Annotated in this window: 79 protein-coding genes, 1 tRNA gene and 3 pseudogenes; 28 read left to right on the top strand and 55 right to left on the bottom strand. The window is 62.0% G+C overall.

What is annotated here, in order from left to right; all coding sequences use genetic code 11:
* Positions 1-290: 290 nt before the first annotated feature.
* From NKI59_RS25360 to leuD, 6 genes are all read right to left on the bottom strand, one after another.
* Positions 291-734, bottom strand: coding sequence for a GNAT family N-acetyltransferase (locus NKI59_RS25360; RefSeq protein WP_352707638.1), 444 nt, complete (start codon positions 732-734; stop codon positions 291-293).
* Between the two features lie 69 nt (positions 735-803).
* A complete protein-coding gene (gene leuB / locus NKI59_RS25355) occupies positions 804-1907 on the bottom strand; it encodes a 3-isopropylmalate dehydrogenase (protein WP_352707636.1) in 1104 nt (367 codons plus the stop codon).
* A gap of 91 nt (positions 1908-1998) precedes the next feature.
* Positions 1999-2349 (bottom strand): VOC family protein, encoded by a 351-nt coding sequence (locus NKI59_RS25350; RefSeq protein ID WP_352458340.1) that lies wholly within the window; start codon positions 2347-2349, stop codon positions 1999-2001.
* Between the two features lie 51 nt (positions 2350-2400).
* Positions 2401-2784, bottom strand: coding sequence for a RidA family protein (locus NKI59_RS25345; protein WP_352458324.1), 384 nt, complete (start codon positions 2782-2784; stop codon positions 2401-2403).
* A gap of 110 nt (positions 2785-2894) precedes the next feature.
* Complete coding sequence (locus tag NKI59_RS25340; protein WP_352707634.1) at positions 2895-3824, bottom strand: Ivy family c-type lysozyme inhibitor; 930 nt, start codon at positions 3822-3824, stop codon at positions 2895-2897.
* A 61-nt stretch (positions 3825-3885) separates the two neighbouring features.
* The gene (gene leuD, locus NKI59_RS25335) at positions 3886-4491 is read right to left on the bottom strand and encodes a 3-isopropylmalate dehydratase small subunit (protein WP_352450224.1); all 606 of its coding nucleotides are present in this window, start codon (positions 4489-4491) and stop codon (positions 3886-3888) included.
* Between the two features lie 167 nt (positions 4492-4658).
* Here leuD and NKI59_RS25330 point away from each other — a divergent pair, with 167 nt between their 5' ends.
* From NKI59_RS25330 to NKI59_RS25315, 4 genes are all read left to right on the top strand, one after another.
* Positions 4659-5084 carry a GNAT family N-acetyltransferase gene (locus NKI59_RS25330; RefSeq protein ID WP_352450225.1) on the top strand — a complete coding sequence of 142 codons (426 nt, stop codon included), beginning with the start codon at positions 4659-4661 and terminating at the stop codon, positions 5082-5084.
* Positions 5085-5163: 79 nt separating this feature from the next.
* Positions 5164-5475, top strand: coding sequence for an ArsR/SmtB family transcription factor (locus NKI59_RS25325; RefSeq protein ID WP_352450226.1), 312 nt, complete (start codon positions 5164-5166; stop codon positions 5473-5475).
* Entirely contained in the window at positions 5475-5921 is a 447-nt protein-coding gene (locus tag NKI59_RS25320; RefSeq protein ID WP_352450227.1) for an SRPBCC domain-containing protein, read from the top strand. Before NKI59_RS25325 ends, NKI59_RS25320 begins: the two co-directional genes overlap by 1 nt.
* A gap of 38 nt (positions 5922-5959) precedes the next feature.
* Complete coding sequence (locus NKI59_RS25315) at positions 5960-6466, top strand: SRPBCC family protein (RefSeq protein WP_352707631.1); 507 nt, start codon at positions 5960-5962, stop codon at positions 6464-6466.
* An 18-nt stretch (positions 6467-6484) separates the two neighbouring features.
* Here NKI59_RS25315 and NKI59_RS25310 read toward each other — a convergent pair whose 3' ends face one another.
* Genes NKI59_RS25310 through NKI59_RS25295 form a run of 4 tightly spaced genes read right to left on the bottom strand, consistent with a single transcriptional unit; the run spans position 6485 to position 11497 of the window.
* Positions 6485-7651, bottom strand: a complete 1167-nt coding sequence (locus NKI59_RS25310; protein WP_352450228.1) for an NAD(P)/FAD-dependent oxidoreductase — start codon at positions 7649-7651, stop codon at positions 6485-6487.
* A gap of 30 nt (positions 7652-7681) precedes the next feature.
* A complete protein-coding gene (locus NKI59_RS25305; protein WP_352707629.1) occupies positions 7682-9268 on the bottom strand; it encodes an ATP-binding protein in 1587 nt (528 codons plus the stop codon).
* Entirely contained in the window at positions 9256-9948 is a 693-nt protein-coding gene (locus tag NKI59_RS25300) for a response regulator transcription factor (RefSeq protein WP_352594351.1), read from the bottom strand. Before NKI59_RS25300 ends, NKI59_RS25305 begins: the two co-directional genes overlap by 13 nt.
* Before the next feature lie 4 nt (positions 9949-9952).
* A complete protein-coding gene (locus NKI59_RS25295; RefSeq protein WP_352594350.1) occupies positions 9953-11497 on the bottom strand; it encodes a DUF4153 domain-containing protein in 1545 nt (514 codons plus the stop codon).
* A gap of 278 nt (positions 11498-11775) precedes the next feature.
* Here NKI59_RS25295 and NKI59_RS25290 point away from each other — a divergent pair, with 278 nt between their 5' ends.
* Both NKI59_RS25290 and NKI59_RS25285 read left to right on the top strand, forming a co-directional pair.
* Complete coding sequence (locus NKI59_RS25290) at positions 11776-12657, top strand: HpcH/HpaI aldolase/citrate lyase family protein (RefSeq protein WP_352707627.1); 882 nt, start codon at positions 11776-11778, stop codon at positions 12655-12657.
* 28 nt (positions 12658-12685) lie between these two features.
* Entirely contained in the window at positions 12686-12892 is a 207-nt protein-coding gene (locus NKI59_RS25285; RefSeq protein WP_023680516.1) for a DUF1737 domain-containing protein, read from the top strand.
* Positions 12893-13079: 187 nt separating this feature from the next.
* Here NKI59_RS25285 and NKI59_RS25280 read toward each other — a convergent pair whose 3' ends face one another.
* Positions 13080-13502: a metallopeptidase family protein gene (locus tag NKI59_RS25280; protein WP_023680515.1), complete on the bottom strand. Its 423-nt coding sequence runs from the start codon at positions 13500-13502 to the stop codon at positions 13080-13082.
* A 187-nt stretch (positions 13503-13689) separates the two neighbouring features.
* On the opposite strand from NKI59_RS25280, the gene NKI59_RS25275 reads away from it, so the two are divergent.
* Positions 13690-14523, top strand: a complete 834-nt coding sequence (locus NKI59_RS25275) for a hypothetical protein (RefSeq protein WP_352707625.1) — start codon at positions 13690-13692, stop codon at positions 14521-14523.
* A gap of 46 nt (positions 14524-14569) precedes the next feature.
* Here the strand turns inward: NKI59_RS25275 and NKI59_RS25270 are convergent, their stop codons facing one another.
* Positions 14570-15082, bottom strand: a complete 513-nt coding sequence (locus tag NKI59_RS25270; protein WP_156937495.1) for a hypothetical protein — start codon at positions 15080-15082, stop codon at positions 14570-14572.
* Between the two features lie 257 nt (positions 15083-15339).
* On the opposite strand from NKI59_RS25270, the gene NKI59_RS25265 reads away from it, so the two are divergent.
* The 3 genes from NKI59_RS25265 to NKI59_RS25255 are packed head-to-tail and all read left to right on the top strand — an operon-like array spanning position 15340 to position 21138.
* Positions 15340-16413 carry an ImuA family protein gene (locus NKI59_RS25265; protein ID WP_352644947.1) on the top strand — a complete coding sequence of 358 codons (1074 nt, stop codon included), beginning with the start codon at positions 15340-15342 and terminating at the stop codon, positions 16411-16413.
* On the top strand, positions 16355-17833 hold the full coding sequence (locus tag NKI59_RS25260) for a DUF6504 family protein (RefSeq protein ID WP_352707623.1): 1479 nt from the start codon (positions 16355-16357) through the stop codon (positions 17831-17833). The genes NKI59_RS25265 and NKI59_RS25260 overlap by 59 nt, the downstream gene beginning before the upstream one ends.
* The gene (locus NKI59_RS25255) at positions 17830-21138 is read left to right on the top strand and encodes an error-prone DNA polymerase (protein ID WP_352707621.1); all 3309 of its coding nucleotides are present in this window, start codon (positions 17830-17832) and stop codon (positions 21136-21138) included. The genes NKI59_RS25260 and NKI59_RS25255 overlap by 4 nt, the downstream gene beginning before the upstream one ends.
* 42 nt (positions 21139-21180) lie before the next feature.
* Here the strand turns inward: NKI59_RS25255 and NKI59_RS25250 are convergent, their stop codons facing one another.
* The 4 genes from NKI59_RS25250 to NKI59_RS25235 form a co-directional block, all read right to left on the bottom strand.
* Positions 21181-21420: a Trm112 family protein gene (locus tag NKI59_RS25250; protein WP_023675986.1), complete on the bottom strand. Its 240-nt coding sequence runs from the start codon at positions 21418-21420 to the stop codon at positions 21181-21183.
* A 204-nt stretch (positions 21421-21624) separates the two neighbouring features.
* Complete coding sequence (locus tag NKI59_RS25245) at positions 21625-22296, bottom strand: LON peptidase substrate-binding domain-containing protein (protein ID WP_023675985.1); 672 nt, start codon at positions 22294-22296, stop codon at positions 21625-21627.
* Between the two features lie 163 nt (positions 22297-22459).
* Positions 22460-23452 carry a thioredoxin gene (trxA, locus tag NKI59_RS25240; protein WP_023675984.1) on the bottom strand — a complete coding sequence of 331 codons (993 nt, stop codon included), beginning with the start codon at positions 23450-23452 and terminating at the stop codon, positions 22460-22462.
* An 85-nt stretch (positions 23453-23537) separates the two neighbouring features.
* On the bottom strand, positions 23538-24035 hold the full coding sequence (locus tag NKI59_RS25235) for a prolyl-tRNA synthetase associated domain-containing protein (RefSeq protein ID WP_023675983.1): 498 nt from the start codon (positions 24033-24035) through the stop codon (positions 23538-23540).
* A gap of 230 nt (positions 24036-24265) precedes the next feature.
* Between NKI59_RS25235 and NKI59_RS25230 the strand changes: the two genes are divergently transcribed.
* Positions 24266-24340, top strand: a tRNA-Gly gene (locus NKI59_RS25230).
* Between the two features lie 132 nt (positions 24341-24472).
* On the opposite strand, the gene NKI59_RS25225 is transcribed toward NKI59_RS25230, so the two are convergent.
* The 6 genes and pseudogenes from NKI59_RS25225 to NKI59_RS25200 all read right to left on the bottom strand — a co-directional run.
* Entirely contained in the window at positions 24473-26698 is a 2226-nt protein-coding gene (locus NKI59_RS25225) for a mechanosensitive ion channel family protein (protein ID WP_023675982.1), read from the bottom strand.
* 440 nt (positions 26699-27138) lie between these two features.
* Positions 27139-28209 (bottom strand): adenylate/guanylate cyclase domain-containing protein, encoded by a 1071-nt coding sequence (locus tag NKI59_RS25220; RefSeq protein WP_023675981.1) that lies wholly within the window; start codon positions 28207-28209, stop codon positions 27139-27141.
* 3 nt (positions 28210-28212) lie between these two features.
* Entirely contained in the window at positions 28213-28704 is a 492-nt protein-coding gene (locus tag NKI59_RS25215) for a Rab family GTPase (RefSeq protein WP_254818889.1), read from the bottom strand.
* 15 nt (positions 28705-28719) lie between these two features.
* A complete protein-coding gene (locus tag NKI59_RS25210; protein ID WP_352707619.1) occupies positions 28720-31290 on the bottom strand; it encodes an OmpA family protein in 2571 nt (856 codons plus the stop codon).
* 94 nt (positions 31291-31384) lie between these two features.
* Positions 31385-32050 carry a DUF3450 domain-containing protein gene (locus NKI59_RS25205; protein ID WP_352457157.1) on the bottom strand — a complete coding sequence of 222 codons (666 nt, stop codon included), beginning with the start codon at positions 32048-32050 and terminating at the stop codon, positions 31385-31387.
* Positions 32051-32662: 612 nt separating this feature from the next.
* Positions 32663-32808 (bottom strand): annotated as a pseudogene (locus NKI59_RS25200) (IS110 family transposase); the annotation flags it as partial.
* A gap of 160 nt (positions 32809-32968) precedes the next feature.
* Between NKI59_RS25200 and NKI59_RS25195 the strand changes: the two are divergent.
* Entirely contained in the window at positions 32969-35941 is a 2973-nt protein-coding gene (locus NKI59_RS25195; RefSeq protein WP_352620947.1) for a trifunctional glycosyltransferase/class I SAM-dependent methyltransferase/polysaccharide deacetylase, read from the top strand.
* Positions 35942-36026: 85 nt separating this feature from the next.
* Here NKI59_RS25195 and NKI59_RS25190 read toward each other — a convergent pair whose 3' ends face one another.
* Both NKI59_RS25190 and NKI59_RS25185 read right to left on the bottom strand, forming a co-directional pair.
* Entirely contained in the window at positions 36027-36707 is a 681-nt protein-coding gene (locus NKI59_RS25190) for a redoxin domain-containing protein (RefSeq protein WP_352570074.1), read from the bottom strand.
* Positions 36708-36726: 19 nt separating this feature from the next.
* Positions 36727-40026, bottom strand: a complete 3300-nt coding sequence (locus tag NKI59_RS25185) for an adenylate/guanylate cyclase domain-containing protein (protein WP_352707616.1) — start codon at positions 40024-40026, stop codon at positions 36727-36729.
* Positions 40027-40240: 214 nt separating this feature from the next.
* Here NKI59_RS25185 and NKI59_RS25180 point away from each other — a divergent pair.
* Positions 40241-40469 (top strand): annotated as a pseudogene (locus NKI59_RS25180) (adenylate/guanylate cyclase domain-containing protein); the annotation flags it as partial.
* A 97-nt stretch (positions 40470-40566) separates the two neighbouring features.
* Here NKI59_RS25180 and NKI59_RS25175 read toward each other — a convergent pair.
* The 3 genes from NKI59_RS25175 to NKI59_RS25165 form a co-directional block, all read right to left on the bottom strand.
* A complete protein-coding gene (locus NKI59_RS25175) occupies positions 40567-41964 on the bottom strand; it encodes a hypothetical protein (protein WP_352707614.1) in 1398 nt (465 codons plus the stop codon).
* A gap of 203 nt (positions 41965-42167) precedes the next feature.
* Positions 42168-42692 (bottom strand): GNAT family N-acetyltransferase, encoded by a 525-nt coding sequence (locus NKI59_RS25170; protein WP_352450247.1) that lies wholly within the window; start codon positions 42690-42692, stop codon positions 42168-42170.
* Positions 42693-42783: 91 nt separating this feature from the next.
* Positions 42784-43590: a hypothetical protein gene (locus NKI59_RS25165; RefSeq protein WP_352450248.1), complete on the bottom strand. Its 807-nt coding sequence runs from the start codon at positions 43588-43590 to the stop codon at positions 42784-42786.
* Between the two features lie 204 nt (positions 43591-43794).
* Here NKI59_RS25165 and NKI59_RS25160 point away from each other — a divergent pair, with 204 nt between their 5' ends.
* The gene (locus NKI59_RS25160) at positions 43795-45210 is read left to right on the top strand and encodes an adenylate/guanylate cyclase domain-containing protein (protein WP_352707612.1); all 1416 of its coding nucleotides are present in this window, start codon (positions 43795-43797) and stop codon (positions 45208-45210) included.
* A 37-nt stretch (positions 45211-45247) separates the two neighbouring features.
* Here NKI59_RS25160 and NKI59_RS25155 read toward each other — a convergent pair whose 3' ends face one another.
* From NKI59_RS25155 to NKI59_RS25120, 8 genes are all read right to left on the bottom strand, one after another.
* Entirely contained in the window at positions 45248-45727 is a 480-nt protein-coding gene (locus tag NKI59_RS25155; RefSeq protein ID WP_352707610.1) for a class I SAM-dependent methyltransferase, read from the bottom strand.
* A gap of 208 nt (positions 45728-45935) precedes the next feature.
* Positions 45936-47117, bottom strand: coding sequence for an ABC transporter permease (locus NKI59_RS25150; protein WP_352707607.1), 1182 nt, complete (start codon positions 47115-47117; stop codon positions 45936-45938).
* Positions 47114-48112: an ABC transporter permease gene (locus tag NKI59_RS25145; protein WP_352457164.1), complete on the bottom strand. Its 999-nt coding sequence runs from the start codon at positions 48110-48112 to the stop codon at positions 47114-47116. The genes NKI59_RS25150 and NKI59_RS25145 overlap by 4 nt, the downstream gene beginning before the upstream one ends.
* A gap of 2 nt (positions 48113-48114) precedes the next feature.
* Positions 48115-50013: an ABC transporter substrate-binding protein gene (locus NKI59_RS25140; RefSeq protein ID WP_352707604.1), complete on the bottom strand. Its 1899-nt coding sequence runs from the start codon at positions 50011-50013 to the stop codon at positions 48115-48117.
* Positions 50010-51905, bottom strand: a complete 1896-nt coding sequence (locus tag NKI59_RS25135) for an ABC transporter ATP-binding protein (RefSeq protein WP_352707602.1) — start codon at positions 51903-51905, stop codon at positions 50010-50012. The genes NKI59_RS25140 and NKI59_RS25135 overlap by 4 nt, the downstream gene beginning before the upstream one ends.
* Positions 51906-52054: 149 nt before the next feature.
* Positions 52055-53395 (bottom strand): adenylate/guanylate cyclase domain-containing protein, encoded by a 1341-nt coding sequence (locus NKI59_RS25130; RefSeq protein ID WP_352450254.1) that lies wholly within the window; start codon positions 53393-53395, stop codon positions 52055-52057.
* A gap of 45 nt (positions 53396-53440) precedes the next feature.
* On the bottom strand, positions 53441-54784 hold the full coding sequence (locus tag NKI59_RS25125) for a nucleotide sugar dehydrogenase (RefSeq protein ID WP_352450255.1): 1344 nt from the start codon (positions 54782-54784) through the stop codon (positions 53441-53443).
* Between the two features lie 105 nt (positions 54785-54889).
* Complete coding sequence (locus NKI59_RS25120; RefSeq protein ID WP_352707640.1) at positions 54890-56050, bottom strand: DUF3095 domain-containing protein; 1161 nt, start codon at positions 56048-56050, stop codon at positions 54890-54892.
* A 92-nt stretch (positions 56051-56142) separates the two neighbouring features.
* On the opposite strand from NKI59_RS25120, the gene NKI59_RS25115 reads away from it, so the two are divergent.
* Together NKI59_RS25115 and NKI59_RS25110 are read left to right on the top strand one after the other, a co-directional pair.
* Positions 56143-57231: a glycosyltransferase family 4 protein gene (locus NKI59_RS25115; RefSeq protein ID WP_352577341.1), complete on the top strand. Its 1089-nt coding sequence runs from the start codon at positions 56143-56145 to the stop codon at positions 57229-57231.
* The gene (locus NKI59_RS25110; RefSeq protein WP_352707598.1) at positions 57228-58052 is read left to right on the top strand and encodes a polysaccharide deacetylase family protein; all 825 of its coding nucleotides are present in this window, start codon (positions 57228-57230) and stop codon (positions 58050-58052) included. The genes NKI59_RS25115 and NKI59_RS25110 overlap by 4 nt, the downstream gene beginning before the upstream one ends.
* 1 nt (position 58053) lies before the next feature.
* On the opposite strand, the gene NKI59_RS25105 is transcribed toward NKI59_RS25110, so the two are convergent.
* The 4 genes from NKI59_RS25105 to NKI59_RS25090 all read right to left on the bottom strand — a co-directional run bounded on the left by NKI59_RS25105 (position 58054) and on the right by NKI59_RS25090 (position 62690).
* On the bottom strand, positions 58054-58908 hold the full coding sequence (locus tag NKI59_RS25105; RefSeq protein ID WP_352577345.1) for an MBL fold metallo-hydrolase: 855 nt from the start codon (positions 58906-58908) through the stop codon (positions 58054-58056).
* 122 nt (positions 58909-59030) lie between these two features.
* Complete coding sequence (locus NKI59_RS25100; protein WP_023675957.1) at positions 59031-59480, bottom strand: cyclic nucleotide-binding domain-containing protein; 450 nt, start codon at positions 59478-59480, stop codon at positions 59031-59033.
* Between the two features lie 157 nt (positions 59481-59637).
* Complete coding sequence (locus NKI59_RS25095; RefSeq protein ID WP_352577347.1) at positions 59638-62352, bottom strand: ABC transporter transmembrane domain-containing protein; 2715 nt, start codon at positions 62350-62352, stop codon at positions 59638-59640.
* A gap of 17 nt (positions 62353-62369) precedes the next feature.
* The gene (locus NKI59_RS25090; RefSeq protein ID WP_352529896.1) at positions 62370-62690 is read right to left on the bottom strand and encodes a hypothetical protein; all 321 of its coding nucleotides are present in this window, start codon (positions 62688-62690) and stop codon (positions 62370-62372) included.
* Positions 62691-62820: 130 nt separating this feature from the next.
* Between NKI59_RS25090 and NKI59_RS25085 the strand changes: the two genes are divergently transcribed.
* Complete coding sequence (locus tag NKI59_RS25085; RefSeq protein WP_156937317.1) at positions 62821-63489, top strand: class I SAM-dependent methyltransferase; 669 nt, start codon at positions 62821-62823, stop codon at positions 63487-63489.
* 194 nt (positions 63490-63683) lie between these two features.
* On the opposite strand, the gene NKI59_RS25080 is transcribed toward NKI59_RS25085, so the two are convergent.
* From NKI59_RS25080 to NKI59_RS25065, 4 genes and pseudogenes are all read right to left on the bottom strand, one after another.
* Positions 63684-64868 (bottom strand): glycosyltransferase family protein, encoded by a 1185-nt coding sequence (locus tag NKI59_RS25080; protein WP_352707595.1) that lies wholly within the window; start codon positions 64866-64868, stop codon positions 63684-63686.
* Positions 64865-66109, bottom strand: a complete 1245-nt coding sequence (locus tag NKI59_RS25075) for a glycosyltransferase (RefSeq protein WP_352577349.1) — start codon at positions 66107-66109, stop codon at positions 64865-64867. Before NKI59_RS25075 ends, NKI59_RS25080 begins: the two co-directional genes overlap by 4 nt.
* A gap of 1 nt (position 66110) precedes the next feature.
* Positions 66111-67325 (bottom strand): glycosyltransferase family protein, encoded by a 1215-nt coding sequence (locus NKI59_RS25070; RefSeq protein WP_352457171.1) that lies wholly within the window; start codon positions 67323-67325, stop codon positions 66111-66113.
* A 489-nt stretch (positions 67326-67814) separates the two neighbouring features.
* Positions 67815-68151: pseudogene (locus NKI59_RS25065) on the bottom strand (ferritin-like domain-containing protein); the annotation flags it as partial.
* A gap of 367 nt (positions 68152-68518) precedes the next feature.
* On the opposite strand from NKI59_RS25065, the gene NKI59_RS25060 reads away from it, so the two are divergent.
* Together NKI59_RS25060 and NKI59_RS25055 are read left to right on the top strand one after the other, a co-directional pair.
* Positions 68519-68857 carry a hypothetical protein gene (locus NKI59_RS25060; RefSeq protein ID WP_352707592.1) on the top strand — a complete coding sequence of 113 codons (339 nt, stop codon included), beginning with the start codon at positions 68519-68521 and terminating at the stop codon, positions 68855-68857.
* A 187-nt stretch (positions 68858-69044) separates the two neighbouring features.
* A complete protein-coding gene (locus tag NKI59_RS25055; protein ID WP_352707590.1) occupies positions 69045-70283 on the top strand; it encodes a M24 family metallopeptidase in 1239 nt (412 codons plus the stop codon).
* Between the two features lie 9 nt (positions 70284-70292).
* On the opposite strand, the gene NKI59_RS25050 is transcribed toward NKI59_RS25055, so the two are convergent.
* Complete coding sequence (locus tag NKI59_RS25050) at positions 70293-71165, bottom strand: helix-turn-helix domain-containing protein (RefSeq protein ID WP_023675948.1); 873 nt, start codon at positions 71163-71165, stop codon at positions 70293-70295.
* A 106-nt stretch (positions 71166-71271) separates the two neighbouring features.
* On the opposite strand from NKI59_RS25050, the gene NKI59_RS25045 reads away from it, so the two are divergent.
* The 6 genes from NKI59_RS25045 to NKI59_RS25020 all read left to right on the top strand — a co-directional run bounded on the left by NKI59_RS25045 (position 71272) and on the right by NKI59_RS25020 (position 79574).
* On the top strand, positions 71272-72543 hold the full coding sequence (locus NKI59_RS25045; protein WP_352707588.1) for an extracellular solute-binding protein: 1272 nt from the start codon (positions 71272-71274) through the stop codon (positions 72541-72543).
* Positions 72544-72748: 205 nt separating this feature from the next.
* Complete coding sequence (locus NKI59_RS25040) at positions 72749-73609, top strand: carbohydrate ABC transporter permease (protein WP_254817930.1); 861 nt, start codon at positions 72749-72751, stop codon at positions 73607-73609.
* Positions 73606-74457, top strand: coding sequence for a carbohydrate ABC transporter permease (locus tag NKI59_RS25035; protein WP_023675945.1), 852 nt, complete (start codon positions 73606-73608; stop codon positions 74455-74457). Before NKI59_RS25040 ends, NKI59_RS25035 begins: the two co-directional genes overlap by 4 nt.
* An 8-nt stretch (positions 74458-74465) precedes the next feature.
* Positions 74466-75563 (top strand): ABC transporter ATP-binding protein, encoded by a 1098-nt coding sequence (locus NKI59_RS25030; protein WP_352707586.1) that lies wholly within the window; start codon positions 74466-74468, stop codon positions 75561-75563.
* A gap of 56 nt (positions 75564-75619) precedes the next feature.
* The gene (locus tag NKI59_RS25025) at positions 75620-77653 is read left to right on the top strand and encodes an aldo/keto reductase (protein ID WP_352707584.1); all 2034 of its coding nucleotides are present in this window, start codon (positions 75620-75622) and stop codon (positions 77651-77653) included.
* 139 nt (positions 77654-77792) lie between these two features.
* Complete coding sequence (locus tag NKI59_RS25020; RefSeq protein WP_352707582.1) at positions 77793-79574, top strand: NAD(P)-binding domain-containing protein; 1782 nt, start codon at positions 77793-77795, stop codon at positions 79572-79574.
* 177 nt (positions 79575-79751) lie between these two features.
* Here the strand turns inward: NKI59_RS25020 and NKI59_RS25015 are convergent, their stop codons facing one another.
* The 3 genes from NKI59_RS25015 to NKI59_RS25005 form a co-directional block, all read right to left on the bottom strand.
* On the bottom strand, positions 79752-80987 hold the full coding sequence (locus tag NKI59_RS25015; protein ID WP_352707580.1) for an amidohydrolase/deacetylase family metallohydrolase: 1236 nt from the start codon (positions 80985-80987) through the stop codon (positions 79752-79754).
* A gap of 22 nt (positions 80988-81009) precedes the next feature.
* Positions 81010-81375: a RidA family protein gene (locus tag NKI59_RS25010; RefSeq protein WP_023675940.1), complete on the bottom strand. Its 366-nt coding sequence runs from the start codon at positions 81373-81375 to the stop codon at positions 81010-81012.
* Between the two features lie 354 nt (positions 81376-81729).
* Positions 81730-82158, bottom strand: coding sequence for an Lrp/AsnC family transcriptional regulator (locus NKI59_RS25005; protein ID WP_352707578.1), 429 nt, complete (start codon positions 82156-82158; stop codon positions 81730-81732).
* Between the two features lie 123 nt (positions 82159-82281).
* Here NKI59_RS25005 and NKI59_RS25000 point away from each other — a divergent pair, with 123 nt between their 5' ends.
* A complete protein-coding gene (locus NKI59_RS25000) occupies positions 82282-83385 on the top strand; it encodes a saccharopine dehydrogenase family protein (protein ID WP_352707576.1) in 1104 nt (367 codons plus the stop codon).
* Between the two features lie 168 nt (positions 83386-83553).
* On the opposite strand, the gene lpdA is transcribed toward NKI59_RS25000, so the two are convergent.
* The 4 genes from lpdA to NKI59_RS24980 form a co-directional block, all read right to left on the bottom strand.
* Positions 83554-84948, bottom strand: coding sequence for a dihydrolipoyl dehydrogenase (gene lpdA, locus NKI59_RS24995; protein ID WP_352707573.1), 1395 nt, complete (start codon positions 84946-84948; stop codon positions 83554-83556).
* Between the two features lie 246 nt (positions 84949-85194).
* Complete coding sequence (locus NKI59_RS24990; RefSeq protein WP_352707571.1) at positions 85195-86607, bottom strand: dihydrolipoamide acetyltransferase family protein; 1413 nt, start codon at positions 86605-86607, stop codon at positions 85195-85197.
* A 10-nt stretch (positions 86608-86617) separates the two neighbouring features.
* A complete protein-coding gene (locus tag NKI59_RS24985) occupies positions 86618-87631 on the bottom strand; it encodes an alpha-ketoacid dehydrogenase subunit beta (protein ID WP_352685069.1) in 1014 nt (337 codons plus the stop codon).
* Positions 87632-87633: 2 nt separating this feature from the next.
* Entirely contained in the window at positions 87634-88866 is a 1233-nt protein-coding gene (locus tag NKI59_RS24980) for a 3-methyl-2-oxobutanoate dehydrogenase (2-methylpropanoyl-transferring) subunit alpha (RefSeq protein ID WP_352707569.1), read from the bottom strand.
* A 473-nt stretch (positions 88867-89339) separates the two neighbouring features.
* On the opposite strand from NKI59_RS24980, the gene holA reads away from it, so the two are divergent.
* Complete coding sequence (holA, locus tag NKI59_RS24970; protein ID WP_352707567.1) at positions 89340-90383, top strand: DNA polymerase III subunit delta; 1044 nt, start codon at positions 89340-89342, stop codon at positions 90381-90383.
* Positions 90384-90659: 276 nt separating this feature from the next.
* On the opposite strand, the gene NKI59_RS24965 is transcribed toward holA, so the two are convergent.
* From NKI59_RS24965 to mnmG, 4 genes are read right to left on the bottom strand one after another with little or no spacing between them, the layout of a single operon-like run.
* The gene (locus NKI59_RS24965) at positions 90660-91541 is read right to left on the bottom strand and encodes a ParB/RepB/Spo0J family partition protein (RefSeq protein WP_352685058.1); all 882 of its coding nucleotides are present in this window, start codon (positions 91539-91541) and stop codon (positions 90660-90662) included.
* Between the two features lie 40 nt (positions 91542-91581).
* Positions 91582-92382 carry a ParA family protein gene (locus tag NKI59_RS24960; protein ID WP_084642633.1) on the bottom strand — a complete coding sequence of 267 codons (801 nt, stop codon included), beginning with the start codon at positions 92380-92382 and terminating at the stop codon, positions 91582-91584.
* 33 nt (positions 92383-92415) lie between these two features.
* Positions 92416-93057, bottom strand: coding sequence for a 16S rRNA (guanine(527)-N(7))-methyltransferase RsmG (rsmG, locus tag NKI59_RS24955; RefSeq protein ID WP_352685056.1), 642 nt, complete (start codon positions 93055-93057; stop codon positions 92416-92418).
* A complete protein-coding gene (mnmG, locus tag NKI59_RS24950) occupies positions 93054-94943 on the bottom strand; it encodes a tRNA uridine-5-carboxymethylaminomethyl(34) synthesis enzyme MnmG (RefSeq protein WP_352685054.1) in 1890 nt (629 codons plus the stop codon). The genes rsmG and mnmG overlap by 4 nt, the downstream gene beginning before the upstream one ends.
* Before the next feature lie 94 nt (positions 94944-95037).
* Here mnmG and NKI59_RS24945 point away from each other — a divergent pair.
* On the top strand, positions 95038-95312 hold a 275-nt coding region (locus NKI59_RS24945; RefSeq protein ID WP_352707564.1), incomplete at its 3' end, for a hypothetical protein.

The raw sequence follows: 95312 nt of genomic DNA, 5'->3' as shown, positions 1-95312 counted from the left end.
AATACGGATAAGGTGTTCCACGGACGGCTCCCTTGTTTGAGATCTCAACGAACTCATTCTGGCACATCCGATGCCGTCGGGCGCCGTCCACCCCATCATGCCGCGACATAAGCCGAGGAACGCAGCGGTTCAGAATGGCGCTCATATCCACCACGAAGAAGCACTCGGTTCTGGTCGGCCGAGCACTGCCGCCGGGTAACGGCATGGATCCTGGGGTCTGCGCCGCGTCGCTTCGCTCCTTGCTTCGCCCCAGGATGACGAAGGGGGAGATGTTTCGGCCAATCTCCAATTTAGGGCTTCCAAGATCGCGTCGAGGAACCAGCCGCGATCGCCAGCAGCGCCTCGCCGGATAGCCTGAGAAAGACCTTCTGCTCGTGACGCTCGGCACCAAATTGGGCATAGAAGCGCAGCGCGCCTTCGTTGCAGTCCTCCGTGGTCAGATCGATACGGCCGATGCCTTCGCGCATGCAATTGCCAGCGAGGAATGCCATCAGCGCTCGACCGACACCGCCATCGCGGGCGGTATCGCGCACGAACAGGTCCTTGAGGAACAGCAGCCGCTCGAGATCGATGCCGGGATGCGCGATCGCAACCGAGGCCAGCCCGCAAACTCCACCATCGACGAAGGCGAGCGCAAAATGCGGATAGGCCGGACTTTCGTCGCCAAGCCATTTCTGTGCCGCCGACAAAGCTTGGCTGGCGTCGAGTGGCGGCTGCCGGTAATGCACCGCCATTTCGCAAGCATGGCGGCGAGTGCCGCCGCATCCCCGGTCGTCGCCCAGCGGACGTCGACCGACACGGGATCAGCCCAGGAACTTGGCGATGATCGCATCGCCCATCTCAGCGGTGCCGACCTCGGTCATCCCCGGCGAATGAATATCCCTGGTACGCAAGCCCTGATCGAGCACGGCGGCGATCGCGCCTTCCAGCCTGTCGGCCTCATCAACCATGCCGAAGGAATAGCGCATGCACATGGCGAAGGAGGCGATCATGGCGATCGGATTGGCGATACCCTTGCCGGCGATGTCGGGCGCCGAGCCGTGCACCGGCTCGTAGAGCGCCTTGCGCTTCTTGGTCTTGACATCAGGTGCGCCTAGCGAGGCCGACGGCAGCATGCCGATCGAGCCGGTCAGCATGGCGGCGATGTCGGACAGCATGTCGCCGAACAGATTGTCGGTGACGATGACGTCGAACTGCTTCGGCCAGCGCACCAGCTGCATGCCCCCGGCATCGGCCAACATGTGATCGAGCTTGACGTCGGCATAGCGCGCCTTGTGCGTCTGGGTGACGACCTCGTTCCACAGCACGCCTGATTTCATCACATTGCGCTTTTCCATCGAGGTGACGTGGTTTTTGCGCGTGCGTGCCAACTCGAAGGCAACGCCCGAAATGCGCTCGATCTCGAACGTGTCGTAAACCTGGGTGTCGATGCCGCGCTTCTGGCCGTTGCCGAGATCGATGATCTGCTTCGGCTCGCCGAAATAGACGCCGCCGGTGAGCTCGCGCACGATGAGGATATCGAGACCCTCGACCACCTCCTGCTTGAGCGAGGAGGACGCCGCCAGCGCCGGATAGCAGATTGCCGGCCTGAGATTGGCGAACAGCTCCATGTCCTTGCGCAGGCGCAAGAGACCGGCCTCGGGCCGCACCTCATAGGGCACCGCATCCCATTTCGGCCCGCCGACGGCACCGAACAGCACCGCGTCCGCCGCCATCGCCTTGGCCATGTCGGCATCGGAAATCGCCGCGCCATGCTCATCATAGGCGCAACCGCCGACCAGGCCCTCATCGGTGGCGAAATCGCTGTCGAGGCTGTCGTTCATGGCGGCGATCAATTTCTTCACCTCGGCCATCGCCTCGGGGCCGATACCGTCGCCGGCAAGCAGGAGAAGATTTTTCGAAGCCATGAGAACCGTCCCAATCGTTTAGCGCATGAACGCGGCCTTGCTAAAGGCCAAGCGGGTTCTGCGCAAGCCCGCGCTTTGCCGCCCGGTGTCGCTACCGGTGCGAAAGGATATTGACCAGCCTGCCGAACGGGTCGCGTACGAAGAAGCGCCGCACGCCCCAGGGTTCGTCCGCCGGACCGTATTCGATGGCAAAGCCGGCCTTTCTCATGCTTTCAAGCGCGTCATCGATGTCGTCGACTTCGATAGAGATGTCCGGCACCGGCGTTCCTGATCCCCCTTCGGCCATGAAACTGACCTGCACGGACATCGTCTCTTGCGAGCCGTAGGTAGCGATCCAGCCCATATCCATCTTGAGATCGAGGCCGAGCACATCCTGATAGAAAGGTTTTGCCGCCGCGATATCCTGCGTGTCTATGTTTGCAACGATGCGCCTGACCTTCACCATGGGCCGATCCTCGTGCTGACCGTGTCGTTGTCGCAACCGTGACAGGCATCAGGCTGTGCGCCGCAGCGCCGTCACCTCGATCTCGATCTTCATCTCCGGCTTGTTGAGCTGACACACGATCATCGTTGCCGCCGGCCTGATCTCGCCAAAGGCCTCGCCGAGGATCGGGAACACCACATCCACGAAAGCCGCATCGGTGATATAGTAATGTGCCCGCACCACATCGGCCATCTCGAAGCCGCCGTCCCCGAGCGCCTTGGCGATCGTCGCCAGGCAATTGCGCGTTTGTGCCTCTACGGTCTCCGGCATCGACATGGTCGCATAATCGTAGCCGGTCGTTCCGGACACGAAACACCAGTCGCCCTGCACCACGGCGCGCGAATAGCCGGCGGTGTTCTCGAAGGGCGAACCGGTGGAGATCAGTTTTCGCATAGGTCCTCCTTTTTTGCAGCGTAGGCGGTTTGGCGAAAGCGGCGGTGACGGCCGATCTCCCCCCAAGTGGGGAGATGTCCGGGGCGCGCGAAGGATCGCGGCAGAACGATCTAATTCGCCGACCCCAGCGCCTTGTCCAGCGCTTCCTTGACGTCGGCCGGCCATGTACTCACCGCTGGCCACGCGTCCGGCTCGGGCTTGTCGCTGCGGCGGGCGAAATAGAGCTTCTGGTTGACCGGGTCAACGGCCATGAAGCCGTCATTGCCGCCGCAATCATGCGGCACGCAGCCGCTGGCAAAAAAGGCGCCCGAAGCGGTCTCCTCAGTACCGCCGCCGACCAGCAGGCTGGTCGCGATGTCGGGCATGTCCTTGCCGAGCAGCGTCTCGGCTAGCCTGTAGACGGCCTCGTTGTGGAAGGCATCAATGATGTTGTCGTATTTCGACGGATCGATGTCTTTCCAGTCGGTGCCCGGCTCCGGCATGTAGGTCAGATTACCGGACGTCGTCAGTCCGTCCGTCGGCGACCATTGCAGCGCCGGCTTGGAATCACCCGGCAGCAGATAGGGCACGAAATAGATGGCGCTGTCGGAGATCGCGGCCGGCGGCGCGCCGCATTCATCCTGCTCGACCGTGGTCGTCTGGATCGTGCCGCCTTCCGGCTTCCACACGATCACCTTGGCCGGGCCGCATTGATTGCCGCCGTCGCCGACATCGACCAGCGCCACCTTGACGCCGCCGACCTCGACGATCTTGTCGAAGAAGACGTCGTAATTGCGCGCCAGTTCCTTGCCGTCGAAGGCGAGCACCCGTTCCCCGTACTCTTCCTCCTGGGTGATAGTCAGTTGGCCGCCCTCGAACGGCATCGGCGCCTGTTTGTCATTGTCGGCTAGGGCCGCATTGCTCAACGCGCCCTGGTCGGCGGCCCCGCCGGACGCATCGTCAGCCGGCACGAGCACCACGTCGGTCTGTGCATGCGCGCCTGCCACCGGCATCAGAATCCACGCCAGCGCGCAGGCCCCGGCAAGAAGCGAACGTGTCATGACTGTTCCCTCCGTTCAGCCGCCACGAACCCGGCCTGTCGCGGCCAGGTCATCGTACCGCTCAGGCCCAGGGGCGCTCAGCAGCGTTCTTCTTCTCGAACGAAGCGATGGCGCCGGCCTTCTCCATGGTCAGACCGATATCGTCGAGCCCGTTGAGCAGGCAGTGGCGCTTGAATTCGTCGAGGTCGAACTTGACCACGCCCCCGTCCGGCCCGCGAATTTCCTTGGCTTCGAGATCGACCGACAGCGTCGCGTTGGAACCGCGCGAGGCATCGTCCATCAGCTTCTCCAGGTCTTCCGCGCTGACGGTGATCGGCAAGATGCCGTTCTTGAAGCAGTTGTTGTAGAAAATGTCGGCGAACGAGGTCGAGATGACGCAGCGGATGCCGAAATCGAGCAGCGCCCACGGCGCATGTTCCCGGCTCGAACCGCAGCCGAAATTGTCGCCGGCGACCAGGATCTGCGCCTTGCGGTAGGCCGGCTTGTTGAGCACGAAGTCCGGGTTTTCCGAGCCGTCGTCCTTGTAACGCATTTCGGCGAACAGGCCGGTGCCGAGCCCGGTGCGCTTGATCGTCTTGAGATAATCCTTGGGGATGATCATGTCAGTGTCGACATTGACGATCGGCATCGGCGCGGCGACACCGGTGAGCTTGGTGAATTTTTCCATGGTTCTTGCCCGTCTTCTTCTCGTTGCGGGGAATTGCTGGCGCCCGGTTTACACAATGCCGCGGGCAAATAAAAGACGGCTGTTTTTGGACTTCCGTCGTCGATCGAAACACAAAATCGGTACAAAACAGCTTCAAAACCACCTGCCCATGGTGCACTTTTGTCGACATGACAACGCGATCCACGATCCTTTACGCCAGCGAACCGGGCCTCGGCATCGCCGAGTTCCGCCGCGTTCTGGTGGAATCCGGCCTCGGCGAGACACGGCCCGTCGATGATCATGCCCGTTTGAAGGCGATGCTCACGAGTGCCGACCTGGTGCTCACCGCGCGCATCGATGCACCGGGCAAGCCGCTGGTTGGTGTCGCTCGCGGCATCACCGACTTTTCCTGGGTCTGCTATATCTCCGAGCTCGCTGTTTCTGCATCGGCGCAAGGGCTGGGTATCGGCAAGGGCCTGATGGATGAGGCACGCCGGCAACTCGGACCTTCCGTTGCCATCAGCCTGATCTCCATACCCGACGCCGTCGGCTTCTATGAGCGTATCGGCATGGAGCGCATGCCCAACGCATTCTGGTTCGGCCGCAAGCGCTGAAATCCACTCCCAGCGACCTCAACCCGCGCATTCTGCCTCTTGACATGCAACCAAATGGTTGCATATTAGAGTCATGAGCATGGATGCTGTCTTTCGCGCCTTGGCCGACCCGACACGCCGGCGATTGCTGGACAGCCTTCATGCCAGGAACGGGCAGACGCTGAACGCGCTGTGCGGTGAGATGGACATGACGCGCCAGGCGGTGACCAAGCATCTGGCGATCCTGGAAGAAGCAAACCTCGTCGCCACCATCCGCAAGGGACGCGAGAAGCAACATTATCTGAATCCCGTTCCCATCAACGAGATCGCCGAACGCTGGATCGGCAAATTCGAGCGGGGGCGACTGGGCGCCCTCGGCGATTTGAAGAAACGTCTCGAAAGGGAAGACTGATGAGCAACATTTTCGTTTATGTCACCTACATCCGCACTTCGCCCGAAAAACTCTGGCAAGCACTGACCGCGCCGGAGTTCCAGCGGCAATATTTCCTCGGCGCTCAGATGCTAAGCGACTGGAAACAAGGTTCGGCGTGGAAGATGGTTTACACCGACGGCCGGGTCACCGACAGCGGCGAGGTCCTCGAGATCGATCCACCCAAGCGCATCGTGCTCAAATGGCGCAACGAGTTCATGCCCGAGGTCAAGGCGGACGGCTACACACGCTGCACCTTCGCCCTCGAGCAGGAGGGCGAGATGATGAAGCTCGCCATCACACACGAAGCCGATGGACCGCACAAGCTGCTTGGCCATGTGGCGAACGGCTGGCCGCTCATCCTGTCCAGCCTGAAGAGCCTGCTCGAAACCGGCAAAGGCCTGTCGCGCCCGGCGTCGAAGGCTTGAGGTTGTTTCGATAGCGAAACGTTTCTGGAGGACAGGTGATGCACGGTTCCGCGGTGCACAGCATGACCAATGGCGAGACCGTCATGGCGAGCGCCGATGTTCGCGCGCCGCCCGAGCGGATATTTGACGCGCTCGTTACACGCGAGGTCGAGCGCTGGTGGGGGTCCGCCAGGACCTACCGGATGACCGGATGGGCGGCCGACCTCCGCGTCGGCGGCCGCTGGAGCGTCACCGTCGAGACGGCGGCCGGCAGACACCTGCCCGCCAGCGGCGAATTCCTGGAGATCGAAGAGCCGCGCCGGATCGTGCAGACGCGGAGATACGACTGGGACCATCCGACGCTTGGCCGCCGCGAAACCAAAGTCGCCTGGCTGCTGGAGCCGATCGCCGGCGGCACACGCGTCACGATCTGCCATGGCGGCTTCGCCGGCCTCGCTGCTGCCGCAACGAAGCATGCCGAAGGCTGGGCCCGGGTGCTGGGCTGGCTTCAGGCGTATCTTGGTACGGGCGGCTTGGTGGCGGCTCAATCCACCAAGCAACGGTAGCATCCCTTCGCGCCAGCGTTAAATTACATTCAATTCCCGAAACGGCCGCCCGTCGGCGATCCGGCTGTACCCGAACGCCGAGCAATCCACCGTGCGATAGCCGCCATGCACGATCAGTTCGGCCAGCGCCTTGCCGACCGCCGGAGCCTGCTGCAAGCCGTGGCCGGAAAAACCGTTGGCGAAGAGGAAATTGCCGACCTCCGGGTGCGGGCCGATCACCGCGTTCTGGTCGAGCGTATTGTAGTCGTAATGGCCGACCCAGGCGCGCGTCGGCTTGATCGCCTCGAAGGCCGGAATGCGGGTCGCCAGCACCGGCCAGATCACCTCTTCGAACAGCGGCCAGTCGGGGTCGAAGTCGGCGGGGTCGGCCGGTCCTTCGCCCTCTTCCGGCTCGGCGCCGCCGGTGATGTAGACCGAGCCCTCCGGCCGGACATAGATGCCGCTCGGGTCGACCAGCAGCGGCATGTCGTCATATTTTTCGCGCGCCTCGAAGACGAAGACATTGCGCTTGCGCGGCTCCACCGGCAGCGCCAGCCCGGCCATTGCTGCCACCTTGCCGGCATTCGGCCCGGCGGCGTTAACGACGGTGCCGGCCTCGAGCCGCTCGCCATTGTCGAGGGTCACACCGGCGACGCGCTTCCCCTGCCGCTCGATACCGGTCACCGACGCTGTGATGAAATCGATGTTCTTGCTTCGCAGTGCCTTGCGGAACAGCATCAGCATCGCATGCGCGTCGAACCAGCCTTCGCCGCTGCGGCCATAGGCGCCGGCGGAAATGCCCTCGACCGACAGCCACGGAAAGCGGCGGACGAGCGCCTCGGCATCCTCGAGCACGATGTCGGCGCCCTCGGCCATCTGCGCCTCGTGGTTGGCCCGCAGGATCGGCAGCCCGTTCTCGCCGGCAAGGATGAGGTAGCCGCCTTCGCGAAAGCCGATATCGGCGTCCGCGCCAAACTCTTCCCTGAGCCGCCGGAACAGTTTCAGCGTGAATTGCGACAGCCGGATGTTTTCCGGGATCGAGAACTGCTGGCGGATGGAGGCGCAGGACAGCGTGGTCGCGGCGCGGGAAAATTGCGGGTCGCGCTCGACAAGCGCGATCGAGCCCGAAAACCCTTCCTCGCGCAGATAATAGGCGACCGAGGAGCCGACGATGGCTCCGCCGATGATGACGATGTCGTAATGCACCTTTTGGCCCTTCCGATCTGAACCGCCGAGTCACGCCGCCGGCAGGATGATCTCGAAGCGCGTGCCGCTCGCCGAGTCAACCAGCCGGATCGTGCCATCATGCGCTTTCAGGAGGGCCAGCACGATGCCGAGGCCCATGCCGGTGCCGCCGGAATCGCGGCGCGTGGTGAAGAACGGCTCGAAGATGCGGCCTCGGTTGCTGGGCGAGATGCCGGCGCCGTCGTCAGCGACCACGATGGTGGCCTTGCCGTCTGCTTTTGCGGCTGTGACCGATACCAGCGTCGTGCCGTGCCGCGCCGAATTGTCGATGAGATTGGCCAGCACGATCGCCGCGTTTTCGGCCGATATGCGCAGCCCGATCTCGGTGCCCGCCTCGACGCGCACCGCCAGCCTGTCGTCGGCCGGCAGCAGCGCCAGCGCAGCAGTGAGCGACGTGCTTTCGCCGCTGGGCTCGAGATTTTCGGCGCGCGCCAGGTCGAGCAGGCGGCGCACCAGAAGGTTGAGCCGGCCGGCATCGGTGACGATATTGTCCGAAAACCGCCGCCGCTCGGCCTCGTCCATCGCGCTGCCCGAATCGCGCAGCAGTTCGGCAGCCCCCTGGATCGCCGTCAGCGGCGATTTGAGCTCGTGCGAGACGTGGGTGGCAAAGGTCTGGATGCCGTCGGAGCGTGCGTGCAGCTTTTCGGCCATGTCGAGGAAAGCAGCAGAGAGTTCACCCATTTCGCGCGTGCCGTGGTGATCGAGCGGCCTGATCGCCGCGCGGTCGCCGGCGGCGATGCGTTTCGTGCGTTCCATCAGCGCATAGATCGGACGGCTGACGGCGCGCAGGAAGACCAGCCCGATCAGCAGCGCGCCGCCGAGGATGGTGATTGCCGCCAGCGCCACCTTGCCGCGCTCGCCATAGAGATGCTTGACGATGTTGTTCGGCGTCCGCGACAGATAGACGACGCCGGCGACCTTGCCGGAGACCGCAACCGGCATGGCCACGAAGACGCGAACCTTGGTGCCGCGGCTGACCGAATAGAGCGGCGGCGACGGCTGGTCGGGAACCCGCAGCCTGAGCGCGCTGGCGTAGCGGCCGGCAAGCGCTGCGCGAACCTCTTCGACAGCGGCGAGCGACAGGCCGGCCTCCTCACGGCCGGCGATGACCACGCCTCTGGGATCGAGCAGCCGGAAGCCGGCGAGCGTGGTCTTCTGCGTCTCGGCAAGAATGCCCGACAGGCGTGCGCCGATTGCCGCGAAGGCGGGATCGGCGCTGGCCGCGGTGGCCGCGGGCCGGGTCGGCAGGATCCCGTCGGACGCAAGATCGAGGCCCGGTTCGATCGCCTGGTAGGGAGAAGCCCGATCGCTGGTGTTGGGTGAAGGCACGGGTGCGCCTAGCTTTTCCGGGGCAAGGCCGGCCTCACGGACCTCTTGCGCATAGATCGCGCCAAGGGCGGCGCCTTGGGCGATCAGCTCGGCCTCGGTCTGCCTGATCAGCTGGTTCTCGTAGAGCCGGAAGAAAAACAGGCCGGCCAGCGGCAGCGCCATCACCATGATCAGGATGGCGATGACGACCGTGGCGAGGCGAGGCCGCCATTTGCTGCCAATCAGTTCTTGGGCGCTCACGCGCCGCATCCGCCCAGCCGAAAACCGACGCCGTGCACGGTCTCGATCGCATCGACGCAGCCGACGGCCGCCAGCTTGGCGCGGATATTGCGGATATGGCTGTCGACGGTGCGGTCTGCGACATGGATATTGGCCGCATAGGCGTTGGCCATCACCATGTCGCGGCCAAGCACATGCGCCGGCCGCGCCAAAAAGCCTTTCAGGATCGCGAATTCGATCGACGTCAGCGCCAGCGGCTTGCCGTCGAAGCTGGCTGTATGGCTTGCCGGAACCAGCAACAGTCTGCCATGCGAGAATTGCCGGTCGTCGGCTGGTTCCGGCGTGGGCCGGGCGCGGCGCAGAATGACGTTGACGCGGGCGACCAGCTCGCGCGGGCTGAACGGCTTGGTGACATAATCATCGCCGCCCATCTCCAGCCCGAGGACGCGGTCGATCTCTTCATCGCGCGCGGACAGGAACAGCACCGGCAGGTCGGATGTGTGGCGCAGCCGCCGGCACACTTCCAGCCCGTCCATTTCCGGCATGCCGATGTCGAGCACGACGAGATCGGGCGCATGGCGCTCTATCGCCTGCAAGGCAGCCGCGCCGTCCGGCACCGCCAGCGTTTTCATGCCGGCCTTTTCCAGCGCGAAGCAGATGATTTCGCGAATGTGCGGGTCGTCGTCGGCGACCAGTATGTGGTGCGGCATCAAATCAGCGGCCCGGCATGAAGGGTTCGGACATCGGAGGAACCACGAACGGGCCACGCCTGTCGAGGGCGCGGTTGAGCCGCCAGTCACGAAAGCTCCAGCCCCGCCAGCTTTCCTGGCCGGCGCGGAAGCGTGCTTCGTCCTGTGCATACCAGCCGGCGAGTTCGCGGATGGAGGCATCCTCCGCGGAAACCGTCCTGCTCTGGTGCTGGACGAAGCGATCGAGCGCCGGCAAGGCGCCGGGCCCGAGCGAGCGCAGGTACCAGACGTCGAGCTGGGTGCCTTGGCCGGTCATTTCGAAGCAATGGTCGACATTGTAGTTGGCAATCAGCGCGGCAAAGTTGATGAACGAGCAGGCATAGAGCGTCGCCGATAGCGTCAGAAGATTGGCGGCAAGCAGCCATTCGTTGGACTTTTCGCGCGCGATGCGGGCTATGATCAGGACAAGGCCCGCCGCCACCAGCCCCATCCAGACGAACGCAGCGACACGCCAATAGGTCAGCGCATAGATACCGATATAGAGATCGAGCCGCAGGATCGACGAGATCACCAGGAGGATGTTCTGCGCCACCCAGGCATAAACCAGCCGGCGGATGAGCGGATCGCCGGAGGTCGCACTTCCCGGCCGCAGCGCCGCCAGCACGAAGCCGGCGGCCAGCAGCGCCGTGACGATCAGCGGATAGGCGCCGCGATGCGCGTAGGCGGCATAGGTCAGCCCGTCGGGAAGCGCGATGCCGCCCCACAGATAGGTGGCGTCGAGTGCGCTCTGCACCGCGAACAGGATGTTGAAGACGACGAGCGCGCGGAGGATAGCGGCCTTGCCGAAGACGATGTCCTCGATGGTGGTCCTGGTGGCCGGCGTCGCCGGTGCGCTGGCTGGCGACACCCTGCGGCGGCGGAGAAAGCGCGGCAGCCGCGGCCGCAGAAAGGCCCAGACGCAGGCAAGCACGAACAGCCAGAAGCCGAGACGTGGCAGCTGGACGACGTCGAGCAGTGCCATCAGGTCGATCAGCGAGAACCAATATTCGATGACCGGATTGGCGGCGCCGAACAGCGCGAGGAACACTGCGCCGAGGCCCAGCGGCATGACCCAGACGGCGATCGCCGCAAGGCGCACGCGCCGCCGGCCAAGCCGCCGCGCCGCCGTGCGCCAGCGGAAGAAATCAAGGACGAGCCGAAATGGCGTTGCAAGCAGGAACAGCGAGAGTTGGCCGGCAATACGGGCAAGGCCGCGCCGCAACCGTCCGGCCAGTGAAAGCGCGAGGATGGCCGTCGCCGCCAGCGCGATCGAGACGGACAGTGCGCTGACATTTTCCACAAGCGGCAGCAGCGCCATAAACAGCGCAACCGGCTTGAACCAGAACCTGCCATCGTTGAAGACGTCGAGAGGATGGAGAGCCATGCTCGCCGCTGCAATCGCAACGCCGAACAGGAAAAGCGTGATGCCCGCCGGTTGGCCATAGAAGAAGAAATCGGCCAACGCGACGAGCAGGACGGCAACGCCGAAGCGGCTGCAATAGCTCGGCGCCGCCGAGAGGAATACTGTCATGATCGGGCTTTCTCGGCGGCTTTGATGCGGCTGGTGGGCAGGGATTTCCGGACGAAAGGGAGGAGGGTTGCCAAAATCTGGGGCGGATCGACGAGCCACCAGCTTTCGCGGCGAAGCCGGTACGGCAGGGACCAACGGGAGTTCTTTTGCTCTTGCATGCCGCCCTTGTCGCATCCGGTCGGGTGGCAAGCGGGGCGGAGACGAGGAGATTTTCCGAAATTGCGTGCAGTTTTTATGCACGGCTTGCCTCGGCTAGCTGCAGGCGGCATAGATCGAAGATGACCACCGAAAGCTACCGCCCGCGCCGCTCGGTGCTTTACGTCCCGGCTTCGAACGACAAGGCGCTGGCCAAGATCCAATCGCTGGCCTGCGATACCGTCGTCATCGATCTCGAGGACGCCGTCGCCCCGGCCGATAAACTTTCCGCGCGCGAAAAACTGGCGGCGATTTTCGCCGGCCATTCCAACCGGCGCTGCGAGATGGTCGTGCGCATCAACGCGCTGTCGAGCGAGTGGGGCGGCGCCGACCTGCTGGCCGCGGCAAAATGCTCGCCCGACGCCATCCTGCTGCCCAAGGTCGACACGCCGCGCGACATTCTCGAGGCCGGCGACGTGCTCGACGACAATTTTATCGCCGACGAAGTCAAGCTATGGGCGATGATCGAGACGCCCAAGGCGCTGCTCAACATTGGGCCGATTGCCGAGCTCGGCCGCGATCCGGCCTCTCGACTGGTGTGTTTCGCTGCCGGAACGAATGACCTGGTCAAGGACACCGGAATTCTCGCCATGCCCGACCGGCGCTATCTCGTTCCATGGCTGATGCAAATGGTGCTCGCGGCGCGTGCCGGCGGCCTCGACCTGCTCGATGGCGTCTTCAATGATTTTCGCGATATGGACGGGTTTGCGCGCGAGTGCACGGAAGCGGCCGCCATGGGTTTTGACGGCAAGTCGCTGATCCATCCGGCTCAGATCGAAGCCGCGAACCGCGCCTTTGCACCGTCGCCCGAAGCAATAGCCGAGGCGCGCGCGGTCAAGGATGCCTTCGCGCTCGCCGAAAATACCGGTAGGGCGGTAGTTGCGCTGAACGGCAAGATGGTCGAGCGGCTGCATCTGGCGCAGGCCGAAAAACTGCTGGCGAAGGCCACCGCTGTTCGCGCATGACTAACGTAACTGACGACAGGATTGAAGAATGAAACTCTACCGCTTTCTGTCCGGCCCGGACGATGCCAGCTTCTGCCACAAGGTGACGGCGGCGTTGAACAAGGGCTGGCACCTGTTCGGCTCGCCGACCTATGCCTATGACCAGGAAGCCAAGACCATGCGCTGCGGCCAGGCCGTGGTGAAGGACATCGAGGGCCAGGAATACGGGCCCGACACCAAGCTCAGCGACTGGTAGGCTTTGCAAAAGCGCCGAGGGTGTGTTGAGATTCAGGTCAGGCCGCGCCGGAGTCGAAAACGGGCGCGAAGCGACCAGACTGGGTGGTTTCCGAGAACCGGAGCGGAGCGTACTTTTGGGGACGTGAGCACCGGAAGCGCGGGAAGCCGCCGTTCGCAGGCCGGCATCACCTGAATATCAGCACATCCTACTCCGCTGCCTCTTCGATCTTCTCCATATCGTCGTCCGACAGGCCGAAATGGTGGCCGATCTCGTGGATCAGCACATGGGTGACGATGTCGCCCAGCGTTTCCTCGTTCTCGGCCCAGTAGTCGAGGATGGCGCGACGATAGAGCGTGATGCGGTTCGGCCCCTCGCCGGTCTGCGGATTCCAGCGCTCGGCGATGCCGCGCCCCTCGAACAGCCCCAATAGGTCGAAGGGCGTTTCCAGCGAAAGGTCGTCCATGATCTCGTCGGTCGGGAATTCGGCGATCTGAATGACGATCTCGCCGGTCAACTTGCGAAAGTCCTCCGGCAGATGGGCATAGGCCTCCAGCGCCAGGAGCTCGATTTCCTCCATCGTTGGCGAAAGCTGGTCGTGCCAGATGCGTGTTTGGTAGATGCGAGCCATGCTTTGTCCTTTGATCCCGGCATATAGGCTTTCAGGCCGGACTCGGCAAATGGAGGGGGTGTCACCTGTGCCTCAAGATCACAAGGAGGAATAATTCTCATTAAGGGATGGTATCGTGCTGATTTAGATTCCGAGTCGCGCAATCAAGGTAGTGGCAAGCCGCTACCGCCGGTGGAGCCTCTTCAACATGCTGGAACTAAATACCGCAAAGTTCTTCGACACCATCCAAGAGGTGCAGCGCGTCAGAACGTTTATTGAAACCGTCTTTGACGATGCGGGCAAAACCACCGAGGTTACGACAGCGAGAGACAACCTGCGGTCCAGTTTCGAAGAATTGACCGCAGCGACGACATTCATAGGTGCAGAAGTCGCAGCTATGGCGGCATCTAGGATGGCCGCTAGGCTCGCTGATGCTAATGAAAAGATAATGATGGACGAAATCGGGAGATGCATTTCAGACGTGCAGAGCCGCCTGCGAGATGAGTGTCAGCTCCTTTCGTTTATGATTCTAAATCGCAACCAAAAAACCTTGTTCCAGCCCGCGAATAAGTTAGTGGATGATTGGGATATAAATAGAATTTTCCCTGACGCAGCGCGTGAGTTAGAGGAAGCTTGCAAATGTTTGGCTCTGCAAAGGCCTACTGCAGCCGTTTTCCACGCAATGAGGATGCTTGAAGTCGGCATAAGGAAGCTTGCAGATTTGCTTGATTTGCCCGATCAGACCAAACCTGGTGAGCGCAATTGGGGCACGATGCTAAAGACAATCAAAAGTCAAATTGAAGAAAAGTACCCTGCAAGAATGCCTAATTCCGAAGGAGCATCATTTGAAAGAATGTTTGCGTCCCTGGACGCTGTCAAGAATCCATGGCGAAATGGCACAATGCATGTCGAGTCATTTTATACCGACTCTGAAGCGCTACATATCGTGAGGTGTGTCGCATACTTCATGCAAACATTGGGGGTTCATTGTGCGCCCAATGAAGTAAGCATGCCGGAGCCAGACGGAGGTTTGGCTGAATAGGATAAATCTGCTCTGCTTCGTGGTTTCGCACCTCGTTTTGAACCGGCTATTTTGCCGGTGCGTTTGCCCAGCGCATCGCCCACAATAATAAGAAGCAGGCTAACCACGCGAGCGACGCCACTGCTAGCAGCCAAGCCACGTCCCTAGCCATGCGGCCGTATCGCTGCGAATACATGCCATCGATGGTTTGCTTGAAGTACCCGCTGGCTACCGAAAAGTCTGCGTCACTCAGGCCCGCCGCATTGCAAAAATAGACCTCGCGATACGTCAAACCCAAAGGCCTCCCTGGAAACTTTGCAAGTGCTTCTAGGCCGCATCGCTCGTCGTATCTCTTCAGTTCATAATTCGTGCCTGATCCGATGACGGGCAAAAACTCCATTACCATGATCGCTTTTCCAGTAGGCGATTGAATGTCGATCCCAGCGTCGGCACCTTGCGTATATCCGTACCAATTCTTTGGCGGGAAGTAGTCAATTGAAAAATACCAGAACCCAAGTGCGGCGGCATTGAACGCGATAAATAACAATAAGAACCAACGGCTCGATCGCGTCTTCCACATGTTCACCCCCATTGCACGTCGCACAATTGCCCGTCTTCAAGCGCGGCACAAGCGGGGGACCCCGCGTTCGCCTTATGGATTGGGAAGAGACACGTGACCGCATTCTTTGTGCGATACCGGCGTTGAGCAAGCGCACGATATCAAGGTGTGTGCTCAGGGCAGGAATAAATTCCCCATGACTCTGCTTGACTCTTCGGGCGTCCTCTGGAATCTATATGGAACATAACAGGAACAATTGTGAGTGGAAGCTGACCGTCATGGCGACAAGCGCCGTGGCGCGGGAGACTGTTTTTGCCCTGCGCCGCCAGATCGCGAAGATCGAAGGGACCTTGCCCGAGCGCCTGGAGGCGCCGGCCAGTTCGTCGTTTGACGCGGATGTCCCTCGTCAGAGTCTGACACCCTCTCGGCATCCGACACCCGCTCGGAATCTGACCATTGTCCGGCGCGGCCTCGCCGTGGCGCCGCCCGATGCGTTTTTGCGCACCGGCGCCGAGCGCCTCGATGCTGCGCTGAGCGGCGGCCTGCCGAAGGCGGCGGTGAGCGAGTTTCATGGCGCCGCGACCCGCGATGCCGGGGCCGTTGCCGGTTTTGCCTTGTCGCTCGTCAGCCTGATCCTCAGCCAGGGACCGCGATTGCCGGTGCTGTGGATCGGCACATCCGAGGTTTTCCGCGAGGCCGGCTTTCCCTATGCCAGGGGGCTTCACGCCTTCTTCGGCATCGAGCCGAAGCAATTGCTGTTTTCCGAGGCGCCAAGGCTGCTCGATGCGCTGTGGATCGCCGAGGAGGCTGCCCGGATGACGGCGCTGGCCGCCGTCATCCTCGAAATCCGCGGCAGCCCGCAGCGGCTTGACCTCACCGCGACGCGGCGGCTGCACGCCCGCGCGCAGAGTGCGGGCCGGCCGCTGTTCCTGCTGCGCCAGGCCGGCGAGCCCGAACCGACGGCAGCGCCCGTCCGCCTCATCCTGTCGGCGGCACCGGCGGCAACGCGTAAGACGCTTGCCGGGCCGCTCGCCGGCTCGATCGGCCGGCCCGCCTTCACCGTCGCCATCGGCAAGAGCCGCACGGCCTTGCCCGGAAAATTCACACTGGAGTGGAACCCCGATGAACGCATATTCGAAGAAAGACGGGGCGAGCAAGGAAGGTCTCAGGAATGGCCCCCAGAACGGCCAAAGAATCCTATCCCTGTGGTTTCCGCATCTCGCCGCCGAGAGGATCCTGCGGCAGCGTCTGGGGCGGTCCTGGCGTTCCCGGCCGTCGGATCACCTGCCGCTGGTGATCAGCCATCGCCAAGGGAACACCCAGCGCATCGCCGCCCTCGACGAACGGGCTGAGGCGCTTAATCTGAAGCGCGGCATGGGCATAGCCGACGCACGCGCCATGCATCCCTCGATCGACATCGTGGAGGCCGATCCGGAGGCCGACCGGCGCCTGCTCGAAGGCCTCGCCGACTGGTGCGACCGCTATACCCCGCTGGTGGCGCTTGACGGGACCGACGGCCTCTATCTCGACGTCACCGGCTGCACCCATCTTTTCGGCGGCGAACGCTCGATGCTGGACGATATCCTGTCGCGTTTTTTCCATCAGGGCTTCGATGTCCGCGCCGGGCTTGCCGCCACGCCTGGTGCTGCCTGGGCGGCGGCGCGGTTTGCCGGTGACCGCATCGTGCCCGATGGCGAGGAGGAAGCGCTTCTCGTGCCCTTGCCGCTGGCGGCGCTGCGCATCGACCCGGAGGTACGCGCCAGCCTCGAAAGCGTCGGCCTGCGCACGGCGGGCGCCGTCATGGCGGCACCGCGCGCGCCGCTGGCCCGCCGCTTCGGCGCATCGCTGCTCTTGCGCCTCGACCAGGCGCTTGGCCGCCTCGAGGAGGCCGTGTCGCCGCGCCTGCCGGTGGCACCGCTTTCGGTCGAGCGTCACCTTGCCGAGCCGATCATGCTGACCGAAGACATCGAGCGGCTGACCGGCATGCTGGCGACCACCTTGAAGAGCGACCTCGAGCGTCGCGGCGAGGGCGCAAGGCGGCTGGCGCTGCTGCTTTTCCGCGTCGATGGCGGCGTCAGCCGCATCGCCGTCGGCACCTCGCGGCCCTTGCGTGAGCCGCTGCTGATCCAGAAATTGTTCCACGAACGGCTTGCCGCGCTCGAACAGGATATCGACGCCGGCTATGGCTTCGATCTCGTGCGCCTCTCGGTGCTGACCGCCGCCGCCTTCGATATGCAGCAGGCCGACCTTGCCGGCGAAACGAGCGACGACGGCGCCGATATCGCGCTTTTTGCCGACCGCATTCGCGCCCGGCTCGGCGAAGGCGCGGTCTTGAAGCCGGTCGCCGTCGAGAGCCATCTGCCGGAGCGCGCCGTCGCCACCCTCCCCTTCACGGAGGCGCCGCAGAGAAGCTCGCCGCCGAAGCAGCCGGACAAGGTGAAGGATGCCCCCACGACCGTCTTCCAGCCGGAACGGCCGATCCGGCTTTTCCGTTCGCCCGAGCCGATCGAGGTGCCGGCCACCGAAATGCCGGAAGGCCCGCCTTTGAACTTCCGCTGGCGGCGCGCGCTCTACCGGGTCGCGCGCGCCGAAGGGCCGGAGCGCATCGCGCCGGAATGGTGGCGAGGGGCGCCGGGACGAGAAGATGAGCCAACCCGGGATTATTTCCGCATCGAGGATGCCGACGGCCGCCGTTACTGGCTCTACCGCCAGGGTCTTTACGGCGCCTCGCTGCCTTCGCCGCGCTGGTTCATGCATGGGATCTTCGCATGAATGCGCTGACGGCCATTCCCTATGCCGAATTCGGCATCCAGTCGAACTTCTCGTTTCTGCGCGGTGCCTCGAAACCGGAGGAGCTGGTGGTCGCGGCAAAATTCCTGGGGTTTTCGGCGATCGGTCTCGCCGACCGCAACACGGTGGCGGGCGTGGTGCGCGCCTGGCAGCAGGCCAAGGTGGAGGGTGCTTCCTATCATCCCGGCTGCCGCCTGGTTTTTTGCGACGGCACGCCGGACATCCTCGCCTACCCGCAGGATCGCAAGGGCTGGGGGCATCTCTGCCGCATGCTGACGCAGGCCAATCTGCGTGACGAGAACGAAAAAGGGGCGACGCTCCTCAAACAGAGCGATCTTCTCGAATGGGGCGATCTCCTGTCGCTCGCCATACTGCCGGATGTGTCGGCGGACGCGGAAACCAGCCTCGCACTCCTTAGCCGGCTCACGGATCGTTTCGGTGAAAACCTGCGGCTTGCGGTTTCGCCGGATTACCGCGGCAACGACCGCTTCCGTATCGAGCAGGCGGCGGCGATGGCGGAGCTGGCCGGCATCCCGTTGATGGCGACCAACGATGTTCTCTACCATACGTCGGAACGGCGCCCGCTGCAGGACGTGCTGACGGCGATCCGCCTCAATGTGCCCGTCGCCGAGGTGGGGCTGGAGCTGGCGGCCAATGCCGAGCGTCACTTAAAGCCGCCGCTGGAGATGGCACGGCTTTTCCGCAGGCATCCGCAAGCGCTGGCGGAAACGCTGCGTTTTGCCGGCGAGCTGACCTTCTCGCTCAGTGACCTGCAATACAACTATCCCGACGAGCCGACGGAATCGGGTCTTGGGCCGCAGGCCGAACTGGAAAGGCTGGCCAAGGAGGGAGCCGCCATCCGCTACCCCTCGGGCGTGCCCGCTTTTGTGACGCAGCGCATCGAGGAGGAGCTCGCTCTGATCGAGCGCCTGAACTACGCGCGCTATTTCCTGACTGTCCACGACATCGTCAAATTCGCCCGCAGCCAGAACATTCTCTGCCAGGGGCGCGGCTCTGCCGCCAACTCGATCATCTGCTTCTGCATTGGCATCACCGAAGTCGGCCCGGACAAGATCGAAACGCTTTTCGAACGCTTCATTTCCGAGGAAAGAAACGAGCCGCCCGACATCGACGTCGATTTCGAGCATGAAAAGCGCGAGGAGGTCATCCAGTACATCTATTCCAAATACAGCACCAAGCGCACCGCGCTGGCCGCCGCCGTCGTCAGCTACCGGGGCCGCTTGGCGATGCGCGAAGTGACCAAGGCGATGGGCCTGTCGGACGACGTCCGGGGCGCGCTGTCCAGTTCGATCTGGGGCTGGTCGACCTCGGAGCTCGGCGAAAAGGAGACAAAGGCCGGCGGCCTCGATCAGACCGATCCATCGACAAGGCATGTGATCGAATGCGCCAACGAGATCATGGGCTTTCCTCGTCATTTGTCGCAGCATGTCGGCGGTTTCGTCATCACCCGGGACCGGCTCGACGAGATCGTGCCCATCGTCAAGACGGCGATGGACGAGCGCAAGATGGTCGAGTGGGACAAGGACGATCTCGACGCGGTGAAAATCCTTAAAGTGGACGTGCTGGCGCTCGGCATGCTGACCTGTCTGCAGCGCGCTTTCACCCTGCTCCAGGATCATTATCCGCAGGCGCGGGACGAGTACGGCCTGCCCTATGTGCTGGCCACTCTGCCTGCCGAGGACAAGCATGTCTACGACATGATCTGCCGTGCCGACACGATCGGCGTCTTCCAGATCGAATCGCGCGCGCAGATGTCGATGCTGCCGCGGCTGCGGCCGAAAAGCTTTTACGACCTCGTCATCGAGGTGGCGATCGTGCGGCCCGGCCCGATCCAAGGCGACATGGTCCACCCTTATCTGCGCCGCCGGCAAGGCAAGGAAAAACCCGAATATCCCAAGCCGGAACTGGAAAAAATACTCGGCAGGACGCTGGGCGTGCCGCTGTTCCAGGAGCAGGCGATGAAGATCGCCATCGTTGCTGGCGGCTTCAGGCCGGGCGAGGCCGATGAACTGCGCCGCGCCATGGCGACATTCAAGCGCACCGGCACGATCGGCAATTACCGCAAGAGAATGGTCGACGGCATGGTCGCCAAGGGCTACGAAAAAGACTTCGCCGAGCGCTGCTTCAAGCAGATCGAGGGTTTTGGCGAATACGGCTTTCCCGAGAGCCACGCCGCCTCCTTCGCCCTGCTGGTCTATGCCTCCTGCTGGTTCAAGACCTTCTATCCCGACGTGTTCTGCGCCGCGATCCTGAATTCCCAGCCGATGGGGTTTTACCAGCCGGCCCAGCTTGTCCGCGACGCGCATGACCACGGCGTCGAGATCCGCGAGGTCGACGTCAATTTTTCCGGCTGGGATTGCGCCTTGGAGAAATCGCCTTTCGATCCGGATCGTATCCTTGACCGCCATGCCCAGATGCGCGGCGTCATCCGGACCAGCCATGCCGTCCGGCTCGGCTTTCGCCAGGTCAAGGGCCTGTCGAAGGAGCGCATGGAAGCGTTTGTGTCGAGGCGCGGCGCCGGCTATGCATCCGTACGCGACGTCTGGCTGCGCTCGGGCCTCAACGTCGACGAGATCGAAAAACTGGCGCAGGCCGACGCTTTCCGGTCGCTTGGATTGAACCGTCGCGACGCTCTATGGGCGGTCCGCGCGCTCGACGGCAAGAGTGCCGCCGAAAAGCTGCCGCTGTTCGACCAGCCGGCGATCCGCTTGCGCGATCTGGAGCCTGCAACCAGGCTCCCGACAATGCCGCTCGGCGAGCACGTCGTCCACGACTACCGCTCGCTTGGCCTGTCGCTGAAGGCGCACCCGGTCGCCTTCCTGCGTCAAAGGCTGGATCGTTCCGGCGTCACGCCCAATGTGCGGCTCGGCCAGGTGCGGGACGGCCGGCGCGTTTCGGTCGCCGGCCTCGTGCTGGTGCGGCAGCGGCCGGGCAATGGCAAGGCGATTTTCCTGACGCTGGAAGACGAGAATGCGGTCGCCAACATTATTTTCTGGGAAAGGACTTTTGACCGCTTCCGCCCCATCGTCATGGGCGCGCGTCTCATCCGCGTCACCGGCAAGTTGCAATCGGAATCGGACGTCATCCATATCGTCGCCGAGAAGGTCGAGGATCTGACGCCGTGGCTGTCGGTGCTGCTTGAGCAGGCAAGGCCTGCGGACAGACTGTCGAGCAGTGCAGACGAGGCTCAGCCTGGCAGCATCGCGCAAACGGAACTACTGGGAAAGGCAGAGAAGGTCATGCCCAAAGGGCGCAATTTTCAATAGAGGCGCGAAAGATCGCGACGGAGCGGCTCTGAACCGCAGCACTCAGGGCGTTCCACCCAGGCGCGGCGGCGGTGGCATGGCATCATCTATGGTGATGACACGCGCTTCCGATGGCAGCATGATCGGAATGCCGTCCCGCACCGGATAGGCAAGCTTTGCCACCCGCGAGATAAGCTCGCCGCGCTCCGGATCCCAGGCAAGCGGCCCCTTGGTCAGCGGGCAGGCCAAGAGTTCCAGCAGCTTGGGGTCGACAGTCCTGTTCCCGTCACGTCCATCCGCCATTTGGTTTGTCCTTCCACAGGGCAATCGGGTTAAGGTTTCGAGCGCGAACTTCCTTCTCCCCTTGTGGGAGAAGGTGGCCGAGCGAAGTTCGGTCGGATGAGGGGTGTTCCAGCTTGGCACCGACGGCACTCCGTCCAGTACCCCTCAACCGTCTCGGCGCTGCGCGCCGATCCACCTTCTCCCACAAGGGGAGAAGGCAAGAACCTACTGCAAACTCGAACCGAAATCCTCATTGTCGCGCGCCAGCGCCATTTCGGTGATGGCGATCAGGGTCTCGGCGCGTGTCTTCAGATCGGCCGCTTCGAGCAGCGCCTGTTTCTCGGCCGGCCCGTAGGGCGCCATCATCGACAGTGCGTTGACCAGCATGGCGTTTTCGGCGCGGCTGACGCTTTCCCAGTCGGCCTCCAGATCGTTAGCCTGCAGATAGGCGCGAAACGCTTTGAGCAGCGCCGGCCGGTCGATCTCGGCGTCTGCCTGCTCCTCGTCGAGATCGGCGAGAAAGGGTGCCAACCGGCACTGCCGGAAGGGTGTTTTGACCGTGAGCTCCTGTACAATACGGAACCGGCACACGCCCTGCAGCGAAATCAGGTAACGGCCGTCGCCGCTCTCGGACAGCGCAATGATGCGCCCGGCGCAGCCGACATTGCAGAGCTCCGGCTCGCCGTCGGGACGCAGCGCACCGTCAAGGCTGGGCTGGATCATGCCGATCAGCCGCGGCCCGGCGATCGCCTCGTCGACCATCTGCAGATAGCGCGGCTCGAAGATGTTGAGCGGCATGCGGCCTCCCGGCAGCAGCAATGCGCCCTCAAGCGGAAAGATCGGCATGGTCGACGGTAAGTCCGCAGCGAGCCGGTAATGCGCGTTTCCCGCCTGCACCTCAATCCTCCGATCGCTTTGTCAGGAAGCGCACCAAATCCGTCTCCTCCCGGCCGGCACAAGGCGCAACACCGGAAACCTGAAATCGAACGCCATCCGAAAACCTAATCTGGCGCAGCCGCGGCCCACCGCAAGCCCGCGCGACAAAACAGTCTGCGCCGGCTCAGGAAAACAGCAGCGACGACAGTTTGCGCCGTGCCGACAGCGTTGCTTCGTCGGTCATGCCCCATGCCTCGAAGAGCTGCAGCAACTGGGTTCTGGCGCCGTCGTCGTTCCACGAGCGGTCGGCCTTGATGATCGCCAGCAGATTGTCGGCCGCCGCCATGCGATCACCCTTGGCGTTCTGGATCATGGCAAGCTCGAACCGTGCCTGGTGATCCCCGGGATTTTCGGCCAGCCGCCGTTCCAGTTCCGCCGGATTGCCGAGCACTGCTGCTTGCGCGGCGAGCGCCATCTTGGCCCGCAGCGCGGCGAGCTGGGGCGCATCCTTCTTTGCTTCCGGCGCCCGCGCCAGCACCGCCTCGGCACCTTCGGCATCGCCGGCCTCGAACAGCAGGTCGCCCAAGCCAGCGATCGCCTCGATCGTCTCCGGCGCCTGTTCCAGGATGGCATCGTAAATGTCGGCCGCCGTCTGCACGTCCCCGGTGTCGCGCGCTTCGGCGGCCGCGGCCAGCGCCTCGGCAACTTGCGGCGCACCGCCGTTCTTGCCGCCGACCTTCTGGATGAATTGCGTGATCTGGCTCTCGGGAATGGCGCCCATGAAGCCGTCGACCGGCTGGCCGTCCTTGAAGGCAATGACCGCCGGTATCGACTGGATGCCAAGCTGGCCGGCGATCGATGGATGGTCGTCGATATTCATCTTGACCAGCTTGACCTTGCCACCGGCGGCTTTCACCGCCTTCTCCAGCAGCGGCGTCAATTGCTTGCAAGGGCCGCACCACGGCGCCCAGAAATCGACCAGCACCGGCTGGTGACGCGATTCCTGGATCACGTCGGCGGCAAATCCAGCGGTCGTTGTGTCCTTGATTACGTCGGCCGGCGCCTCCGCAAGCGCGACCTTCTCACGCGCGGCATCGGTGCCGCCATATTGCACGGTGGTGGCATACCGGCCGCCATTGCTGCCAAATGGGCCGCCAAAGGGGTTGCTATCACTCATCTCGTCGCCTTTCGGTCGCGCCGCCGGCCAAGGGACGGGCGCAACATCCTTCTTTAGAACCCGGTTTCAGTCACCCATGTGGCGATCATGCCGAGACTTTCAAGATAACAGCATCATGTCCGGTTGCCTCGACGAATTTGACCAGGTCCGCGGCAGCGATGGAAGTCGTCGCTTCGTTGGTCAGCGGGTGGGCATTGACCACCGCATGGCTCATCAGCACCTCGTCCAACACGACCTTGATCCTTCGCTCGGTGTCGTTGATCAGCCCGAACACCGTGACCGCGCCCGGGACGACGCCGAGAAGCTCCATCAGCATCTCCGGCCGGCCGAAGGACACGCGCCCGGCAGCGCCGATCAGATGGTGTATATGCTTGAGATCGACCACCGCCTCCTCGCCGACGCTGACCAGGAAGAAATTGTCCTTCTTGTCCTTGAGGAACAGGTTCTTGGTATGGCCGCCGGCAATCTCGCCGCGCAGCGCCTGCGAATCGGCGACCGTGAACAGCGGCGGATGCCGCCGCGTCGATACTTCGATCCCGAGTCCGGCGAGAAAGGCGAAAAGTTCGGCTTCGGTCTTCGGCATCGGTCTTTCTTCTGATGGCCCGCTTTCAACTGCTTGTTCGACTAACGCCGTTTACGGCCAATGATGCTGCCAAGACAAGCCCGTCGCGCAACGCGGGGGCGATTGCCTTGCGACGTCTCGCAGGAGGCTTGTTCGCATTGCCGACGAAGCAAAAAGCCTGCGAATTCCCTGTTGCAATCGCCGCGCTCTTCAGCCATATAGGCGCGGCTTGCGGCCCAAAAGCCGCGCGAGCGGGTGTAGCTCAGGGGTAGAGCACAACCTTGCCAAGGTTGGGGTCGAGCGTTCGAATCGCTTCACCCGCTCCAGTTTCCTTGAGGGGAACCAAGCGATTAAGAGGCGCCTTTCGGGGCGCCTTTTGCTTACGTGGCGAAAAGAGTGTCCCTGCCATGGGCGATGCGCGGAAAGCCGCACTGTGACCAGCAGGTGTCGCAGCTTTTCTATTCCGTTGTGCTAGCTTTTTTTCTGCGCCGAATAGTGTGCGACTGCGCGACGGCCATTTTCAACTCGGGCGTGATCTCCAACGGTGCATTCTCTGCCCCATGTTGGTTCTGTAGCCCCTGGACCTGGACGGTCGGAAATGGGAGTTCGATGCCCTGCTCCTTGAAGACCTGGCGGAGGCGTACATAGAATTTGCGTTTCATACCGAAGGCGCCTCCCGGCTTGGTTGTGGCCTTGACCCTCAATACGATGCCGTATTCGCCGAACTCCTGTACGCCCTGCATCTTGATCGGGTCGAGCACCCAGTGTTTGAACTCGGGATCTTCCGCCAGTTCGAGGCCGATCCGCTTGATCAGCTTGCGAGCGAAGTCAATATCGGTGTCATAACCAACGGTGATGTTGAATTTGTCGATAACCCAGTCACGGCTCTGGTTCTGGACTGCCCCGAGTTCACCGAAAGGTATCGTGAACAGCGGACCACGATGGTGGCGCAGCTTCACCGAGCGCAGCGAAAAGCTTTCCACAGTACCCTTGTAATTGCCCGATGAAATGTATTCGCCAACACGGAACGCATCATCGAGCAGAAAAAACACGCCTGAAATGACGTCCTTGACTATGGTTTGTGCCCCAAAGCCCACGGCGACGCCGACGACGCCAGCGCCGGCGATCAATGGGCCGATCTGGATACCCAGCGAGGCGAGCATCATAAGCACCGCCATCACGATGATCGATGCGAGCAGAATATTCTGGAGGATCGGCAAGAGCGTGTGCAGCCGCGCCTGCTGCGGATCGAGGATCGGGACGTCCTCGTCGCTGATCACAGGGTGCGGTGTTTCGATGCCCAGCTTTCGTTCGATCAAAGCTTTGATGATCGACCAGCCGAAGTCGGCGGCGAGGGCAATGACCACGACATTGATCAAGCCGCGCAAAATGAACGTCGTCGTCGTATCGCTGTCCCGCATGGATTGCATGTCCAGACCCCAGACACGTGCGAGAAGGTAAGCCGCCGCCAGGATGAAAATCATTCGGATTCCGCGATCGATGACAGCGATCGTCACCGCCGGGATCGTGGGCCGGCCGACATCTTCCGAACCTGGCCGCAGAACGAAATTAACCCCGCGCTGCGTCACCACGATTGCCAAAGGCAGGAAGAATGCGGCGAAGGTGAACCAGAAGTATGTATAAAGGCCGGCGATACGCTGCAGGAACAGGACGACGAAATAAGCAGTCAATAGCCATGTCGCTTCCGTGTGACCGATGTGGCGCGCACCGTCTCGCTGCGTTCTTGGCCGACGCCAAATGGCGAGCAGCAGGAGCAACAGCAGCACGAAATCGGCGCCCAGTGACAGGACCATCATTCCGTCCTGATCGATGCCGAGACCTGGCAAGAGGATAAACGCGGCGCCGAAGAAGGCGAAGACGCCGACGATCCGGGGTAGCCAATAGGACCAATGGTCAGCCGCTTCGTTGGTGATCGGCAAAGCACGAACCTCGACGGCGTTCTCGACGTTCATGAAGGAAGGGACGAGCATCGCCATGACGTACATGCGCACACCCCATGTAACGACTGCCGCCATCAGAAATGTCAGTACAATCTCGCGGATAAGCATCGGCCAGTCGAACAACATGAACGCGCCGGCGCTGCCCAGTGCGAAAGAGACTATCAGCATGCTGGAATAAAGCAGGCGGCCACCAATCTTCTTGGCTCGCCCAACGGGCGTATCCTTCGGTTGCGCGATAATCCAAAGACGAAATGGACGGGTGAGCTTGAACGTTGCCCAAGTGAGTGCCAGGCCGGCAGCGATGAACATTGCAATCAGCACAAATACGCCGGCAGGCCCCTTGCTGGACATATCCTCCATCGTCTCTGCCCGAACGCGCGCGAACTGGCCTGGCAGCAAGGGCAAAGTTCGCACGATTCTTTCGATATGATGCCTGATTCCATCGAGCGTCGAGGATGCCATCGTATTCATCTGGCCTGGTGCGGCCACGGCGCCGGACGATGCGTCGGTCGGCGAAGCCCCTCTCTCGGCGGGCGCTCCCGTTGACCCGGCGTCCTGATTTCGCTGTTCGGCCACCCAGGCCTTCACTGACGGATCGTCGAGAAGCTCGAACAACTGTTTGACCCTTTCAGGCGGGACGGTCGCCGGCGCCTGCGCCTGCGCCTGACCAGCCAACAAAAGGGCGATCCCAAAGACGAGCGGCCTGGCAATCAGGGCAAACATCGCAGTCAGGTCTCCGAGACGCCGTGCCGGGCGCGCCAGGTTCCTGGCTCCCAATCGTCGAGTCATGAGTGGCATCGTGCTGTTAACCTTCCGGTCAGATCGGCGAGCAACGACATCTATGTCCGTTGTTGCCCTACCTTGAAGAAACCGATGTTGCGGTGCAAGACGTCATCGTTCCGAGCCAGACCGTTGCGCCGGGTACTTGGCGGTGTTTATTTAGCCGCGGGGGCAGGGCATTCCGACCTCGGCCCAGGCCTCCGGCCAGTTCTATGAACTGGGCATCGACGTTAAATCTCAGGAACTGATTTCCTGAGTTGACCAGGACAGACCTTTGGCGGTCGCTCGGTGGTCAACTGCTTCGCGCACCGCTGCGGACATTCGAAACCATGATGTTGCTTGAGATGCAATGCGCTTCCGGGTCGGCACTGCCATGCGGCAAATCAGGCCGGGAGCCGCCACATTCGCACACGACCTGTACCACGCAATTCCGTTTCCTCGAGCGGGTCGCAAGCAAAATTTGGTCCAAGCAGTTGATGAGTTGCATCCGAAATACGGATTTCATCGGGCTCCGCGGACGTTTGGATACGTGCGGCGAGATTAACGGTGTCGCCCCATAGGTCATAGGCAAACCGCCTTTTGCCTATGACGCCCGCCACGATTGGTCCTGAGTGAATTCCAATTCTGAGTCTTATCGGTTCTCCTGCGAAGCGTTCGAGCTTAACCGCCTTCCGCAGTTCAAGCGCATAGTGCGCAAGGGCTTCCGCATGATCGGATCGCGCGGCGGGCAGGCCAGCGACCACCATCACACAATCGCCGATTGTCTTGATCTTTTCGCAGCCGTATCGCTCCGAGAGCAGATCCGCCGCTTTGAAGAAGTAATTTAAAATAGCGAGCGTCGTCACGGCTCCGACGTTCCGCGCTCTTTCCGTAAAACCGACGATGTCGGCAAAAAGCACACTCACCTCTGCGTAGTTGTCTGCAATTTCTTCGTGCGCTTTTAGCCGCTCCGCGATAGACGCCGGAAGAATGTTGAGGAGCAGGGCTTCGGCGCGCTGGTATTCACGCGACAATCCCTCTTGGCTCGCCCTCAACGCCTCGTTCATCGATTGTAATTTCTCGTTGAGTTGACGCTCCCTCTCTTGCAGGAGCGTCATTTCATAAGCCTTCTGTTGAAGCCGCTGCCTATTGTCGCGTTCGGCATTGGCGTCAAGAAAGAGCAGCCACACGCAGGCATTGTCAGCAAAAAGATGGAGGTCCGCGACACGCCCGCTGGGAAGTTCGACCATGGCCATATCATATGGAAGCTCCGGGCAGGGCAACAAACCTTCCATGAATTCAAGCTGCTCGGCAACAGGCTTACCTATGCGAACTGACGAGAGTCCGTAATGTTTAACGTTACCGCCCTTCGCAGCTATGCAAAGCTGGGCGTCGATTTTCAGATATGCGACCGAGCGCTCGTTGTAGAAGAAATCGTAAATCCAGCTTTTAACTTCTCTTGGCAAGACGTGCATGGTTTATTTGCTGACCATCGAAGCAAGTTGACGAAACGCATCATCAACATGCTCACCCGAAAGCGCACTTGTTAGATAGATTTGCCATCCAAGTTGCCTCAGCTCGTCAATTTCACTATCCGATATTGCCCACCGATCGGCCAGATCGGATTTGTTGAACAGCAATACAAACGGCATAGCGCCGAATTCAGCCTCGGCCCGCTCGCGCAACGTGAGCGCCACGGCAAGAGTAGCAGCGCGTGTTCCATCGACGACAAGCACGAGCCCACTCGCACCTCGCACATAGCTGACGCGGAATGAGCCGATATCGTCTTCGCCGGCCAAATCCCACAAAATCAGATCCACGGTTTTGTCCGGGAATGCGACACTCTTCTTGTCGATTTTCACTCCCACCGTGGTCAAGTAGGTTTCTGAAAAGATGCTTTGCACAAACCTGCGAACCAGACTCGTCTTTCCGACAGCGAACCCGCCCAACATGCAGATCTTCTTTTGCAATATCCTGGGCTCCGCCTAGTGGAAGTTTACCGTAACCGAAACTCTGCGGTTGGCGGAGTTCCCGGTTCGGCTATTTTCAATCTCCGCTGGCTCAAAGGTGCCCGCGCCGCGAACCAAGAGCAACTCCGGATCGACGCCGCGCTTCTTGAGAAGCGCACGAACTGTTTCCGCGCGCGCGGCGCTGATCGACAACTTGGCCGTTTCACGGCCCGTCTCGTCCGAATGGCCGGTCAACATGAACTGTGCTGTTACGCCTGCCTTGCGGGCGTCCTTGGCCAATTCCTTCAACTGATTCGCCAATTTGTCGAGAACCGGCAGTTGCTCTGGTCCCGGTACAGCCTTGCCAGAATCGAACAAAATGTCGACCGCTTGAATAGCCTCCCTCAAATGAGTGAGTTGCGGAGGGGTCAACTCACGCAGCTCGGAGATTTCTAGAGAGAGTCCGTCCGCGGACAGCTGTTGGGCGGCGACCCGCGCCCGATCTATCCAGGCGGCAGGAGCTTCACCCTGGGCAACGATGCGATCCTTGATGATCGAAAGCCGTACTGAATCCGGCGGAGTCAGCGACGCCATCAGCCGCTTCACCACGAACTTCGGATCAAGGCTTTGATAGAATTGCCACTGTGAATGAACGCGAGCAGGATCGACCCCTGTTCCGGACAGCAGAGCCTTCGGGTCGGCGGCCTGCGGGTCTCTCAGGCCGGAAATATAGAAATGTCCGCCCCTCGCCGTTTGTTGGCCGATGATGATTCCCGCTTGGGCCTCCAGTCGCGACACATAAGTCTGCCAGTGCTCCGCCGCGCGTGCTTCGGGGCTCACATCACGAACCTTGGAGATGTCGAATTCCGGTCCGCCTGCCGAAAGCTGTCGGGCCGCTGCGCGTGCGCGATCTATCCAGGTGTCGGGAGCCTCACCCTCGGCAACGATGCGATCATTGACGATCGAAAGTCGTACTGAATCCGGCGGAACCAGCGACACCATCAGCCGCTTCAGGACGAACTTCGGATCAAGGCTCTGATAGAATTGCCACTGCGAATGAACGCGGGCGGGATCTACCTCCGTTCCGGACAGCAGAGCCTGCGGGTCGGCGGCAAGCGGGTCTCTCAGGCCGGAAATATAGAAATGTCCGCCCCTCACCGTTTGTTGGGCGACGATGATTCCCGCTTGGGCCTCCAGTCGCGACACATAGGCCTGCCAGCGCTCCGCCGCGCGTGCTTCGGGGCTCACGTCACGAACCTTGGAGATATCGAATTCCGGTCCGCCTGCCGAAAGTTGTTGGGCCGCTGCGCGCGCCCGATCTATCCAGGTGTCGGGAGCCTCCCCCTCGGCAACGATGCGATCATTGACGATCGAAAGTCGTACTGAATCCGGCGGAACCAGCGACGCCGTTAGCCGCTTCAACACGAACTCCGGATCAAGACTCTGATAGAATTGCCACTGCGAATGAACGCGAGCAGGATCGACCTGCGTTCCGGCCAACAGAGCCTGCGGGTCGGCGGCAAGCGGGTCTCTCAGGCCGGCAATATAGAATTGGCCATCGCGCACCTTTTGTTCGGCAACGATGATGCCCGGCTGGGTCCCCAGTCGCGACACATAGGCCTGCCAGCGCTGCCCGGATTGCCAGGAAAGAAAGAACCAACCGCCTGCCGGAATCAAAACCAGCAGGACTGCAGCGACTACCAGCCACGGAAATCCCTGGTTTGATTCCTCCTGCTTCAGTTCAACGCAGGTCTGCAACTGCGTCTCTACGCCGGCCAACTGCGAACTGTCGCCGTCAAACTGCTCTAGAGCCTGTGAGCATTCATCATGGATGCGAAGCAATACATCGCGAATTATTTCATGTAATTCCTCCGGCGGATTTCCCCGGATCACCGCAACCAAGGTCGCAAACGGTCCAACTTCCGACCAGAGACGAAGCTCTCCGAAACGAATAGTGTCCAGGCCACTCTGTTCTTTCTCGTTAAATGAGTCTTTTACAAAATCTTGAATTGCACTAAGCATCGAAGAAATGAGTTGAGGATCTTCGCTAGTTGCATTATCGGCAGTTACATGCGCTATCAAAAGCCCGGAATTGCGATTGATGAGAAACACATGTTCCACACGATAGACAAGAGAATGCTTAAGAACAACTTCTGAGAAGCTTGCACCTGTTCTCCAAGCTTCAAATCTCCACTTGAGCCCATGCCAGGTAAATATATGTCTTAAAGTTTCATTCAGCGATTGAAAGGTCTGGTCGATCTTTTCGCCGATCGACTTGCGAATAGCCGGCAGAAACACCGGGTACAATATATCCGTCAGCGTACGCGGGCTCTTCTGGATGGACCGTTGCACGGCCCTCTCGACAGCTGGCGCAAGGGCCTCTCCGAGTTGCGCATGAGGCGCACGTGCGGCTGCACTGGGGAGAACGCTCCCCACTGCAGCCGCAAGCTGCTCGGGTTCGTCGAGCAGGTGCGTAACTCGTGAAAGCTCCGAAATTTCGCGGCCGACCAGCAACTGGCGCAGCGTTTCCATGCGAGGGTCGGCGGTTGGGATTCCGTCGAGACGCGCACGATAGTCCGGATCAACGTTCCGGGCAATTTCGATCAAAAGGCGAGCCAGAGCCTCGCGATCAATCTCTGTATCGTTCGAAGCTGCTCTTTGAGGGAGGCTGATTGGGTCGACAGTCGACGTCAAGTTCCGATCAACTCACTTTCCAGGTACGCTCCGCGTTGTTCTTGCTGCCGACGGGATCCTGATTTAGACATTTTGCAACCTCGACAAACAGGCCAGCCAAAAGATTTCGGTCGGTCTTGACATTGCCAAGATCGGAAAACATTTTCTCCATCAGCATCTGAATGCTTTCATTCTTTTGCTTGATTTCCTCACGCAGCAAATGATCGTTTCGATTTATCCGGTCCGCAACTTCCCGCTCAAGCTCGCTCAACTGATCCGACAACGCGCGCACCTGCTTTTCGAGCGCCTGATTTTGCTCGCGAAGATTCCGGTCAATCTCCTTATCGGCGTCGGCTCGCGCGTCTTTTTCGTTCCGCAATTGCGCCGCAAGCGAGTCGACCTGCTTCTTTGCATTTGACTCGTACATTTCAAGATTGCGCTTGGCCTCGGATTCGACATCCTTGAAGCGCTGCAAGACCCGTTCTTCAAGCTTGGAAAAGCGGCGGTCATAGTCCTGCATCTGGTTGCCGAACAGCAGATCACGTATCTTGTCGACACCTACAGCGTCGCCGGGGGCCCCGCTCTCGCGAGCCTGGCCCGCCATGAAGGTCAGCCCGCTTCCGTCTGCATTACTTATCAGATTTGCGTCCGCTTTATTTGCTGAAGAAGCGGTATTCGAAGATTCCTTGGCCATCTTTATGCCCCCTTCTTTGAACAATTGCCACAGTGCACCACTCAGAAACCAGCAAGCATGCCAGCAAAATACCCGGCTCGCAAGCCGGAATCTTCTTGGCTTAAGCCAATTCGTGCCTCCCTTTTACATCTCTTGGACTAGCAGCAAATGCACGAGTTCGGATTGATGTCGCTCTCGCATCTCTTTGTGATAGCAGCCATAACCGGCTAATCTAATCGATCATTGGACGCAATCTACTATCGAAATGAGTAATACAATGTCAGGCTATAGCTACTGGAGCGCAATTAAGTAGCGCAGATTCATTAGAAGTGTCTAAAGTAGCTGGTCTGGCGGTGCACGTACCGTCTCGCACCCGACTGTATACTGCGACGATCAGCTTCCGATGCGGGCCCAACGGTAGAAGGAAGGTCTTCTTTCGCACGGAGAATGGCTGTTCGAGAATGCACCTCGGAATCGAGGCGTTTCGGTCGATAGGAGGGGAGCGACAGTCCCAATAACTGCAGTCATTCACACCAAAGCTTCAGTGGGCGGCATTTGTTGCGCCCCCAATTGCAAAAGACGTCAGGTTGCCATAGCTATTGCACTCATACGGTGCCCGGGACCGCCGCCTGTGGTCATGGCGCCGACTCCGGGGATCGACATGAGTATGCGGCATGCTTGGCTTTGACGTGCATCTGCGACAGCTGGCGCCCAAGCTCGGCGGCACGGATGCGAATGCTGTGCCAGGCTTCCAACTTCGGTAGCACGACAGGAGCAAGCTCGCTCTGCAGCCAAATGGCGGCGTCGCGGCGGCTCGGAAGAGTTCGCAGGAGACTGTTTGGACGCAGCGTCCCTGAGGACCGTTTCCTTTGGCAGGCATCGCCGGCTATGTTTCGGGACTCTTGTTCTACCTTCGAACCAACGCGCGGGTTACACGGCGTGGCGCATAATCCCTTGGTTTCAATCGTGGTTCCTGCGCACAACGCGGAGGTAACGCTGGCGCGCGCACTCGATTGCCTTCTCGATCAGGAAATAGTGGATTGGGAGGCGATCATCGTCGACGACGCCTCCACGGACCGCACCCCCGCGATCATCGCCGGTTATGTGGAGCACGATGCCCGGTTTCGGACGTTGAGCTCTTGCGCGTATAGCGCCGCCGGCGCGCGCAATATCGGGATGTCGACAGCGCGCGGCCACTGGCTCATGTTTCTGGATGCGGACGATTGGGTGGATGCCAGCTTCCTTGCGAAAATGCTGGCCGCACTTGAAGCCGCGCCCGATGCGGTCGCCGCCTATTGCGGTTCCCGGCGCGTGATGCCCGATGGCGAACTCACCCAGTCGAGCATCGCGACGGAGGTTGCGATCCAGCCCTTCGAAACATTCGCGCGCCGGTGCGCGATCCGCACTCACGCGCTGCTCGTCGACCGGAAGACAATTGCCGAGTTGGGCGGCTTCGATGTGTCGCTGCGCACCTGCGAGGACTGGGATCTGTGGCAGCGCCTCGCACGTCTAGGCAAAAATTGGGTGATGGTCGACGAGCCGCTCGCTTTTTATCGGGTCAGCCCCAACTCGCTCAGCCGCAATTCGACGCAGATGCTGGCAGATGCGGAAATCGTGATCGCCCGCGGCTTTTCCGCCGATCCCAGGGTCAAAAACCCGGCATCGGCTCACGCCAATGGAGCGATCGAGGCGAACGGCCGCACCGCTTCAGAAGCACTCGCGTGGTTCGCGTTGTGGAACGCCGCATCGGATTGCGGCTGCGGCTCGCGCTCGATCAACCCGCAGTCCCTGCGCACGCTCCCGGCAGGACGTAAGTGGGCGCGTGAGATCGCCAAGGTGGCCGTCGATGGCCTTATGGTAGGAAGCCTGTCGGTGCCAGCGCAATTGGCTGCCAGGTGGGACAGGTTCGGCGGCTCCCTCACCGAGTTGATCATCGAACTCGGCAAGGTCTGGAATAATCCCGACGCGGCTCGCCGCGTGCAGTATCACTTTGAGCAAATGCTGCTCGATGTCGACGATCTTGCCGCGCCGCGCAGGCTGGCGCGGACACTTGGAATTCGTGTCGACGCGCGAAATCCGGCCTCAATCGAAGTGCCGGAAGGAATCGATCAAATCTATGCCCATCTGATGATGGATGGCCAGATCGAGGCTCTCGTGCAGTTCGGCGTACTCGGGAGAGTGACAAGGCGTCATTGGATTGAATTGATCCTGAATTTCGTGCCCCCTGAGCGGCCTATGCACAGTGCCGCGCGACTTGCGAGGCGATCGCCTGTAGATGCACCGCAAAAGGGCGCCGGTGCCGACAAGTCAAACATGTTTGCAGCCGAGGCATTGTTGTCCATGGCGGGACGCCGGTCTGATCGGGACAGCCATTTCGGCAAACTCGCGCGATTGGCCGCGGAAGCGCAGGCGCTGGTTCGGTCGAGCGCCGAAACTAAAGAGCCTTTTACAGCGCCGCGCCGTGCACGGGCCGCGGATGGGCGCGACAATGATCGCACATCTTTCTGGAATCGCCATTTCGCGACCGAGGATCCCTGGAACTACGGTTCGCCCTATGAGCAGGAAAAATATGAGCGGCAGCTCGAAATTCTGCCTGCCGGTCCCATCGGGCGGGCGCTTGAGCTGGCCTGCGCGGAGGGCCACTTCACGCGGCAGCTGGCGCCGCGCGTGGGCCATTTGACCGCAACTGACATCTCCGCCGTAGCCGTCGGGCGGGCGCGCGCGCGATGCAGCGATCAGCCGAATGTTGAGTTCGGCGTACTGGATTTCTCTGCGGACACGCTGCCGGGCGAAATGGATCTGATCGTGTGTTCGGAAGTGCTCTACTACCTGGATGATCTCGCCGATGTGCGGCGCATCGCCAAAAAACTCATTGAGGCGTTGGCGCCTGGCGGCAGTTTCATCAGCGCACACGCATTCGTGCTACGAGACAATGTTGGAAGGACGGGCTTCGACTGGAACACATTCGGTGCACAAGCGATCTCAGAGACGCTGGCAGCGACCGACGGCCTCGTCCTCGAGCAATCGATCCAGACCGAGCTCTACCGCATAGACCGCTTCCGCCGCCTGTCACCAGGCGACGTTGCGACGGAACCGATGGTAGATCATGTGCCAATCCGCGCACCCGTTGAAATCGGGGTCGCGCGAAATATCGTCTGGGGCGGGGCGCGGGCCTTGCGCCGCGACGTGGCACGTAGCGAGCGGCGGCAGCGTATCCCTGTCCTCATGTATCACAGCGTCGCCGATGATGGTCCGGCCGCGCTCGCCCGTTTTCGGCTCGCGCCCGCCGCATTCGCCAGCCAAATGGCATGGCTGCGCGCCAATGGCTTTCACGCGATTAGGTCCGAGCAGCTGGAATGGTTCATCGTCAACCGTCAGCCTTTCGTTGGCCGCCCAGTGCTCATCACGTTCGATGACGGCTTCCAGAACTTTGCCGACCATGCCTGGCCGGCCTTGCGCACGAACGATCTGACCGCGGAAGTGTTCCTGGTGACGGACCTGGTGGGTGAAAGTGCACAATGGGACGCCTACAGCGGCCCGCCGACGCAGCTTATGGACGCCGGGACGGTGCGACGCCTCGCCGGCGAAGGTGCGTTCTTCGGAAGCCATCTGGCGACGCATCGCGCGATCGATGGTCTGTCGAGCTCTGACTTGGCCGCCGAGCTCCTGCGCTCTCGTATGTTCATCGAACGATGGACCGGTCGGCCAACCACGGCGTTCGCGGCACCCTTCTCTGTCACCGACCGACGGCTTGGCAGGCTGGCCAAGGAGTGCGGCTATCGAATCGGCTTCGGCGGCAGACACGGGCCGGCGGACCTCGATTGCGATCCCATCGACCTTCCGCGCATCGAGATTCGCGGAGATCACTCGCTCGATGACTTTGTTGGCAAAGTCGAGGCCGTGCTCGCATGAACGGTGAACTTGTCAGTATCTAGATTTGTAACAAATTGGTTCCGCTTTTTATTCGGTGTCCCGCCCGCTTACCTCGTTCGCAAGTCTATTGGGCGACTTGGGATACGGCTGACATCAGCTCCTGCGGGCTTGGCGCCCCAAACATGTATCGCCCACCCTCTGGAACCTCCGTGAAGCTCCAGCGGACGATCCCCTGCCGGTCCAGCAGGAACTGACCGACCAATTGTCCGTGTCCCGTTGCTAGCATCTGCTCGTCGGCTTCGGTCAGCTCGTAATGGTCCCTCTTGTTGAGGATTTCGCTGGCCGCAAGAGGATCCATAGGACCGGGCAACTCGCCTGGTATGTCGACCCGCATATCCTTTGCCGCTGCCATCGAGACCTTGTACGGCCAGTTCGTCTCGTTTTGGGTGAATTCGAGATTGGGCAGTCCAAAAGCACGATGTGAAGCGCGTTCAGGATCGGAGGCCGCAAGCAGATTCGGCATCGGATGGTAGCGGAAATAGAGACGCGCCCGTTCGATCGGCGTGTTGACCACCGTCAGGCTCTCCACGCCCTTTTCGCGCAGCTCCGGATCAAGCCGCGCCTGGGCGGCGATATGGCGCCGGCAAAACGCGCAATGCAGACCTCGAAACAGGCCGACCAGCACCGGTTTTTGGCCGCGAAAATCGTCAAGCGCGATCTTGCCTTCCTGGGTAATGGCGTCGAGTATCACGTTTGGCGCACGGTCGCCCGGTTGAAGCGGCACCAAGTCACTACGCGCGGACATTTCCAACCTCCAACCCCGGCTAGTCGAGAAAAGGCAGCACCACAAGCGCTTCCGGGTCGAGCCCGTGCTGGGCGCATATACCCTGCGCCAGGGAAAAGTAGCGTTCGGCCTCGGCCAGATTGTCGAGGTCGAGATTAAGCGTTGCGAGACCATCATAACACGGAAACAGCAGTTGGGGTTCGCCCGTTTCGCGAGCTACGTCCAGTGCTTCGTGGAACAACCCAACCGCCAGGTCCGGACGGCCGTTGCACTGGTGGATCTGCCCAAGCACGATCAACGGCACCGGCAGGTGCTCGCGCTGGTCGAGCGCCCGGTCGAGCTCGATGGCCTTCTCGGCAGCAGGCACGCCCTCCGTTGGACAGCGATCCGTGAAAGTACAACAAGCGACCGCCAGATTGGCGAGGAGGCGCGCCTGGAAACCCAAATCACCAATACGGCGCGCCACTTCAAGACCGCGCCGACAGACCTCCATCGCTTTTGCGGGATCGATGGTCGTGTAAAGCACGCCGAGATTGGTGTAGCCGCGGCAGGCCGCGCCCAGCAGACCGGCGGCTTCGGCCAATTCAATGCTACGCTCAACCTGACGCACGGCCTCACGGTTTCGCCCAAGGCGAGCCAGCGCGACAGCCTTGGTGTTGAGTGCCTCGGCGGTCACAAGAGTGGCATCACACCTTACCTCGGAGACATGCTCCGTTGTCAGTGTGCCTACGCAATCCAGCGCCGCGTCTGCCCATTTTGCCGCGAGAGCGTGATCTCCGCTACGGAACGCCTGTCGGCCACGTTCTTGCCACAGATGCGCCTGCTCGATCGGGGCATCCGCTCCATCGAGGAGCGCTGCCGCCTCAGCATAGCGGGGTTCTGCCTTGTCCCGCTTGCCGACATCCCAGAGCAGCCGACCGATCTTACGCAAAACTCGCGCCGAGGCGACGCGATTGGCCGACTCGCGGTATGCCTGCAACACCGTCTCGTAGTGGTGGTGCGCGATCTCGCGGCGGCCTGCCGGGCCGCTCAAATCGGCAATGCGCTCTGCAATTGCCAGTTTGAGCGGTGTTTGCCCGATCGCGCCCAACGCAGTCAGTGCTCGCTCGTAGAAACGAAGGGCGTCGTCGTTGGCATATATCATGCGAGCGCGATCGCCTGCCGCCTGCAGGTAATGCGCGCCCTTCTCCCGCTCGGCGCTCTGTGCAAAATGATGACCGAGCACCGTCAAATCCTCGAGCCGTTCCGGCTCGTCGCCGCACAGTTGCTCCAAGGCAGCACCGATCCGCCCGTGGATTTCGGTCCGGCGTTGCAGGAGCAGATTCTGGTAGATCACGTCCTGCAGCAATGTTTGCGTAAAGCGGTAGCTTTGAGACGAGACCGAGCCTGATCCGGCAACTTCCTCGATGATTTCCGCATCGCAAAGCAGTTCGCAGCCGGCTTCGAGCCGGCTGGGGTCGACTGTCACGGTTTTCAGAAGTGTGGCATCGAAGCGCGGGCCGATTACCGCGGCCTCCTGGGCCAACCGGCGCACCTCTTGGGGCAGCCGGTCGACTCGGGCAAGCAACATTGCCTGGATAGTGGCGGGGATGCCGGTTGCGACTTCGCCTGCCACAGTCCGCCATCGCTGGCCCTCTCGCACCAGTACACCGCGATCGATAAGGCCGCGAACGATTTCCTCTACAAAAAGGGGGTTGCCGCCCGCGCGCTCGAGGATCTGGTCGAGAAGCCCTCCCGCGGAGCTTACCCAGCTCTCGCCGAAAAGCGCTGCCAGCAGGCTGCGTCCGTCATCATTGTTGAGTGGCGGAAGCCTGAGCGCTGTGTGACTGACCCGACTTGAGTCGAGCTGGTCGTTGTCCGGCGCCGGACGATGCGTGACCAGCAACATCAACCGCGTGCGTTCCAACCTGTCCATCACGAAACGTAGTGCCTCGAGCGACACGGCGTCCGCCCAGTGCAGGTCTTCGACGACAATCAATAGCGGCGACAACGCAAGCCGCCGTTCGATGATTGTGCGGACTGCGTAGAGAATTTGCCGCCGCAGCTGCTCGGGCTCGACATGCTGCAAGGTGGCATCGGGGTCGCCAAGGCCAAGCACATGGTAGAGCAAAGGCATCAGCCGCTTCGCCTCCTCGCCCTGCAGGCCGAGATCGGCAAGCAAGCCTGCGAGCTTCCCCCGCATTTCGTCCCCATTGTCGTTTTGCATCATCCCGGCAGCGCTGCGCACCACTGCGCCCAAGGCGCCAAAAGATTGTTCACCCAGCGGTGAGCACGTGGCCTGCCGCACGGCGACGTTGCGAAAACGCTCCTCGTCGCCGACGCGGGCGACGAACTCCTTCACCAGCCGCGATTTCCCGATGCCGGCTTCTCCGACGAGGCGGACAAGTTGGGCCGAGCCGCCGCACGCCTGGTCAAGGCTCGCCATCATTCTATTGAGCTCCGCACCACGACCTATTAGCGGCGCACTGAGGCCGAGCGCCTCGAGCCCGCGCGCTGCACGCGGCACCGCTAGCGGTGCGTCCAGTCGATGAACGAGCACGCTGCCAGCCTTGCCGCGAAACACGACATCACCCAGCGACTCGTAAGAAAAGGCATGCCGGGTCAGCCTGTGAGTGAGCTCGCCTACCAGCACCTCACCCGGTGCGGCCAGCGATTGCAGGCGTTGCGCCGTATTCACTGTGTCGCCGGTCACGGAATAGGATCTGGCGGTGCCGATGCCCAATCCGCCAGTAACGACCGGACCAGTGTTTATGCCGATGTGGAGTAACAGAGGCGAGCCGGAGTGGGGGGTGCTTTCGCCGAGCCGCGCCGTCCGGGCGATCATGTCGAGAGCGGCGCGAAGCGCACGTTCCGGATCGTCCTCATGCGCGACCGGCGCACCGAACAAAGCGAGCAGTGCATCGCCGATGAATTTGTCGACGAAACCACCAAAGTTTCGTACGGCCGCCGTCAATTCCTTGAATAGTTTGTTCTGCAGCGCTTGCATGACCTCGGGGTCGAGCTGCTCGCTGAGTGTCGTAAAGCCGCAAAGGTCGGCGAACAGGACCGTTACCGTCCGGCGATCGGCGTCAGAGACGGGATGCAGCCCTTCTTCGCTTTCCATGTTCGAAAGCAGCGACGGAGTTCGAGAAGGCGGCACAATGGTCCGGCTTGGTGCCGGAGCAGGCCGTTCGACGGCTTTTGCGGGCGCACCGACGCTTGCCCCACATTTCGGACAGAACTCGAAATCAGGTGCGCAGGTGTAGCCGCAACTGGCGCATGGCACGGGCTGGCGCCTGCCACACCTCGGACAGAAGGCGTAACCGCCCTCAATCTCGAAACCGCAGCCCAAGCAGTCCATCGAACAAGACCTCACTAGTGGCCGTGACGGCGTGATCTCGCCCGCACTTCACGGCCAGGCTATTCACAAGGATGCACTGATAGTCGTCGACGGGCAAGCGGCAGCGAGCGATCCGTGTGGGTCCGGTGGCAGAGCGCTGCCCATTCGGGCGGCTGCGTGGCCGTCGTCTGCGAAAGTTCCCTCTTACCCTCCGTCTTCCTGCTATCATGAAGATGAGGAGGCCGTTGACCTCTTGATGCAACGGGCTGACTCGCAACGCTGTCACCGACGTCTCGCGTGCTTCCGGCCCGCAGCTACGGCCATCTGGGCCGTTTCGCCGAAGCCCGCGCGGCATGGCAGGAGGCGCTTCGCGTCAATCCCGACTATTCGTTGGAATACCGTCGCAAAGTCTTGCCCTACAAGAACCGGTCGATTTCGAACACGTGGTGGATGGGCTCCGCAAGGGGCGGTGCGGTGCAATGACAGGTGAGGCCTATGCGGCCGGATCAGACGCCAGAGGCTCCCCGATAGATCGCCGTGGCTTGCGGTTGCGAATTAGGCTCAGGTCGGCTTGATCTCTGCCTGGCCGATCTTGCGCCATCTGGCGTTTTCGCGAACCAGTGTCAGGTCGTCGGTCGTCTCGGCAAATGTCCGCAATCGGTATTGCCGGAGCAGGTCCGGGAAGAGCGCTCCTTCCGGCAGGCCGGCAAGCTGCTCGCGGACTGAGATCTTTTCATCGATGACCCGCATGCCCCAGGCATTTTCCCGAACCTGCAGCTCCGCAGCCAGATCGCGCTCTTCCGGCGCGTTTTCGTCTAGCACGGCCAGAAGGATCGAGTGGAAAAGCGCTACATAGCCAATCTGTCTCAGGCCCCCCACGACCCGCACGCGCGGCAATATGGCAAGGACGAGGAACGTCAGGAACAAGTTCGGCAGCAGCACGCCGTCCAGCAGCGCCTGCCTGAGATACGGCCGCTCGAACGGGATGGAAAGACCTTGCGGCCTGTCGGGCTCGATCAGGTGCCCGTTCTCGAGAACGAGCTTGCGCACGCGCTCCTCGCGGATGCCCCAGAAATAGTCCGTGGCATTGGGCAGGAATCTGCCAAATGGGCTCGATGCGGCCTCTTGCCAGGCATGTTCGAGACGCTGGCGTCTTGCGGGTTCAATGAGCAGCCTGGAAAGAAGGCTGCCGTCATATTCCAGATGCCGCGCCATGGCAGCCGCGGCGGCCCGATCATCGATGAAAACCGGCAGGGCCATGCCGGCACGATCCCAATTGGCGACCAGATCCTGGTTCAGGGCAGTCAGCGCATCGGCGGCGGTTTCAAACACCTTGTCCTGGCTGGCAAGCAGTGTGCCCAGCCAGCGGCTGGCATCCGTTTCATCGCCCACCGCTTCGAGCGCGCGCTTGTTGAGGGAGACGGGACCGGCCACGCAGGCGCTTTTGCGGCACAGTTTGTGGCGCCCCATGCCAAACAGGTTGACCTTGTCGTCGCCGACATCGAGCCATCCCGGCCCCTCCCGGCCAACTGTCTCCATGGTCATCGTCGTTCCCATGAAGCCGACGAAGGCCGACAGCCCGTTTTCGACTGCGCCGAGCCAGGCAAGCAGGAGGGCATCGAAGGTGATCCGGTCCATCAGAAGCAGGCAGTGCAGGCCGGACTGAATCACCGGTCTGTGCTCGAACTCGTCGAGGGCTTTGCCGATCTCGTCAGGCTGCATGATCATACCGAGGCGCTGATGCAGGACTTCGCGCAGGATCGAGCGGGCAGCGATCGCCGGGCCCGATGCAGGCCTTGCCACCGGCCGCCAAAGATGGCGGGCGTAGTCGGAAACCGGTGCATTCCAGTTCTGCTCGATGTCGCGCACGACCTCCGGGCAGAGCAGCGACAGCACAGTCAGAATTTGCACCGGAGGCGTAGGGGTAGGGGAAGGGGTAGGATCAAAGACGGCGGTCATTGGTCCCGTCTAGCCGCTTGCGGTGCAAACGCCAAGCGAGACCAGACTTGCTGGATGCGGCCGGCCCACACATAGATCGTCAACTCGATTAAGATGGCGTGAGACGAAATGGCTGTATCCTACGCAGCTCTCCATGAGCAATCACCTGTTCGCTCGGCACGAATTGTCAGACTGGCTAAACAGCTAACGCCAAACAGCGGATCTTAGAACCGCAGCCGGGCCATGCTCAGGAGGTCGTGGTACTGCCCGTCGGTAAAGCCGGCCTTCACATGCCGGCCTTCGACCTCAAAGCCGTGGCTTTTGTAGAGACGGAGAGCCGCTTCGTTGTCGGCATAGACGGTCAATTCGACCCGCTTCAGGGCGCGCCAGTTGTCGGCCACGTCAAGCAGCGCGCCAAGTATGGCAGAGCCGATACCTTTGCCGACAAAGGCATCGTCAAGGCCAATATTGATCTCGCCGATATGCGAACGGCGCGGTGAACCCTGCACGACCAGGCTGCCATGGCCGACGACCTTGCCGTCCAGCTCGGCAACGATCCAGGTGGTTTCCTGGCCGGACTTGGCAATGCGCCGCGCCACCTGCTCCACCATCTCGAAAGGCATCCTGAGCGTGCCCCAGCGGAAGCCCGGCATGTTGAAGATAGCGCAAAGCGCCTCCGCATCGCTTGGCCGGACGGACCGCAGCAGCGGCTCGATTTTCTCGGAGGGTGGCGAGGTCGTGCTGGTCATGGCGTTCCCGGCGAAGGCAATCGGCCCGGTACGATGCACCGGACGCCACCTGAAAATCCAGCCGTCTCTGACCTATGATGCCGATTGCGAGCTAAAAATACCGGGAGGCAGCGTAGAGTTTGAAGACGCCGCTGATGCCTATCCAGCCGAAAAGGGCGAGCCAGCACAATGTCACGGTCGCCGTCCAGTCGATCCGGTGCACCGCAGCGTTGGTGATGACGACGCCGAGAATGGCAAGCAGGCCAACCAGAAACTGCGCCAACCCGAGCACCAGCAGTTCCTCGCGCGGCGCGCTTCTCCAGACGAGATATATACCGCCCGCACCGGCGAGGAAGATGGCGCTGTAGACCTGAGCGTGGAAGGCATCGATCGGCCATGGCCAGATGCCACTGAATGTCAGGGGAAACAGCAACAGGCCGACGCCATAGAGCCCAAGGATCGCGGATTCCGCCGGCATGTAGCCGCGCCATGCGGGATTTAAGGTCACGCCTTTTGCAGAAGGACGGGCCCTGGCCCGCCACAGGGACAGCCCGGATACCGCGACCGAAGCAAGATAGACCAAAAACCACAGCCAGGGCGCTTTGCGCTCGAAGTTGAAATAGCCGAGATTGATGAACGAAGCCACCGACACGATGACGGTGAAGATGAAGGCCATGACGAGCACGAGCCTGCCGGGCGACCAGCGATTCCAGACCAGCAGTGCCGCCATCACGACCATTTCGGCGGTGTAGAAGCCACCGAGGAAGCGCGCATTGAACGGCGTGACGGCCCAAGGCCAGCCCGGTTTCACCAGCGCAGGCATGAAAAACAGGCCGGCGCCTACGATCAGGACGATGATGACCACCGCAGAAAAAAGGCGCAGGGCCGCGGGAAATGGCGGATTGTCGGATGTCGGCATGGGAGAAAATCCCAAAGATGAATGCTCCATGGACCATCATAGTGCTGCTTGCGACCGGTTAAAATCCGCCGAATGGAAATTGAACGGTCACCAGGCTTATCCATTCGAATGGCCGTACGGTCCGTTTCGAAGTAAGATGGAGCACTCGGACCAAAGACCGGTCCGGTCAAAACGCCTCGGGGTGCATTTTCCGGAGCCTGCACGATGAACGAAGCTCAGGATCTGTTCTCACTTCTGCGACAATCGGCCGATGTCGATCCGCAGGCGATCGACGCGATCAAGCGAACCATCGCGGAGGGCGAGGACCGCGAACTTTGCCGCATCAATGCGCCAGCCTTCGCCAGCAAGCATGGCCTCGACGAGGAGCGCGCAATAGGCGCCTTTCTCCACGCTGCGCGGGTGGGCATCTTCGACATTTCCTGGAATGTTCTGTGTCCCGGCTGTGGCGGCGTGCTCGACACCAACGCCACGCTGAAAACCCTGCAAAAGGACGAATACACCTGCGCGCTGTGCTCAGAGGGCTATTCACCGACCCTCGACGAGATGGTCGAGGTGACATTCACCGTCAGTCCCCGCGTGCGCAGGATTGCCGCCCACAATCCACACGAACTGCCGGTGGCGGAATATTTCCGCCAGATCTACTGGGCGTCCGGCGTCGATCTGCCGGAAGAGGATTTCGCGAAAAAGCTAGAAGCGTTCTCCCTGGAGGATATCGAGCTTGCGCCCGGTGAAAAGGCGGTTCTGACCATACAGCTTCCGTCTGAATTCATCATCGTCTTCGAGCCGGTCACCCATTCAGCGCAGTTCATCGACGGGAAGGGCGAACCAACAAAGGAGCGCCGGAGCCTCTCTTTGGCCTTCGACCGCGACCATGTCCAGAACCAGACGCTGGAGATGCAACCCGGCCCGTTGCGCATTTCGCTGGAAAACCGGACCGACACCCGCGTGCTGCCGACAGTCTTCATCGCCGGCCAGACATTGCATGATTTCCTGGGAAAACGCCGGCCCTTCCTGACCGCCAAGCGCCTGCTCACCAACCAGACGTTCCGCGATCTCTATCGCACGGATACACTCGACATCAACCAGCGCCTGAAGATCACCAGCCTGACGTTCCTGTTCACCGACCTGCGCGGATCGACCGAGCTTTACGAGCGGGTGGGCGACCTTTCAGCCTTCGATCTCGTGCGCGAGCATTTCCAGGTTCTGCACGAGATCGTCACGGCGGAGGCAGGCGCGGTGGTGAAGACGATCGGTGATGCGGTGATGGCGACCTTCGCGACGCCTGACCGTGCGATTGCTGCAGCCCTCAGGATGCGCGATGCCATGCGTACGCTCAACGACAAGAGCGGGCGCGAGGATCTGCTGCTCAAGATCGGAGTCCATGCCGGCCCCTGCATCGCCGTGTCTATGAATGAGCGACAGGACTATTTCGGCCAGACAGTCAACATTGCTTCGCGGGTCCAGAACCTTGCCAACGCACAGGCGATCTTCGCCACTCGAGCGGTGGTCGACGACAATCTCACCGCCGATCTCTTACACAGGAACGCGCTGACGCCCGTGCCCCACGAGGTCTCGCTGCGCGGCATTGACCGGGAGATAGCAGTATATACGATCCCCTGAAGGCTTGGCCCCTGAAGATTTGGCTCGTCCCGGCCCCTCAGACGCGCCTATAGATAAAATAACGATCGGCGGCAACCGAAGGTGGCGGCGGGAGGCGTTGCAACTGCGGGTGATCGAGCGGCGTGCCGCTGACCGCGATGCCGCCGACGCGAAGCAGGCGCGCGGTCAGATCGGGAAGCCAGGTAGAGGTCACTGCATCGCGATCTTCATAGCCGGTGCCGATGTCGGCATGAACAAGAGCGGCGTCGATGCCAATGAACCTGCTCGCCGTCTCGCGTATTTCGCCGAGCACGAGGTTTTCAGCTTCGGGAATTGAGCTGGCGTGTGCGGCAAGTGCGCGGTCGAACGCTACGATCCGGCGTCCGGGCAGGCGCTCGCGCAGATGGTGGAACGTCCGGCCATTGCCGAGGCCGAGCTCGAGCACGGGCCCCTCCATCTTCGCCACCTCGGCGCAGACATGATCAAGTATGTCGCGCTGTGCGGTCATCCTCCGGATGAAACTGTCAAGGCGACTCATGTACGATTGTATGTCCAGAACCAGTTCACGAAATCAACTGCCCCCGACCAGAGCGTTTCGCGGCTGAGGCCCGAGGCCGACGTGTTAAACCCCGATCGAGTCTTGCCGCGTGTAGAGGCGAACGATGAACACTGCAACAAGCGAACAGTTGCCGACAAGGATCATACCGGGTGGAGTCGGCGGCGCAGCGCGCGGCGGAACAGCGATGTCACTTGTAGGGGTCCGCGGCGTCCCGCAACCCGTCGCCGAGGAAGTTGAACGCCAAGATGACGAGAACGACGGGGAGCATCGGCAAAAGCAGCCATGGATAGAACGCGATCACGCTGACGCTGCGCGCCTCGGTGAGCAGGATGCCCCAGCTGGTTATCGGCGCCCTCAGGCCGAGCCCGAGGAAGCTCAGCGCCGTCTCGCCCAGGATCATGCCGGGTATCGAGATCGTCGCCGTCGCGATCAGATGCGACATGAAGCCGGGGATGAGATGCCGCCCGATGATGCGGCTGCTTTTGGCGCCCATCAATTGCGCGGCCAGAACGTAATCCTCCTCGCGCAAGGCTAGAAGCTTCGAACGCACGGCCCGCGCCAGTCCGGTCCAGTCGAGCAGCCCGAGGATGACGGTGATGCCGAAATAGATCAGGATCGGACTCCAGGTTATCGGCATGATCGCCGCCAGAGCCAGCCATAGCGGAATGCTGGGGATCGATTGCAGAACTTCGATTATCCGTTGGACGATCAGGTCGAAGATACCGCCGTGATAGCCGGCCAGTCCGCCGATGACAATGCCGAGCAGGAAGCTGAAACTGATGCCGACGAGGCCGATTGTCAGTGAAATGCGTGCGCCATAGATGATGCGCGAGAGCACATCGCGCCCCAGCCTGTCAGTGCCGGCCAGAAAGAGCTGGCCGTTTTCGGCGGGGCAGACAAAATGCCTGTCACCTTCGATAAGGCCCCAGAACCGGTAACTGTCGCCCTTGCAGAAGAAACGGATCCGCTGAACATCATCCTGTTTCTCGATGTAGTTCCGCTTGAGCGTGTCCATATCCAGCGTCATCTGGCGGCCATAGACGAACGGCCCGACGAACTGGCCGTTGTGGAACAGGTGCACCCGCTGCGGCGGCGAATAGATGTAGTCCATGTTGCGCGTGTGCAGATCGTAGGGCGCCAGGAACTCGCAGATCAGTATCCCGCAATAGAGCGCTGCCAGGAATATGCCGGATACAAGGGCAAGCCGGTGCCGACGGAATTTCCACCACATCAGCCGCAACTGCGACGCCTGAAAGACCTTCGACTGCTCCGGAGTCATCGCCTCGACCGACTGCAGGTCAAAGGGCGCGATGGAAACGTAGTGTTGCAGTGGGGCGCCCGGAGCGGGCAGCGGCGATGGCGTGTTCATTTGGTGCTGCCGCCTTGCAAACGAATTCGCGGATCAAGTAGCGCCAGCGCCAGGTCGGAAATCAGGACGCCGATGACCGTCAGGAAGGCGAGGAACATCAGGAACGACCCTGCCAGATACATGTCCTGGCTTTGCAGCGCCTTGATCAGCATCGGCCCGGTCGTCTCCAAAGACAGCACGATTGCCGTGATTTCGGCGCCGGAGATGATGGCCGGCAGGATAGAGCCGATATCTGAAATGAAGAAATTGAGCGCCATGCGCAGCGGATATTTGACCAGCGCCCTGAAGGGATGAAGGCCTTTGGCGCGCGCGGTCACGACATATTGCTTATGTAGCTCATCGAGCAGATTGGCGCGCAGCCGCCGGATCATGCTTGCCGTGCCCCCGGTGCCGATGATCAAGACCGGAATCCAGAGATGGGCGAGGATCGACTTCGCCTTGGCCCAGCTCATCGCCTCGCCGAGATATTGCTGGTCCATGAGATGGCCGATAGACGTGCCGAACCAGATGTTGGCGAAATACATCAGGATCAGCGCCAGCATGAAGTTCGGAATCGCAAGGCCGAGAAGGCCGAAGAAAGTCAGGCCGTAGTCGCCCCAGCTGTATTGATGCGTGGCAGAGTACATGCCGATCGGAAAGGCGATGAGCCAGGTAAAGATGATCGTGACGAAGGAAACCAGCACCGTCAGCCACATTCGGTCCCCGACGACGTCGCGAACCGGCAGCTCATATTCGAAGGAATAGCCGAAATCGCCGTGCAGCATCCCGCCGACCCAGTAGAAGTAGCGAATGACCGGTGGCTTGTCGAAACCATATTCCTTGCGCATCATCTCGATGCGATCGGAATCCACCGCTTCGCCCTGAGCCCGAAGCTCGGCAACATAGCTGTCGAAATAGTCGCCTGGGGGAAGTTCGATGATCGTGAACACCAGTGCCGATATGACCAGCAGCGTTGGAACCATCACGGCGATGCGCCAGACAAAATATCGAAGCACGCTCAGGACTCTCCAAGCCAGAATGTATCCGGCATATAGACACCGAAATAGGCGGTCGGGTCGTAGCCGTAGAGCGCCTTGTCAGGCAGATTGCGCAGCCGCGAGGACGCCAGAACCGGCTGATGCGTTCCGTTTACCGTGCCGATCGAAAACACCTGATCGGTATAGATCGACAGCATTGAATTCCAGATCTCGGCGCGCTCCGTGGCTTCGGTCGATGCGTTCCAGCGCTTGAGTAAAGCCATCAACTCGACCACGGGCGGGAGATCGGGCGCTTCGCCGACCTTGCCACGGGACAAGTAGTGAGCACCCCAGAGCGGCCATTGCAGCTGGTCATCGACGGTGGGGGCCAGTTGGTAGGGGTTCATGTCGGCGGTCGGCACGCCATTGTCGATGCCCGACCACATCGACATCATGATCTGGCCACCAAGCGCGCGGCTGCGGAAGATGTCGCGCTGCGAAGTCCGGATGAACAGGGCGATGCCGATCTTGCGCCAGTGATCGGTGATGAGCTCGAGCGCGTCGGTTTCCAGCGTGCTTTCGCCGGCCGTTTCCACTACGAGCTGCGCCGGGCGTCCGTCGGGAAGTATCCGCAGGCCGTCATCGTCACGCGCCTGAAGCCCGACCTCGTCGAGCAGGGCATTGGCCTGGTCGGGATCATGGGCGACCCAGGCTTTCGCGAATTCCGGCCGGTAGAGCGGGCTCTCCGGCAGGACCGTATCGGCACTTTCCTGCGCCAATCCGTAGAACACAGCCAAATTGATCTCGCGCCTGTCCACAGCGAGCGAAAGTGCGCGGCGCACGCGCACGTCACGAAAAAGGCCACGCCACACCTGGTCGGCACAATTCAGATTGGGCAGCAGCGCCAGCCGCGAACCTTGTGTGCGTTTCCAGAGATGCATCTTCACCGGGTAGCGCTTCTCCGCATCCTTCAGGAAGGAGTAATCGGTGAAGTCAATTCCCATGCCTTGCAGGTCGCTCTCGCCCGCACCGGTCTTGGCGGAAATGATCGCCGACGAGCTGACATTCATGACAATCCGGTCGACATAGGGCAGTTGCCGGCCATTCTCGTCTATTCGATGAAAGAATGGGTTCCGCTCGAAGACGAACTGCTCAGCCGGCGGCTTGGTCCGGTTCTGCCAGGGATCGAGCGTCGGCAGTTCCGGGTTCTCCGGGCGATACTGCCGCGACATGCGGATATGCAAGAGCGTCCATTTCTGGGCCCGGTTCTCCTTCATTAGGCCGGCGAGCCGGAATGGATCCTGGTATTTCTTGTGGAACTGCTTGAGATAGGCGGCCGGCAGAACAAGCGATAGGGGCGAAGCAGCGGCGAGCTTGGGCAGGAAGTCGGGATTGGGCGCATTCCAACTATAGCGGACCGTCAACGGATCGACGATCTCGAAGCGTGGCGGCTTGCCGTCCGCCAGCAGGGCCGGGGCGAGCCCGCCTTGCGAAAGCTCATCGTTCAGCCAGACATCTTCCCAGCAATAGCGAAAATCCTCCGACGTCAGCAGGCTACCGTCAGACCATTTATGTCCTTCTCGTATCTTGAAAGTGAAGACACGATCATCCGCTACATCGAAACTTTCGAGAATGTCGGCTTGCAGGTTAAGCTTTTCGTCATAGCCGACCAGGCGAGCGTACCCGTAGATCGTCATCATCCGGATATCTTTCTGGCTGCCGATGATCGTGCGCAGCGTGCCGCCATATTGGCCGGGCTGCCGGCCCATCGCAGCGAGATTCAACGCGCGCGGGCGCTTGGGCAGGCGTTCGGCAAGTGCCGGCAGCGCTCTGGCCTTCAGCTGCGGCTCAAGAAATTCCGGCTCCAGATCGCCGGCGCGCAACGTGCCCGGCAGAAATGCCGAAGCCATGAGTCCAAGGACGGTGCGCCGGCCGATCAATGGCGTAGCTCGCTGACATCGGCCGAACGTCGGGCCAGCACGAGGTGGCCGCCGCCAAGATCGAGCGGCGACAGCATATCCTCGTCGCCTTCGTCGCGGAATTGCGGTCCCCATGCGCTGGTGTCGGAAGCGCCGCTGAGTTTCAGCGTCTTGAAATCCATCGGCCTGTCGAGATCGGGGAAAGGTACTGCGGCGACCAGTGAGCGCGTGTAGGGGTGGACCGGTTTCCTAAGCAGAATTTCGCGCGGCGCGAGCTCGACGATACGCCCGCCGCACATCACCGCGATGCGGTCTGCCATGTAGTCCACCACCGCCAGGTTGTGGGATATGAATAGGTAGGTCAGGCCCAGTTCCTTCTGCAGGTCCTTCAGAAGGTTCAGGATCTGCGCCTGGACAGAGACATCGAGTGCCGAAACCGGCTCGTCGCAGATCAGGAGTTCAGGCCCCAGCGCCAACGCGCGCGCGATGCCGATACGCTGACGCTGCCCGCCGGAGAAACTATGCGGATAACGCTTTATGAAGCGCGGGTCGAGCCCGATTGCCTGCATCAGGCTCTTGACCGTGGCGAGTCGGGACGCGGCATTGCCACGTCGATGGATTTCCAGCGGCTCGCTCAAAATGTTCTCCACCGTCATGCGGGGTGAAAGCGACGAAACCGGATCCTGGAAGACCATCTGGATTTTCGCGCGCAGCATGCGCAGGGCGTCTCCCTCGGCTTCCAAGACGTCGATCGGACCATCGCGGCCATTGAAGATCACAGAGCCGCCGCTAGGGGTGACAGCCCGCATGAGGATCTTGCTGACGGTGGTTTTGCCGGAGCCGCTTTCGCCGACAAGACCCAGGCACTCACCCCGCCTGATATCAAAGCTCACGCCGTCCACGGCGCGAACAGAGGTTTGATGATCTCCGCCGAACCATCCGGACTTGCGGATCGTGAAGGTCTTTGTCAGATCCCTGACCGACAGCAGGATGTCGTCCGGCCCCTTCGATGCCGGCGCCGTCTGCTTGCCGAGCAGGTTCCCGACATTCACCGGCACCTCGCGGAGCGCCTTTAGCCTTTCGCCGGGCTTCAGGTCGAAATGCGGAACGGCTGCCATCAGGCCCTTCAGGTAAGGGTGGCCCGGCCGGCGGAATATCGCCTCCACAGGTCCCGCTTCCATGATCTCGCCATGGTACATGACCACCACCTCGTCGGCGACGTTGGCGACTACGCCAAGGTCGTGCGTGATCAGCAGCATCGCCATGTTCAGCTTCGTCTGAAGCTCGCGCAGCAATTGCAGGATTTGCGCCTGGATGGTGACGTCCAACGCCGTCGTCGGCTCGTCGGCGATCAACAGCGCGGGCCGGCAGATAAGCGCCATGGCGATCATGGCGCGTTGACGCAATCCTCCCGAAAGTTCAAAGGGATACATGTCATAGGCGCGCTTGGGGTTGGGAAAGCCGACAAGTCCGAGCATTTCCTTGGTCCGCGCCTTGCGCTCCACCCAAGCCATGGGCGTATGAATCTGCAGGGATTCGCTCACCTGATTGCCGATCGTATGCAGCGGCGACAGTGATGTCATCGGCTCCTGAAATATTTTGCCGATGCGGCTGCCTCTCAACGCCCGGATTTCGGGTCCGTCACGCGGCATCTGCAGGATATCCTGCGTTGTGCCGGGCTTTTCAGGATCGGAAAACAGGATACGGCCGCGAACATGGGCTGTGTTCGGCAAAATGCCCATCACTGCCTGGCTAAGAACCGATTTTCCGGAACCGGACTCGCCCACAAGCGCGGTAACCTTGCCGGGCAGGACGCGAAGATTTGCACGCCTGACGGCATGCAACGGTCCCCCTATAATGGCAAAAGAGATGCCAACATCCTCGATCCGCAGCAGATCAACGCCCAAATTCATTCTCACACCAGCCCCCACTCTGGCAGGTCCAGAAGGCGAGACTAGCGCATTGCCAGCCTAGAGCAACTTGGATTCGAACAGTCCCCAGTTCCCTGGCGGAACCGGCGACCGGACTGCATACCAAACGCGTTCGGATCAGATCGTGGCGGTTACTGGAGCTTCCTCGGGTCGCCCGCGGACGGCCGCGCGGCATTGCGATGAAGCAGCATGACCTGCTCGGCGTCCGATATTCGGTCGTAAATCGGCTCCAGCGCACCGTCTTCGTCGAGCGAGAGAGTACCCGACAAATCGGGTGAAAGCACCGTTAGCTTCTGCCTGATGCCCGCCAGTTCCTCCATGCCGAGCGCCAGCCAGTTGTTGGCGCCGCAATAGCCGGCGAAGTCTTTGCTGGCGAGAACGCTGTGCGGATATTTCTTGGTCAGGGTCTGGAGGCGCTGGACCTCGTTTACAGCCGAGCCGAAAACAGAGAATGTGAGCCGGTCGGTAAGCCCGACATTGCCGAACATCACATTGCCGACATGCAGGCCGATACCATAGTTTATGTCGCTCAATCCCTGCTGCTTTCTGCGCAGATTGAGATCCATCATGCGCGCGGTGGCCTTGTGCGCTGCTGCAAGAGCAGCCTGGCAGGCGATCTCGGACTGTGAACGGTGCCTTGCGCAAGGGTAGACGGCAATGAAGCCATCACCTATGAAACTCATGATCTGCCCGCCCTTGCGATTGAAAGGTGCAGCAGCGGCGTCGAAAAACTGGTTCAGCGTATCGATATAGACTTCGCGGCCGGAGGTTTCGGCAAGTCTTGACGACCCGCGCATGTCGCCCATGACCAGTGCCGCCCGGATTGTATCACCCTCGCCGCGCTTGATCTGGCCGTCGAGCACGCGCCTGCCGGCGTCGCCGCCGAGATAAGTGGTCATCATGTTGTCGGCAAGCTTGGTGAGCACCGCCATCTTGGTTGCGATAGCGAGATGGTTCTGGATGCGCAGCAGCGCCGAAATCATGCTGTCGCTGAAGCCTGCAGCACTGTCGGTGGACCAAGACCCGATCATGCCCTGACTGGTGTTGCCGCTGAAGGGATGGACGAAAGCCATGTAATCGGTGACGCCCATCAGCTTGAGGTCATCGAAAACAGGAAATTCCGACGGCACCGACGGGTCGAGCCGGCGCCGCAGATGGTCGAGCTTGTGGCTGAGCAGATGGTAGTATGGGCTGGTCAGGAATCTGTCGGAATGAACGCCGTTCTCCTTGCGGAAGCCTTCCACTTCCAGGCCCTGGCCGCGGAGCCAGGTGAAGCCGAGCGCGTCATAAAGCGGATGAAGCATCGAAAAGCTCAAATGCACCCGCTTCAACGGCAGGCCGGCAGCAGCCAGCCGTTCACAAAAGCCCCTTACCAATGTTTCCAGGTCGTCGCCCGCCAACGCCGATTGGGTCAGCCAATCGGCAACCTTATCCATGAGAATGGCAGAAATTTCTGCTTGCGCTGTGCTCATGCTATCTCGAAATCTCCTTGCACAAATTCGCCGGCTCGGACGCCGTCAGGCCTTCACCACCGTCTCTCGGGCTAGCCCGAGGCGGCCAAAAATATTGCGTGTGTCGACGATCAGTAGAGCGTGATCCGCGATCGCCTGATAGTCGATCGCGTCGTGGTCGGTTGCAACGACGACAGCGTCGAAATCCTTCAAGGCCACCTCGGTCAATTCGACCGAGCGACGCCCCTTGATCGCCATATGCTCCCGTGTGGCCGGGATTTCGGTAACATGCGGATCGTGGAATTCCGCCTTGCCGCCCCATTCCTCGATGAGTTCAATGAGCCGCAATGAGGGGCTTTCGCGGATGTCGGGCACATTCTTCTTATAGGCGAGCCCGATGATGAGAATGCGCGAGCGGCTGAGCGCCTTGCCGCAGCGCCGGTCCAGCGCCTTCGCCAGTTCATCGACCACATGACGCGGCATGGCCGTGTTGATCTCTGCCGCCAGCTCGATGAAGCGGGTCGGCAGTTCGTATTCGCGAGCCTTCCACGTCAGGTAGAAGGGATCGATCGGAACGCAGTGCCCGCCAAGTCCAGGGCCAGGATAGAAAGGCATGTAGCCGAAGGGCTTGGTCTTTGCCGCCTCGATCACCTCCCAGATGTCGATTCCCATCGCACCGAGCACGATCTTCAACTCGTTGACGAGGGCTATGTTGACCGAGCGGAAGATGTTTTCCGTCAGCTTGACCGCCTCGGCGGTCGCCGTGGTGGAAACCGGAACGACGGTCTTGACCACGCCATGGTAGAAAGCCTGCACGAGCGTCGCCGCTTCAATGCCGTCACCTGCCACGACCTTGGGGATCGTCGCGACTTCAAAGCTGCGGTTGCCGGGATCCTCGCGTTCGGGCGAGAAGCCGAGGAAGAAGTCTATCCTCGACTGCAAGCCGATTTTTTCCAGGATGGGCTTGATCACGTCGTCGGTGGTGCCGGGATAGGTGGTCGATTCCAGCACGATCAGCTGGCCGAGACGCAGATGCTTCGCGATGGTGCCTGCGGTGTTCCTGACAAAGGAGAGATCCGGCTCGCGGTGTTTCGTCAGTGGTGTCGGAACGCAGATGATGATGACATCGCAGACGGCCAGTTCGGCAAAATCCGCAGTGGCGCGGAACCGTCCGCTCGCCACCTGGCCGGCAAGGGCTGTCGACGTCACCGCCTCGATGTAGGATTGTCCGTTGTTCAGGCTCTCGACCTTTTGGGCTTCGATGTCGAAGCCGCAAACAGGGAAGCCGGCGCGTGCGATCGCAACCGCCAGGGGCAACCCGACATAGCCCAGTCCGATCACGCCGACTTGCGCGGCACGCGTCGAAATCCGGTTCAGAAGACGGTCATATGTCGATCGTGAGGCGTCCAAAAATCTGCTTCCCGTCAATTCGGACAGGCCGTCCGCTTCCATGGTGAGGCTCACCGCTCACAAGAGCCCCGAGGCATATTGCGGAAAATCGATGTCCGCAAGCCGTCAGACCGGCACCTTCGCCTTAAGGCTTGTGGCAGCCATCGCATAGCCGCCGGCGGCGCCATCGATGAAATGAACGTGATCGCGCTGCAGCGGCGATGCGACGAGGCATGTCATCAAGGCCGATTTCTGGCGGTGCAGGCCATAGTTGCAGATGCCCGCCTCTTCCGCCTGTTTCAGCCGGTTCTCGATCCGTTGCAACACATCCGCGTCAACGTCGATGGTCATCTTTAAGCCATCGTCGAACTTCCGGAAATCCGAATTGCTGGCCACTTCGCGTTTATAGATCTTCGGATCGAATCTGCCGATCGTCCAGCCATATCTATCCGTAACAGCCGTAAGCGTCATCAGGAACACTATCCACAGCTTCGACAGCCACCGCCGTCCTGCCGGCGCCGTGGCCCGCGCCTCGATATCGAGGCCGGCGGGCAGCAAACTGTAGTCCGGCCCGTTCACCGGCACCGGGTGGCCATCGCGTTCCTGCCTGCTGGCAAGGGCGATGATGTCGGAAACCAGAAACTGAAAACCGCGCAAGTCGCGCGACGCCCCCGGTATGGCGATGATCGAGACGATTTCGCCATGCCGGGCTTCGATCGGGTTCCAGCGGCACGAGAGGCCGGTCAGGTCCGGCCGCGCGCCGGCCGGCGCAGGATCGATGCGGTAGCGCCCCGCTTTCATCTCGGCTTCCGCCCAACTGCCGCCACCTCCGGCGAACATGGCATAGAAGACCGCATCGGAGGCCTGGAACCTCGCCACGCGAACGTCGAGGCCTTGCGCTCTTATATCCTTTATCGGCACGATTGCGGCACGCAAGGTCAGATCCAGTTCGTCCGCCACCCATCTCTGGACAGCCGCCAGCGCGTTGCGGGTGATCTCCAGCGCCGAGCCGGGAAACGCCACGAGCGCGCCGTCGCCGCCGAAGACAAAGGGAAGATCTTGCCTACCCAGCGCATTGAGCAGCGCCGAAATGACGCTGGCACCGGCCATATTGACGGTTTTATAGCGCCCCGCCTCGATCGCCTTGGTCGAGCCGACGATGTCTGCGGTGGCCAGCGCCCAGCCATCGGGGAGAGGCCGATAGTTATCGATATCGACAACGCTTTCAAACTTTGCGAAGACCGGCAGAGAAGCAACAAACGGATCGGACGCGGCAGCTGTTTCCATGAGCATCAGATAGCACATTCCAGTGCTTGAGGGTGAAGTCGATCATGCTTCGAAATTGACTTGCGCAGGCTTTCCGATGATAGGGTCCGGGGATGCGAATTGCCTTCTATGCGCCGCTGAAGTCGCCCAATCATCCCGTTGCCTCCGGCGACCGCCAGATGGCACGGATGCTGGTCAAGGCGCTGGAGCATGGAGGACATAGCGTCGAACTGGCATCCGAATTGCGCTTCTATCTACGCGAACCGGATTCGAAAAGTTTCGATGCGCTCAAGATCGAGGCCCGGGAGGAAGCCGCGCGGCTGGCAAGGCTTTGGGATCGTGACGGCAAGCCCGATCTGTGGTTCACCTATCATCCCTATTACAAGGCGCCCGACCTGATCGGGCCCGAACTGGCGTTGGCCTTTGGTGTCCCCTATGTGACAACGGAAGCCTCCTATTCGAGGCGGCGCAACACCGGTTTGTGGGCCGATACGCAAGCGTTGGTGGCGCGAGCCGTCGAACAGGCGGCGCTGAACATCTGCTTCACGCAAAGGGATCGTCAGGGACTGGCAGATGCGGTACCCGACGCCGCTTTCGGCATGCTTTCGCCCTTCATCGACACATCGCTATTCCGGGAAACGCCGGCACGAGGTTGTCCGACGCGCCTCGTTACCGTCGCCATGATGCGCCCGGGCGACAAACTCGAAAGCTATCGCATGCTGGCGCAGGCGCTCGGTTCGATCGGTCACCTGCCCTGGACCATGTCGGTCGTCGGGGACGGACCTGCCCGCGAGGAGATCAAAGCGCAATTCGCCGGCTTGCCCGCCGAGCGTATCGAATGGCTTGGCGCGATTGAGCCAGCCGCCGTGCCGGATGTCCTCTACAGTGGGGGAATTTACGTCTGGCCGGGTTTCGGCGAGGCCTATGGCGTTGCCTATCTTGAAGCACAGGCCGCCGGCCTTCCGGTTGTGGCTCAGGACGTCGCCGGCGTGCCGGAGGTCGTCCGGAATGGCCAGGCCGGGTTTCTCACCCCGCCGGACGATGTGGCGGCGTTCGCTTCTGCCATTGAAAGGCTTCTGGCCCGTAACGACGAAAGATCCATCATGGCCGCAGAAGCCAGACGTTTCATCCTCGAAGAACGTTCTCTCGGTGCTGCAGCGGCGCGTCTGGCCGAACTTCTTGCAAAGATCCCGGTCTCATGACATCCGATCAAATCTGGCAACCCTTGGTGGAGGAACTGGCGAGCCGGCAACGGGCGGACCGTAAGGCAGAGTTCTGGCTGCGCGACGATGACGCCGTGGATCCGACGCCTGCGCTTGATCGGTTGCTCGACCTCACCGGTGAATTCGCGGTTCCGGTGACTCTGGCCGTCATTCCCGCCCTGACTGACGAGAAGCTTGTCGTTCGGCTTGACGAGGCGCCGCATGCCACGGTCGCCATCCATGGCTGGGCGCACCGAAATCATGCGCCCGAGGGCCAGAAGAAGCAGGAGCTCGGCGCGCATCGGCCACGCGAGGCGGTGCTCGATGATCTGGCTCGCGGGCTGGCGCACATAACCGGCCTGCACGGCGCACGTGCCGTTCCGATGCTGGTGCCACCCTGGAACAGGATCGACGCCGGCTTGGTATCCGACCTTGGATCGATAGGGTTTTCGGCATTGTCGGTCTATGGGCCGCCAAGGCCGGCTTCACTTGCGGTCATCAACAGCAATGTCGACATCATGGATTGGCATGGCACGCGCGGCTGCCGCGATCATGGCCTATTGGTTCAGGCTATCATTGCGCAATTGCAGCATGCATTCGATGGGGGCGAACCGGTGGGCCTGCTCACCCACCATCTCGTACATGATGAATCGGCCTGGCTCTTCCTCGAACGGCTGTTCACAGTCACCGCACAGACTGAAGCCTGCGCATGGCTTCCGATCAGGACATTGATGGGGCGCAGCGCCGGTAGAACAATTCCAGGAAGGTATGAACGGTTTCCGTCCGGAATTGCGTCAAAACAAAGAGATAGAGGAAAATAGCTCAGCGCTTTTTGCGCAATGAGACTGGAAGTTTGAGCGTCTGGCCATCCCGCGCGACAAAAGCGCCGGTAAACCTGTCCTTGGCCAGTTTCTGGATCTTGTCCAGTTCCTTGTCGGTGCGTGTCGGATCGTGGTGAAACAGTGCAAGCCTCCGCGCACCGGCCGCCTCACAGAGCTTGACGCCCTGTTGCCAAGTCGAGTGCCCGTAACCGCGGCGGCGTTCCATTTCCTCCTCGGTGTAGGTGCAATCGTAAATGACGAGGTCGGCATCTTCGATCAGGCCGAGCACCGCCTGATCGAGTTTGTCCGGCTCGTGCTCAGTGTCTGTGATCACCGCCACGACGCCGCCGCCCCATTCGACCCGGTAGCCTATGCAGCCGCCCGGATGCATAAGACTGCCGGTTCGGACCACCACCCCTTCGCGCGGGCGAAGCACGTCTCCAGATACGAAATCGCGATAGTCGAGGCTTGCCTTGCAGGCCTCCAGTTTCACCGGAAACCACGGCGGCCGCATGAACTCATCGACCATCTGCCGGGTCGTCATGTGTCCTGCAAGATGCCCGGACCAAAGCGTAACCTTGGCGCCCCGGTCATAGATCGGCGCAAAAGACGGCAGCCCGATGATGTGATCGTAATGGCAATGGGTGAAAAGCAGGTCGAAATCGGTCACGCCCAACGCCTGAAGCGCCGCGCCGGCAGGCCGTAGGCCAGAGCCTGCGTCGAACAGAAGCGTATGCTTACCGCATCGCATCTCGACACAGATTGAGTTGCCGCCATAGCGAGAGAATTCTGGCCCTGATACCGAAATGCTGCCGCGGACACCCCAAAACCTGACCAGGAAAACGTTGTCGTCCATGCTACCCCTTCGCCCATCATATCCAAACAACTGCTGCTAGGCGAGACAGGCTTTCTCCGGGTGATCTTCTCAGCGAGAGGACAGTGCCGTCACGACGGCGAGGATCGAGCGCACGTCCTTCGTTATTTGGCGCTTCGTGCGTCGATCAGATCCGCGGTCGTATGGCTTAGGCGATCGGCAAGAACCCGCAATATCTCGATGGTCATTTCCGGGAACTCCCTCATAAGCCTCAGGAAATGATCCTTGCGGATTCTCAGGGCTTCCAGCGGACTTGCCGCTCTGACGGTGGCAGTGCGGGAGCTGTTGCACAATATGGCGATCTCGCCAACGATCGAATTTGGCTCCAGTTCGGCAACTTTTATCGGTCCGCTGTCGGAATCGACAAGAATATCCGCCCTGCCTGAAAGGATGACATAGGCGGCGTCTCCCTCGTCGCCCTGCCGGAAAAGGATCTGGCCGGCGCTGTAGCTCACACGATCGGATGTGAACGCAAGCAGCTTGAGCTTTGTCGGCTCGATGGCAGAGAACAAGGGAACGCGTTGCAGCATTCCAACTTCATCCTTGAGCAGCATTGTCGCAAACCTTCCAAAATTCGCGTTTGCCAGACTAGAGCAACGGACGCCCAGATGGAATCAATTCTCTTTCCGGGATGGCGAGACAAACCACGCGAAAGGTGGCGAGCCCGATGTCCGGCACCGGCAGAATGATCCCATCTGAATGTCCGTTGCTCTATGACAACAGTTCCTTGAAGATACCGTTCCCTGCCAAAAGTGTCTCGTGTGTTCCGTCTTCCGCCAATTGACCCGAGTCGAAGACGATAACGCGATCGAACATCATCGCCATTGCCGGATTCGTCACGACCCACACAATTGCCGGCGAATGGCCGTCGCGCCTGGCTTCCTCGAGCACATTTCGCAGCACCTTATCCTGCATGCGCTGGTCGAGCGCCGACAGCGGCCGGTTGAGAATGAGAAAATCGGGACGCTTGAGCAAGGCCCGGGCAACATCGAGCTTCTGTCGCTGTCCACCGGTCAGCCGCCTGCCGCCGGAGCCGACGTTGAAGTCCAGGCCGACATCCAGAAGTTCGCCATAAAGCCCCAGTTCGTCAAGAATGTCATAGACGATGGAGCGTATGCGGTCGGGCGCGTCGGGATGATTGTTGCCCACACGCCCGAACAGGACATTATCCATGACGGTGGCCGCGGCAATGTATTTGGCAGGATCATACCGTTCGACCGCATTGTGCAGCTCGGGCGGCAGGTCTTCATAGAACCGGTTGCGTGCAGCGACGATCTTGCTCATCAGCTCGTCGCTCAGCAGGCCGAAGCGGTGCCGGGGCTCGATGTAGGCAAAGCTCAAGGTGACGATCATGGCGCGATCGTTCTCCGAAACCGCCTCGTAGGGACGGTTCTTGAGCCGTTGCAGCAAGGTTTCGTAGGCGGGTATCTCCTCCGCGCTCATGAAGGCGAGCTGCTGGAAGAACTGGTGATCGGGCGGCAGGTCGGCAAACAGCTCGATCGCCTGTTTGGCGATCTCCAAGCCCATTTCGTAGAGCGTGCGGTCGAGGCCGGCTTGCCTCAGCACGGAAGCAAAATAGGGATTGGCCGCCAGGGCCCTGTCGGCCAGTTCGGGGCCGGCGGCAGCGCCGAAGAGCAGGTTTTGGCCGATCGTTGCTTCCTTGTTGTAGGCGCCCGGTTCGAAAGGAACCACCAATCCGCTCAGCCCCTCTTGTTCCAGCCGGGTCCGCAGCGCCGCACGCAGTTCGACGATCCGCCTGGCAAGCTCCGTGTGACGCGTGAGGTCGGCCGAAGAGCGCAAGCCGAGATCCAGAATGTCACGCGACAGAACAACCGCGTCGAGCACCCGGCGCACGGCTTCAAAGAGGTCGTGCGGGCCGGTAGCGCCAGCGGAAGCATAGTTGATCCAGTCGCTGTGGATATCAAGATCCGGATTGCCCGACCGGCGCGCCTCGTGAATGTTCCAGCGGTGCTGATCTGCCGCAGCACCGTCATAAGGCACCGATGTCAGCGGCGCATGCTTCAACCCGTAGAGCAGGTTGTCGCGGAGGCTTGCCTGGAACAGGAAAACATCCGACGAGGCATACGACATCCGCCGGCCGGTTACTGCTTCGGGGAGTTCAAGCAGGTCGTCGGTGCCCGAAGCGACCCTTCCGCTGTCCGGCCAGTTCAGCCTCGCGAAGGCTTCTGCAAGCGCCTCCGCTCCACCTGTTGCGGTACTGACCAGTGCCACCGCCTCACCCGGCTTGACCTGGAGGGAGATACGGTTGAGGAGCATTGCACCGCCATCGTCTGCTATGGACAGATTGATCGCCGACAGCGGCTTGGTCATCGGATCGGGATCGTCGATCGTCAATGCCCCGATTTTCGGCGCGATGAGACCTTCCACGGTGAACTGTTCAACGACCTGTTGATATTTGACCTGGACATCCTGCCGATCCTGATCCCAGTCGATCAGTTCCTTCATCGGTCCGGGCAGGTCCTTGTAGGCGCCGATCACGGCCACGAGCTGGCCGACGTCCAGCCGCCCCTGGAGGACCAGATACCCGCCGATCATGTAGAACAAAAAGGGCGTGAGCTGCGCGAGAAAATTGTTGAGGAACTTCACCATGAATTTCCATTGGTAAAGATCGAAGCGGATCTTGAAGATGAGCCCGAGCCGGGCAGCTATGTCGGCGCGCTCGTAGTTTGATGTATCGTGGACGTGAACCGCGCCGATGCCATCGACGATTTCGCCAACCCGGCCCGAAAGCGCGCGCGCCGTCAACTGCCGTTGGCGCCCGAGCACGATCAGCCGCCGCCGCATTCGCGGGATGAGCACGATCTGGATCGCCACGATCACGACCGCTATCATTCCGAGCCAGACGTTCTGGATCATGATGAACAGCATGGCCGTCAGCGCTTGGCCGCCGAGCAGTACCGGCTGCAGGAAGGCGTCGCCGATGAAGCCGCCCAGCGGCTCCACCTCGTCCTTCACCATGGTCGCCACTTCGGCGGATTTCACCCGCTTGAAGTAAACCGGCGGAAAACGCAGCACACGGTCGACCAGATCGAAGCGGATACGCCGCAGCATGCGTTCGCCGAGGCGGCCCTTGTAGGTGTTGATGTAGAATTTGAACAGGCCGTTGATGACGACTAGCAAGAGGAACACAAGGCTCAGGGCAAACAGGGTCTCCTCGCGGTCGAGCTGAAAACCGGAGAAGAACTGGACCTCTCCAATGAACGGCAGGTTGTAGTGTAGCCTCATGAATGGCTGGGTCGCGCCCGGTTGCTCGAAGCCGCGACCTTGGATCGGTCCGTTGACGATCAGCTTCGGCAGGTCGAAGGACATGAAATACGGGATCATCGAAAGCACGACGATCATCAATATCCAGAGCTGCTGCTTCTTGGTGTGCGTCCAGATATAGCGGGCTAGGCTGGCTTCCATATGCGACTGTGGACCCTTCAGTTGGAAGGATGCAGGATGTAAAAGCACCTGCTGGCGAATGGCGTATCGGCAATTTCTTCATCGCCAACGACAAGCTCGAAGCTGCTGTGCACGGACATTGTCCTGCGCTCAACGATGCAAGGAACCTGCGAGGCGGCGCGATCCAGTTCCGGCGCATGGTCGATGGCAACGACATGGGCATTGTTGATCGGCGAAGAAAGCAGCTGGCCAAACGGTCCGCGGCTTTCGTAGGGCTTTGGCGAACAGCCGAGCAGCACGAGGCCGCAGCTGCGCGGCTGGTGCTGGCGGATGGACGCCGATGATCCGGACAGATGCAACAGGCTCTCTCCGGCACCGGGCAATAGCCAAGCGGCTTGCAGCATGATCACGTCCGCGGAATCAAACAGTCTTGCGGGAGGCAAGATTGCGTTGTGTCGCCCAAAATCCCAACATACAAGACGAATTATGATGGATGTCACGCAACCACGCAATGCCATGGACTGGCACGAGCAAGCCTTGGACCTCACGCGGGGAATTGCTGCTTATGTCAACTGCCCTCTCGTGGCAGGGCTGGCGCGCGTCGTCGCCAAGCATCCGAAGGCCGATATCGCCAACGCCTTCAACCACAAGCAGGTCGCCTGCAAGATGTGGGCGCTCGATAGGCTGTTCGAAAGCGGCGGCGGCCGCTTCGGGCGCATATGGGTTCTGGGTGGATGGTACGGCGTATTGCCGGCAATGCTTTTCAACGACGCCCGCTTCGACATCGCGGCGGTCGATAGCATCGACATCGACCCCGAAGTCGCGCCGGTCGCCCGGACCCTCAACCGGGAAGCCGGCGACCGGTTCCGGGCGCTGACGGCAGATATGTACGCACTCGACTATGCGGCCGGGCGGCCCGATCTGATAGTCAATACGAGCTGCGAACACATAGCCGATCTGCGCGCCTGGCTTGCTCTGCTTCCGCCGGGCACGAATGTACTGCTGCAATCGAACGATTATTTCAGCGAGCCGACGCACATCAACTGCGTGGCTTCGCTTGCAGCCTTCGAGGAAATGGCGGCGCTACGGGAGGTGCGGTTCTCCGGCGAACTGCCGACAAAAAATTATACGCGCTTCATGCTGATTGGAACTGTTTAATGCATTTCGCCCAAAAGCGCGTAGCGGTTTTGGGACAACGACACGCATAAAACAGGACTTGAAGCGCGTCGCACGAATCTCACCAGACGCGACGCGCGTTAGAGCATTTGCAGGAAAGTGTGGAAACGGCTTTCCGTCCGGAATTGCGTCAAAACAAAGAGACAGAGCGGTTCTGCGTGAAACGATGAACCGCTCTAGGATCTATCATGAACTTTTCCGAAACCGGGCCCCACATTTAGGGACCATGTTCGATGCCGCTCGCGCAGGATTTGCGCGGAGCGACGCGCGCCTTCCAGATCGAGACGATGCGCGGATGGCGTCGGTTCCACAAGCGCTTGTTCGATCGCTTGCGCCAAACCTTCAGGCGTCAGATCCTTTTCCATCAGCACCGTTGCAAGACCGAGTTCTTCGAGCATCAGGGCGCGAACCGTCTGTTCGGTTTCCCCGCCGGCTGCAAATGGGACGAGCAGGGAGCGACAACCCGCGCGCAGGACATCGCAGACCGTGTTGTAACCCGCCTGCGAGACTGACAGGCGGGCGCCGGTCAGCAGGCTGGCGAAATCCTCGCGGAACCGGAAGATGGACAGGCCCGGCGTGGCATCGCGTGCGATCGCGTCAAACTCGTCTTTCGGCAGGTTTGGGCCGGTGATCAAACACCATTTCCAAGCGTTGTTGGCATTCCGCGCCGCTGCGATGGTGGATCTGACAAGGCTCTTTCCGGCAGCCCCGCCGCCAACCGACACCAGAACGTCGAAGCGCTCGGAGGCCGCGGGCGATGGCGGCGCGGCAACGAGCCCCGTGTAGGTGACCTCGGCCCTGATCGCCCCAGCCAGTGGAAATGTCTTGTCGATGGTTGCGAAAGCCGGATCGCCATGGACCATAACAAGATCGAAATGCCTGTTGATGAGATCGACCGTTTCCTCGTTTCGGCCCAGCTTGACGCGCTCCTGGAGGATATCACGGACGGACGTCGCCAGCAGCGGTCTGGGCGACGTCGCGTCGATGGCCTCGATCAGCGGCAAGAGTTCGAAACGCATCTGCCGGCGTCCAAATGGAAACGCCTCGACAATGACGATATCAGGCCTGCAATCCCGGAATGCCTGCAGCAGCATCTCTGAACGCCATTTCTTGAAATCATCGTCGATCGGGTTGCCTTGCAGGTCGACAAGTCCCGAAAATCCTTCATCACCGGAGGTGACAGGTGGCAGGGTTACAGATTGTACACCCAGTCCCGGAAACCCGGCGATCGGCGCTCCGCCGGTCACGACGGTAACGTCAAACCCGTCATCGACCAGAGCCGCCGCAATGCGGCTGGCGCGCGCGAGATGGCCGATGCCGAGCAGGTGCTGGACATAGAAGAAAGCGCGCAGCCGCTTCATTCGGCGGCCCGCCACTCCCGCTCAAACAGTTCCTTGAGCTGTCCAATGCTTGCCATATGATCGAAATTGCCGCGCACGCGCCGCTCTGCGGCGTCGCCGAGGCGGTCGCGGAGCACGGGATCACGGATCAGGCGCTCCAGCGCCTGTGCCAGGGCAATCGGGTTTTCCGTCGGAACCAGCAACCCGGTTTCATCCGGCGATAAAAGCTCCGGCACGCTGGAAATATCGGTCGACACGCAGGCAAGCCGCTGGCTAGCCGCCTCCACCAGAACGTTCGGCAGACCGTCGCGGTCGCCATTTGCGGTGATCCTGCAGGCCAGGGCGAAGATGTCGGCGCGGCGGTAGCGCTCAAGCACCTCCTCCTGCGCAAGCGCGCCTTTCCAAGAGACGCGACCATCCAGGCCGAGCTTTTGCGCCAGCGCCTTGAACCGTTCCAGTTCTTCGCCGCCGCCGATATGCTCGAAACGCCACGCCAAATCGCCGGGCAACAGGGCAAGGGCCTCCAGCAACGTATCGTAACCTTTCTTTTCAACGGCGCGCCCGACACTCAGAACGACAACCGGTTCGTCCGGAGCCGAGCCGTCATGCTGCTTTCGCGCCTCGCCGAAACTGCCGAAGCGATCAAGGTCGAGCCCATGATAGCTCAGATGCACAGACGAGTTGCCGTTAGCGAGTTTTTTCAGACGATCGAAGCCGGTTTTCGTGCAAGTGACCGTCCAGCGCGCCGAGGAAAGCTTGCCGGCCAGATCCCAGTCCGCCGAAGTCCAGATGTCCTTGGCATGGGCCGAGCAGGTCCAGGGCAGGCCACGAAGCTGGCTGGCATAGCGCGTCACCGATGCAGGCGTGTGCGCGAAATGTGCATGCAGCCAGCCCGCGTTTTCCGGCCATTCGGCCGCCAGCACGAGCGCTTGCCCGAAGCGGCGCGCGCGATTGCGCGTAAAGTCGCGGGGCATATCGGCAGCCAGCGATCCGAGCGCGCGCCAGAAGCCCGGACGCAGCAGACAGGCAAACAGCGAGCGAAGCACGCGCAGCGGCTCTTCATGCAGATATTCCGGCAGATAATGGACGGGCGCTTTGATCTCGTCATGCACGGGGTGGCGTTTTTCGTCGGTCGGCCGCCTGAGCGCGACGAGTATCAGGTCGAACCCCGCACGCTCAAGACCGAGCAGTTCCTGCGCGATGAAGGTTTCGGACAGCCGCGGATAACCCTTCAGAACCACGACGATCTTGCGATGTTGCAACTCAGGTCATTCCTTCAATGACCGAAAGGTGATGGCCGGCCCGCCGGTCGAGCAGTTCCGCGACGATTTCGGAAATATGAGGCAGCCCCTCCAGCGTCAGATGCGGATTGCTCTGCGATGGGCGGGGCCGGTCCGGCAGCACCTTCAATGCATCAGCAAACCGCCGGGAATCCTCGGCTTCTTCCGGCAAAAGCATCTCGATGAGGCCGAGTTCGGCTGCGCGCCGTGCGCGGATCAGTTGTTCCTGGCGGGGCTCGACGCGCGGCACGATCAGCGCCGGCTTGTCGAAAGACAGTATCTCGCAATAGGTGTTGTAGCCGCCCATCGCCACTACCGCCTTGGCGCCGGCAATCAGGTCTTCCATGCGGTTGTCGAACTCGATGATCTTGATGTAGGGGATCTTGGACCCCTTCTTGAGCAGCTTGTTGCGCTTGCGCGCCGGCATGTAAGGCCCAAGCACGATCAGGGCTCTATGCTGCAATTGCGGATCCTGCTGATAGGCATCAATGACGTCGTGGATCAGATCGGCGCCGTCACCGCCGCCACCGGTAGTAATGAGGATATAATCGCCCTCGGGCCGGTGGCCGGGCAACTCGTTCCGCTGCAGGCTCCGTTGCAGGAAACCGACGAACCTCATCTTTGCCCTGACAGCCGGGGGCACATCCAAGCCGGTCAACGGATCGTAGAAATCCGGCGGACCATAGGCCCAGACCTTGTCGTAGAAGACGCCTATCTTGCGCATCACGTCTCTGCGTGCCCACTCTGCTTCGAGCAGATGCGGCGCATCCATCACCTCGCGCAGGCCAAGCACCAGCGTGGTGCCCCGCGTCTTGAGGTAGGACAGCGTGTCCTCAATCTCACCGCGCAGGCCGAGCGGTTCCTTGTCGACGATGAAGATATCCGGCCGGAAGGTCTCAGCTGTATGGCGGATGATCGACTGGCGCATCCTTAGCGTCTCATGCAGATCGATGTCCTTTTCCAGCGAGGTGTATTCGCCGTTGCGCAGCTTGATGACGCTGGGGATCTTCACGAAGTCGACACGGGCGCGGTAGTCGAAGGCGCCAGCGATAGTCGCACCCGAAATGATAAGCACCTGAAGTCCGCGGAAATCCTCGACCAGCGAATGCGCGATAGTCCGGCAGCGCTGCAAATGGCCGAGCCCGAACGTGTCGTGGCTGTACATGAGAATTCGAGCGTTTTCTGCGTGCTGGGTCATTGTTGAACGTCTCTTAGAATTCTCGCCTTGAGGACCGTGAGCGACCCGCAGGATTCGAAACCATCCTCGCGGGTCTACCGACCTGTTCTGAAACATGAGGGCGCAATTTTCAATTCGTATTACAAAGAGGGTCCATATGCTGAAACCAGGAAGCTACGTCTGCTCAGCGGCCTGCTTGCCACGTGGTCCAGAAGAACCTGCATCATTTCGCTGGTATTGACCATCTCGGATTCTCGGCGGCCTTGACCGCTACGATCAACGTGGAAACTCCAGAATGGAATAAGGTATGGGCTGGGTACTTCACTTCGAGCGTCTAAGCCAAGCTCCTAAACCATGATGTGCCTTGGCGGTGGGAAGCCGGAGCGTTGACGGAGTAGGGGACACGTTCGAACCGCCTAGATCTCGACTCTCAGACCAGAATCTGGGGGTCAGGAGTTCGACTCTTTTCGGGCGAGCCAATTGAACTCACTAGCTTTTTGGATGCCATGGGCGCATGAACTCGCCGATTGCAGGCGTGTCAAAGCTGACCTGTTTGCCGCCAACGACAGCGCCGGCCTTCGGACCGGCATCCGAGTCTTCGATCCCTTTCCGGTTGTGCCGCGCAGGTAATATTCGGCTTCCATATATTCGAGATTGAGGGCGAACCGGAAAAAATGTCTTCGTCTTTGACCTCATCCTGCGCATAGGCCCGGGAAACCGGGGCAAGGCCGGTGGCCGAAGCGAGCGTTGCTCCCAGGCCAAACTGCAATGCGCGGCGGCGCGAAACACGAAATGCAGGCGTGACGCGGATCCTGGCTTCCTCCCAAAGCCCGTCGGCATCAAACATTTTGGCACCTCAAAAGCGCGCCTGCGCTCCCAACTTCACGAAATGTGGAATGTTCCTCAATCGCCTTGAATGATCTCACCGATGGCCGAGCAGCGAGGTTTCCTCGACCCTAGCCTGATGTCAGCCGACGCACACTGCGCTGTAGCGGCGCCGGATCTGCCGGCAGCAAAAATCCCGCCGCTGCGGTCGTCCGAAGTACGCTGTCGATAAAATCCAGGACTTTTGCGTATCGATTTCGGACCAAGGTCCGTCTTGTAGAATACTGTATTTGAACAAAGCTAGGTAACAGCCGACTTTCGGATTCGGAAGTCCTGACGTTTTTCATCTGGAACCCATCCTGGCGGGAGGGCGACTCGAAGGAGGAACTATGAAAACGCGCACCTGTCTATTCGCGACTGTAGCCGCTCTCACCCTTGTCGCGTCTCCGGTCCTCGCTGCTCCCGGGGGCAATGGCAATGGCAACGGCAATGGCGGCAGCAACGGTAACGGCGGAAACTCGGCCGGGGCCGGCTCGCAGGGACACGGAGCCGCCACGTCCGCCGCGGCCAAGGACAAGTCGACGACCGGAGTTGCTCATGCAGCGGCGGTCGTTGCGACGACACCGGCCTCACCACAGGCCACGTTGGCCTTGCAGGCAGCGCTGGCAAGACAGACCGCGGATGACGCGGCAGACAGTTCCGACGACACTTCCGACGAAACCGAATAAACTTTCGAAGCAGCCACTTGTTGTGTTGAAAAGCCGCGGTTCGCCGCGGCTTTTTCGTTTCCCGACGACGAACTCTCAAGGTGAACAGCGCTTCCAGAAAAAAGCTGCTCCACGGCGGCACTGAAGCTACGCTAAGGCCAAACGCCGCCGCATCGGCGTCGGATTCGATTGCATTCGAGGAGATCCCATGACCGGCTTTGTCGACCGCGAGCGCGCAACTGACCTGATGCAGCGCGCCGGCATCGAGGCGATGGTGCTTTGCGAGCCCGAGGCGTTCCAATATGCCACCGGTGCCTGGATCGGCCCGGCCGGCCTGTTCCGGCGGGCCGGCGCCGGTTTCGTCGTTATTCCCAAGCGAGGCGACCTGCCGATCGGCGTCGTGGTGGCGGATTTCCAGGCTGCCCAGCTCCGGGCGGCGATGGCCGGCGCCGTGCTGCGCACGCATGCGATCTGGATCGAATCGGCGTCGCTCGAGCCGGCGACGGCCGACCGGCCTGTTGCGCAGCGCATCGAGGCCGGCTTGGTTGGCCGCGCCCCCGGTTTTTCACGTCCGGCGACCTTCGAGCTTGCCCGCTCCGTCCGCGAGCTGAAAACGATCCTCGCAGAATTCGGGCTGGAGCGTGCGACGCTCGGCATCGAGCTGGATTTCGTCTCGGCCAGCGATTTTTCCGCGATGCAGGCGATATTGCCGGGCACTGCCCTGGTCAACGGCTCGCCGGTTCTCGACAGGCTGCGGGCAATCAAATCGCAGAGCGAGATCGACCTTCTGCAGCAGGGCATCGCCCTGTCGGAAGCCGGCCTGTCGCGGCTGCAGCAGCATGCGACGACCGGCATGCGTCAGTCTGAGCTGGTCGCGCTTTACCGGCAAGGCGTCGCGGATGCAGCCGCCGGGTCGTCGCAGCAAATCTCGACGGCGGAATACGTCACGCTGGGCGCTCGCCCAAAAGGCGCCGACGCCGTCGCCGCCGCCGGCGATCCGCTGAAGGCCGACATGGTGTGCAGCGTGAACGGCTATGCCTCGGATATGTCGCGGAATTTCACCTTCGGGCCGCCGTCGCCCGAACAGGCCGAATTGCATGCGATAGCCGAACGCGCCTTCGCCGACGGGCTTGCCGCGCTTGTGCCCGGAAAGCCGTTAGCCGCCGTGCATCGCGCCGCCAGCGAAAGCCTGGCGCGCCAGGGCCTGCATTCCTATCGCCGCGGCCATTTCGGCCACGGGGTCGGCCATTCCGTGTTTTCCGAGCAATGGCCGTTCATCTCGGCCGACAGCAATGTCGTGATCGAGGCCGGCATGGTGCTGGCATTCGAGATCCCGCTCTACATCGACGGTCTCGCCAGCTTCAATCTCGAGGACCAGTTCCTGATCACCGCCAACGGTCCGTCACCGATGAACCGCCTGCCGAGGCGCCTGGATATTATCGGCTGAATCCAGCCGTTATCTGGCGCCGGCCACGCCCCTGCGGAAATCCGACGGCGACATGCCGGAAAGCTTGCGGAACGACTTGTTGAAGGCACTGAGCGAGCCGAAGCCCGATTCCATGGCGACGCGCAGCACATTGGCATCCTGATGCATCAGCAGCGCCTGCGCGTAGCTGAGGCGCAGCAAATTCACATATTCATTGAGCGTCATGCCGGTCGATTTCTTGAAGATGCTCATGGCGTATTTGGGATGGATATCGGCCGCCGCGGCGATGTCGACGCAATCGATCTCGTAGAGGAAATTCTCGGCGATGAAGTCGCACATGCGCCCGACATTGCGCAGCGATTGCTGATCGAAGGGACTGCCTATCTCCTGTTCGACCGGGGTTTCGGGCACCAGCCGGTAAGGCTCGAAGCGCACCCGCTCCAGCCGCAGCAAAAGCTCGTTGACGGCATGCTCGGCCTTGACCGGGTCGCCGGAGCGGGCATAGCGGTTCCAGCGCTCGAAATTGTGGTCGTCCGACCGGTCGGTGGCGTCGGTCACCAGCGTCGCGCCGGTCATCAGCCTGTTGCGGACCTCCACGGGCAAATGCAGCCGGAAGAAATGCACCAGCGGCAGATGCGCGCCGGCATAGATGGCATCGTCGGAGGCTTCGTCCATCTGGTGCGGCAGGCCGCCCCAGAACAGACACATGTCGCCAGCAGAGAGCGAAAGCCCGTGCCCGTCCATACGGTAATGCACGGCCCCGCGCACGATGAAATTCACCTCAACCTGGGCGTGCCAATGCGGCTTGAGCATCACCAGGGGCTGGGTGTGGAACATCTGCAGCAGCAGCGGCAGGCCCTCCACGCTGCTGGCGCCAGGCTGGTAAAACGGCCTTTCCGGCATCTTACTTTCCGCTCATTTCTTATTCCCTTTGTCGCGGACAAGGCTTTCCCGAGGCCTAGTCTAGCCACGCTCGCAAACAGAGAGCAACTGAAATGGGAGGATTTCAATGCGCATAAAATTGACCTGCGCCGCGCTCGCGCTTGCCTTGGGCTCCAGCCCGGCCTTTGCGCAGTCCGGTGAAATCACGATCTGGAGCTGGAATATCGCCGCTTCGTCGCTGAAGGCCACCATAGCGGGCTTCAACAAGCAGTATCCCGACATCAAGGTGACGGTCGAGGACCTTGGCAACCAGCCGACCTACGACAAATCGATCGCCGGCTGTGCCGCCGGCGGCGAGGGGCTGCCTGACATCGTTACGATCGAGAACGGCGAAGCCGAAAACTACTGGAGCCAGTTCCCGGATTGCTTCGTCGACCTGCATACGCTCGGCTACACCGCGGAAGACCAGGCAAAATTCCCCGACTTCAAGCGTACCGAGCTCGAGGTTGACGACAAGGCCTATGCGATGCCCTGGGATTCCGGTCCAGTGGCGATGTTCTACCGCCGCGACTTCTACGAGAAGGCTGGCGTCGATCCGTCCTCGATCAAGACCTGGGACGATTTCATCGCCGCCGCCAAGAAAATCCAGGCCGCCAATCCCGGCGTCACGATGACCAACGCCGATTTCAACGGCGATTCCGAATTCTTCCGCATGATCTCCAACGAGCAGGGTTGCGCCTACTTCTCCGCCGACGGGCAATCGATCACGGTCAACCAGCCCAAATGCGTCAATGCCATGACCAAGATCAAGGAGATGAAGGACGCCGGCATCATTTCCTCTGCCGACTGGAGCACCAAGATCACCAACAACACCGCCGGCAAGGTCGCCACGCAGATGTATGGCGGCTGGTATGAAGGCACCGTGCGCACCGAATCGCCCGATGGGGCAGGCAAATGGGGCGTCTATCTGATGCCGAGCCTGACCGCCGACGGTCCGCGCGCCGCCAATCTCGGCGGCTCCTCGCTCGCCATCACCTCGGTGTCGAAGAACAAGGAAGCCGCCTACGCCTATCTGAAATACACGCTTGCGACGAATGAGGGCCAGATCACCATGCTGAAAGGCTTCGGCCTGGTGCCGTCGCTGATCTCGGCGCTCAACGACCCTTATGTCTCCGAAGGCCTGCCCTATTGGGGTGGCCAAGCCGTGTGGAAGGACATCCTCGGCACCTTGCCCAAGGTCGTCCCCAGCCGCGGCACGCCGTTCCAGAGCGACGCCGAAATCATCATCCGCGCGGTGCAGACCAAATATCTGGCCGGCGGCTATCCCGACGCCAAAGCAGCGCTCGACGATGCCGCAAGCCAGATCGCCGCGGCGACCGGCCTGCCGGTCAAGTCGTGATCTAGACGAGGCGGCTCCGAGCGCGCGGCTCCCCTTCTCCCCAAGGGGGAGAAGGTATCGCCGAAGGCGACGGATGAGGGGTGCTCCAGCTTGGCGCCGGCGGCACTCCGGCCATCACCCCTCAACCGTCTCGGCGCTACGCGCCGATCCACCTTCTCCCACAAGGGGAGAAGGCAAGAACTTGAAAGCAGAAAGGAGGAAAACGATGCGCTACCAGAACGCCACGGCGTATCGCTTCCTCGCGCCGTATCTGCTGATTTTTTCGATCTTCTGGCTGTGGCCGATCATCGATTCTTTCCTGATCTCGTTCCAGGCGACGCGCACCGTGCCGTGGCGCTTCGCGCCGACCTTCAACTGGGGCCGGCTGATCGGCGATCCGGCCTTCTTCAATGCCTTGAAGAACACATTGCTGATCCTTGTCATCCAGGTGCCGGTGATGATTTCGCTGGCGATTGTGATGGCGGTGCTTTTGAATTCGCCACTGCTCAAGGCCCGTGGCCTGTTCCGCTTTGCCTTCTTCGCGCCGGTCGTGGTCGGCGAGGTCGCCTATTCGGCGGTTTTCCGGCTGATGTTCAATCTCGACTACGGCATCATCAACAAATTGCTGAACAGCATCGGCCTGCCCAGTGTCGACTGGTTTACCAACGTCACCCCGGCGATGGCGGTGATCATGATGGCGGTGACGTGGCGCTGGGCCGGCTACAACGCCATCATCCTGCTCGCCGGCCTGCAGTCGATTCCCGAGGATGTCTACGAGGCGGCGACCCTGGACCGGGTCAGCAAGGTCAAACAGTTCTTCTACATCACGCTGCCGCTGCTCAAGCCGATCATCGTGTTCTGCGCCGTGCTGTCGATCATCGGCACCATGCAGCTGTTCACCGAGCCCTTCCTGATCACCGAGCGCGGCGGGCCGGGCGGCGGCACCGAAACGCTCGGGCTGCTGCTTTACCGCCAGGGCTTCCGGTCGCTCAATTTCGGCTACGCTTCGGCCGTCGCCTACACCATGGCCGGGCTGGCGATTGCCATTTCGCTGGTGCAGATATGGCTGACGAGGGAACCGAAATGACCTCGCACTCAAGAGTCAGCCGTTCCCAGGCCAGATTGGGACGCAGCATCGCGCTGCATCTGTTCCTGACGCCGCTGGCGCTGGTCTGGCTGTTTCCGCTGTGGATGATGGTGGTTTTTTCGACGATGCCCGACAACGGCATCTTCAGCCCCGACATCGAGCTTTTGCCGCATGGCAATTTCCTCGACAATGTCAGCAATCTGCAGCGCGGCACCAATTTCATCGGCGCCATCGGCATCTCCGTGTCGGTGGCGGTGACCTATACCTTCCTGTCGGTGATGCTGACCTCGATGGCCGGCTGGGCGCTGGCGCGTTACAACTTCTTCGGCAAGGGCATGGTCGTCGCCATCATCTTCGGCACCATCACGCTGCCCTATGCGGTCGTGCTGATCCCGCAATTCATCATGGTGGCGCGCGACTTCAAGCTCGCCAACACTTGGGTGGCGCTGATCGTGCCGCCGCTGTTCAATTCGCTGGGCGTGCTCTTCATGCGGCAGAGTTTTTCGATGATGCCGCACGAGCTGTTCGACGCCGCCAAGGTCGAGGGCGTCAAGGAATGGCGGATATTCCTGTTCGTCGCACTGCCTCTGGCGCGGCCGATGCTGGCGGCGCTCGCCATCATCCTCTTCCTTGCCTCCTGGAACAACTATCTCTGGCCGCTGCTGATCAATTCCAAGCCGGGCGCAATGACCGCGCCCGTGGCGCTCGGCACGCTGATCGGTCTCACCAAGGTGTCCTGGGGCGGCATCATGGCGGGCGCGGTGATGCTGACGGCGCCAATGCTCGTCGTGTTCGTGCTTCTGCAGCGCCATTTCGTTGCCGGCATCGCCGCCGGCGCCATCAAGTAAGGATCAGCATGGCGGCAGTCACACTCAAAAACGTCATCAAGCGCTTCGGCGTCTTCGAGATCGTCCACGGCGCCAATATCGACATCGATGACGGCGAATTCGTCGTCTTCGTCGGCCCTTCCGGCTGCGGCAAGTCCACGCTGCTTCGGATGATCGCCGGGCTCGAGGACATCAGCGACGGCGAGATCGCAATTGGCGGCAAAGTGGTGAACGACGTCGAGGCAGCCGATCGCGGCATCGCCATGGTGTTCCAGTCCTACGCGCTCTATCCGCACATGACGGTCGAGCAGAATCTGAGCTTCGGCCTGAGAATGACCGGCAACCCCAAGGCAGATACCGAGCGGCGGGTGAAGCGGGCTTCCGAAATCCTGCGCATCGCCGAGCTGATGAAGCGGCGGCCGCGGCAATTGTCGGGCGGCCAGCGCCAGCGCGTCGCCATCGGCCGCGCCATCGTGCGTGAGCCGCAAGTGTTCCTGTTCGACGAACCGCTCAGCAATCTCGATGCCGAGCTCCGGGTGCAGATGCGCGTCGAGATATCGCGCCTTCATAAGGAACTCGGCGTTACCATGGTCTATGTGACGCACGACCAGACCGAGGCGATGACGCTGGCCGACAGGATCGTCGTGCTCAACGCCGGCAATATCGAGCAGATAGGCGCGCCGCTCGATCTCTACGACGACCCCGCCAACCGCTTCGTTGCCGGCTTCGTCGGCTCGCCGAAAATGAACTTCCTGGCGGCAAAAATGGTCGGGGCCGACAACGGTGCGGCGGTCGTCGAACTGGTCAATCATCGCGGCGCGCGACTGCGCAAGCCGCTTTCGGATGCCTTGCCTGCAACAGGCGGCGATGTCGTGCTTGGCGTGCGGCCGGAGCATTTCTTCGACGCCGGCCAGGGCGATTGCGACCTTACCCTCAAGGCCGACGTCGCCGAGCACTTGGGATCGGTGAGCTATGTCTATGCCAATTCCGGTACCGGGGGCGGACGCGAGGAACTGATCATCGAGCGCGAGGCCTCGCGGCATCGCGCGAACGGCGACGACCTGGTGGTGTCGATCAGGGCCGACCGCTCGCTTCTCTTCGACGCCACCGGCGCACGCATTCGCTAACCCATCTTTCTTTTGTCCGATCGCGATTGCTCGCGGCCACCCCACGGAGATTTGACATGACGTCCAAACCAGAAAAAGTTCGCTGGGGCATTCTCGGGCCCGGCAACATCGCCAAGGCTTTTGCCGGGGGCGTCGCCCATTCGCGCACCGGCACATTGGTCGCCTTAGGGGCGCGCAATCCCGGCAAGGCGGGGCTCACCGAGGCTTTCCCCGGCGCCCGCATCCTGGACGGCTACGAGGCTTTGGTTGGCGATCCGGATGTCGACGCGATCTATATTTCGACGCCGCATCCGAGCCATGCCGAATGGGCGATCAAGGCGGCCGAGGCCGGAAAGCACGTGCTTTGCGAAAAGCCGCTTGGCCTGACCGCATTCGAAGCCGACGCCATGATCCATGCCGCGCGCAAGGCCGGCACCTTTCTCGGCGAAGCCTTCATGTACCGGCTGCATCCGCAGACGGCCAAGCTGGTCGAGGTGATCAGGGCCGGCGCGATCGGCGACATCAAGATGATCAAATCCAGCTTCGGCTTCGCCATGCCGGGCTTCATGCCGGAGCACCGTCTCTACGCCAAGGATCTCGCCGGCGGCGGCATTCTCGATGTCGGCGGTTATCCCGTCTCGATGGCGCGGCTGATTGCCGGCGCAGCAGTGGGAAAGCCCTTCGCCGAGCCGGACAAAGTCGTCGGCGCTGCGCATCTCGGCCAATCCGGCGTCGACGAATGGGCGTCGGCGCTGTTGCATTTTCCGGGCGGCATCGTCGCGGAAGTGTCCTGCAGCATCTCGCTCGCTCAGGACAATGTCTTGCGTATTCTCGGCAGCAAAGGCCGCATCGAGGTGGCGGATTTCTGGTATGCCGGCGGCCAGCAAGGCGGCACCGGCGAAATCCGCATCATCCGTCCGGGTGACACCGAGGTGGTCGAGGTCAGGGAGGACGGCTGGCTGTACGCATTTGAGGTCGACGCCGCCGGCGAGGCCATTCTCGGCGGAAAGCAGGAGTTCGCCTGGCCCGGCATGGGCTGGGCCGACAGTCTCGGCAATCTGCGCGTGCTCGACAAATGGCGGGCCGCAATCGGGCTCGAATACGACATCGAGAAACCGGCAAAGCGCGTCAACACGATCTCCGGACGGAAGCTGCGCTCCGGCGGAACCGCCATCCCCAAGCGCAGCATTCCGGGCCTGCCGCGGCCGGCCTCGTGCCTGGCGCTCGGCTTCGAGGATTTCCGCACCTTTTCGTCGGGCGCCATCCTGCTCGATGCCTATTTCGAGGCCGGCGGCAATCTGTTCGACACCGCCTTCGTCTATGGTTCCGGCTATACCGAGACGCTGCTCGGCCAGTGGCTGAAGAACCGCGGCGTGCGCGAGCAGTCGGTGGTCATCGGCAAGGGCGCGCACTCGCCGCTCTGCTATCCCGACGTCATCGGCAAACAGCTCACCCAGTCGCTCGAACGGCTGCAGACCGACCATATCGACGTCTATTTCATGCACCGCGACAATCCGGATGTGCCGGTCGACGAGTTCGTCGATGCGATGGACCGCGAGGTCAAGGCCGGCCGCATTCGCGGTCCGTTCGGCGGCTCGAACTGGACGATGGAACGCATGGATGAGGCGATTGCCTATGCCGAGCGCACCGGCAAGCAGAAGCCCGGTGCGCTTTCCAACAATTTCTCGCTGGCCGAAATGCTGGAGCCGATCTGGGCAGGCTGCGTCACCTCCTCCAGCGACGAATGGAAGGCCTGGCTCGCCGCCCGGCAGATGCCGAATTTCGCCTGGTCGAGCCAAGGCCGCGGCTTCTTCACCGACCGCGCCGGCCGCGACCGGCGCGACAATGAGGAGCTGGTCCGGGTCTGGTATTCGGAGAGGAATTTCGGCCGTCGCGACCGCGCCATCGAGCTCGCCAGACGGCTGGGCAAAAGCCCGATCCACGTCGCGCTCGCCTATGTCCTGGCGCAGCCCTTTCCGTCCGTCCCGCTGATCGGGCCGCGCACGCTCGACGAATTGGAAGACAGCCTCCAGGCGCTCGACATTTCACTTTCGCCGGACGATCTTGCATGGCTGGATAGCGGTTCGGATCAGGCCCGCGCGCAGGCCTGACGGCAGCGGCGATCGCTTCGGCCTACGTTGGCCCCTTAGCTTCCGGACTGTTTGCGCTGCCCTCACCCTCTCCCGCAAAGAACCCGGAAAGGGTAAGAATGAGGGCAGCGCAAACGTCACTGGAAGTTAGGGAAGACAGATGCTCGACATCGCACCGACGAAACAGGCGGCCACCTGGCTCGATTCCTTTGCCCGGGCGCTCGAGGCCGGCGACGTCGAGGCCGCAACCAATTTGTTCGTCGAGGACTGCTACTGGCGCGATCTGCTGACCTTCACCTGGAACATCAAGACGATGGAAGGCCGCGCCGCGATCCGCGACATGCTGGCGGCGACGCTGGCAATGACTAGGCCTGCCCAGTGGCAGCTCAGCGGCGAAGCGACTTCGGACGAGGGCACGATCGAGGCCTGGTTTTCTTTCGAGACGTCATCGGCGTGGGGCCATGGCATCATGCGCCTCAGGGACGGCAAATGCCGGACGCTGTTTACGGCGATGAGCGATCTCAAGGGGTTGGAGGAGCGCAAGGGCCCGGCGCGGCCGCTGGGCGTCCGCCACAAGGCGGATCCGGAACGCGAGACCTGGCTGGAGGCGAGGCGCCGCGAGGCGCGTGATCTCGGCGTTAGCCAGCAGCCCTACTGCCTGGTTATCGGCGGCGGCCACGGCGGCATCATGCTGGGGGCGCGGCTCAGGCAATTGGGCGTGCCGGCCATCGTCATTGAGAAGAATGCGCAGGCCGGCGATTCCTGGCGCAATCGCTATCGCTCGCTCGTGCTGCACGACCCGGTCTGGTACGACCATCTGCCCTACATCCCGTTTCCCGAGAACTGGCCGGTGTTCACGCCCAAGGACAAGATGGGCGACTGGCTGGAAATGTATACGCGCGTCATGGAGCTCAACTACTGGACCTCCACGACATGCGTCAGCGCGTCCTACGACGACGCCGAAAAAATCTGGACGGTCGAGCTCGATCGCGCCGGCGAGCGCATCACGCTGAAGCCCAGGCACATCGTCTTTGCAACCGGTGCTTATGGCCCGCCCAGGCGCATCGACCTGCCGGGCGCCGAGGTCTTCGACGGCGAAATCTTGCATTCCAGCCAGTATTCCAGCGGCGAGAAATTCCGCGGCAAAAAGGTCGCCGTCATCGGCGCGGCAAGTTCCGGCCATGACGTCAGCGTCGACCTCTGGGAGAGCGGCGCTGAGGTGACCATGGTCCAGCGCTCGCCGACGACGGTGGTCAAGTCGGACACGCTGATGGAGATCGGTTTCGAGATCTTTTCGGAAAAGGCGCTGGCCCGCGGCATCACCACCGAGAAGGCCGACATGATCGTCGCCTCGACGCCGTTCGCGCTGCTGCCGCAAGGCCAGCGCGCGCTTTACGACATCATCAAGGCGCGCGACGCGGCCTTCTACGATCGCTTGCGCGGCGCCGGCTTCGCCATCGATTTCGGCGACGACGAGACCGGGCTCCTGATGAAGGCCTACCGCACGGGCTCGGGTTTCTATATCGACGTCGGCGCCTGCGATCTGATCATCGACGGCGAGATCGGCATCCGCAGCGGCGTCGGGATCAAGTCGCTGACGCCGACAGGCATTCTCTTCGACGACGGCACCGAACTCACGGCCGACGCGATCATCGCCTGCACCGGCTATCAGTCGATGAACGAAACGGTGGCGGCGATCGTCTCGCGCGAAGTCGCCGACAAGGTCGGCCCGTGCTGGGGGATTGGCTCGGGCGTGAAAGGCGATCCCGGGCCGTGGCAAGGCGAATTGCGCAACATGTGGAAGCCGACGGCACAGGAAGCGCTGTGGTTCCACGGCGGCAATCTGGCGCTGTCGCGCTTCTATTCGAAGTACGTCGCGCTGCAGATCAAGGCGCGCATGGAAGGCATTGCGACGCCGGTCTATGGAGCGCCGGGGGAGTAGGCTGCGCGGCCCTTCCCTTCTCCCCTTGTGGGAGAAGGTGGCCGAGCGAAGCTCGGTCGGATGAGGGGTGTTCCAGCTTGGCAAAGACGGCGATCCTCCCAACACCCCTCAACCGTCTTGGCGCTGCGCGCCAATCCACCTTCTCCCACAAGGGGAGAAGGAAGAGCCGCACAGCCCTCAATCGTGCCCACGCCCGAAATGCCGGCTCGCCACCTCGACATGCGTGTCGTGCGCATGCGCTTCGAAGCGTTCGGTCTCGCCGAGATCGTCCACCGCCTCGTTCGGCCACCAGCTGCCGCCGACCACGATACCGTCCGAGACCAGCCTTTGCTCGGCGACCAGCGAGGCGCCGACCGAATCGACAAAGGTAAAGCGGCCCGGACGCAGCCGCAACACCGCGATGTCGCCGACCGCACCCACCGCAAGCCTGCCGAGATCGGGCCTGGCGATCGCCTCGGCCGGCCGCTGTGTCGCGGCGCGCAGCACCTCGACAAGCGGCATGCCGAGCGCCAGCAGTTTCGACATGCAGACCAGAATGTCGAAGGCCGGCCCGTCGACACAGTAGAGATGCACGTCGCTGCTGATCACGTCCGGCGCCAGCCCCTCGCTCAGCATCGCCTTGGCGACCTCGAAATCGAACGAGCCCATGCCGTGGCCGATGTCGAAGATGACGCCGCGCTCGCGCGCCAGCCGCATATCTGGCCGCACCGCCCCCGAGGCGAAGACCGGCGCGTTGGGAAACGGCCGGAAGCAGTGGGTGAGGATGTCGCCCTTGCGCAGCCGCGGCAGCACTTCCGAGCGGCCCGGCGGCGGCTCGTCTATGTGCGCCATCAGCGGCAGGCCGGCTTTGTCGGCGGCTTCGAGCGCGAGATCGACCGGCGCGATGCCGCTGCTGCCGCCGGCATGGCGACCCGAGCGGACCTTGACGCCGACAACCACGTCCGCGTGCTCGCGAGCCGCCGCTACCGTCTCGCGCGGTTCGCAGAGCCGGAGGTCGCTACACTCGCCGACCGCCACGGTCTGCGAGAAGCCGAATATGCCGGCAAAGGAAATGTTGACATAGGCCAGGATGCGGACTTTCGAGCGCTCGATGACGTGGCGGCGAAAGCCAAGGAAATTGCCGGCGCCGGCACTTCCGGCATCGATGAAGGTGGTGGTGCCGCTCTTTGCGGCGAGCCGGTCGGCATCGACGCCGAGCGACGTGCCGCCCCAATAGACATGGCTGTGCAGGTCGATCAGGCCCGGCGCGACGATGGAGCCCGTGGCATCGATGACGCGGGCGGCACGTTCGAAGGGGATTTCGGTGTCGATCGCGGCGACACGGCCGTCGGCAATCGCCAGATCGCGCTGCGCGTCGAGGCCGGACGCCGGATCGATGAGGCGGCCGCCTTTTATCAGGAGATCGAATTGCATCGCGCCTGTCTCCACTTTCCCGTCAGGCCGGCCTGTAGGCAACGGCCTCGACCTCGATCTTGATGTCGATCATCAGCCGCGACTCCACTGTCGTGCGCGCCGGCGGGTCTTTCGGAAAATGCCTGGCATAGACGGTGTTGAAAATGCCGAAATCGCGGGCGTCTTCGAGCCAGACCGTCGTCTTGACTACGTCGTCGAGGGTACAGCCGGCCAGCGCCAGTGCCGCCTTGACGTTCGACAGCACCTGCTCGGTCTGTTCGGCGATGCCGCCCTTGACCACCAGCCCGTCTGTGCCGACCGGCACCTGGCCTGAGACATAGACGAAGTCGCCGGCCCTGACCGCCGGCGACAACGGCACATGGGATTTTCCAAAACACTGCTTGGGCAAGGAGGCCTCCTCTGGAAATCGTTGCGTGACCGCGCGACTTGTCAGCTTGGCGCGAGAGGACGCGGCCTCTCTGCGAGTCTCATCCAACATTTTCGAAGCCTATATCGCTTTGCCGCGAGAGCGCCAGAACGATCACTGCGCTCGGTGATCCTTCGCGCCCCCCTCTGCCCTGCCGGGCATCTCCCCCACAAGGGGGGAGATCGGACGTCACCTTGGCTTTCGCCAATCTTCACCGTCGTAGGAATGAGCGGAGCGCCGAAGCTGCCGATCTCCCCCCTTGTGGGGGAGATGTCCGGCAGGACAGAGGGGGGCGCTGTCCCGCCACCGTCTCTGGACCCGCGTCGTCAGGCCCGCTCAGCGGTCGATCCGCGTCGACAGGATGATCGACGACGACGTGCGCTCGACTCCGTCCATGGCGCCGATCTGGTCGAGGAGCGTGTCGAGATCCCTGATCGACGGCGCTTCGACGATGACGATCATGTCGAAATTGCCGCTGACCGAGTGCAGCGTGCGAACCGGTGGCAGCGCCTGCAGGCTGCGCACTACCTTGTCGGCAAGCTTGGGGGTGACGGTGAGCAGGACATGCGCCCTGACCAGCCCCTGCTCGTAATCCGGCGACAGCCTGACGCCGTAGCCGGTGATGATGCCGCGCTGTTCCAGCCGCTCGATCCGGCTTTGCACCGTCGTTCGTGAGACGCCCAGCCGCCGCGCCAGTTCGGCGGTCGAGGCGCGCGCATTGGTGCGCAGCAGGGAAAGCAGAGCCTGGTCGGCATCGCTGAGCATTTCGACGAACCTTACCGGCACATTGCCCAAAGAGAGGCTGCGTTTCGTACAATCTCACGCTTCCTTTCGACAGGCAAGCTGCGATTCTAACCGTGAATTTAGCATTGGTGCGAGGGACCGGTCATGAAGGAAATCATCGTCGTCGGCGCCGGCAAAATTGGCTCGACCATTGCCGAGATGCTGGCTTCCACGGGCAACTACCATGTCACGCTCGTCGACCGCTCGGCGGCGCAGCTCGGCGCGGCCGAACTGCCTGAAACGGTCGAGACGCTGGAACTCGACATCGAAGCCGCCGGCACCCTCGAAGCGGCCTTGGCCGGCAAATTCGCGGTGCTCAGCGCCGCGCCCTTTCATCTGACCACGCGCATCGCCGAGGCGGCGGCCAGCGCCGGCGTGCACTATCTCGATCTGACCGAGGACGTCGTCAGCACCAGGCGGGTCAAGGAACTGGCTCGTTCCGGCAGCAGCGCCTTCATCCCGCAATGCGGTCTGGCGCCGGGCTTCATCTCGATCGTTGCCAACGATCTCGCCAGCCGCTTCGACACGCTGGAAAGCGTGCGCATGCGGGTCGGCGCGCTGCCGCAATACCCGTCGAATGCGCTGAACTACAATCTGACCTGGAGCACCGACGGCGTCATCAACGAATATTGCGAGCCGTGCGAGGCGATCGTTGAAGGCGAGCTTGTCGAGGTGCCGCCGCTGGAGGAGCGTGAAGAATTCTCGCTCGACGGCGTCACCTACGAGGCGTTCAACACCTCGGGCGGGCTGGGCACGCTGGCCGAAACGCTGAAAGGCAAGGTGCGGACGCTGAACTACCGCACCATCCGCTATCCCGGCCATGCCGCGATCATGAAGGCGCTGCTCAACGACCTCGGCCTGCGCCACCGCCGCGACGTGCTGAAGGACATTTTCGAAAGCGCCCTGCCGGCGACGCTGCAGGACGTGGTCATCGTCTTCGTCACTGTCAGCGGCCGCAAGAACGGCCGCCTGCTGCAAGAGACCTACGCCAACAAGATCTACGCCAAGCGCGTCGGCGAAACGGTGCGCAGCGCCATCCAGATCACCACCGCCTCCGCCATCTGCGCGGTGCTCGACATGCTGGCCGACGGGACCTTGCCGGCGAGAGGCTTCATCAAGCAGGAGGACATCGCCCTCGACGCCTTCCTAGCCAACCGCTTCGGCCGCGCCTATGCGCAGCACGAAATGGTTAGCCGGCTTGCAGGGTGAGCTGCGTAATCTCCCCCCTCGAGGGGAGATGTCGCCGAAGGCGACAGAGGGGGTCGCCTCGCGTAGAGCGCCAACCTCCATCTGTCGCAAGGGAGGTCGCATCCAGTCGAACCGACCCCCTCTGGCCTGCCGGCCATCTCCCCCTCAAAGGGGGGAGAGCGCGAGCCCTCAGATATGCAGTGCGTGCCCCAGCGCCTTCAGCGCCGCTTCCTGAAAACCCTCGCCCTGTGTTGGATGGGCATGGATCGTCCCGGCGATATCCTCTAGCGTCGCGCCCATCTCCAGCGCCAGCCCAAATGCCGTCGACAGTTCCGACACGCCCTGGCCGACCGCCTGGATGCCAAGCACCAGATGGTTGTCCGCCCGCGCCACTACCCGAACGAATCCGTCCTCGCCCAACTTCGTCATCGCCCGGCCATTGGCGGTGAAGGGAAACAGTCCGACCTTGATCTCGCCACGGGTCTTGGCCTCCTCCGGCGACAGGCCTGCGGTGACCAGCTCCGGATCGGTGAAACAGACAGCCGGGATCGCTCGTCTGTCCCAGCTGCGCTTGTGGCCGGCGACGATCTCGGCGACCATTTCGCCTTGCTCCATGGCCCGGTGCGCCAGCATCGGCTCGCCGGTGACGTCGCCAATGGCAAAGATGCCACGCATCGAGCTGCGGCACTGGTCGTCGATGCGGATGAAGGGTCCGGCCATGTCGAGGTCGATCTGCTCCAACCCCCAGCCTTCGGTCACCGGCTTGCGACCGACCGTGACCAGCATCTTGTCGGCGGCAATCTTGCCGTTCTTGCCGCCATTCGTCTCGACCAGCAGCGCGTCGCGCTTAGTGGACAGCCCCTTGGCCTTGGCGTTCACGAGCACCTCGATGCCGAGTTCGGCCAGCCGCTTCACCACCGGCCGGGTCAGTTCCGCATCATATTGCGCCAGCACGCGCGGCAACGCCTCGACCACGGTCACCCTGGCGCCCAGCTTGGCAAAGGCGATGCCGAGTTCCAGCCCGATGTAGCCGCCGCCGACCACCGCCAGCCTCTCCGGAACTTCGCTCAGCGCCAGCGCCTCGGTCGACGAAATGACCGGACCGCCGAACGGCAGCGATGGCAGCTCGACCGGCGCCGAGCCGGTCGCTATCACCACCGTTTCGGCGCGGATCACCTGCATGCCGATCTCGGTCTCGACGGCAACGGTCTTGCCGTCGCGAAATGTCGCCCAGCCATGCACCGTCTTCACGCCAGCTTTCTTCAGCAGGCCGGCGACGCCGTTGTTCAGCCGGCTAACGATGCCGTCTTTCCAGGCAATGGTCGCCGCGAGATCAAGCGACGGTGCCGTGACCGTTATGCCGAGTGGACTTTTGCCGCCGGCCATGTGCGAGAGCTTTTGGAACTCTTCGGCTGCATGGATCAGCGCCTTTGACGGGATGCAGCCGACATTGAGGCAAGTGCCGCCCGGTCTGCCTGCCTCGACGATCACCGTGTCGATGCCAAGCTGCCCGGCGCGGATGGCGCAGACATAGCCGCCCGGACCGGCGCCGATGACCAGCAGCTTGCAGGAGATTTCCTTCATCATTGCACCTTAGTTCGACGAGCCGGCGGGGCAGCACCCCCCTCTGTCCTGCCGGACATCTCCCCCTCAAGGGGGGAGATTGGCAGCTTTCGCGTTCGGCTTAGTCCTGCAAAGCTGGAGATTGGCGAAAGGCGGGATGACGGCCGATCTTTTCCCTTGAGGGGGAGATGCCCGGTAGGGCAGAGGGGGGCGCGAAGGATCGCTACTGCTCTCATCTCGCGCCCCTGCGATCCTCTGTTCATCTCTTCAGTCCACAAAAATCAGTGCCGGCGTTTCCAGCAGCGCCTTTATCCGCTGGATAAATACCGCCGCGTCCCAGCCGTCGATGACGCGGTGGTCGAAGCTGGAGGACAGGTTCATCATTTTGCGCGGGATGAACTGGCTGCCGTCCCATACCGGCCGCACCATCATCTTGTTGACGCCGACGATCGCCACTTCCGGATGATTAATCACCGGCGTCGTCGCCACGCCGCCCATGGCGCCCAGCGAAGTGATGGTGATGGTCGATCCCGAGAGTTCGTCGCGCGTCGCCGTGCCGGATTTTGCCGCCTCGGCCAGCCTGACAACCTCGGCTGCACAGTCCCAGATGTCGCGCGCCTCGGCGTGCTTGACCACCGGCACCATCAGCCCGGAAGCCGTCTGCGCGGCGATGCCGATATGGACGCCGCCATGCTGGTGGACGATGCCGGCTTCGTCGTCGAACAGTGCGTTGATATTGGGCTGGTCGGCGATTGCCTTGACCATCGCCCGCATCAAGAACGGCAGCAGCGTCAGCTTCGGCCTGTCCGCGCCCGGCCGCTTCTCCTTGTTGAGCGCGGCGCGCAAATCCTCGAGCGCGGTGACGTCGATCTCCTCGACATAGGTGATATGCGGGATGCGCGACTTGGCCAGCGTCATCTTCTCGGCGATCTTTCGCCTGAGCCCGATTATCTTGATGTCCTCGACCGCCTCGTTGCGGACGAGGCCAAGGGCCTTCGCGAGCTGCGGTCCGCGTGCCAGGAAGGCGTCGATGTCCTCGGGCCGGATGCGGCCGGCTGGGCCGGTTCCCGGGACCTGCCGAAGGTCGATGCCGGCCTCTTTCGCCCTGAGGCGGACGGCCGGCGAGGCCAGTGGCTTTTCGCCCTCGGGGCGCCGCGCACCGACCGGCGCTATACCCCCGAAAGCCGGCGCAGTACCCCCACCCCTAGCCCCTCCCCACAAGGGGGAGGGGGATTCGCCACCCGCCGCACTTAGTCCCTTATGCGTTGGTGTTTTTCCAGGTGATCGTGGAGCGGTCTCGGGTTCGGCCTTGGAGGTTGCGGCACGTCCCCCTCCCCCTTGTGGGGAGGGGTTAGGGGTGGGGGTACTGCGCCCGGTGGGGGTATTCTTGGCGCCCGCCTCAGTGGCCTGCGACGCAGCATCCCTGACATTGCCCTCGCCCGCCACCTTCAACCTGACAATCGGCGAGCCGATCGCCACCGTGTCGCCGATCTCGGCGCCCAACCAGACGATCTCGCCATCGACGGGCGACGGAATTTCGACCGTCGCCTTGTCGGTCATCACGGCGGCAAGCACGGCGTCCTCGCGCACGAGGTCGCCAACCTTGACCTGCCATTCGACGAGCTCGGCCTCGGCGACGCCTTCGCCGACATCGGGCAGCTTGATGACATATTCGCCCATCGTTCCCCCTTCAGGCTTCCATCGTTTCGACCAGCGCGCGGCCTAGCCGGGCAGGACCGGGAAAATAGTCCCACTCCTGCGCATGCGGATAGGGCGTGTCCCAGCCGGTGACCCGCGTCACAGGCGCTTCCAGATGGTAGAAGCAGCTCTCCTGAACCAGCGCCGAAAGTTCGGCGCCGAACCCCGATGTCAGCGTCGCCTCGTGCACGACCACGCAGCGCCCCGTCTTGTTGACCGAGGCGACGATCGTCTCGAGATCGAGCGGCAGCAGTGTCCTCAGATCTATGATCTCGGCATCGATGCCGGTCTCCTCGGCTGCCGCCTGGGCGACATAGACCATCGTGCCATAGGCAAGCACGGTGACTGCCGCACCCGGCCGTCGGATCACCGCCTTGCCGAGCGGCACCGTGTAGTGGCCGTCGGCGACTTCGCCGAGCTCATGTTTCGACCATGGCGTTACCGGCCGCTCGTGATGACCGTCGAAGGGGCCGTTGTAGAGCCGCTTCGGCTCCAGGAAGATCACCGGGTCGGGATCCTCGATCGCCGCGATCAGCAGGCCTTTGGCGTCATGCGGATTGGACGGAACCACGACCTTCAGGCCGGAGACGTGGGTGAACAGCGCCTCCGGGCTCTGGCTGTGGGTCTGGCCGCCGAAAATGCCGCCGCCGGTCGGCATTCTCACGACGATCGGGCAGGTGAAATCACCGTTCGACCGGTAGCGCAGCCGCGCCGCTTCCGAGACGATCTGGTCATAGGCCGGATAAACATAGTCGGCAAACTGCACTTCGACGCAAGGCTTCAGCCCGTAGGCGGCCATGCCGATGGCCGCGCCGACAATGCCGGATTCGCTGATCGGCGCATCGAAGCAGCGGCTCTTGCCGTATTTCGCCTGCAGGCCCTGGGTGCAGCGGAAGACGCCGCCGAAGAAGCCGACATCCTCGCCGAACACGATGACTTGGCTGTCGCGCGCCATCGACACGTCCATGGCGTCGCGGATCGCCTCGATCATGGTCCGCCGCGGCATGATCAGACCCCTGCCTGTTGGCGCTGGCGCCTGAGATGCGGCGGCATCCCGGCATAGACGCCCTCGAACATGTCGCGCGCCGAGGGCTTGCCGCCGGCATGCAGCGTGCCATGGCGCTCGGCCTCCCGCTGCGCCGAAATCACCGTGTCGAGGATTTCCGCCTCGGCCTGGGCGTGGCGTTCGTCCGACCAGACGCCGCGCTGGATGAGATGGTTCTTCAGCCTGACGATCGGGTCGCCGAGCGGCCAGGCGTCGGACTCGGCCTTCGGCCGGTAGGCCGACGGGTCGTCGGAGCTGGAATGGGCGCCGACGCGGTAAGTGACGTATTCGACCAGCGTCGGCCCGAGATTGCTGCGCGCCCGTTCCGCCGCCCATTTGGCCACCGCATGGACGGCGAGATAGTCGTTGCCGTCGACGCGCAGCGACGGAATACCGAAGCCGAGCCCACGGGCGGCAAAAGTACCGGAGCCGCCGCGGGCGATGCCCTGGAAGGTCGAGATCGCCCACTGGTTATTGACGACGTTGAGCACGACCGGCGCCTTGTAGGTCGAGGCGAACACCAGCGCCGAATGGAAGTCGGACTCGGCGGTCGAGCCGTCGCCGATCCAGGCGGCGGCGATCTTTGAATCGTTGCTGATTGCCGAGGCCATCGCCCAGCCGACCGCCTGGATGTACTGCGTCGCCAGATTGCCGGAGATCGAGAAGAAGCCGTGCTCCTTCGACGAATACATGATCGGCAATTGCCGCCCTTTCAGCGGATCGGCCTCGTTCGAATAGATCTGGTTCATCATCGTGACCATCGGGTAGCCGTCGGCGATGAGCAGGCCGGCCTGCCGATAGGTCGGAAAATTCATGTCGCCCCGCGACAGCGCCTTGCGGAAGGCGCAGCTCACTGCCTCTTCGCCGAGATGCTGCATGTAGAAAGAGGTCTTGCCCTGGCGCTGCGCCATCTGCATGCGCGCATCGAAGCTGCGCAGCGTCATCATATGGCGCAGCCCCTCCAGCAACTCGTCGTCCGAAAGCAGTCCTGCCCACGGCCCGACCGCCTCGCCGGCGCGGTTGAGCACGCGGATGATCGAGAAGGCCAGATCGCGGATGTCGCGCGGGTCGACGTCGATCTTCGGGCGCGGCACCGAGCCAGCTTTTGGAATGCTCACATTGGAGAAATCCGGCGTCCCGCCCGGCCGCACTTCTGGTTCCGGAACATGGAAGCGCAGCATTCCGGCATCGGCCATGATCTCGGTCCTCCACTGTTGCCCGGCCAGGATATTTGCACACCGCCAGACCAGTGCCAATTCGTCGGGCGAGGCTTCGCTGCCGCTGGCTACTGCCCGCGGCAGACAGGATGGAGATATGTCGGCGAAATTTCTTGTCGATCTTCCGCGCCGGCGCGCAATTTGGCGAATGGCCCGGGCCGATCTGGCGCATGAGAAGACATTCCTGGTGGCAAGATCCCTCTGTCGGAGTTCCTTCGCACCCCCCTCTGTCCTGCCGGACATCTCCCCCTCAAGGGGGGAGATTGCGCCCTCATCTCGGCTTTCGCCAATTACCGAGGGTGTTAAGGGAGAGCTGTCGGCGAAACTGCCAATCTCCCCCCTTGAGGGGGAGATGTCCGGCAGGACAGAGGGGGGTGCTGCCCCTCCGGCGTCTCGAAACAATCCCCCAGCCCTCCGTTCACCCCGCGCCCGCGTCATGCTAATCAGCGCCCATGGCACAGAAGAAAGCATACGAGGTCGATGCATGGCTCGCGAAGCCGGATCCGCGCGTCTCGATCGTGCTGCTTTACGGTCCCGATCGCGGGCTGGTTGCCGAGCGGGCAAAGACCTTTGCCGGCAAGACCGGCCTGCCGCTTTACGATCCGTTCTCGGTGGTCAGGCTGGACGGATCGGAAGTCGATCGCGACGAGGGCCGCCTGCTCGACGAGGCGCGCACCGTGCCGATGTTTTCGGAGCGGCGCCTGCTATGGGTGCGCAATGCCGGCGCCCAGAAGGGGCTTGCCGATGATGTCAAGGCGCTGACGTCGGAGCCCGCGCGGGACGCCATCGTCCTCATCGAGGCCGGCGACTTGAAGAAGGGCGTCGGCCTGCGCGCCGTGGTGGAGGCGGCGGACAATGCCATGGCATTGCCTTGCTATGCCGATGAGGCCAGGGATATCGATACGGTCATCGACGACGAACTGCGCAAGGCCGGCATGTCGATGACGCTGGAGGCGCGGCAGGCGCTGCGCCGCAATCTCGGCGGCGACCGGCTGGCCTCGCGCGCCGAGATCGAAAAGCTTGTGCTTTATGCGCATGGCCAGCCCGAAATCGGCCTCGACGACGTCAAGGCGACGTCTGGCGATGTCTCGGGCCTCTCCTTCGACGCGGCGGTCGACGCCCTGCTCGAAGGCAGGATCGCCGACTTCGACACCGCCTTCACCCGCCATTGCCAGTCCGGCGGCCAGCCCTTTCTGGTGCTTTCATCGGCGATGCGGCAGTTGCAGGCGATCCAGGCGATGCGCGGCCAGATGGACGCCGGCGGCCGCAATGCCGCTTCGGTCGTAGCCGCGGCGCGCCCGCCGGTGTTTTTCTCCAGGCGCAAGCTGGTCGAGAAAGCCCTCGAACGCTGGAGCAGCGAGGCGCTCGGCCGCGCCCTCAACCGCCTGCAGACGGCGGTCCTGCAGACACGCCGGCGGCCGGATCTGTCGGTCGCGCTGGCACGCCAGGCCCTGCTCGGCATTACCGTAGAGAGTGCCAGGCTGGCGCAGAGATAGGAGCACCCGCCCTTCTCCCCCTGTGGGAGAAGGTGGATCGGCGCGCAGCGCCGAGACGGATGAGGGGTGTTGGACGGAATGAGGCGTCGGCGTTCCCTGGAACACCCCTCATCCGTCGCCTTCGGCGACACCTTCTCCCACAGGGGGAGAAGGGAGAGCCGCGCCAAGCCTTCAACGCTGGCAATACAAGCCGCGCACCCTGGAGTGAACAAGAGCTTGAGGCTTAGCAGAAGCAGCGTCTCTGCCCAACCCGGATATTATGCGCCGGCTAACTACCTACTCCCGCTTCAGCCTTCGGCAAAGCTCGTCGAGCTGCTCCAGCGTCCGGTAGGCGACGCTGATCACGCCGCCGCGCTGGTTGTGCTCGATCGTGACGATCATGCCGATCGTGCTGGTCATCAGCCGCTCCAGCGCCAGTGTGTCCGCATCCTTTTGCGGCGGGGGCGCGGGCTGGCGCTTTGCCGCCGGCGCGCCGACCGGCAGCTGCGCCAAGGCTTCGGCCTGGCGCACCGAAAGCCCCTCGTCGATGATCCGCTTGGCAAGCCCGGCCGGGTCGTCGGCCGTCACCAGGGTGCGGGCGTGGCCGGCCGAGAGCGCGCCGTCGACCAGCATGTCGCGAATGACGTCGGGCAGCTTGAGCAGCCTCAGCGTATTGGCGACATGGCTGCGGCTCTTGCCGATCACCTGGCCGAGATCTGCTTGGGTATAGCCGTGGTCGTCGATCAGCTGCTGGTAGCCGAACGCCTCCTCGACCGGGTTGAGGTCGGTGCGCTGGACGTTTTCGATGATCGCCAGTTCGAGCGCCGTGCGATCGTTGACGTCGCGTACGATGATCGGGATTTCGGTCAGCCCGGCGCGTTGCGCCGCGCGCCAACGACGCTCGCCGGCGATGATCTCGTAGCGGCCCGTTTGGGTTTTCGACGGCCGCGCCACCACCGGCTGCACCACGCCATGTTCGCGGATCGACTGGGCGAGGTCGGTCAGGTCGGCGTCGCCAAAATGCCGGCGCGGGTTTTTGGGATTGGGGCTGAGGAACTCGATCGGCACCTTGCCGTCGGCCGCCAGGCCCGGCTTTTCCGGTGCCGCCGGGCGATCGATTTCGCCGATCAGGGCCGCCAGTCCCCGTCCCAGTCTTTTCCTCGAAGGGTCTTCGTTCATCGTCCGTCCAGATCGTTTCGGTGTCGAATCGGCTTATTGTTTAGGCAGCACGCAATTTGCGCTCGCGGCGGATGACTTCCGAAGCAAGCTGCAGATAGGCCTGGCTGCCCGAGCATTTGAGGTCGTAGAGAATCGCCGGCTTGCCGTAGGACGGCGCCTCGGAAACGCGGACATTGCGCGGGATGACGGTTTCATAGACCTTGTCGCCCATATGCGCCCGCACATCCTGCACCACCTGGTTGGCGAGATTGTTGCGCCCGTCGAACATGGTCAGCACGATGCCCTGGATCGTCAGGTCGGGGTTGATCGAGCGGCGCACCTGCTCGACCGTCTCCAAAAGCTGGCTCAGGCCCTCCAGCGCGAAAAACTCGCACTGCAGCGGCACCAGCACCGAATCGGCCGCAGCCATCGAATTCAGTGTCAGCAGGTTGAGCGAGGGCGGGCAGTCGATCAGCACATAGCCGAAATTGGCCGAGCGCTCGGCCGAAGCCCGCAGCGCGTTGCGCAGCCGCAGCACCCGATCCGGCGCCGAGGCGATTTCCATCTCGATGCCGAGCAGGTCGAGCGTCGACGGTACAATCGACAGGCCAGGCACCGCCGTCGGGATCGCCGCCGCTTCGAGGTCCAGTTCGCCGGTCAGCACGTCATAGGAGGAGACGGTGCGGTCGCGCCGGTCGATGCCAAGCCCGGTGCTGGCGTTGCCCTGCGGGTCGAGATCGACGATCAGCACCTGTTCGCCTATGGCGGCGAGCGCCGTGGCCAGATTGATGGCGGTCGTCGTCTTGCCGACGCCGCCTTTCTGGTTGGCGACGGTGATGATTCGGGGGCCGTTCTTCATCATGGGTCTATGCCAGAAAGTCATTTGGGTCGCCGGTCACAAGCCAGGGTGCTGTCGCAAGTCGGATACTTCGAGAATGACGCCCTGCGCGTCGGTTGCACTGGCATGTTCTACCAGATCGAAAGACCATCGTTGAGCGCTTTCTGCCACTTCGGCACGGTAATCCCGGCCTTTGTGAAACAGGCCGCGCGACCCCTTGGTCAGCCACGGTGCCGTCAGGTCGAGCAAGCCGGGCAGCGAGGCGAGTGCCCTGGCTGTGACGATTTGCGGTGCAGGAACAAGAGGATAGCTGTCTTCGATGCGGCGCGCGATAACCTTGGCGGGCAGGCTGAACTGTCCGATGACCGCTTGCAGGAACGATGCTTTTTTCCGGTTGCTTTCAACCAGGTCGATACCGGTGCCGTCCCGCTCGGCAAGCAAAAAGGCCAGCACAAGGCCGGGAAACCCACCGCCGGAGCCGAGATCGACCCAGCGCTTCGCCTCTGGTTTGATTCGCGCCAGCTGCGCGCTGTCGAGGATGTGGCGGCGCCAGACATCGTCCTGCGTCGATTGCGCGGCCAGATTGATCCGGCGGTTCCATTTCTGGAAGACGGCCTCGAACTCGACCAGGCGATCGAATGTTTCACGTGAAACCGGGCCCGCTGCCGCCTGCAGGTTTGCCCAGGACGCAGCGCTCACGCGACCTGCTTTCGCGCGGTCGCCTCGGCATTGCGGACATGGGCGACGATAATCGCCAGCGCCGCCGGCGTCATGCCTTCCATGCGTTGCGCATCGGCAATCGAGCGCGGCTGGCGTGCCAGCATCTTCTGCTTCAACTCGTTCGACAGGCCGGGAACAGAAGCAAAGTCGAGCGATTCGGGAATAAGCCTGCTCTCCTCATGCCTGATCTGCGAAACATCGGCCTGCTGGCGGTCGAGATAGACAGAATATCTGGCTTCCGTTTCAAGACGTTCGGCCGTTTTGCTGTCGATCGCCGCGAAAGCCGGCTCGATCCGCGCCAGCCAGGCGATGTTGACGCCGGGATAGGCCAGCAACTCATAGGCCGAGCGACGGACGCCGTCCCGGTTGATCTCGAGCCCATGGCGCGCCGCCTCATTGGGGGTCATGGTGGTGCCGAGGGCGAGCTGTCGCGCCTTCTCAAGGTCTTGCATACCATTGTTGAAGCGCTGCATCCGCTCCGGCGAGGCAATCCCCAGCCCTATCGCCAGTGGCGTCAGCCGCTCATCGGCGTTGTCGGCTCGCAGCGATAGCCGGAACTCGGCCCGCGAGGTGAACATGCGGTACGGTTCGGCGATGCCGCGGCTGGTCAAATCATCGACCATCACGCCGATATAGGCTTCGGTGCGGCTCAGCACGATTTCCTCGCTCGCCGACGCCTTGCGCGCTGCATTCAAGCCGGCAAGCAGCCCTTGCGCGCCGGCCTCCTCGTAGCCGGTGGTGCCGTTGATCTGGCCGGCGAGGAAAAGGCCGGCGATCCGCCTGGTTTCCAGCGTTGGCTTGAGCTCGCGTGGATCGACATGGTCATACTCGATGGCATAGCCCGGCTGCAGCATGGTTGCCCGCTCCAGCCCCGGAATGGTCTTCAGGATGTCGAGTTGCACGTCCTCGGGCAGCGAGGTCGAAATGCCGTTCGGGTACACCGTGTCGTCGTCCAGCCCTTCCGGCTCCAGAAATATCTGGTGGCCTTCGCGGTCACCGAACTTGACGATCTTGTCTTCGATCGACGGGCAATAACGCGGCCCGACGCCTTCGATCGAGCCCGAATACATGGCCGAGCGGCCGAGATTGGCGCGAACCAGCTCGTGCGTCGCATTGGTCGTTCGGGTAATGCCGCAATGGATCTGCGGATTTTCGATGCGATCGGTCAGCAGCGAGAACGGCACAGGGTCCTCGTCCGCCGCCTGGCTCTCCAGTGACGCCCAATCGATCGTCCTGCCGTCCAGCCGCGGCGGCGTGCCGGTCTTCAGCCGCCCGAGCCTGAAGCCGGCGCGGCTCATCGTCGCCGACAGGCTGATGCTCGCCTGCTCGTTCATGCGGCCGGCGACGATCTTCTTTTCGCCGATATGGATCAGCCCGCGCAAAAAAGTGCCGGTCGTCAGCACCACGGCGCCGCAGGCGAACCTGCTTCCATCCGCCAATAGCACCGCCGCGATGCGTCCGTCGTCGGTTTCCCGGTTGTTGATTTCGAAATCCAGCACCTCGCCCTCGACCACGTCGAGGCCAGCCTGTTCGCGAATCGCCGCCTGCATGGCGAGCCGATAGAGTTTTCTGTCGGCCTGCGTCCGTGGCCCGCGCACCGCCGGTCCTTTGCGGCGGTTGAGCAAACGGAACTGGATGCCGGCCGCATCGGCAACGCGGCCCATCAGCCCGTCCATGGCGTCGATCTCACGAACCAGATGCCCCTTGCCGAGGCCGCCGATCGCCGGATTGCAGGACATCACGCCGATCGTGTCGAAGCGCAGCGTCACCAGCGCCGTCCTGGCGCCAGCCCGCGCGGCCGCACTAGCCGCCTCGCACCCAGCATGGCCGCCACCCACCACCACCACATCGTAGCGATTGGTCATTTCAGAATCCCGAATTCAAGTGGACCGACACATGTCCCTGGAGGCACGCGCTGTCAAGGACGCAGGGCCTTCAGACGCATGACTGCCCCCGACAATGCAGACAGAGATCGCCTGGCGCCGTTTTGTCTTCCCTTCTCCCCTTGTGGGAGAAGGTGGATTGGCGCGCAGCGCCAAGACGGTTGAGGGGGTGCTGGACGGAGCACTGTTGGTGCCAAGCTGGAACACCCCTCATCCGACCGAGCTTCGCTCGGCCACCTTCTCCCCCATGTTTGGACTGGGGACATCGCGAACAGATGTGCGAGGACATCGCGAACAGTTTTGCATGCTATCGCGCCAGGACATTGAGGTCGATGGTTTCTATTTTCTGAT

The sequence above is a fragment of the Mesorhizobium sp. M0598 genome (assembly GCF_040320865.1).
In the GTDB taxonomy this organism is placed as follows: domain Bacteria; phylum Pseudomonadota; class Alphaproteobacteria; order Rhizobiales; family Rhizobiaceae; genus Mesorhizobium.
Note: the sequence above shows the minus strand (reverse complement) of the source record. Positions and strands in the feature narration are given on the sequence as shown.

Bases quoted from the DNA above. Each gene is read 5' to 3' on its own strand.
- NKI59_RS25120 (WP_352707640.1), bottom strand. From the start codon at position 56,050: ATGGAAACAGCTGCCGCGTCCGATCCGTTTGTTGCTTCTCTGCCGGTC.
- NKI59_RS25205 (WP_352457157.1), bottom strand. From the start codon at position 32,050: ATGGCCAAGGAATCTTCGAATACCGCTTCTTCAGCAAATAAAGCGGAC.
- NKI59_RS25345 (WP_352458324.1), bottom strand. From the start codon at position 2,784: ATGCGAAAACTGATCTCCACCGGTTCGCCCTTCGAGAACACCGCCGGC.
- NKI59_RS25050 (WP_023675948.1), bottom strand. From the start codon at position 71,165: ATGCCGGAAAGGCCGTTTTACCAGCCTGGCGCCAGCAGCGTGGAGGGC.
- NKI59_RS25020 (WP_352707582.1), top strand. From the start codon at position 77,793: ATGCTCGACATCGCACCGACGAAACAGGCGGCCACCTGGCTCGATTCC.
- NKI59_RS24990 (WP_352707571.1), bottom strand. From the start codon at position 86,607: ATGGGCGAATATGTCATCAAGCTGCCCGATGTCGGCGAAGGCGTCGCC.
- NKI59_RS25270 (WP_156937495.1), bottom strand. From the start codon at position 15,082: ATGTGGAAGACGCGATCGAGCCGTTGGTTCTTATTGTTATTTATCGCG.
- NKI59_RS25360 (WP_352707638.1), bottom strand. From the start codon at position 734: ATGGCGGTGCATTACCGGCAGCCGCCACTCGACGCCAGCCAAGCTTTG.
- NKI59_RS25110 (WP_352707598.1), top strand. From the start codon at position 57,228: ATGACATCCGATCAAATCTGGCAACCCTTGGTGGAGGAACTGGCGAGC.
- NKI59_RS25255 (WP_352707621.1), top strand. From the start codon at position 17,830: ATGAATGCGCTGACGGCCATTCCCTATGCCGAATTCGGCATCCAGTCG.
- mnmG (WP_352685054.1), bottom strand. From the start codon at position 94,943: ATGACCAATCGCTACGATGTGGTGGTGGTGGGTGGCGGCCATGCTGGG.
- NKI59_RS24965 (WP_352685058.1), bottom strand. From the start codon at position 91,541: ATGAACGAAGACCCTTCGAGGAAAAGACTGGGACGGGGACTGGCGGCC.
- leuB (WP_352707636.1), bottom strand. From the start codon at position 1,907: ATGGCTTCGAAAAATCTTCTCCTGCTTGCCGGCGACGGTATCGGCCCC.
- NKI59_RS25165 (WP_352450248.1), bottom strand. From the start codon at position 43,590: ATGCCGACATCCGACAATCCGCCATTTCCCGCGGCCCTGCGCCTTTTT.
- holA (WP_352707567.1), top strand. From the start codon at position 89,340: ATGGCACAGAAGAAAGCATACGAGGTCGATGCATGGCTCGCGAAGCCG.
- leuD (WP_352450224.1), bottom strand. From the start codon at position 4,491: ATGGAAAAATTCACCAAGCTCACCGGTGTCGCCGCGCCGATGCCGATC.
- NKI59_RS25340 (WP_352707634.1), bottom strand. From the start codon at position 3,824: ATGACACGTTCGCTTCTTGCCGGGGCCTGCGCGCTGGCGTGGATTCTG.
- NKI59_RS25135 (WP_352707602.1), bottom strand. From the start codon at position 51,905: ATGAATTTGGGCGTTGATCTGCTGCGGATCGAGGATGTTGGCATCTCT.
- NKI59_RS25030 (WP_352707586.1), top strand. From the start codon at position 74,466: ATGGCGGCAGTCACACTCAAAAACGTCATCAAGCGCTTCGGCGTCTTC.
- NKI59_RS25295 (WP_352594350.1), bottom strand. From the start codon at position 11,497: ATGACAGTATTCCTCTCGGCGGCGCCGAGCTATTGCAGCCGCTTCGGC.
- NKI59_RS25225 (WP_023675982.1), bottom strand. From the start codon at position 26,698: ATGTTTGCCCTGATTGCCAGGCCGCTCGTCTTTGGGATCGCCCTTTTG.
- NKI59_RS25330 (WP_352450225.1), top strand. From the start codon at position 4,659: ATGACAACGCGATCCACGATCCTTTACGCCAGCGAACCGGGCCTCGGC.
- NKI59_RS25250 (WP_023675986.1), bottom strand. From the start codon at position 21,420: ATGGCGGATGGACGTGACGGGAACAGGACTGTCGACCCCAAGCTGCTG.
- NKI59_RS25160 (WP_352707612.1), top strand. From the start codon at position 43,795: ATGAACGAAGCTCAGGATCTGTTCTCACTTCTGCGACAATCGGCCGAT.
- NKI59_RS25280 (WP_023680515.1), bottom strand. From the start codon at position 13,502: ATGGCTCGCATCTACCAAACACGCATCTGGCACGACCAGCTTTCGCCA.
- NKI59_RS25220 (WP_023675981.1), bottom strand. From the start codon at position 28,209: ATGCACGTCTTGCCAAGAGAAGTTAAAAGCTGGATTTACGATTTCTTC.
- NKI59_RS25305 (WP_352707629.1), bottom strand. From the start codon at position 9,268: ATGCGGCGCGTGAGCGCCCAAGAACTGATTGGCAGCAAATGGCGGCCT.
- NKI59_RS25025 (WP_352707584.1), top strand. From the start codon at position 75,620: ATGACGTCCAAACCAGAAAAAGTTCGCTGGGGCATTCTCGGGCCCGGC.
- NKI59_RS25005 (WP_352707578.1), bottom strand. From the start codon at position 82,158: ATGCTCAGCGATGCCGACCAGGCTCTGCTTTCCCTGCTGCGCACCAAT.
- NKI59_RS25190 (WP_352570074.1), bottom strand. From the start codon at position 36,707: ATGTCCGCGCGTAGTGACTTGGTGCCGCTTCAACCGGGCGACCGTGCG.
- NKI59_RS25085 (WP_156937317.1), top strand. From the start codon at position 62,821: ATGGATGTCACGCAACCACGCAATGCCATGGACTGGCACGAGCAAGCC.
- NKI59_RS24985 (WP_352685069.1), bottom strand. From the start codon at position 87,631: ATGCCGCGGCGGACCATGATCGAGGCGATCCGCGACGCCATGGACGTG.
- NKI59_RS25035 (WP_023675945.1), top strand. From the start codon at position 73,606: ATGACCTCGCACTCAAGAGTCAGCCGTTCCCAGGCCAGATTGGGACGC.
- NKI59_RS25000 (WP_352707576.1), top strand. From the start codon at position 82,282: ATGAAGGAAATCATCGTCGTCGGCGCCGGCAAAATTGGCTCGACCATT.
- NKI59_RS24960 (WP_084642633.1), bottom strand. From the start codon at position 92,382: ATGATGAAGAACGGCCCCCGAATCATCACCGTCGCCAACCAGAAAGGC.
- NKI59_RS24980 (WP_352707569.1), bottom strand. From the start codon at position 88,866: ATGGCCGATGCCGGAATGCTGCGCTTCCATGTTCCGGAACCAGAAGTG.
- NKI59_RS25100 (WP_023675957.1), bottom strand. From the start codon at position 59,480: ATGCTGCTCAAGGATGAAGTTGGAATGCTGCAACGCGTTCCCTTGTTC.
- NKI59_RS25015 (WP_352707580.1), bottom strand. From the start codon at position 80,987: ATGCAATTCGATCTCCTGATAAAAGGCGGCCGCCTCATCGATCCGGCG.
- NKI59_RS25315 (WP_352707631.1), top strand. From the start codon at position 5,960: ATGCACGGTTCCGCGGTGCACAGCATGACCAATGGCGAGACCGTCATG.
- NKI59_RS25060 (WP_352707592.1), top strand. From the start codon at position 68,519: ATGAAAACGCGCACCTGTCTATTCGCGACTGTAGCCGCTCTCACCCTT.
- NKI59_RS25170 (WP_352450247.1), bottom strand. From the start codon at position 42,692: ATGACCAGCACGACCTCGCCACCCTCCGAGAAAATCGAGCCGCTGCTG.
- lpdA (WP_352707573.1), bottom strand. From the start codon at position 84,948: ATGAAGGAAATCTCCTGCAAGCTGCTGGTCATCGGCGCCGGTCCGGGC.
- NKI59_RS25040 (WP_254817930.1), top strand. From the start codon at position 72,749: ATGCGCTACCAGAACGCCACGGCGTATCGCTTCCTCGCGCCGTATCTG.
- NKI59_RS25300 (WP_352594351.1), bottom strand. From the start codon at position 9,948: ATGCCGCACCACATACTGGTCGCCGACGACGACCCGCACATTCGCGAA.
- NKI59_RS25285 (WP_023680516.1), top strand. From the start codon at position 12,686: ATGAAACTCTACCGCTTTCTGTCCGGCCCGGACGATGCCAGCTTCTGC.
- NKI59_RS25080 (WP_352707595.1), bottom strand. From the start codon at position 64,868: ATGAAGCGGCTGCGCGCTTTCTTCTATGTCCAGCACCTGCTCGGCATC.
- NKI59_RS25115 (WP_352577341.1), top strand. From the start codon at position 56,143: ATGCGAATTGCCTTCTATGCGCCGCTGAAGTCGCCCAATCATCCCGTT.
- trxA (WP_023675984.1), bottom strand. From the start codon at position 23,452: ATGAGTGATAGCAACCCCTTTGGCGGCCCATTTGGCAGCAATGGCGGC.
- NKI59_RS25155 (WP_352707610.1), bottom strand. From the start codon at position 45,727: ATGAGTCGCCTTGACAGTTTCATCCGGAGGATGACCGCACAGCGCGAC.
- NKI59_RS25095 (WP_352577347.1), bottom strand. From the start codon at position 62,352: ATGGAAGCCAGCCTAGCCCGCTATATCTGGACGCACACCAAGAAGCAG.
- NKI59_RS25175 (WP_352707614.1), bottom strand. From the start codon at position 41,964: ATGACCGCCGTCTTTGATCCTACCCCTTCCCCTACCCCTACGCCTCCG.
- NKI59_RS25290 (WP_352707627.1), top strand. From the start codon at position 11,776: ATGACCACCGAAAGCTACCGCCCGCGCCGCTCGGTGCTTTACGTCCCG.
- NKI59_RS25320 (WP_352450227.1), top strand. From the start codon at position 5,475: ATGAGCAACATTTTCGTTTATGTCACCTACATCCGCACTTCGCCCGAA.
- NKI59_RS25045 (WP_352707588.1), top strand. From the start codon at position 71,272: ATGCGCATAAAATTGACCTGCGCCGCGCTCGCGCTTGCCTTGGGCTCC.
- NKI59_RS25070 (WP_352457171.1), bottom strand. From the start codon at position 67,325: ATGACCCAGCACGCAGAAAACGCTCGAATTCTCATGTACAGCCACGAC.
- NKI59_RS25275 (WP_352707625.1), top strand. From the start codon at position 13,690: ATGCTGGAACTAAATACCGCAAAGTTCTTCGACACCATCCAAGAGGTG.
- NKI59_RS25150 (WP_352707607.1), bottom strand. From the start codon at position 47,117: ATGAACACGCCATCGCCGCTGCCCGCTCCGGGCGCCCCACTGCAACAC.
- NKI59_RS25235 (WP_023675983.1), bottom strand. From the start codon at position 24,035: ATGCCGAAGACCGAAGCCGAACTTTTCGCCTTTCTCGCCGGACTCGGG.
- NKI59_RS25055 (WP_352707590.1), top strand. From the start codon at position 69,045: ATGACCGGCTTTGTCGACCGCGAGCGCGCAACTGACCTGATGCAGCGC.
- NKI59_RS25185 (WP_352707616.1), bottom strand. From the start codon at position 40,026: ATGGACTGCTTGGGCTGCGGTTTCGAGATTGAGGGCGGTTACGCCTTC.
- NKI59_RS25325 (WP_352450226.1), top strand. From the start codon at position 5,164: ATGGATGCTGTCTTTCGCGCCTTGGCCGACCCGACACGCCGGCGATTG.
- NKI59_RS25105 (WP_352577345.1), bottom strand. From the start codon at position 58,908: ATGGACGACAACGTTTTCCTGGTCAGGTTTTGGGGTGTCCGCGGCAGC.
- NKI59_RS25130 (WP_352450254.1), bottom strand. From the start codon at position 53,395: ATGAGCACAGCGCAAGCAGAAATTTCTGCCATTCTCATGGATAAGGTT.
- NKI59_RS25265 (WP_352644947.1), top strand. From the start codon at position 15,340: ATGGCGACAAGCGCCGTGGCGCGGGAGACTGTTTTTGCCCTGCGCCGC.